Consider the following 114,283-nt stretch of genomic DNA (forward strand, 5'->3'; position numbering starts at 1 on the left):
AGGTCCACGCCGATACCCCGTAGCCGTGGCGGTGGAGGTCGGCGACGAGTTCATGGCTGAGGAGCGGCCAGTAGGCGTTGTAGAAACGCGGCTGGATCGCCTGCCATAGCTCCGCCGAGGGGAGCTCCCGATGCTCCCAGCTCAGGCATAGGTGCGCCTGCGGGCGCCGAGCGCGCAGGGCCCGCATCGCGTCGGTGGGGCCGGAGTAGAGTACGTAGTCGAGCCGCCCCTGACTGACGACGAGATCGTCGGTGGCCAGCGCCACCTCGATTGAGGAGACATCGAGCATCAGCGCGGGAGCCCCTGGGCGGGCGAACTCCATCAACACTTCGAGCAGAGTGGGGATTCGGCGATCGGCGCCGTCTCCCAGTTCGGCCAGATCGGTCAGGGTCAACTGCGCCACCGGCGTCGCCCGGCCCCATAGGCGTTGCGGCGTGTCGTCGTGCAGGAGGACGACGTGGCCGTCGGCGGTGAGCTTCAGGTCGATTTCGAGCGCATCGGCCCCTGCCGCCGCACCAGCGCGCAGTGCTGCGAGTGTGTTCTCCCGGAACTGGACGGGCTCGCCACGATGGGCGATCACCAAGGTCATAGAGTCTCCGGAGGGCGCAGCGCCGGGTGATAGCGGGCAAACCAATAGGTGCAAGATAAGAGTGCCAAAAACACCCACACAATGCACGCAAGGCCGGCAAAAACCCCGAAAACCGCGAGATGTGACATGAGAGGCACTTCATCGCAGGGGCGGCCACCCCGATCACCGCAGGCTGGGACACTTCTGTGGTGAGCCCAGCGTCTGTCACAGTGATGGCGACGGGGCCAACACTGTGAACACATAAGGACGAATCGACACCGACCGATACCGAAGGCGCACCATGATCCCGGACCAACGCCGCGAGCACATCCTCAAGCTCCTACAGGAGCGCCATGTGCTGAGCATCAATGAGCTGACGTCGATGCTGGCCGTCTCCCACATGACCGTGCGGCGAGACATCCAGGCCCTGGAGAACGAGGGCAAGGTGCTGTCGGTGACCGGCGGGGTGCGGTTAGCGGCCCGCCTCAAAAGCGAGCCGTCCTACTTCACCAAAGCTCAGATGGAAGTACCGGCCAAGCGCGCCATCGCTCGCGCCGCCGCACAGCTCGTTCGAGAGAACTTCACGATCTTCCTCGACGCCGGCACTACCACGTTGCAGATGGTTCCCCTGCTCACCGACAAGGTCGGGCTGACCGTAGTGACCAACGACTTCAACGTTATCGGTCACCTCGTGGAGTACCCCGGTATCGAGCTGATTCACACCGGGGGCATGGTCTCCCACGCCGACCACTCATCGGTGGGGCAGTACGCCGCCGAGTTCCTCAAACGGGTCAACGTCGACATCGCCTTCATCGCCAGCAGCTCCTGGGACGTCGACCGGGGCTCCACGACCCCCTCCGAGCCCAAGGTCGTAGCCAAGCAGCAGTTGCTGCGCATCGCCTCCAAGAGCGTGCTCACCGTCGACAGCACCAAATACGGAAAATTCGGCACGTTCCGGGTGGCCCGCCTTGAGGAGTTCGACCTCATCATCAGTGATGATCGGCTGCCGCGCGCGGCCGTGGATCAGATGAACGAGCGCGACATCCGGTTGGAGATGGTCGCAACCGGTTAAGCCGGCCACTGTGATGGGCTGCGGGGCATATCGCCGGCAGCCCACCGCGCTGTGCCGGTGGGCTCGGTGGGTCTAGCGCCGACAAGGCGGTCGCCGCGCTGGGAGGCCAGAGCGGCGACGCCCTCCGAGCTAGTCCTCGCCCGTATCGAACTCTCGGGCGCAGTACAGTTCGAGCTGTATGCCGTCAGGGTCGGTGAAGCTGAGCACCGATCCCGACTCCTCGTGGACGATGGGGGAGTGATCGATATCGAGATCGGTCAATCGTTCCTCCCAGCTTTCCAACTCACCGAGACAGCTCACCTGGAACGCCAGATGGTCACAACCGGCGTGCCGAGGATCGAACACCGCGTTGAAGTGATCCTTGTGCTGGGTGAGACCAAGGATCACCCCGCACGGGTGACGACACTCGGTACGTGACCACTGGTCCCCATGGCAGGTGGAGATCTGCCGAAAGCCGAGTACATCTCGATAAAACTCGGCACTGGTATGGCGGTCGCGCACCGACAGGGTGATGTGCGCGAGGCCAGTCAGGTGCGGCACGGCAACCTCTCTTCGGCGTGGCTGCGTCCGAAGGATGCGTGGAGGGAACAGCGTTAGCACGATCGCCCAGCCTACGCCGATGATTCGGGCATGCAATACCCTGTTAACAATTGTTTCGTAACCACTATTGGCACCATTTGGTGTACTTTTCCGGTCCTGCCCGTATCCCCTGCTGGACCAGGGGCGTCTCATGGGTGTGACACAGCCGACGAACGTTGGCTGACGTGCCTGGCATTGCTAAGAACACGCAGGTCACACCGCGCATTCCCGATTCTCCCAGACCCCCGAGGCCCGCTGTTCCCATAGGGGTGGCAGTGGGGCATGTCACTCTCGCCGGCGGGGCGCGTCTCACACCTCCGGCGGCGGGGGAGAGCGAGCGGCACCTGAGAAGGCTGCCCTGCCGGACGCCATCTCGGCCGGTCGTGCGGGCACGCGAACCGTAGGGCCGGTTACCGTGCACTGGCCCTACCGCCCCCACGGGGCCGGGCCGGCGGGTAGAGTCACCCCGGGGCAGATCAATACAGTGCCCCCCATGAGCGATACCATGACCCTGCACGTCGTCACGGTCTTCCTCGGCGACGGCGACACCGGTGGCAACCCACTCGGGGTGTTCCTTGAGGCTCCCCCGCTGGAGGAGGGAGCCCGACAGGCCATAGCGGCCGACCTCGGCTTCCCCGAGACCGTCTTCGTCACCGATCCGCTCCGCGGCGAGCTGCACATCCACGCCCCCGCCCTTGAGCTGCCCCTGGCCGGCCACCCACTCGTGGGCACCTCCTGGCTGCTGCGTGGCACAGGACGTGAGGTGGACACGCTGCACACCCTGGCCGGTCCCGTCCCCACCTGGGTCGAAGAGGGGCTCACCTGGATTCGAGCCGACCCCGAATGGGCGCCCGAGTTCGAGAGCAGCCAACTGCCCTCCCCCCAAGACGTCGACGCGCTCGCCGGCGGACGTCCCGGCACGGATCTGCACGTGTGGGCGTGGGAAGACGAGGCGGCCGGTCAGGTGCGGGTGCGCGTGTTCCCCGATGAGATGGGCATTGCCGAAGACGAGGCCACCGGCTCAGCCGCGTTGCGTCTGGGCGCCCACCTCCACCGGCCGCTGACGATCCGCCAGGGGGTGGGATCGCGCATCGACGTGCGCCCCCACCCCGACGGCACCGTGGCGGTCGGCGGGCGGTGCGCGGTGCTGGAGACACGCGAGTACCCGCTGCCTTGAAGCGCGGGCAACCGCGGCCGGTACTGGCCGGTTCGCCGTGCGGTTTCCCTACCAACGGCGGGGTGAGCTCCCCTCGAAGGTCGGTAACGCCTACCCGCCGCCGGGATCTACCGTCCCTAGCGTGAGTTCCCCACCAAGGCCCCTGGCGTTGCCCGCCCTCGCCCTGGGCTACCTCATCGAGCTGGCACGCCGCCCCGGGGGCCCGCAAGACTGGTGGCCCACCCGCCGGGCGGTGCTGGTCGACCTGCTGCTGTGGGCGCTGCTAATGGCGCTGCTGCTCGCGCAGAACGTCTTCGAGGCGGTGGTGCACGGAAGGGGCGGCTTAGCGGCACTGCCTCCCGCCATGCTTTGGCAGGCGACGATCCTCACCGGCGCCCTCCTGGTCAGCCGCGCCTACCCCCTGGTGTCCCTAATAGCCACGGTCGGACTGGTCGCCGTAGGCACGGCCATCGACACGTCCATAGTCCTCATGTTCTCCCTCGTCGGGGTGCGCATGCGGCGGCTCTGGCCCGCCGTGGCCGTGTTCGTGGCGGTGAGCTGCTCGGAGATGCTCGCGCTATGGGGATCGCCGGCCTCGCTGAACCGGTGGACCGATCCCATCCTCCTCCTGATCTGTATGCTCCTGCCGTTGCTGGTGGGCGGTTACCTGCGCCAGCACCAAGAGCTGCTGTCCGCCGGCCGCCATTGGGCCCGTCAACTCGAACGCGAGCGACACATCACCGCAGAGCAGGCGCGGCTGCGCGAACGGGCCCGCATCGCCCAAGACATGCACGACTCCCTGGGTCACGACCTCAGCCTCATCGCGCTGCGCGCCGGCGCGCTGGAGGTCACGCCGGACCTGGCCGCCCCCCACCGGGCAGCGGCCGGGCAGTTACGCGAGGGCGCCACCGCTGCCACGCAACGTTTGCGCGACATCACCGGCGTGCTGCGCGAAACCTCGGTTCCCGCTCCGCTGGAGCCGGCAAAAGAGGGGGTCATCGACCTTGTCCAACGGGCGCGGGCCTCCGGCATGCGCATCGCGCTCCTCAACGACCGCGCCGAAGCCGACCCACCCCCGATGGTCGAGCGCGCCATCCACCGCGTCGTGCAGGAGGCTCTGACCAACGCCACCAAGCACGCCCCCGGCGCGACGGTGACCGTGCGGATCGCGCGCACGGCCGAGGCGACTACGGTGCGGGTCAGTAACCCCGCCCCGCCGGTGGCTCCCGCCCCTGACCGGCCGCAGGGCCACAGCGGACTCACCGGCCTGGCCGAGCGGGTACGGCTGGCCGGCGGGACACTGCGTGCCGAGGGCAAGGACGGCGGCTTCGAGGTCACCGCGCACTTCCCCACCAAGGGAGGCGCGCCTGAGACCGAGGAGGACGACGCGCACCCGCCCCGTCCCAGCATCGACGCCGAGGCACAATGGACCCGCGCCAAGCGCCGGCTGCGCAACCGGATGATCGCTCTGGTGAGCGTGCCCGTGGCCGCGCTCGCCGTCATCTCCTGCCTAGTGCTGTCCAAAAGCCTCTACCTGGCGGCCATCTCCACGCTGCCGGAGTCCGACTACGCCCGGCTCCAGGTGGGCATGTCCAAAGCCAGTGCGCAGGAGTGGCTCCCCCAGCGCGAGTACCACGGACCGCAGCGGCAGAACCCGAAGTCTCCGGGAGAGCGGCGGTGCGCCCACTACCGCGCCACGGCCAACCCCTTCCCGCTCCGCCAAGAGATCCGCCGGCTCTGCTTCGCTGACGGTGAATTGGTGAGCAAAGACACCTACACCGCGCTAGGGCAGGACAGCGGGTAGCGGCCCGGCCGACAGCCCGCAGCGCCGGTGCGGGCCCCGTAATCTGCACTCATGGACGACACGCCGAAAGTCGGCGCCCCCGGCCATGCCCGGGTACTGCTCGCCGACGACGAGGCCATGATCCGCGCGGGTGTTCGGGCGATTTTGGACACCGATCCCGATATCGAGGTGGTGGCCGAGGCCGCCGACGGCCGTGAGGCAGTGGAGCTGGCCCGCTCCCACCGTCCCGAGGTCGCACTCGTCGACATCCGCATGCCCGTGCTGGACGGTCTGGCCGCCACGGGAGAGCTGCGCCGAGCCGTGCCGGAAACGGCCGTACTCATCCTGACGACATTCGACGAAGACGACTACATCGCCCGCGCTCTCAGCCAGGGTGCGGCGGGATTCCTGCTCAAGGCCGGGGACCCACGCGAGCTCATCGCCGGAGTGCGCGCCGCCGCCGAGGGCGCCGCCTACCTTGCACCGCGGGTCGCCCAGCGGGTGATCGCCAAGCTGCGCAGCCCGCACCTTTCCCGCGACGGTCAGGCCCAGCGCCGGATCGCGGAATTGAGCGAGCGCGAACGGCAGGTCTTGGCGCTGCTGGGAGCGGGACTGTCCAACGCTGAGATCGGAGCCCGGCTGCACCTAGTTGAGAGCACGGTCAAAAGCTACGTCAGCACGATCCTCAACCGGCTTGAAGCGCGCAACCGGGTCCAGGCCGCCATCCTCGCCTACGAGGCCGGTCTCGTTGCGCGGGAGTGAGCCCGCCGGGGAGACGCGCTCCAGAGCTTCGGCACGCGGTGGAGCGCCGCGCGCGAGCCCCTGGCCGCCCCTCGGCTATGGCCGTGCCCGCCTGCCTCGCCGCGGCGAGACAGGCGGGAAAGAGGTCGGGGCCTCGCCCACGGGACGGCCACCTCAGGCGTCGCGGTAGCGCAGCACCGCGTAACCGCCGGCCAACGCCACGATCGCCCAACCCAGCAGCAGCAGGAGCGCCGACCCCAGCGAGTAGGGCATGGCGGTGACCCCCGACAGCACGACCCCGCTGACTTGAGTGGGGGTGTAGTTGCTGATCTCGGTCAGTGTCTCGTTGCCGATGATCTGGCTCAGCAACGGTATCCCCACGATGACGCCGATCGCCGTGGTGATCGCGCCCGCGGTGCTGCGCAGGATCGCCCCCAAACCCAGGACGAACAGCGAGATCGTCAGCAGGTAGAACCCGGCGCCGAGCAGCCCGCGCCCCAGACCCTCGGCGGTGATCTCCATATACTGCGGCCCGTACAGCGCCGCGATGACGCCCATGTTGAGCAGTCCCATGACGATACCGGTCAGCGCGGCCACCGCGCCCCCCACGGTGACCTTGGCCAGCAGCATGGTCGCGCGGCGCGGCACGCAGGTCAGCGTGGTGCGTATGGCCCCCGTGGCGTACTCGCCGGTCAGCGGCAGCGCCGCCAACGCCACCATCGCGAACTGCGCCAGTAGCATCACCGCTTGGATGTTGGAGTTGGCGTCGAGGATAGGAGGGTCGCCCTCGAACCCGTTCGGGGAGCGGGGGATGCCCAGCACGGCGACCCCCGCCGCCATCACCACGGTGGCGGCCAGGCACAGCCAGGTAGAGCGCAATCCCCACAGCTTGGTCCATTCGGCCGCCACCGCGCCGACGAACCCGCTGCCACGCGGGGCCACACCGCTGGCCCGTGGTGTTGTCGTCATCGTGCTCAATGCTCACACCTGCGCTTTCGGGGAGTCGTCGGGCGTTGGGCTCGTCGGTGTCGCGTACTCGACGCTGGTGGCGGTCAGCTCCATGTAGGCCTGCTCCAGCGAGGCCGCGCGCATGCTCAGCTCGTGCAGCACCGCTCCGGCGGCGTGGGCCAGCTCGCCCACACGTTCGATGGTGGCGCCGGTGACGATCAGCTCGTCACCGCCGTCGCCTTCGACGCCCAGCCCTCGGGCGGCCAGGTCGCGTGCCAGCGCATCGGCCTGCGGGCTGCGCAGCTTGACAGCGGTCAGCGAGCTGCCGGCGATGACTTGCTCGATGGGGGCGTTGGCGATCAACGTGCCTTTGCCGATGACGATGAGCTGGTCAGCGGTCTCTTGCATCTCGCTCATCAGGTGGCTGGAGACGAGCACGGTGCGGCCCTCGTCGGCCAGCGACCGCATCAGCCCGCGCACCCACCGCACGCCGTCGGGGTCGAGCCCGTTGACGGGCTCGTCGAACATCAACACGCCCGGATCGCCCAACAGTGCCCCGGCGATGCCCAACCGCTGTCCCATCCCCAGCGAGAAAGACTTCGTCCGTTTTCCGGTGACCTCGGTGAGCCCCACTAGCTCCAGCACCTCTTCGACCCGGCGGGTGGGGATGCCGTTGCTGCGCGCCATCGCCCGTAGGTACGTGCGGGCGCTGTGGCCCGGGTGGCTGGCTTTGGCGTCCAGGACCGCGCCGACCTCGCACAGCGGATGGCGCAGATGGGCGTACTCCTTGCCATTGACCAGCGCTTGGCCCGAGGTCGGGCGGTCCAGCCCCAAGATCATCCGCATCGTCGTGGACTTGCCGGCACCGTTGGGGCCGAGGAACCCGGTGACTTTTCCCGGCTCGATGTCACAGGTGAGCCCGTCGACGGCCACCTTTGTCCCATAGCGTTTCGTCAGTCCCCGTAGGGCGATCATCCGGAGCTCTCCATTCGTTGCACACGTCGCTGCACTCCGACAGTAGGGAAACCGTGGAGCTGCGGCATCGGCCAAAGGCAGCCTTCCAGCAGCGACTTTCGGGGGTGGGCACGGCGCCCGCTGTACGACCTTCGTCGAGGCGGCACGGCACTCGCCCGCATCGGTGCGGGCGTCGCCGCTGCCCGACGGTGGGCGCGGGCAGCGCGGTGCAGTGGTGTTCGTGGCCGTCCCAGCCTGTCAAGCGCCGCGCGCTCGGGAAAGGACCTCGGGCGGCAGCGCGCCCCGCGCCGTTTTCCCGCCCGCCCAGCCGGCCTTCGCAGCCGCCCTGGCACTGCGGGCGCGCGGGGACACGCTGGTCACAATCGGGGGACGTCGGGGCGCGGCGTCGCTGTCGGTGCCTCCGGGTATCGTGGCTGCGTTTGCCGTAACCACGGTGCCGTTCACGTGGTGACCATCCATACCTGCGACCGGTTGAATAACGCAGTGGCCGCATCTGGCCGCAAAGCGTGGCTCGTGGGGCGGATCACGGTTACCGGCGGTGGGTAACGGCCGCATGGGGAGGCGTGCACGGGCACGGTTGAGGCGATATGAAAGGGATCGCTGAGATGTCGCGAATCGGGCCGGATCTGGCCGCGCGGTGGCGCGAACTCGCCGGCAACGGGATCGAGGCCTCGACAGTCGAGGCCGAACTGCTGGCCCGCTGGACCCAGCCGCACCGTCGCTACCATACCTTGGGCCACTTGCACGCGGTTCTCACCGCCGTCGACGAACTCGCCCCCGAAGCCACCGACATTGCCACGGTGCGCTACGCCGCCTGGTTCCACGATGTGGTCTACGAGGGCAACCCCGGTGTCGACGAGGAGTTGAGCGCGCGGTTGGCCCAGTGCCTGCTGCCCGGTTGCGGGCTGACCGCCCAGCGTGCCGCTGCGGTGGCCGCGCTCGTGCGTGTCACAGCCGGGCATCGGCCCGCTGCCGGGGACCGCGACGCCCAAGTGCTGTGCGACGCTGATCTCGCCGTGTTGGGCTCGGCCCCCGGCCACTACGGCGCCTACGCCGCCGCGGTGCGTCAGGAGTACGGCGACCTCTCCGAGGCCGATTTCCGCAGCGGGCGGGCGCGTCTGCTGCGGAGCCTGCTCAGCCGCTCCTGGCTGTTCCACACCGCCCCGGCGCGGTCGTGGTGGGAGGAGCAGGCCCGCGCCAACATGGCCGGCGAACTCGCCGTTTTGGCACAAGCCCCCGCGCGTGCGGTCGGTTGAGCCTGGGATGGGGTTACCGGTGGCGCCGGCTTCCGCTCGCTCCTCACCTCGACTGTCGGCGGGGCACCCCCAGCCAGGCCGGGAACGCCCACCCAAGGATGGTCAGCGTTCCCAGCAGCCCCGCCAGCGGTGCCGTGGCCAAGCCATAGCTCGGCACCGCCGCCACCGGCCAAAACGGGGGCAGGACGGCCAGCAGCCACACCCAGGGCGCGGGCAGCCACCACACCAAAAGCGGGAGCAGCGTCAAGGCGGCACCGACGATCTTGACCGTGACCAAGCCCTGCACCTTGCCCGAAGCCAGCGCCACGGCCAGCAGCACCAGGAGGGGGGCCTGCGCCGCGGCCAGCAGCAGGGCCACCACCAGACCGGCGGACCAGGGGCCGGCCAGCCCCGACAGCGGGAGGGCCACCGCCAGGCCGGCCACGGTGACGCCGAGCACCCCTAGTAGGCGGTAGGCCAGGTAGTGCGACAGTGAGAACGGGGACACGCGCAGCACGAGCAGCGTGCGGTCGTCGACGTCCTCCATAGCGCGCATAGCGCCGATAGCGCCAGTCATCAGCGGCACGTGCAGCACCACCAGCGCCGCCAGGGCCACCGGTCGGTAGGGTGCGAGAACCACCCCGTAGTGCGCGCCGACGAACTCCTCCAGGAGGGGGTAGCCCATGCGCAGGCCGAGCGCCAGCAGCACCGGTGCGATGGGGAGCGCCAGCAGGGTGGGGTCCCGGCCGATACCGCGTAGGTCCACCCGGGCGAACGCCGCCAGGGGCCGTATGGCCGCCGGAGTGCGCGGCCTCCGCTGCCGCCGCTGCGGGGGGCGGGCGACTGTCGCAGGCGGCGCCTGCGCTGAGGGCTTTTCGGTGGTGTCGACTCTCAACCGCGCCGTGGCCAACGCCGACATGGCCACGACGGCGGCCAGCGGGTAGAGCACCGCGGTGGCCAGTCCAAACGACACCCCCTCGGGGCTCAGCCCCACGTGGAGCAGGTCCGCGGCGACTGTGGTGGGCGCCAGGAAGAGCAGGGGTGAGGACACGAGACCGCTCAGGTGGGCCAGGGCCGGCGCCAGCAGCGGCACCAGAACCAGCGGCAGTTGGCCAAAAAGGGCTTGGAACGTCTGTACCCGGATGCCGGCGGCCACCACGGCCCCCAGGAACAGCAGCGCGCTGAGCGCGACCCCCACAAGGGCGGGGAGGACGACTGTGGCCATCGCCGCAGGCCCTTCCAGCCACCGGTCTCGGGTGGACACGGTCACGATGGGCACTGCGGCCACCACCGACAGCACAGTGAGCACGGTCAGCCGGGCGCCGATGTACTCACTCGGCCGCAGCGGCGTCGTCGCCAGCGACTCCCGGCTCCGCTCGACTCGCTCGAACAGAGCCAGCACGACCGCGAACAGCGCCCCGAAACCGGCTGTGTCCACGAACAGCAGCAGCGGCGCCAGCGCCGCGGCGGTGGTGGCGGGAATCGCCAGCAGTACCGTGCTCCACACCAGACTCAGGCCCAGCGCGGCCCCGACCAGGCCATGGCGCAGCTCCAAGCGCACCTCCAGCGCCAGTGCCGCGCCTACCCGCTGGAGGGTGCGCGATGGCGCGTGTGGCAGCGGGGCCGTCACAGTCGCTCCTGGGTGACGGTGGCAAACACCTCGTCCAGGGATGCCTCGCGGGTGTGGATGGTCTCCACCGTGCCTTCGTCGAGTAACTGGGCGAAGGTGGGGTCGCCGGCGAGTCCAGCCATAGGGAACGCGCGCCGCCCCAGTTCTCCCGCGCGGCGGTACTCCACGACCACGCCGCTGTGACCGTGGCGGAGTTTGAAGGCGCGGGGGGTGTCGACGGCGGCGATGCGGCCCTGCGTGACGAAGGCCACCCGGTCGCACAGGTCGTCGGCCGTGGCCATGTCGTGGGTGGTCAGGAACACCGTGCGTCCCTGGCGGGCCTGGTCGTGGATGACTTCGCGCAGGGCTGCGGCGCGCACCGGGTCCTGCCCGGAGGTGGGTTCGTCGAGGAAGAGCAGTTGTGGCTGGTGCACCAGCGCCCGTGCCAGATTGAGGCGCATCTGCATGCCCTTGGACAGTTCGGTCACCCGCCGGTGGGCCGCGTCGGCCAGGTCGACGCGGTGGAGAAGCTCGTCGGGAGAGATCGTTGGGCCGGAGTACAAGGCGGCGAAGGCGGTCAGGTTTTCGCGCGCGGTCAGTTTGGTGAAGTGCGCCGGCAGTTCAAAACCCACCCCGATGTGCTCGTAGTAGCCGGCGCCCCAGGCGCGCAGCGGTCGGCCCAGCACCTCGACGTCGCCCTGGTAACCGCCCAGCAGCCGGGTCAGCACGCGCTGCACCGTGGATTTGCCGGCTCCGCTGGGGCCGAGGAAGCCGAAGATCTCGCCCGGCTCGACGGTGAAGCTCATGTCGTCGACGGCCGGATGTGGGGCGCCGCGGTACCACACCTTCAGGTCCGCGACGTAGATGACAGGGTCATGCACGGTTTGTAGACCGCCCTTCGTCTTCGGGAGGAAACGGGCCGAGGCCGGGGTCGGTCCCGGCTCAGTGGAGTTGGTGCTCCAGCACGGCGAACGCTTCGTCGACGAGCTGGGGAAGTTCGGGGTGCCCGTCGTTTTCCGCCCAGGTCACAACTGCTGTAGTCAGTGCCGATACGGATGCGCCGGCGATCACGCGCAGCCGCAAGGGCGCAGTGGCGCCGGTGGCGTCGGTGTCGTCGAGCGCGCGCTCCAGCAGTCGCTGGGTGGCGTGCAGGTTCTCCCAGAGCCGTGCGCGCAGCGCCGGGGTTTCGAGGAGCAGGCGGGTGCGGGTGAGCAGCGCGTCTTGGTCGGCGGTGTAGACGGCCGTCAATCCTTGCGCGATCGCGGCGCGGACCCGTTCGATGGGGGGTTCCGAGGTGGGTCGCGCCCGCACCAGCTCCTCGATCATCGGGTCGTAGTCATCGCTCAGCACGACGTCCTCCTTGGTGGGGAAATAGCGGAAGAACGTCATGTGCGAGACGCCCGCCTCTTCGGCGATACGGGCCACGGTCGTGGCGTCGTAGCCGTGTTCGAGGAATAGGCGTAGCGCGCTGTGTTGGATTGCCTCTTTGGTTCGAGCGCGCTTGCGCGCCCGCCAGTCCTGTGCCACCGGGCCTCCTGGCGCATGTTCCATGCCCTTTGATGTTAGTAACTAACATGTTGGTTACTAACATCAAAGAGGTCAAGGCTGTGGGGGGGAACGAGAAGAGCCGGGAGGGTCGATTTAAACCGTGACTTGCATCACGTCTCGTGGGTAATAGTCGGAAGGTGCGGCGCGGGCCGGCAATCACACTCTCCGCCGAGCCCCAGGTGTCGTGCGTTGCTTGACGTTTATGTCTGTTGTGTCCGCTTATGTGACTTCTGTGGTTTTACTTCGTTTGTTTTTGCTTTTGGGGATATTCAACGTTAAGGTCCATTGTGATCGGATCGTGATCCGCCCTGGTAAGGGTGGTTACGAAACGATGTCGAGCCCCCGGGTGCCGTGCACCGCCCGGGATGCGTAGACCCCACTCACGCGGCGGCGAGCACACCCAGTGCCGCCACCCCCCAGTACCTCCCCGTACCCCCGGGGGGGAGTCGACCGGCGCCGCGCGCCCCGGTCGCCGCGTTCTCCGCGTCTGGCGAGCCAGCCAGTGCGCCCCCAGGCTCTCCGGGGACGGCCAACGCCGGCCGCCTCCGCGGCCCCTCGTGTGTCTCGCTCGACCCCTCATCGTCGACAGTTCTCCTCTGCTATGACTCCATCGAACGCGGCCGGAGACGACGCCGGCCAGGTACTCCAAAGCGGCGAAGTCAAGGCGTCCTACTTCTGGGACGACGGTTCGGGGATCAACGGCGACACCGGAGCGCCGGCCTCGGGCGAACCCATGCAGCAGGGCCTGTTCGCCAGTCCGAGTTGGCCGTTGGGCACCGAAGGCTACGTCGAATACAACGGCAAGCGCGCCGACTTCTTCATCGGCGACCGCGGGCCCGGCGAGCCCTCGCAGGGCTGCGACGTGCTACTCGATCTCGACGGCAAGACCTTCGCCCAGCTCACGGGCGGCACGTGGAACGACTCCTCCTACGTCGTCGAGGGCGCTGGCGGTCTCGGCCACATCAACGTCACCTACCACATCACCGAATGGGGCGACGGTAACGGCACTGAAGGCGCGCCCCACCCCTTCCGCAACGAGTCCCACAAGTGCGACAACGCCGTCTCCGCAGCGGCTCAGCCCACCCAAAAACCCCAAGAGCACCAAGACGACCAGCAGGCCGCTGCCGAGAAGAAAACCTCCGAAAAGACCGACCCGACCCCCACCGATAGCGAAACTAAGCAGGACAGCCAAGCCCAGCCGGGCGAACAGCAGGCACCGTCGGAATCCGAGGACCAGCAGTCCAAGCAGCCGGATGCCCAGCAAAAGGCCCAGCAGGACGACGCAGCCGACGACGAGGAGGAAGCCAGCGCCGCACCGTCACCGGACGAAGGCTCCACCAGCGCCCCGCCCAGCGCTGACGCCACCACCGCCACCACCGCCACCACCGCCACCACCGGCACCACCACGGCACCGCTGATGACCCCGATAGCCCAAGAGCTGCCGGGGGCCACCGAGGGGCTCGGTCTGCTCCTGCTGCCCGCACTGGCGGCCACCGCCCTCGTGGCCAAGAGCCGACTACGGCTGCCCCGCTCCGGAGGCCGACACCGCAAGCCCTCCCGGCTCGCCAAGCTTCGGGAGAGCCCCACCTTCGCCGCTTCCTGACGCCGGGGATGTTTCTGTGGGGGCGTCAATCCGGGGGCTGGAAGGCACGAGCGCACGAAGAACACCCCCGCGGCCCCACACGCCGGCCGTTCGCGACACCTAGGGCCGCCTACGGGGCCCAGTGCCCAGTCGTGCCCGTCACCGTGACCCTCGCCCCCTGCCAGGACACCCCATGGGGGAGCCGAAGCGTCGACTGCGCCAGCGCCGAGGCTAGCGTGATCGACCCCACCCCACCGCTGTCCCGCAGAAAGATCGAGATCAGATGGCCTGCGGCCGGCAACGTGGCGGTGGTCGGGATGCTCGCGGCGCAGCTTCCCCCCGTTCAGCCGTGGGCGGGCCACGCCCGTCGACCGGCTAACGGCGGCCAAGAAGTGCGGTAGTTTACTCCAGCGGCGCACGGTGTGCCGGTGGCAGGCCGCTCACGCCCACTAACGTCGCCGCTGCCGGCGACCGCCTCCCGACCATTCACTGCGCTGTCGCGCACACCGCCTGTGACCGGCCGAGGACACTGGCGGCCTCGGCCCAGCCCGAACACCGGTGCGGCTCGCCTCTTTAAGGACGGGCAGTTCCGTTCTTGACGCCGCGGGCCACCGGAGCACCGGCCCGTGGCGTACACCAGCGGTGCGTGTGGCCACGTACCATCCGGGCAGAGGGACCGTGCAGCCCGCCGGGCTGCTCAGCCGGCAACCGGATCGGAAGAGGGAGAACATGTCCGCACGCGGCGGAGGCCAGCAGCGTCGCACCGGAGGCAAGCCCGATCGCGGGCGCAGCGGGCCGCCGGTGATCCGCGGCCGGCGCGACGACGCCCGGCTTGCCGACGAGTTGCGCAACATGGACGGCGCCTCCTACGGCCGCTACAAGTCGCTCTCAGGCGATTGGGACTTCGGCGACTTCACGCTGACCATCGAGCGAGTGCAGGCCGACCCCTTCGCGCCGCCCTCGCGCGTGGCGGTGAGCATCCCCGCCGACGTCGCCGGTCTCCCCGACGAAGCGTGGCGTTCCCCCGTGCGCCGCCGCGCCACCGCCGACTACATCATCCGGCGGGCCTACCAGACGCTCAAAGGGTCGCGGTTGCGCATCGACGTCGGCGGCCAGGAGGTTCTGGAGCGTTCCGCCTGCCGCATCGACCGTGGCGCCGTCCGGTTGAGTCTGGGCATCGAACTGCCCGGCCACGGCCGGCGCATCGACGGCCGCACCGCCGAGCGGGAACTGTGTGACCGCGTGCCCGACCTGGTCGACGCGCTGGTCTGGGAGGAACTGGACCCCGACCAGGCCACGACGTTCGCCGACACCGTCGAAGACGCCGTGGCGCTGCGCGAGGCGCTCGGCGGCCTCGACCTGGTGGCCTTCGTCGCCGACGGTGCGGTGCTGCCCCGACGCAGCGGCATCAGCGACCTACCCATGACCGGTGACGTGGTGTCGTTCACCTCACCGGAGAGCATGCGCGTCACCGTCAAACTTCCCCACCGCGGTGAGGTCAGCGGGCTCGGCATCCCCGAGGGGATCACCCTCATCGTCGGGGGTGGTTTCCACGGCAAGTCCACCCTGCTGCACGCGCTGGAGCGCGGCGTTTACGACCACGTGCCCGGCGACGGCCGCGAACTCGTCGTCACCAAGGCCGACGCGGTCAAGATCCGCGCCGAGGAGGGCCGCAGAGTCGAGCGCACCGACGTCAGCGCGTTCGTGCGCAACCTGCCCACTGGAGCCGATACTTCCGACTTCTCCACCGAGAACGCTTCGGGCTCCACCTCCCAAGCCGCCAACATCGCCGAGTCGCTGGAGGCCGGCGCCACCGTGCTCCTGGTCGACGAGGACACCACGGCCACCAACCTCATGATCCGCGACTCGCGTATGCAGCGCCTCGTGCACGGTGACCGCGAGCCCCTGACCCCGTTCGTCGACCTGGTGCGGCCCTTCGCCCGCGAGCACGGCATCTCCACCGTCCTCGTCATGGGCGGCAGCGGCGACTACTTCGACGTCGCCGACCAGGTCATCATGCTCGACGGGTACCGTCCCTACGACGTCACCGAGCGCGCCCGGGAGTTGGCGGCCCAGCGCTCCGACGCCGAGGTGACGCCACCGGTGAACCGCGTTATCGACCCCCGTTCGGTCGACTCCACCGCACGCGGTCGCAGCCGTATCAAACGCCGCGACATGGACGTGCTTACCTTCGGCGAAACCGATATCGACGTGCGTCACCTCACGCAGCTCACCGACCCCAGCCAGATCATCGGCGTGGGCTTGGCGTTGCGGTTGCTGCGCGACGAGGGGCTGCTCGACGGCGAGCGCACCCTCAGCGAAGCGCTCGACGCCCTCGAAGAGCGCCTCGACCGGGAGGGAACCGACCTGCTCGGCCGAGGGCATTCCGGCGATCACGCGCTGCCGCGCCGCTTCGAGATCGCCGCCGCCCTCAACCGGCTCCGCACGCTGCGCGTACGCGCCACCGTCGCCTGAGTTCTGTTTTTCGTACGGCTGGGGTGTGGGAGCTGTGGGGGTGTTCGTCGTCGGCTCGTGCCTCGATCGCTGCGCGATCTCGCCCGCCTGCGGGGCGCTCACTCGCCTGTGCCCACCGCCCGCCCTCGCCGCCCTTTTCAAAAAACAGGACCTAAGGCCGCGGCCTGCGCGGCTGCCTTGGGGCCTGCCACGGGGCGGTCCCCTGAGCCGGCAGGGGTGCCCGCATCGGCGCTGGAGGCGTCGGGCACTCCCCTTGACGGCCGCCGGCCATCGGCGACGATCCTCACCGGGAACCGCTCCCAGCGGGGGCGGTTCCCGATGAGGCCGACCGCGAGCCTTCACCGTGCCGAGCCCGGCGGCGGCCTGTGCGCCGTAGGCCGGTCCTCGCCGTCAGGCACCTCCCGGCGGTGGACACCTGGGGGCGCTTCCGTGCGCACGAGGGCTCGGTATTGTTAAAGACACAGCCCTATGCGGGTGCGACGCCCACCCCCGCGGACGGGGGCCACCGCGCTCCGGCCGCGTTATGCCCACCCAACGGCGTGAGAATGGAGACCTGTCCAAGGTGCGAGATCCCATTGATCTCTACGAGCTTCGTCCTGATCCGCCCGAGCTGGATGCCCCAGTGATGCTCGTCAGTCTCGACGGCTTCATCGACGCCGGAGCGGCGGCTCGCCAAGCGGTCACCACCCTCTTCGAGACCTTCGAAGCCGAGGAGGTCGCGACCTTCGACATCGATCGGCTCTTGGATTACCGCTCCCGCCGTCCCACCATGACCTTCGTCGAGAACCGCTGGGACGACTACACCGCCCCCACTCTTGCCCTCTACCGGATGCGCGACAGTGAGGGCACATCCTTCCTCCTGCTCAGCGGCTTGGAACCCGACCGGGAATGGGAAGCGTTCATCGTCGCCGTGCGCAGTCTTATCGAGCGCTTCTCCGTGCGGCTGACGGTCGGCTTCTACGGCGTGCCCATGGCCGTGCCGCACACCCGCCCCGCCACCGTCACCACCCATGCCACCCGCCCCGAGCTGATCCCGGGGCACACACCCTGGATCGGCCGAATCCAAGTGCCCGGCCACGCCGCTTCCCTGCTGGAATACCGGCTCGGGCAGTCCGGCCACGACGTCGTGGGCTACGCGGTGCACGTCCCCAGCTACCTCGCCCAGTCGGAGTACCCGCACGCCGCGGTCGCCGCGCTGCGCTATGTCGCCGAGCGCACCGGCCTCGTACTGCCCACCGACACGCTACTGGAGCAGGCCCGCGAGACCGACGCCGAAATCGAGCAACAGGTGGCGGCCTCCGAAGAGATCCAGCGCGTCGTACGTAGCCTGGAGCAGCAGTACGACGACTTCATGACGGCCCGCGAGGGGCTCTCCGGCTCGCTGGCCTCCGAGGACGGAGCGGGACTGCCCACAGCCGAGGAACTCGGCGCGGAGCTGGAGCGCTACCTCGCCGAACGCGACCGCGGTTCGGAAGGGTGAACCCAGCGTGCTCTACCAGGCGCTCTTCCACACCGTGCTGCGCCGCGTCGATGCCGAAACCGTGCACCGGCTCAGTTTCGCCGCGCTGCGTGGCCTCAGCGCCGTTCCTGGCGCCGCTGGGGCGGCGCGGCGGGTCACCGGCCCCCGCGACCCAGAACTGCGCGTCAGCGCCTTCGGGCGCGAGTTCCCCAGCCCGTTGGGTCTGGCCGCAGGCTTCGACAAAAACGCCGAGGGCATGCACGGCCTCATGGCCTTGGGCTTTGGCTACGTCGAGATCGGCACTGTGACGGCGCGACCGCAGCCGGGCAACCCCAAGCCGCGCCTGTTCCGGCTAATCGCCGACCGCGCGATCGTGAATCGGATGGGGTTCAACAACGCCGGCTCAGCCGCTGTGGCCCGCCGACTGGCCCGTTACCGCCAGCGCCGCGGTCGCCGGTTCATCGTGGGTGCCAACATCGGCAAAACCAAGGCCGTCCCCGAAACAGCGGCCATCGACGACTACGTTGCCAGCGCCCGCCGCTTCGCCGGGCTCGCCGACTACCTCGTGGTCAACGTGAGCTCTCCCAACACGCCCGGGCTGCGCGATCTCCAGGCCGTCCACCACCTGCGGCCCCTGCTGCGCGCGGTGCGTACGACCCTTGACGAGGCCGGTCACCCCGACCTGGCGCTTCTCGTCAAGATCGCCCCCGACCTCGCCGATGACGACATCGACGCTGTGGCCGACCTCGCCCTCGACCTGGGGCTGCACGGCATCATCGCCACCAACACCACCATTTCCCGCGACGGCCTCGACACGCCTGCCGGCGAGGTCGCCGCCGTCGGTGCCGGCGGCCTGTCCGGCGCTCCGCTCAAGGAACGCTCGCTGGAGGTGCTGACGCGGCTGCGGGCCCGCGTCGGAGACCAGCTCGTTCTCGTCGCGGCCGGCGGGATCGAAACTCCTTACGAGGCGTGGCGGCGCATCCGGGCCGGCGCCACCCTCGTCCAGGGCTACACCGGCCTGATCTACGGCGGTCCCCTATGGCCCCGCCGACTCCATCGCGGGCTGGCCGCTATGGTGCGTGCCGCCGGCTACACCTCGCTGGGCCAGGCCGTTGGCGCCGACGCGCCGCAGCGAACCGGTGCGCCCGCACCCCGTTCCTCAGCCTGACGCCAGCGGCGCCCCGGCGTCGAGTTGGGCCCCCAGCAACGGCCCGGCCAGATGCCCGGGGCGCACCCGTGCCCCCGTAACCCGTTCAGCCAGCGCCAGGACAGCGGCGCCGGGATCTTCGGGGCCGGGGTGGACGCCCTCCGGCTCCAGTCCCACCGCCGACATGTGCGCGTTCAGCGCGTCGGGATCGGTCCCGCGCCGGATCTGGGGGGAGCGAGCGTCGAACAGGGTCCGCAGCACCCCGTCGACGACCCAGCGAAACTCGTAGCGGTGGTCCATGACCACGCGCAGCGAGACCAGTTCTGTGCCCGCCGACAGCGCTCGGTAGCGCTCCGGCCGGCATGCCTGGCAGCCCGTGGGTTCCACGAGCACCGACCAACCGTCGACGTGGAACGCATGGGCGGTCTGCGGCGGCGGATCTTCGCCGCACAGACACGCTTCGACGGCTTCGGCAATGGGCAGGGAGCGCAGCAGTCGCTCCTCGGCGCCCAGTCGGCGAAGCGCCTCGGCTTTGGACACGCCCTTGACGTAGGACATGCAGTACGCCTCGGCGAGATCGGGCTGGGTCTCGTGAAACCAGGCGTAGTCGTGGGGGATCGCAGCCGACATGAACCCGTTCCTTCCGCTCACGGGGGTGTTCGTGCCGCGGGCGACGTCGTCCGTTTCGGCATCGATGCCTGTGCTAGAGGATTCCCGCCAGTGACGGGGCTAAGCGCGGGCTAGTGCAAAATACCGCAGGGGCGGGCGCCCCGACGAGATCTTGTGTGCCTGTATTGTCGCTATTGTCGCTGCGCCGCAGCAGGGGAACCGTCACCCTCGTGGCTGGAGGCTCCCGCGCGGCAGGACGCCGGTATCGATCCGCTAGCCGGCATCGTCGCCTTCACGTCACTGCCAGCACACCACGGGAGCTGAGGATTCCCGCTCGCTCAGCGCCGTCCATTGTAGTTATCGGCTCATGGGTGTGGGTGACGCCTGGCGCCGCTCAACTCAAGCCGTATCCACCCCCATGCTACTGCGGGGCGGTTCCTCGTCGCAGCTTTGGACGGGTTTGGACGGGGGCGACCGCCCTATCTTTGCGGCCACGGTCACCGGTTCGATCGGTGGGTCCAAGGGGCGAGCGGCACCCTTCGCGCGGTGGACTGGCCGCAGCGGCCGGTCCACCGCGCGAAGGCGGTCGTCCGGTTCTTTCGGCAGCGCCTCGGTCGCCGCTCTCTCCCGCCGAGCGGCGCCTGCCCGCTGGTTTTAGTCGCCAGCCTTGAAGTAGCGCTTGCCGGGATCGGTGTCGCCCAGCAGTTCGGAGATGGTGACCATGGTGTAGCCCTGCTGGCTGAGCTGCTCCACGATCGATGGCACCGCGTCGATCGTGGTGGAGTGGATGTCGTGCATCAGGATGATCGCCCCGGGCTTGGCGCGGGAGACCGCGCGGTCGGCGACGATGCCGGCGTCGCGGTCGCGCCAGTCGTTGGTGTCGATGCTCCAGATGATCTGAGCCAGCCCCATGTCCTTGGTGACGCTGGCGACCGTGCCGTTGGTGGCGCCGTAGGGGGGTCGCATCAGTTCCATCGAGTAGCCGGTCTCGCGCCGTACCAGCGCGTTGACCGGGGCTAGTTCCCCACGGATCTGTGCGGTGCTCAGCGTCCTCAGGTCCGGGTGTTTCACGGTGTGGTTGGCCACCTCGTGGCCCTCGGCATACTCGCGGCGCACGATGCGCGCGTGCTCGCGTACCGGTCCGCCGGTGACGAAGAACGTGGCCTTCGCGTCGTACTCGGCCAGCGTGTCCAGCAGGTGGGGCGTGCCACCCCCCGGGCCGTCGTCGAAGGTGAGCGCCACGCACTTCGTGTCGGCGGCCGAGCAGTCGACCTCATCGTCGTTGACCGGCAGCACCCCGGGAACCGCGCCGTAGGTGGTGCCCGAAGGCGAGGGGCTGGCCGGGGGCTCGGAGGGCGTCGAGGAGCCGGCAGCGGACGGGGAGGCCGAGCCGGCGGAACTGTCCGATGGGCTGACCGAAGGGCTCGTGTCCGGAAGGGCGAAGTCGGCGGTGAGCACCTGCGCCTCCTCCTGAGCGCGCTTACCCAACTCCGAGAGCAGGGGAGCGACGTCCTCCGCGCTGATGACCGCGTGTACCCGCCCGGTGTCGACGGGAGCCACCTGGCCCTCGTCGAACTCCACGACGAGTTCCCCCCGCGGGTTGAAGCCGAGCGAGTCGTACAACCGCAGGATGGGGTAGATGCTGGCGGTGTCGACACCTTCCTGGTCCGCCAGTTCCTCCTTGACCAGCTTGTTCAACGTTTCGAGCTGTTTTTGGCCCGCGAGGAGTTCGGTCGCGAAGGCCGGCTGGCCCGATGTGGCGTCGTACCAGTAGGTGGAGTGGGCGGTACGCGGCCCGCGGGAGTCGGTTTCCTCCCGCGTCAGCCGTACCCCGACGATGTCCTCGCCGGTCACGGTGACCTCCCACGACATCGCGATCCGCTCGGCCCCCGGGTTGGCGTCGAGGAAGTCGCTCACCTCACGGTTGGTGCTGCGTTTGAGCTGGTCGGTCAGGGGGGCGGCGTTAGGGATCGCAGGGTAGGCCACATCGATCTGCGCCCCGCCCTTCTCCTCGGTGCGGGTCTTTTCCGCCAAGCCCGTCACCAGGCTGGGGTCGACCACCGTCATCTGGTCAGGGGCGCCGGTCGCCTCGATCTGTTCATCGGCGCTTTGCGTGGTTGAGGACTGCTGCGCGTCCTCGGGCTCGCTTGAGCACGCCGCCAAGACAACGACCGCTGCGGCGGTTGCGGCGAGTCGCATGGTGGGCCTGGGCCGAGGGGCTAGGGCGTGCCGGGCGACGCTTGTCAGCGCAGGGGTGAAAGATTCGCCAGCTTCGCTCAAGGGGCAGACAGTCCTTTGGGGGTCGGGGTGCGGCTGAACCATGTGGGGGTGTGACGGGATGGTGTCCCCGGCCAGGGCGCGTCGCGGCGGTGTGGCAGAGGAACACCGTGGTGAGACAGCTCTTTGCCGTCGCATGGCGCTTTCCTGGCCGCTGTCGCGCCGGCTCTGGGCAGACAGGCCCGACACGGCAGAGGCACGGGGCACGCACGGCGGAGATCGAGCCCCACCATGGATATGACCCGCGGATTATCATATTTGGTTCCGTCTTGGTGCCAGAAGTCTAGCGGGTCGCTACGACCGTGATCAGTGCCTCATCTCCGGATTTTTCGCATGTCAACGACTTTTTATGAGTTCCGCAGGGCCACTCTCGGGACGGAAGCCAACGTGTGCCTATACTCGGCAGCGCGGTTGGTTCACTCCCGGTGCTCGCGCCGTGAGTGTCGCAAGAGGGAACCCGGTGAGAATCCGGGACTGCCCCGCAGCGGTGTGTGGGAACGAACGCCATCACCCAGGCACTGGGCGCCACGACGGCGCTCGGGAAGCCGATGGCCAGTAGGAGGTATGACGTCGGCGTTGTGCCGTGCCCACGAGTCCGAAGACCTGCCACCGCCCGTGGGCGCGACGGCGCGCTCACGGTGTCCACGGCCTTCGAGGGATGGGCTGCGGCGACACTAGGCGGAACAGCAGCAGGCGCATCCGCTGTGCCCGATCGCAGGCCCCCTTTGTCGTGCCGGGACGGCCGTGCAGATCGACGAGGGAGAGATTGCGCCATGCAGATCCGCTCGATCACCCGTATGTGGGGTGACAAGCGATGACGACCACTGTTCTCGGATACCCCCGCATCGGCTCCGACCGGGAGCTCAAACGAGCCTGTGAATCCTACTGGAAGGGCGACATCCCGGCCGCAGAGCTGGACTCCGTGACGTCCTGGCTGCGCCGCACCACGTGGCAGACCCTGCGCGAGGCGGGCATCGACGCCATCCCGTCCAACACCTTCTCCAACTACGACCACGTACTCGACACGGCGGTACTGTTCGACCTCGTGCCGGCCCGGTTCGCCACCATCGGAGCCGCGGCCGACACCGACGACCGCGAAGCCGAGCTACGGCGCTACTTCGCCATGGCCCGCGGAGCCGACGCCGCGCCGCCGTTGGAGATGACCAAGTGGTTCGACACCAACTACCACTACCTCGTTCCCGAGCTCACGCCCCACACCCGGCCCCGGCTGGCCGGACGTAAGCCACTGTCGGAGTATGTGCAGGCCAAGGGGCTGGGCATCGAGACTCGCCCGGTGCTGGTGGGGCCGCTCACTTTGCTGATGCTGGCCAAGCCCGGAGCTGAGGCCCCCGAGGGCTGGCAGCCCTTGGAGCTGCTCGACGACCTCGTGGCCTGCTACGGCGAGCTGCTCGACCAGCTCGCCGCGGCCGGAGTGAGCTGGGTCCAGTTCGACGAGCCCATCCTGGTCACCGACGCCGGCCAGGCGGCCTTGCAGGAGTTGGAGCGCGCCTACAGCCGGCTCGGCGGCGCCACCCAGCGCCCCAGCATCGCGGTCATGACCTACTTCGGCACGGTCGGAGCCCAGGCCCTCGACATCTTCAAGCAGATGCCGATCGAGGGAGTGGGGCTGGACTTCACCACCCCCGAGACCCGCTCCGATCTGGTGCGCGTTTCCGGACTGGGCGGCAAGACCCTGTTCGCCGGTGTGGTCGACGGGCGCAACGTGTGGCGCGCCGACATCCCAGCCACCCTGGCCACCCTGTCCTCACTTCTGGGGCTGGCCGGCGAGGTCGTGGTGAGCACGTCGTGCTCGCTGCTCCACGTCCCCATCGATCTGGCGCGCGAGACCGAACTCGACCCCGTGCTGCGGGAGCGGCTGGCCTTCGCCCGGCAGAAGCTCGACGAGGTGGGGCTGCTGGGGCGCGCCATGGCCGGCGACGCTACGGCCGAGAACGAGCTGGAACGGGCGCGCGCCAGAGCGGCCCAGCCTACGCCGAAGTCCTTCATCGACAGCCGGGTGCGCGCCCGGCTGGAATCGCTTGGCGGCAAGGACGCGCGTCCCGACTACGCACAGCGCTCCAAAGAGGAGATCGCGAAGCTGCCACTGCTGCCCACGACCACGATCGGTTCCTTCCCGCAGACCTCAAAGGTGCGGTCGGCGCGGGCGGCGCATCGGGCGGGCCGCATCGACGACCAGGAGTACGAGCGTCGCATGCGCGCCGAGATCGATCGGGTCATCGCGTTGCAGGAGGACATCGGCCTCGATGTCCTCGTCCACGGTGAGCCCGAGCGCAACGACATGGTGCAGTACTTCGCCGAACGCCTTGACGGCTACGCCACGACCAAGCATGGCTGGGTGCAGTCCTATGGGTCGCGCTACGTCCGCCCCCCGATCCTCTACGGGGACGTTTCGCGGCCCTCGCCCATCACGGTGGGGTGGAGTACCTACGCTCAGTCGCGGACCGACAAGCCGGTCAAGGGCATGCTGACCGGCCCGGTGACCATGCTGGCCTGGTCGTTCGTCCGCGACGACCAGCCGTTGGGCGACACGGCCCGCCAAGTCGCTCTCGCTCTGCGCGACGAGGTCACCGACCTGGAGCGAGCCGGAATCCGCCACATCCAGGTCGACGAGGCTGCGCTGCGTGAGCTGCTGCCGCTACGGGAGAAAGAGCACAGCGACTACCTGGAGTGGGCGGTCGGCTCGTTCAGGATCGCCACCTCCGGGGTGGCCGACAGCACGGTGATCCACTCCCATATGTGCTACTCCGAATTCGGCCGGATCGTCAGCGCGATCGACTCCCTCGACGCCGACGTCACCAGTGTCGAGGCGGCGCGTTCCCACATGGAGCTCGTCGACGATCTCGCCGCTGCGGGGTATCGCCGCGGTATCGGCCCGGGGGTCTACGACATCCACTCGCCCCGCGTGCCCTCCGTGGCAGAGATCGAGACCTCCCTGCGCGCCGCTCTCAACGGCGTCGAGGCCGCGCGGCTGTGGGTGAACCCCGACTGCGGTCTGAAGACCCGCTCATATGCCGATATCGAGCCCGCACTGCGCAACATGGTCGAGGCCACCCGCCGGGTGCGCGCCGAACTGGGCGCTCGCTAAGGGGCCGCGTTACGGTCCCGGTTGCCGCACGCCATGTTGCGACAACCGAAGTGCCGGTTGCGGCCGCCTGACCGCAGCACAGCGGCTGTTGCCCCGGTGCCTTCGGGGGCCTCGTAGCGCCCGCTGTCGCGGGACAAGGGGAGACGCCCCTGAGGGCCGGGCTGTGCCCGACCGCGGTCGAACCCCCGCGCCGGCGGGTGCTGCGTGCCGATCGGCACGCAGCACCCGCCGCTTCTTGGTTTACTGGCGAAGGCAGCCGCCCGGGACACGCAGCGAAGGGGAGCGGTCGCGATGATCGAGGCCACCATTATCGATACACCTCTGGGGCCGTTGAGCCTCCTCGCACGGGAGGGCAGGTGCGTGGGCGCCGGCTTCTCCCGCGACCCCGGAGAGTTGTACCGGCACCTGCACCCCTCGTTGCGCGACCCCATGACCGACGTCACCGACCTGGGGTCGGTCACCGCGGCCGTCCACCGCTACTTCGCCGGCGATGTCGACGCCTTCGACGAGGTCGCGGTGCTCCAACCCTCCTCGCCGGCGCGGGAGCGCCTTTGGCAGGCCATGCGGTCGGTGCCCGCGGGAGCCACCATCTCCTATGGTCGGCTGGCCCAGGCCGCCGGGCTCACCACAGCGGGAGCCCGTGCCGCCGGCGGCGCCTGCGCCGCCAACCTTGTGGCGCCCATCGTGCCTTGCCACCGTGTCGTGGCCGCCGACGGAGGCCTGCACCACTACGGCTATGGAGTAGCGGCCAAGGAGTGGCTGTTGCGCCACGAGGGCAGCATGCTCTGACGACGCGCCGCGCACCCCCAGGCCCAGCCCGCTGCGGCGGGAGCGTGCGGTTTGCGGCCGGGAGGTGCGCTCAGTGCTCCACGCGCACCGGCTCCAAGGCCAACTCGCCGGGGTCGGCGCCCACGCGCAGGCAGGCGCGCGCCGACACCCGCTGAGCATGGCGCAGGCACGCTGCCACCTCGGCCGCTGAGAGCGTGGCCAGCTTGTCCTTGCCGCCCGCGCCCAGCGCTCCAAGCTGACCGAGTGCGTCGAGCAACCCGGCGGCCAGGGCGTCGCCCGCGCCGACGCTGTCGACGACTTCGACCCGCTCCACCGGGTGATAGCTGGGCGTTCCTTTTGTAGAGCGAGCCACGACCAGGGTCGGCTCCTGGCCCCGGGTCACCACCACCAGCGCCGGTCCGAGCGCGAGCCAGGCGCCGGCCCGCTCGGCCAGGAACGCAGCCGTCTCCTGCTCCGTCGCGGGGGCCGGCTCGTCGTAGAGCCAGCGCAGATCCTCTTCGCTGGCCTTGACTACATCGGCCAGGGCCACCTGCCGCTCGACCCGCTGCACTTCTTGGGCGCGCTCTCCGGCCAGCGCCGGGCGCACGTTGGGGTCGTAGCTGACGACCACGCGCTCGCGTTGACGCGCGATCCACTCCTCAAGCACCGCGGCCCCCGGCGCCATCGCCAGCGCCAGCGAGCCCACGTGGAGCGCGGTGACGTCCTCGCCGACCGGGTCGGGCAGCTCAGCGGGAGTCCATTGCCAGTCGGCGGTGCCGCGCACGTAGAAGTCGAATTCGGCGTGCCCGCTAGCGTCGAGGTTGGCGATAGCCAGCGTGCTCGGTTCGGCGGCGGCCACAAGGTCGCGCGTGTCCACTCCGCGCGAGCCCACATAGGCGCGCAGCTCCCGGCCGAAGCGGTCCGATCCGATACGCGCCAGCAACGACACCGGAACGCCTAACCGGGCCAGGGCCACGGCGACGTTGGCCGGCGCGCCGCCGGGCACGGAGCGGTACGTACCGTTCTCGGCGCCGATGAGATCGATCAGGGCTTCGCCGACCACGGTGATCACTGGTCAGCTCCTTTCCTTGGGAGGGTCAAAAGGGCGGGACGGCTATGGTGCGCCCCCCGGTGGGGTGTGGCGGTATCTCTCCAGAGCCGCGGGGGATGAGCCGGGTCGCCAGCTCCACGCGCTGGGCGGGTGAACGGTCCCCGAAGAGCCGTTGGAACAGCAGCCGAGCTGCCGTTTCGCCCAACGAGCCCGGGTCTTGGGCGACGACGGTGACCGGAGGTGACATCAGCTCCGCCAGTTGGAAATCGTCGAAGCCCACCAGAGCCGGCACCGTGTCAAAGCCGGCTAGGGCGCGCAGCGCCGCGACGGTGGTGCGGTTGTTGGCAGTGAACAGGGCCGTCGGCGGTTCCGGTAGCGCCATGAACGCGGCCAGGGTGGCGCTGACGGTCTCGTCGCGCACTGGCCGTGCCGCGATGAGGTCAGTGTCGATGGGCAGCCCTGCCTCGTGCAGCGCTGCCCGGTAACCGGAAAGCCGCTCGGCTGCGGTGTGGATGCGCACGTCGTCACCCAGGAAAGCGATGCGGCGGTGCCCGTGGGCCAGGAGGTGGCGCACAGCGGTGATGGCGCCGCCTCGGCTGTCGGTGAGCACCGTGTCGGCCGCCAGAGCCACCGGGGGCCGGTCCACGAATACCACCGGCAACCCCTCGGCCAGGTAGGGGCTGAGGTAGTCGTGGCGGGCTCCGGGAGCCGGCACCACGACCAGTCCCCGCACGCGGCGTGCGCATAGCGCCAGGCTGAGTTCGCGCTCGGAGTCGGGGTCCTCGTTACAGGAGCCGCTCAGCGCGAGCATGCCGTGGAGTTGGGCCTCAGCCTGGATCGCGGCTACGAGTTGCGCGGAGAACGGGTCGGTGGCGTCGTCCAAAACGAGCCCGATGGAGGCGATCTGGCCGTTGCGCAACCCGCGGGCGCTGTCGTCGGGCCGGTAGTCGAGCCGCGCGATCGCGGCGCGTACGCGGTGCCGGGTGGACTCGGCCACGTCGGGTTCGCCGTTGACCACGCGCGAGACGGTCTTCACCCCGACACCGGCCTCGGAGGCGACATCGCGCATCGTGGCGCGTCGGGTGGAGGCGCGTGAGGTCGCCGGCTTCTTCGGATTCACGCACGCCCCCTCCCACGTCTCTGGTGTCGCAGGGAGTTCCCGCCCGCCGGCGGCACCGCCCCTGCGGTATGGTGACTGACAGCACTACTGACAACGTTGTCAATAACAGATCGTACCTGTCGACCACAGCGCGGTGCTCACGGCGGGCGGGGAACAGCGGTCGCCGGCGTCGCAACGGACACCTCAGCGCCGAGCAATGCCGCCCCAATAGTGAGCTGCTGTGGCCTGCTGAAATTCTTCGCGGGCGGTTTACCGGCGGGGCGTGAGTCGGTCGTGGGGGCCACGTCGGGTGGGCGGGCCACCGGGTCCACTCTTGGCGTCGCGGAGCGAAAAGTGTGGGGCGCGGACGAAACGTCCGCGCCCCACAGTGGAGTGAAGCCGGTGCTCAGGCGGAGCCGACGATGTTGAGCGTCTGCTTGCCCAACTCCGGCAAGAGGCTCTCCACATCGGAGAATTCCAGCGGAGGCGGGGGATCGCTGGCCATGATGTCGGGGCTCATCGAGTATTCCACGGTGATGTTGACGTTCTCCTCGCGGATCAGCAGGGTGCCCACCGACTGCTTGGTGACGGTGCTGTTGGTGGCGAAGATCAGCTTGCCCTCATCGCCGATGTTGACGTCCTGATTCTCGTGAACCTCGATGTCGCTGTAGTCGCCGCTCTCGTCAGTGGCGTACTCCAGGTTCGTCTGGAAGGTCTCCTTGGCACCTTCGACGGAGTCAGAGCCGCCGTAGGGGTACTCGTAGGTGACGTTCAGCGAGCCGTACGTACCGTCTTCGCCCTCAACGCTCCAGTAGCAGCTCGAAATGGTGTTCGAGATGTTTTTGCTCGGGTCCGAGGCGCCGATCTCAGCGGCCTTGTCCTCGGTGATGGCCTTGCAGGGCTCCTCAGGGATCGCGTACGGGGGCTCGCCGGCGGCCTGGCCGTCTCCTTCGCCTTGCCCCCCCTCGCTTTGCGTATCGTCCTGCTCGTCCTGCTCTCCGCCTTGGGAGTCGCTCTGCTGGGAGTCGTCCTGTTGTTGGGAGTCGGCGACTCCCTCATCGGCGGGAGCGACCTCTGTGCCGCCGCCGCTGCCGCGGATCAGCATCACCATGACCGCCACGACCAGCACCATGATGACGGCGCCGCCAGCGAGTACGATCCACAGCCCGGCGTTGCTCTTGCGCGGAGCGGGAGGCGGAGGATAGCCCGGCATGCCGGGACCTCCCGGCGGGCCGTAGGGAGGCTGGCCACCCTGCTGGAACGCCTGTTGCGGCGGGAACTGCGGGCCACCGGGCCCCGGCTGGGCAGCGTTGCCATAGGGCGGCTGCTGGTAAGGGGGGTGTCCTCCCGTCGCCGGGCCGTAGACGGCCGGGTACGGCCCGCTGGGGTACTGCTGCGGGGCGTTGGGGTCGTATCCCCCTTGATAGGGGCCGCTGGGGTAGGGCGGCTGCGCGTTGGGGTCACCGGGCCCGGGCTGGTACGGACCGTTAGGGGGAGGCTGCGGGGCGTTGGGGGCACCGGGGCCGGGCTGGTACGGGCCGCCGGGGTGGGGCTGCTGGCCACCAGTGTTGGCCTCACCCGGTCCAGGCTGTTGGTAGCCACCCCCTTGCGCCGACTGGCCTCCAGAATTTCCGCCCTCGTCACCCTGCGGGTATTGCGGGGGTTGCGTATAGGGTCCGTTGTCGCTCATGATTCCCCTCGCGCCAGATGCGTGCTGTTCAGTCCTCAATGACGCGCATGGCGCGTTCTCGGTTTCCTCCGAAGCCAGGCTTTGCCCCATACATGACCGTTTGGCCACGTGGGCAGGGCACCTGGAAGCCTACGGTTTGTCGGAAAGACCATCGGGGTTCCGGGGCCGTGCACATATGGCACGAACGGGCGCGGGGCGCCTCCTGCGCTCGATCTGGCGCTGTGAGCGCCACAACTGGCGACACGCGCTGATTTTGAGGAGCGTGCAGGTTCGCAATTTTAACGGCGTCGTTTTAACGGCGTTGGATAGAGGGGAATCAGCTACGGAGGCCCCCGACACAGGCTCCGACGCCGGTCGGGCCTGCGCGCACAATGCTGCGCTTACCTCGTTGATCAGGCGATACATGACCGCTTCGACGTTTGGCGGGCGACACGCAGCCATTCCTTCGCACCATCGGCCCAAGTCGGACCGGGGAGAGGATCGTTGTCGGATCGAAATACCTGTTCTCGGGCGTGTGAGGGGCCGGTGAAAACAGGGGAGTGGGAAGAGGGGAGCGCGTCTCGCTCCCGCCCCAGCGGGGATCGTCGTGCCCTCCCCGGCAGGGGAGGGGTGGGCTGCGCACGAGACGGCCCGTCGTTTCCGGGCGACCCTGGAGACGTGGAGCGTTCCGGGCCCCGCCGATGCTGTAGGGGTGCGCTTCCCGGCGCCGGTTTGTGCTGAGGCGCGGCGAATTTGGCGGTGCCGGTCGTGATCACGGCCGCGCTGGGCTCGCCCCTCGCGTCCGGCTCGCCTGCATCTTCCCCGTTCGCATCGCCTAGGGCTTCGACGACACAAGGCAGCGAGAACCAGACGTGGGTGCCGGCGCGGCCTACAGTGATCTCCGAGGGTAACGAGGCCACGACCGTCATATGTGAAAGGGACGGGATATGTCCGAGACACCATCCTCGCCGTCTGACGCCCACGAGGAGCCCACCCCGCCGCCTCGACACGGTCCCGTGGCTTGGCTGGTGTTCATCGCCGCCATCGCCGCAGTCCTCGTGCTCGTCAGTGGGTGCATGGCCATGATCTATGGGCCGATCTTCACTGGCGGGGCGGCGGGGGGCTGAGGTGCCCCTCATGGGGCGGCGCGTTGATCGCGCCGATCTCGGGGCCGGTGGTGCTAGAACATCGAGATGTGCACGTGGTCGTAGTGGTTCTCGGTGATGCTGCCGCGGTCGGCCATGGGGCGCCATCCCTCGCTGCCGCGACGGATGTCCCAAATCTCTTGTCGGTAGATGATGTACATGATGCCGAGCCGGTCGGCGTTGTCCTGGGCCCACTCCGCTATCGCGTAACCACGGTCGATCTGTTCTTGGCTGGGGATCTGGCCGTTGGCGTTGAGCATGAAGTCACAGGCGCGCCCCTTGGGGTGCTCTCCGATGACCCAACCGCCGTAGGGCCGGTAGCAGCCCACCCCGCCCACTGAGGTGCCCTCACCGAACTCCTCGATGATGAGATCCCTCATCTGGCGGGTACGCGGGGTCAGGTTGTCGGGGCCGCCCATCTGCTGGTTGGGATGGTCGGCGATCATCTCCTGCACTTCCTTGCGCCGCTCCTCCAACTCTTCGAGATCCTCCTTGACCGCAGCGACCTTCTCCTCAGCGTTTTTCTGGGCTTCTTTGTCGCGGGCGATGGCCTGCTGGAGCTGGTCGATCCGGTCTTGGTTGGCGGTGGACAGGTGATCGACCACCTGGGCGCGGTCGATCACGTCCTGGGGTTGGTTCTCTACGAACAGGGTCAGCGCGGGTTCCAGGCCACCGCTGGTGTAACTGGCGATCGCCAGTTGCCGTACCTGTTTACGGGCCGTCTCTACCTTGGCTTCGGTCTTTTCGGCACGCTCCTTCGCCTGCTCGGCATCGTCGATGACCGCTTCCATGTCGAGCAGTTCCCCGTTGTACTCCTCACTCAGCGCATCTGCCCGCGAGACCAGCGTGTCGAGGTCTTCGGTGGGAACCGCGGGGACGGCCGCGAGGGCGGGGGAGGTCATCGTCGCGGTGACGGGGGAGAGGGGAGTGAGACAGCACAGGACGAGCAGTGCGGTGATCGCGGCGACGCCACGCCGCCGAAGAGCCGATGGAGCTACTAGCCCCAGCTTTTCCAGGATGTCGCGCCAGGTCCAACACGGCGGATCGGGAGCCCAGAAGTCGAGATAGTCGTCTGGGGAACCTGGGTCGCCGCCCATCGCTTCGTTGGCCTCCACTCAGTACTCCTTGGTAGGGGCGGATGTCTCGGCACGGGACCGGCTATTGCGCTAGGGCGTGGATTCCGGTCATTGTGCCGGCCGAGCCGTTCCGGGCCCGGGGGCCGCTGTGGCGTTTTCGGACATGTCGGGACTGCCGACACGCGCGCCGCTCACGGCCGAGCATGCAGGAGAATTCCCCCCTGGATACCGGCGGGCCAGCCGACACGCCGGGGCGTGGGCCGCCGATGTCAGGGGTTGATGCCGTGATGCGGCCTGGGCAGATTCTAAGCGGACATGAATCGCCCATGGCCCTTAGCATTCTGACTCTGCTTGGCTGATCTCGGCGGCGGTGCGGTCCATGCCGGCGCTCGCCAGCGGGACCGGTTCCGCTAACCTCCCCTGCCACGGCGGGCTCATGGCGCCGCCGTGGGGCTCAGGGCAGGGGCACCCGAGTGCCGTCACTGGCCCAGCACTAAGGTTATGGGGGTGCGCGGTCCCACTCCCACTGATTCGGGGCCATACATCGGATCTCAGGATCAGCGAATTTTTTGTGGACAACCGCGCTGTTGAACCGGGGCCTCACAGCATGGATAGGGAGCGGCATGGCAGCGTGTGCGTCGGGACGCGGACCCGCGACATCCTCCGGGAAACCGGGGAAGGGCCGTGCCGCCGGCGCGGTCCTGGTGGTGGGACTCGGCGCGCTCACCGCACTCGGGCCGCTCTCGATCGACATGTACCTGCCGGCCTTTCCCGCCCTGGCCGAAGAGTTCGGTACCAGCGACTCCCGAATCCAGTTGACTCTCACCGCCTGCCTGGTCGGCCTGGCCGTGGGGCAGCTCATTCTCGGTCCGCTCAGTGACTCGGTGGGGCGGCGCCGTCCGCTGCTCGTGGGCACTGCCGCCTACACGGTGTTCTCCCTGCTGTGCGCGTTGGCGCCCAACGCCGAGGTGTTGACGGTCCTGCGCCTGCTCCAGGGAGGGGCAGGAGCCGCCGGCATGGTGATCGCGCGGGCGATGGTGCGCGACCTCTACGCCGGCCCTGCCGCCACCCGACTGTTTTCCCGGCTCATCCTCGTGATCGGGCTGGCCCCCATTCTGGCGCCGGTCTTCGGCGGTCAACTGCTGCTCGTTACCTCGTGGCGAGGGATCTTCGGCGCGCTGGCGGTTTTGGGCGTGCTGCTGTTCGTGCTGGCCTGGTTCGTGCTCCGGGAGTCCCTGCCGCCGAGCAACCGCCGCTCCGATGGACTGGTCGCGGTGGTCGGCGTCTTCGGCCGGCTGTTGCGCGACCCCGTGTTTTTGGCGCTGATGCTCACCCAAGGGCTGGTTTCGGCCGGCTTGTTCGGCTACGTGTCCGGGTTCTCGTTCGTCGCCCAGAACGTCTACGGGGTCTCGCCGCAGGTCTTCAGCCTGCTATTTGGCCTCAACGGCATCGGTATGGTCATATTTAGCCAGGTCAACGGCTACCTCGCCGGCCGAGTCCCCGAGCGTTCGGTGCTGTTGGTGGCGCTGTCGGTGGCTGCGATGGCTGGAGTGGGGCTCGTCGTCGTGACTCTCGCCGGCCTACCGTTCGCGTTGACCTGTGCCCTGCTGTTCGTCGTCATGAGCACCTTGAGCTTCACGCTGCCCAACACGATGTCGTTGGCGCTGGGGCGCTACCCTCTCAACGCCGGCAGCGCCTCGGCGCTGATGGGCACCGTCCAGTTTTTCGTGGGGGCGACAGCTTCTCCTCTGGTGGGCCTGGCCGGTGAAGAGAGCGCTATGGGTATGGCCTCGGTGGTCATGGTGGGTCTGGTCAGCGCGTTCTTGGTCAACCTGGTGGGGCGGGCCCTGGCGGCGCGCGAGACCACCGAGCATTCGAAAGATTAAGCTCGCGCCGGTCGGCGCAGCGCCGCGCGCCATTTGTCCGCCGGAAGGGACGGTTGTAGCGCCCCCATCTCCCGGGAGGCGCGCATCCGGCGGCGACAGTGAGGGGCCGGCTCACGGCAGATACCCAGTTCCACTGGCCGCGATGACCGTTGACTCTCAGGCTGCTGCTGGCTGACATGCCTCATTATCTGCATGTATGTCACAGGTAACAGTTGTGTTACGCAGGCGTGCCAAGGGATTGACGGGATCGCATCCGAGCGGTTTTCTTGTGGGAGCGCTCCCAGAAGGGGGGAGGTGGGGGCGCTAGCGACTGAGTTTCCCGATTAAGGGGTTCCGAGATGGCAGAGCATGTGAGCGGTCGCTGGGCCGCCGTAGTGCTGAGCGGCGGTGCGCTGCTGGCTGCCACCGCGTGTGGGGGGAGCGGTGCCGACGCCGACGGCGCCGAAAGCCAGATCACGCTGACGATTCACACTTTCGGCACGTTCGGCTACGAAGCCCTCTACGAGGAGTTTGAAGCCGAGCATCCCAAGGTCACGGTCGAACCGCGCAATACCAAGTTCGAGGACTACACCGCACAGCTTGAAAAGAGTCTCGACGAGGGCAGCGCCGACGACGTCGTCGCCATTGAAGAAGGCTTCATGGGCGCGATGCGCGGCAGATCCGACGACTTCGTCGATCTCAGGGACTACGGCGCCGGAAGTATGGCCGTCAACTTCCTGGACTGGAAGTGGGAGGGGGGCATGACCGCCGACGGCAAGCTCATCGGCCTAGGCACCGACATGGGCAGCCTCGCCATGTGCTACCGCCGAGACCTGTTCGAGCAGGCAGGGCTGCCCACTGACCGCGAGGAGGTCGGTGCGCTGTGGGAGACCTGGGACGATTTCCTCGCCACTGGCGAGACGTTCATGAACAGCAGCGTCAACGCCAAGTTCATCGACACGGTCACCCAGGTCTACAACACCCGCGTCATGCAAGGGGCCGATCACACCTACTTCGACCGCCAGGGCAACCTCGTCATCGAGTCCAACCCGGCCATCGAAGAGGGTTGGCAGTTCGCCGTGGAGATGGTTGAGGCCGACCTCACCGCCGATGTGCAGGTTTTCACCGAGGCGTGGACGGCCGGCCTGCAAGAGGGCAGCTTTGCGGTGACCACCTGCCCGGCCTGGATGCTCGGCCAGATTAAGGAAGCCGCCGGCCCTGAACTCTACGGCGCGTGGGACGTCGCTTCGGTTCCCGGCGGCGGTGGCAACTGGGGCGGCTCCTGGCTGGCCGTGCCGACCCAAAGCGAACACCCCCAAATGGCCGCCGAGCTAGCCAAGTACCTCACCCGCCCCGAAGGCCAGATGGCCGCGTTCCACGCGGCCAACAACCTGCCCACCTCACCGCAAGCCCTTGAGGACGCCCAGGTGCGCGCCTTCACCAACCCTTACTTCAACAACGCCCCTGTGGGTGAAATCTATGCCTCCAACGCCGCCGAACTCCAGCCCGTCTATCTCGGCGTCGATCACCAGCCCGTGCGCTTGATGATTGAGGAGACGCTGCGCGCCATGGACACCGGTGAGATGACACCCCAGGAAGCGTGGGACCACGTGGTGACCCAGGCCGAGCAGGAGGCGAACTGAGCCCACCCCCCACCAGACTCGGGCGGTCCGGCACGTGATCCTCTCCTCTCCGGGATCACGACCCCACCCCACTCCTCCTCCTCTGGGGCCGGACCGCCCGCCTCCCTGTCAATGACCGTTACTTCCAGGAGCCTTGCCGTGAACGTCGTTGAGCCCAGTGGCCCCGCGCCAGAGTGCGCGGGGCCACCTGTGGTGTCCACCGGCGCCGGTGAGAGCGCTCTCGGCCCTCCCAGCGGGGCTGAATCGAGCCGGCCGGGCACCAACCGGTGGCCTACGGCCTCTCCTGGCAGCGGTCACCGCCGTGGTGCCGGTAGGCCCCGCGATGCTCCGGACCCCCCGTGGCGCGCGCCGCTCTGCGCGGGGACCCGACGCTCCCTCCCCTCGGTGAGCCGTTCTCCCGGTAGCGAGCCCCTACCGTCGCGCCGATCCGTTGCCGGGCCACCCTCCCCTCGTGGCCAGCCCGAGGATGGGCGGCTGCGTCACGTGGCCGGGAGCATCTTCGGGCAGTGCCGGCGCCGCGGCTGCGGGAAACAGCCCTCCACGCACGCCACCAAGCTCCGCCCCCCTGCCACGCGGCCCGTGTCCTGGAGGACACCGGTCTCGCCAGCGTCTGGGGTGTGGGGTCTCCCACCGCGCGGCAGCCACGCCGTGGCGACGGGGCCGCCGCCTCTTCCCCCGGGCGGCGACCCGGTGGCCACGAATGTCGGCTGGCCGCCGATGGCTGTGAACGCGGACCTTTCCCGCCCCTCATTCCTGGTCGACCTCCGACGAGTCGGCCAATTTCAGGCGGTCATCGTGCCGTTTCCGATCGAGACCGGTGCGTTCATAGCGCGCCATTGTGTCGAGCGGTCCCTTCCCAACCGCAACGTCGAAGTTCTCTTCGACGGCCGCTCGACGTGGCGGGTTTGGACGTGCCTCGTCGCGATGTCGGAACCGGCCGCGGTCGTCCCTGGGCCACCGTGGCCCATTCACGAGCGGGACGACTTCGCGTGGCCGTCAACGACGCCGGTCGCCGCTGACCGGGTCGCGTCCATGTCCATCAATCAGCTACCGACCCCCCACGACAACGATTACTCACTGATGCTCACCGGATTACTGCCGGCCACGGCGCCCCCAATGATCGTGTCCGCGGCAGCCGGTGACACATCGTCGGCGGAATTATGGAAGGGGCCGTAAAGGCGTGACTAGCTCCACAGCACACGAGACCGCCCACAGATCCGGGCCGACCGCCCAAACCCAATCGAGCACCAACGGGGTGGCGTTCCCCGCTGGTTTCCTTTGGGGCGCGGCGACCGCGTCGTTCCAGATCGAAGGAGCGACTACGGCCGATGGCCGTGGTGTCAGCATTTGGGACACCTTCTCCGCGACCCCGGGGAAAACGCTCAACGGCGACACCGGCGATCCCGCGACCGATCACTACTATCGCTATGCCGACGACATCGCCCTCATGAAGCGCCTAGGACTGGGTGCCTACCGTTTCTCCATCGCGTGGCCACGCATCCAACCCGATGGCAAGGGCAAGATCAATCAGGCCGGGATCGATTTCTACGACCGTCTCGTTGACACCCTCCTCGAAAACGGCATCGAGCCCTGGCCCACCCTCTACCACTGGGACCTGCCCCAGCCGTTGGAGGACGACGGCGGATGGCCTGCGCGCGACACCGCTTCGCGTTTCGCCGACTACGCCGCTGTGGTGTATGCGGCGCTCGGCGATCGGATCACCAACTGGGCCACCCTGAACGAGCCATGGTGCTCGGCGTTTTTGGGCTACGCGCTCGGGGCCCACGCGCCAGGGCGTCAGGAGCCCGCCTCATCCGTGGCGGCGGTCCACCACCTGCTCCTGGGACACGGACTGGCCGCCCGGGTGATGCGCGAACACGCGGCACAGTCGGGCTATGAACTCAACCTCGGTCTGGTGCACAACCAGACGGTGGTTCGCCCCCACACCGACGCCCACGCCGACGTCGAGGCGGCTCGCCGCATCGACGGCCTGCGCAACCGACTGTTCACCGGCCCCCTGCTGCACGGCGCCTACCCTGAGGACGTCGTCGCCGACCTCGCCGGGATCACCGACTTCTCCTTCGTGCGCGACGGGGATCTCCACGAGATCAACCAGGTCGGCAAGTTGGACATGCTCGGCATCAACTTCTACAACCCCAGTTGGGTCGCGGGCTCGGCCGAGGGCATCCCCGCCAGCGCCTTGGAGGATGGCGAGAACAGCCACGGTGGCCCCACCCCCTGGGTGGGGGCCGAGGACGTGGTCTTCGTTCACCACGGCTTCCCCCAGACGGCCATGGGTTGGGAGATCGACGCCACAGGGCTGAGCGACGTGCTGCTGCGGCTCGCGGAGGAGGCTCCAGGGCTGCCCCTCTACGTGACCGAGAACGGCGCGGCTTTCGACGACGAGGTCGACCAGAACGACGGCGCTGTCCACGACACCGAACGGGTGTCCTACCTCAACACTCACCTGCGGGCTGCGCATAGTGTCATAGAGAGCGGGGTTCCGCTGCACGGATACTTCGCGTGGTCCCTCATGGACAACTTCGAGTGGGCGTGGGGCTATTCGAAGCGCTTCGGAATTGTTCACGTCGACTACGAGACCCAGCAACGTACGGTCAAGGACAGCGGGTGGTGGTACTCGGAGGTCATCCGATCCGGCGGTATCCCCGATACCTCTGACATCCCCGGACGCCCCTGACCTTCGCCGGCGCATGTAGCCGCCGCCCTCCCGTGCAGCCAGTATTGGAGCAGAAGGGCCAGTATTGGACCGGAAAGAATGGAGGGCGGCGGCGTTACCGATGATGGGGACAGAAGGGCACGATATGAACGATCGTCGGCGACGGCCGACGCTGGAGATGGTTGCGGAGCGCGCAGGCGTGGGTCGGGGAACCGTCTCTCGGGTGATCAACGGCTCCGCCCAGGTAAGCCCGGCAACGCGCGAGGCGGTACTGCGCGCCGTCGCCGATCTGGGCTATGTGCCCAACCATGCGGCACGCACCCTGGTTACCCAGCGCACCGACATGGTCGCCCTGGTGGTCTCCGAGCCCGACGAGCGGCTGTTCGCCCAGCCGTTCTTCGCCGGTATCGTCCGCGGTGTCAGTTCGTTGCTCAACGAGCGCGGACTTCAGATGTTGCTGGCCACGGAAAATTCGGCTGAGGAGCGTCAGCGCCTGGGGGACTATCTCAGTGGCCACCACGTCGACGGTGTCCTCGTGGTGTCGCTGCACCGGGACGACCCGCTTCCGGAGCGGCTCGCCGACGCCGGTGTGCCGTGCGTGCACGGTGGCCGGCCGTTGGGGATCACCGTGCGTCACCCGTTGCACTACGTCGACATCGACAACGTCGGCGGCGGCTACGTCGCCACGCGCCGGCTGATCGAGTCCGGTCGGAAACGGGTGGCCACGGTCGCGGGGCCCCAAGACATGATCGCCGGGGTGGATCGGCTGCAAGGTTACCGCGAGGCCATGCGTGACGCCGGGCGGGTCGTACCGCCCGGGTTCATCGCCGCCTCCGACTTCACCTATGAGCGTGGAGAGAGCGCGATGCGCGAGATCCTCGCCGCTGTCCCAGACATCGACGCGGTTTTCGTCGCCTCCGACCTCATGGCGCTCGCGGCGCTGCGCGTGCTTCGGGAGACAGGACGTCGCGTCCCCGATGACGTGGCGGTCGTCGGTTTTGACGACTCTGCTCTAGGACTACACTCCGACCCGCCACTGACGACGATCCACCAACCCACGGTGCAGATGGGACGGGAGATGGCACGGCTGCTCGCCGACGGGCTCGCCGGTACCGAGAGCGAACCTGTCGGGATCGTTCTCGACACCCATCTCGTCGAGCGCGAATCGGCTTAGCCCTTCCCGCCGGTCGTTGCTGCCCCGAAGAGGCTGCCCCGAAGAAAAGAGAAGCGCTCAACAGGCACTTTGCTCCTTAACCGATACGGTAGGCACAGGGACGTCATCGAGTGTGGGCGGCTCGACAGGAGGGAACATGCGCTGGGTCACCTATCTATCGCCCAGTGGGGGAGCGCCGCGGCCAGGCGTCGTCGACGATGGCTGTGTGCTGGGCTATCCGGGAAACGAGAGCCTTCCCGAGCTGCTCTCCCAGGATCGCAGCGTGCTCGCCAGTGCCTACCAGCGCGCTGTCGCCGCTCCGATGGAGATCATCGTCGAGTTCGAGACACGGCTGTGCCCACCGTTTATGCCGCAGCAACCGGTGCGGATTCTCTGCGGTGACCAGAGGGTCCGCACCGTCGATCCCGAGTTCGTGCACGGCACTGATGACAGCGTCGTAGTTCCCTCGCCCGAGGCCGCTCTCGTGGCCCACGTGGGAGCCGCTGCTGTCTTCAGCGGTCAAGGGCGTTGCGTGGGATACTCTCTCGCCTGCCTGTGGACCCTGCCCGATGGCCGCTGTGCCGGCCTGACGTTCGGCCCGGCCGTCGTCACCCACGAAGAACTCGACGGCTCCGACATCACGGTCAGTGGCAGTATCGACGATGTGCCGTTAGCCGTCACCGTCATCGACGGCAAGCTCGACTGGGCCGAGGGCATCAGCCGTGCCAATGGGATCGTCGCCGCCACCTTGGACCAGACTCGTCCTCTCACCGCCGGCGAGGAGCTGTTGGTGGCAAGCGACGTCCTCGGCGAGTTCGAGATGCGGGTGTGCGCCGAAGGGTGACCACAAGTCGGCCGAAAAAGAGCCGAAATAACACTCAGTTCTCTCTTGTGCACCCTAAGTGTGGATTTCCTCGGGTGGGCCGCTGCGCGCGCCGTAGGTGCGGCCACCGTTCCGAGCGGGGCGTAGTAGTCCTCAGGGGGGCCGGCGTGGTGGCCCCGCTTTCTCGTTCACTGCCTTACTGCGCCATTAAGCGATGGGTCCGTAATAATCGACCTGTGTGTCCAAAAAGTTATGGAATCGCGGGAGAGGGCACAACCAGGGGGCGCGGGGCAAGGGATGGTCGGTGAGCAGCCTCCCCTGCTGCTGAAGGTGAAACATCGGTCACGCCCTCGCTGAAAAAATCAGGGGATTCGTGGCATCCGGTGCGTCTAGCCGGATTGATACGCTATCTACCCCGCGCGTACTGTTTCGGGTTAATGGTGCGCGACGCCTCTCCCCTGTGAGGCGATTCCTGGTGCGGAAGCTCTGCCTCTTATCGACACCGTGACACCTGGTGCGGTGATCCCAGTAGGCCAACTCCCATGTCCGATGCTCTGGTGCGTGTGCGATCCAGGGAGCGCTCCTCACAGGGTCCATATCCGTTGCATGAGGCGGTGAATCGAAAGGGTGCGAGGGTCCGTGTCGACACGAGCGACGAATAACGGAGACGACGCCGCGCCGGATCAGAACGTGGGCGAGGTACGACAGACCAACGCCAACGCCACGTCGAGACGTCCGGCGCGATGGTGGGAGCCACGCAACTGGCGTGTGCGTTCCCGTATCGTGGCGCTGATCGTGGTACCAACGGCCGTAGCGGTGCTGTTGGGTGGTCTACAGATCTCCGAGAACGTCTCCAGTACGTTCACGCACGAAAATATTGAGGACCTGGCCACTCTCGGCGGACAGGTCGTTGACCTAGCCAACGAGCTGGGCCAGGAACGCCTGGCCGCTGCCGCATTCATCGCTGACGACCCCAACCCGGACCAGCGTTCCAACGATCGCAGGATCGCCCTGGAAGAGCGGCAGCAAAGCGTCGATCAGGCGGTCAACACCGTCCGCACCACGGCCAACGAGTTGGGCGACCCCGGCAGCGAACTCGCTGCGGCTCGGCTCGACTCGATGCTGGCCTACCTTGAGGACCTGCCCTCGCTGCGCGATGAGGTCACTGATACGCGCATCACGATCTCGCCGGCTGCCTCGAAGTACAAGAAGATCATCGAATCGCTGGCCGAGTTCAACGCCACGATCGCCGATGACACCAACAACACCCAGTTGCGTGAGAGCGTCCGCGCTCTCACCGCGCTCAGCCACGCCCGCGAGCACATCTCCCACGAGTCGGCTCTGATGCTGCACTCGCTGATGCGCGACGAGATGAGCACCAGCGTCTACGAGGCCATCGGCGCTAACCAGGAGCGCTACCAAAACGAGATCCAGAACTTCATCAACAACGCCACCGTCGAGCAGCGCCGGATCTACGACGACACCTACAGCGGCCTCGACGTCAGCCGGCTGTCGACCATGCGGCTGCGCGTGCTGACTCGCGTCGACACGGGACAGGAGCTGTCGGGGCTGACCAACGAGGACGGTCCCGACGCCTATCAGGAGGTCGCCGGCGGCGCCCTGTCGCTGATGCAAAAGGTTGAGTCCTCCATCGCCGACGCGGTGCGCAACCAGGCGAGGGCGTTGAAGAACGACGCCCGTAGCAACGCCATGCTGGACTCCACCATCGTGCTCGGGCTGATCATCGTGGTCTTCATCATCACCATGCTCGTCGCCCGTTCCATGGTGCGTCCGCTGCGCACGCTCCAGGAGGGCGCCATGCGTATCGCTGCCAATGACCTGCCCCAGGCCATTGCGCAGACCCGGGAAACCAGTACCGATCCGGGGGAGATCAGCGTCAGACCCCTGAAGGTCGATTCCACCGACGAGATTGGGGAAGTCGCCAGATCCTTCGACGAGGTTCACCGAGTGGCCTTGCGCCTGGCATCCGATGAGGCCGCCCTGCGCAATAACGTCAACGCGATGTTTGTCAACCTCTCCCGTCGTAGCCAAACACTGGTGGAACGGCAGTTGCGCCTGATCGACGGTTTGGAGCAGGGCGAGCAGGATGACGACCGGCTCGGTGACCTGTTCCAACTCGACCACCTCGCCACCCGCATGCGCCGTAACAACGAGAACCTGCTGGTGTTGTCCGGACAGGACAACACTCGCAAGTGGGCGCAGCCGGTTCCGCTGGTCGACGTCTTGCGCGGCGCTATCTCCGAGGTCGAGCAGTACGAGCGCGTCAACGTCCGGGCCCCCTCGCACATCTCCGTTCTCGGCCGCCCCGTCAACGACGTCATCCACCTCGTGGCCGAGTTGGTGGAGAACGCCACCTCCTTCTCGTCCCACGACGCCCAGGTCTCGGTCATCGCTCGGCCCCGCGACGAAGGCGATGTCTTGGTCGAGGTCACCGACAGCGGGATCGGCATGGCCCCGGAAGAGATCGAGAACATCAACGCCCGCCTGGCCGAGCCGCCCGAGATCGACGTTTCGGTTTCGCGACGCATGGGCCTGTTCGTGGTCAGTCGCCTGGCCGCTCGACACGGGATTCAGGTGTGGCTGAGTTCGGCCCACAACGGCGGCATCGTCGCCCACATCGTTTTGCCCCCCGACCTGCTCATCACGCCGGTCGAGCACTCTCAGCCGACGCTGGGCACGGGCAGCCGGGGGGTTCCCGACACCTACGCAGAGGCCACGGCGGCCTTTGCCTCTTCGCCCGCCCCCACCGACGCCGCCGACACGTGGCAGTCCTCGGGGCAGGAGCGGCCTTCCTGGGAGCGGGAGACGCCCTCGGGGCTGCCCAAGCGTCCCGATCCCGCCGCCCGTACCGATTCCCCGGCCGAACACCCACCCAGCGGGCAGGACTTGTGGAGTGACGCGGGCTGGAACCGTCCGCCCACACCCCCCTCGACCGCCCAGCCCGAGCAGCCCGCCGCTGCGCCGGAGCCACCGGCCGCACCGGAGCCGCCACCGGGGCAGCAGTATCAGCCTGGCTACACCGAGCCGCACCAGCCGGCCGAGCAGCCTTCCCAACCCGAGTACCCCGCCTCCCCCGCTCCATCCGCTTCGGTTGAGAGCACGCACCCCTCGCCGTGGCAGGAGCACAGCCAAGACCGTCAGGAGGCCTCGTCGTCGCAGGCCGCCTCCTCCTCGGCGGGGCAGCATTTCAGGGACAACCCGTTCGACTCCGACACGCGCGAGGGGTATGGCTCTACCGCCTACCTCTCCAAGCGCTACGGATCGGCGAGTGGCGGCCACACCGTGGTCCCGCCCTCGCCGGAGAGCAGCAACGAGCCCCTGCCGATCTTCGACTCCATCGAGTCGAACTGGTTCCGTCGTCGTACGGTGCGGCCCGCTGTGCCCACCCCTGACACTGGACCGATTCCCCTTAACCAGGTCAATGGTTCCGCCGAAAGCGGTGCTTCCGCCGCCGATGTGGGGGGACGCGGTAGCGAGCAAGCACCGGAGCCGGCCTGGCCGAGCGGATCATCGTCGTCTTCAGCCGCAAGCCACGGAGACGGCGACGCCACAGCGTCTCCCGAACTGCACCAGCGGCCCGAGGACAACTGGCGCTCGGAAAGCGACAGGGGGTGGCAAGCCGCGGAGAGCGTGAACGAGCCCATCGCCGGCGGGCTCACTACTTCGGGGTTGCCAAAACGTGTCCCCAAAGCAAACCTGGTGCCTGGTACCGCTCCCACGCCGGAGCATGTCAAGCAGGTTCCGTCCCGCTCGGCTGATCGGGTCCGTAATCGGTTCTCCGGGTTCCAGCAGGGGATTCGACGGGGACGCAACGATGCCGGCGACCAACCGTCTGAGGAGAGATAGTGTCTGGCCAGATCAAAGAGGGGGGGTCCGCTACGCCCACGCAGCGGACTCCGGTACGGGGGCCCTGCGGCGAGGGGCCAATCAGATCACGGATGCACCATGATTTAGCATCATCCTCACTTCTGGGACATCCAACCGCAATAAAGTCGCTATCGATGATTCCTTGGCCTCAGGCTGGCTCTATTCTTGACGGCCGAAGCGAAGGCTGGGACCGACAGGAGAGCAGATGAATCAACCGGTGAACGAGCTCAACTGGCTGATCACTGACTTCGCAAACCGCGTGCCCGACGTGGCGCATGCGATTGTTGTGTCGTCGGATGGGCTCCCCCTCGCCTCGTCCTCCGGTTTCCCCCCGGAACGCGCCGACCAACTCGCCGCGATCGCCTCAGGCCTGTCCAGCCTCACTCAGGGGGCGGCTCGGGTCTTTGAAGGCGGCGCGGTGGCCCAGACGGTCGTAGAGATGGAACGTGGTCTGCTGCTCATCATGTCCATCGGTGACGGCTCCTGTCTGGCCGTACTGGCCGCCGCTGAGTGCGACCTCGGACTCGTCGCCTACGAAATGACATTGCTCGTCGACCGGGCCGGTCGTGCGCTGACTCCAGCGGCACGTACCTCAGGCACTCACTGACCCACCACGGACAGGAGGAAGTGGTGGCACCTAACGGTAACGAGACCGGGAACGGATCGTGGTTCGGACAGCCGTCCGACGGTATCTACCGAGGGGCCGCGGACGGCCCCGGCGGTGACCCTTCCCGCGATTCCGCGCGACCAGGCCAGCAACCACAAGATCAGCAATGGTCAGTTGGAAACAACGCGCCGAGCTCACTCGTTCGGCCTTACGCTGTTACTCGGGGCCGGACCAAGCCGAAGTCGCAGCTTCCTCTGGAAGCTCTCATCTCCTCCACCGCTACGGCACGCAACGAGTTCGGAACTTTGACTCCGGAGTGCCAGGCGATCAGCGACATCTGCCGGGAGTGGCGCTCTGTGGCGGAGATATCAGCACTCCTGCGTATCCCGCTCGGTGTCGCTCGGGTGCTTGTGGCAGACATGTCAGAGCAGGGGCTGGTGCAGATCAGCTCGTCGTCCAGCAATACCGACAGCCGGCCCAACGTCAACCTGCTTGAAAGGGTGCTCAGTGGACTTCGCAAGCTCTAGCCCAGCCGACGAGGGCGGTGCTGTGGCGAGCGCGATGACGTCGGTCAAGATCGTCGTCGCCGGAGGCTTCGGTGTGGGCAAGACGACGTTCGTTGGCTCTGTCTCCGAAATCGTGCCGCTGACCACCGAGGCGGTCATGACCAGCGCCAGTGTGGGTGTCGACGATCTGGCCAAGACGCCGGACAAGCAGACGACCACTGTCGCCATGGACTTCGGCCGTGTTTCCCTCGACTCCGACCTGATCCTGTACCTGTTCGGCACCCCCGGCCAGCATCGGTTCTGGTTCATGTGGGACGACCTGGTCAAAGGAGCGATCGGTGCCGTGGTCCTGGTCGACACTCGTCGGCTGGCCGACTGCTTCCCCGCCATCGACTACTTTGAAGAGGCGCGGCTGCCGTTCATCGTGGCCATCAACGGTTTCGACAGCTACTATCCGCACTCGCCCAACGAGGTGCGCGACGCCTTGTCGCTCAGCGAGGACATCCCGATCGTCCAATGCGACGCCCGGGACCGCAACTCCACCAAGTCCACGCTGATCAACCTGGTAGAGCACGCCATCACCGTTGGCGATGCCGCCGCTGGCCAGGCCACCTCCACCGGAGGCCAGGGCAGTTGGCGCTGAACGCGGCGCGGCACGGGCGCCGGGGGTAACCGACGAAGTGGCTACCCCCGGTAGTGCTGCGCGTTTCGGTCCGGTGGCCCAGAGGTGGGCGGGACTCCCCCGAGGGCCGGTGGTGCGGTCTTCGGTGCGCCCCGCCGTTGCCGGTGGCTCTGTGGGGCACCCAGTCGTAGCTGTAGCGCGGTCCTGTGCCCGCGCTCTCCGGTCGCGTTCACCGGGTGCCGCAGGGCTGCTAGGAAACGGTGAGGCCTAGCGTTGTTCCCGGCGGCTGTCGGCGGGACATCGCTTGATCGGATTCCGCGCCTCATGTCCTTTTTTTGCCAGTGTGGGGTTTTTGTGGACTCGGTTGAATAACGTCGCTCATTTAGACTCTTGACATGCGACGGACCCCCCGAAACCACAGTCCCACGGTGCGTAGGAGGCGGCTGTCCGCACTGTTGCGACGGCTTCGCGGTGAAGCCGGACTAACGCTTGAGGAAGCGGCGGCGCGGACGGGAATTCCCAAATCTCGCCTTGGCCGGATCGAAACGAGTGACCTTCGCACCGTCAAAGCGGCCGATCTTGACGCCTTGATGGAGCTTTACCAGATCGAGGACGCCGAGACCCGGCAGGGGATGCACGACCTCGCCTATGACGCCAAGGAACGCGGATGGTGGTCGCGCTATCGTGACGTTTTCGGGGCGCGCGCCTTGCCCGATTTCGAGACCGAAGCTTCGGCCATCCGTAATTTCGAGTGCCAGGTAATACCCGGCCTGCTGCAAACCCCGGACTACGCCGAAGCCCTGTCAAAGGGCACGGGCGTGCTCGACGCCGACGAGGTGCGTCGCCACGTCGACGCCCGGATGGAACGCCAGCAGATCCTCATGCGTTTCTATCCGCCCGACTACTGCGCGATTCTTGACGAGGCGACACTGCGTCGGCCCTCGGGCGGTAACGAGGTGATGCGACAGCAGCTCGATCATCTGCTCCAGATGGCCACGCGGCCCAACATCCGCCTCCACGTCCTCCCGTTCTCGGTGGGCATGCACGGTGCGACTATCGGCAGCTTCGCGATTATGGACTTCCCCGAGCCGCTGGACCCCAGCATCGGTTTTGCCGAAACGCCCACAGATAGCCTCTTTGTCGAGAATGAAGTAGAGATCCACCGGTATAACACGATGTGGAATGAGGTGTACAACGCATCGCTGACACCGGCGCAGTCCATGGACTTTATCGCCGGTGTATCAGCAACCTTTAGAGAGTGACCGATATTAATAATGACATCCCCGGCATGGCGCAAGAGCAGCTACAGCGGTGGCAACGCGCAGAACTGTGTGGAGGTCGCTGGCGTGTGGCGAAGATCGGGCTACGAGGGCCGCGACGGTGCGTATGCCGGGCAACCGGAGTCCACCTTTAGCCACGGGGTGCGTGACTCGCGGACTCCTGAGAGCACCGAACTGTTCTTCGCGGGCGCCCAGTGGGCGGCGTTCCTGGCTCCCCTCAAGCGAGAGGCCTTCTAACCCTTCGGGGAGGCGACACTTGAGCGCGGCCCGGACCCGTCGCCATGTCTATGGCCGTCTTAGGCACAGCCGCCCACCCGGGGCTCTATTTTTGGTCGTCGCCATTCCCCTCTGAGGAACCAGATATTTTTAGGTACACGTTTCCGATTATCCCGAGGAGTCGTAAGATCACGTGGTTTCAAGTAGTTTTCGCGTTGAGGAGCGTGGTGACGTGACCGAGCCGAATCAGTCCTTCCCGCCCGACATCAGGACGGACGAGCCCACCATCGCCCGTGTCTATGACTATGGGATGGGCGGAAAGGACAATTTCTCCGTTGATCGGGAAGCCGCGTTGGCTCTGGTCAAGGTCACCCCCGAGATCCTCGACGTGGGGCGTGAGAACCGACTGTTCCTCTACCGCGCTGTGCGCTACCTCGCCGAGGAGGTGGGAATCCGTCAGTTCATCGACATGGGCAGCGGCATGCCCACCGAGCTCAACGTCCACCAGGTGGCCCAGCGCTTCCAGCCCGAGGCGCGGGTGGTCTACGTCGACATCGACCCCATCGTGCTCGCCCACGGTCGCGCGATCCTGGCGGACAACCCCTCCACCACGGTCATCACCGCTGACATGGTCAACTCCTCGCAGATCCTGGCCGATCCCGACCTGCGGGCCCTGATCGACTTCTCCGAGCCGGTTGGGGCGCTGTACTTCTCCGTGCTGCACTGCCTCCCCGACGAGGCCGACCCCAAGGCGGTGCTGGGGAGCATGCTCGACGCGCTGCCCTCTGGCAGTCACATCGCGCTCTCGCATCTGATCAGCGAGGACGTGGCTGCCGGCGACGCGCTCACCGCCGCCTTGCTCGCCCAAGGGCCGTGGGGCCGGGTCCGTCGCCCGGAGGAGCTGCGGGACTTCGTCGCCGGGCTTGAGCCGGTCGCTCCCGGCATCGTTGATGTCAGCGCATGGCGGCCCGACCCCGACCAGCCCCCGCTTACTCCGGTCCCCGAACCGCTGCGTCCCTACCTTGGCCAGTCCTCAGGCAACAAGAAGGTGTGGGAGATGGGCGGCGTGCTCCGTAAACCCTGACGTGTGGCCGGGGCGCCACCACGGGCGGCGCCCCGGCCCGGCCTCAGGCCGGCAACCCCAATTCGCGGGCGATGAGCATGCGTTGGATCTCCGAGGTCCCCTCGCCGATTTCGAGAATTTTGGCATCGCGGTAGAAGCGTCCGACCGCGGACTCGTTCATGAACCCCGAACCACCGAAGATCTGGGTGGCTTCGCGGGCGTTGTCCATGGCGGCGTTGGAAGAGACCAGCTTGGCGATCGCGGCCTCCTTCTTGAACGGCTCCCCGGCCAGCATCCGCTGGGCGGCGTCGTAGTAGGCCAGCCGAGCGGTGTGCACCCGGGCCGCCATGTCGGCCAGCTTGAACTGGATCGCCTGGTGTCCGCCGATCGTGGCCCCGAACGCTTCGCGTTGACCGGCATAGGCCAGGCTCTCGTCCACGCACCCCTGGGCCAGCCCCACCGAAAGCGCGGCGATGGCGATCCGCCCCTCGTCAAGGATGCGCAGGAACTGGGCATAGCCGCGTCCGCGCTCGCCCACCAGGTTGTCCTCGGGCACCTGGCATTCGTCGAGGATCAGTTCATTGGTGTCGGAAGCGCTCCAGCCGACTTTGGAGTACTTCTGCCCCACCGACAGCCCCGGCGTGTCACGGGGGATCAGGATCGCCGAGATCTCCGGGCGGCCGTCGGGCAGGGTTCCGGTCACTGCGGTGACGGTGACCAGGGCGGTGATGTCGGTCCCGGAGTTGGTGATGAAGGACTTCGTGCCGTTGACGACCCACGTCTCCTCGGCCAGGCGTGCGGTGGTACGGATTCGGCCGGCGTCAGAGCCGCAGTGGGGCTCGGTGAGTCCGAACGCCCCCAGCGCCTCTCCCGAGCACAGCCGGGGCAGCCACGTTTGGCGCTGTAGCTCCGAGCCGAAGCGAAAGATCGGCATCGCCCCCAGCGACACGCCCGCCTCCAGCGTGATCGCGACACTGGAATCCACCCGCGCCAGTTCCTCCAGCGCCAGACACAGCGCGAAGTAGTCACCGCCCATCCCGCCGTAGGACTCCGGGAAGGGGAGTCCGAACAACCCCATCGCGCCCATCTGGGCGACGATGTCGTAGGGGAACGCCTCCCGCTCGTAGTAGTCACCGATGACCGGTGCGACCACCTCGCGGGAGAACGTTGCCACAGTGCGCCGTAGCTCCTCGTGTTCCTCAGACAGTTGACGGGACATAGTCCTCACCCCTCGGGGTCGCGTTCGGTGGTGACGTCGCCGGCTGGTGCGGCGGCAGCGTCGGGTGTGATCACGGCCAACACCGCGTCCATGCCCACGGTTTGGCCGGTGTCCACGTCGATCCTGGTCACGACGCCGTCCACCGGAGCGCTCACCGCGTGTTCCATCTTCATCGCCTCAATGACCAGGACCGCGGTGCCCCGCGTGACCCGGTCCCCCCGCTGGACGGCGACGCTGAGCACCGTGCCCGGCATCGGGCTGCGCAGCGTGCCGTCCTCGGCGGTCTCGGCGTCACCCATGGGGGTGAGGACCGCTTCCTCGCGCAGGTGCCATGTGGCGCCGGCGTGGCCCAGCCACAGCGTGTCCCCGTCGAGGGCGCGGGCATAGCGCACGACTCGTCCCGCGTAGCTGACGGTCAGCGATCGGTCGCCGTCGCCGCGCCGGGCGCCGGCCCCCCGTGGGGGAGCCTCGCCCACCTGCACCTCGTAGGTGTCCTCGGGGCTGGTGGCGGCGGTAGCGCGGCGTACTCGCACCGCAAGGGGGGCGTGGCCCGAAGCGTGCAGCCGCCACAGCGTCCACGCATTGCTCCCGACGCGCCAGTTGTCGGGGATGTCGAAGCGGTCGGCCGACGGGTTGACGGGCTCCAGCGCCAGTTGGCGGTCCAGGGCCGCCGCGGCGTAGACCTCCTCGGGGATTTCGCTGTCGGCGGCGCTCAACTCCCGGCGCAGTCGCTCGGTGAGGTCGGTGCTGAGCCGGCCGTCCCTGACCTCGGGGTGGCAGAGCAGCCGGCGTAGAAAGGCGACGTTGCTGTCGCAGCCCAGGAGCGTGTAGCGGGCCAGGGCGGTGTCCATGCGGTCCAATGCGCCCGCCCGGTCGGGTGCCCAGGTGATGACTTTGGCCAGCATCGGATCGTAAGCCGAGGTGATGTCGGTGCCTTCGCTGATGCCGGAGTCGACGCGGGCCTCGGTGCCGTCAGCCTCCCCCAGCAGCAGCACGGGGCCGCCGGTGGGCAGGAACCCCCGAGCCGGGTCTTCGGCATAGATCCGTGCCTCCACCGCGTGCCCCTCGATATCGAGGTCGGTTTGGCAGAAGGGCAGCGGTTCCCCCAACGCCACGCGCAGTTGCAGTTCGACCAGGTCGATACCGCGGCGGCCGGCCACACTGGCCACCGCCTCGGTGACCGGGTGCTCCACTTGGAGCCGGGTGTTCATCTCCAAAAACGCATACTCGGGTTCGGCGGCCTCCGCGGTGGTTGCCACGATGAACTCCACGGTTCCCGCCCCCACATAGCCGCACGCCTTCGCCGCGGCCACGGCGGCCTCGCCCATGGCGGCGCGCTGGGTTGGGGTCAGCAGCGGCGACGGAGCCTCCTCCACGATTTTTTGGTGGCGCCGCTGGAGACTGCACTCGCGCTCTCCGAGGTGCACGACCCCGCCGTAGGCATCGGCTAGCACCTGTAGTTCGATGTGGCGCGGGCGCGACACGAAGCGCTCCACGAGCAGGGTCGCATCGCCGAAGGCCGCCAGCGCCTCCCGCCGTGCCGCCGCCACCGCCGCGGTCAGGTCGCCGGGCTCGTGGACCAGCCGCATCCCCTTACCGCCACCGCCGGCTGAGGGTTTGACGAGCAGCGGGTAGCCGATCTCGGCCGCCGCTTCGGCCAACTCCGCGTCGGTCATCGGGTGTCCGGGACGCTCGGTGAAGCCTGGGAGGAGCGGCACACCGGCCGCTGCCACCGTGCTCTTCGCGCCGATCTTGTCGCCCATCGCCTCGATCGCCTCGGGTGGGGGCCCCACGAACCCGATTCCGGCCGCAGCGCAGGCGCGGGCGAATGCGGCGTTTTCGGAGAGGAAACCGTAGCCGGGGTGGATCAGGCTCGCCCCACTGGCGCGGGCGGCGGCGATGATGGCCGGGCCGTTGAGGTAGCTGTCGGCAAGCTCGGCGCCGCCCACACGCACCGCCGTGTCGGCGGCGCGCACGTGGCGCGCGGTGGCGTCACCGTCGCCGTAGATCGCCACCGAGCCCATGCCCAGCCGTCGTAGCGTGCGCATCACCCGCACGGCGATCTCGCCGCGGTTGGCCACCAGAACGCGGGTGGGGCCAGTCGCCTCGGTCGTCATCGCCGCCCCCCTCGCCGGCCGGCGCCGTTGCGGGAGTCCCGTGGGGAGTCGGCCACGCCGTTCCCGTGACGGCTTGGGCCCCAACGCCGCGCTACAGCCGGCGGGGGCGCCGTTGCGGCCCCGAACCGCCGCGCCGAAAGCCGCTCTGCCGCGGCCCACACAGAAGGCAGCATGTCCGCTCTCCCCTTACATCCGAAAGACGCCATAGCCCACGGGCTCCATCGGCGCGTGCCGGGCCGCGGCCAGCCCCAGCGCCAGCACCGTGCGGGTATCGGCCGGGTCGATGACGCCGTCGTCCCAGATCCGAGCCGTGGAGTAGTAGGGGTTTCCCTGCCGCTCGTACTGCGCCCGGATCGGTTCCTTGAACTCCTCCTCCGCCGCTGCCGGCCACTCCTGTCCGCGTGCGTGCATCTGGTCGCGGCGCACCTGCGCCAGGACCGAGGCCGCCTGCTCACCACCCATGACCGATACCCGCGCGTTGGGCCACATCCACAAGAAGCGGGGCGAGTAGGCCCGCCCGCACATGCTGTAGTTGCCGGCTCCGAAGGAGCCGCCGATGACAACGGTGAACTTGGGTACGCGGGCGCAGGCCACGGCGGTGACCATCTTCGCGCCGTGCTTGGCGATGCCACCGGCCTCGTAGTCGCGCCCCACCATGAATCCGGAGATGTTTTGCAGGAACACCAGCGGCACGCTGCGCCGGTCGCACAGCTCGATGAAGTGGGCACCCTTGAGCGCCGACTCGCTGAACAGAATCCCGTTGTTGGCGACGATGCCCACCGGATGGCCGTGCAGGTGGGCGAAACCGGTGACCAAGGTCGTGCCGTACTCGGCCTTGAACTCGGTGAACTCGCTGCCGTCGACGATGCGCGCGATGATTTCTCGCACCTCGTAAGGGGTGCGGGTATCGGTGGGCACGATCCCGTAGATCTCACTGGGGTCCAGGGCCGGTGGCCGCGGCTCGCGCCGCTGCCATGCCGGCGGCGCCGGGCGCGGGCCGAGGGTGTCGACGATCCCGCGCACTGTCGCCAGCGCATGGCCGTCGTCGGCGGCTAGATGGTCGGCGACCCCCGAGACGCGCGCGTGCACGTCGCCGCCGCCCAGTTCCTCAGCGGTAACGCTCTCACCGGTGGCCGCCTTCACCAGCGGGGGGCCGCCGAGGAAGATGGTGCCCTGCTCGCGCACGATCACCGCCTCGTCGCTCATCGCCGGCACGTAGGCACCGCCGGCGGTGCACGAGCCCAGGACCGCTGCGATCTGGGGGATGCCCGCGCGCGACATCGTCGCCTGGTTGTAGAAGATCCGCCCGAAGTGCTCCCGGTCGGGGAAAACGTCGTCCTGCATGGGCAGGAACGCGCCCCCGGAATCCACCAGATACACGCAGGGAAGATGATTGTGCAGGGCCACTTCTTGGGCCCGTAGGTGCTTCTTCACGGTGACGGGGTAGTAGCTGCCGCCTTTGACGGTGGCGTCGTTGGCCACGACGACGACCTCGCGCCCGCAGACCCGGCCCACTCCGGTGATGATGCCGGCGGCGGGAGCGTCGTGGCCCTCCTCGCCGTACATGCCGTACCCGGCCAGCGGCGACAGCTCCAGAAACGGCGAGCCCGGGTCGAGGAGGGCGTCCACGCGGTCGCGCGGCAGCAGCTTGCCGCGCTCGACGTGGCGCGCGCGGGACTGTTCCGGGCCGCCCAGGGCCGCGGTGTCGATCCGTTCCCGCAGTTGGTCCGCTAGCGCGCGGTTGGCTGCGGCGTTGGCGGTGAAGGCGGCGCTGGTGGTGTCGACCGTCGAGCTGAGCGTCGGTGCGCTAGGCAAAGGCATCCACTTTCCAACGGCAACGGCGCGGAACCGCTGTTAATAACCATTAACATCGCCGATGTTAGTGTTCGCTAACGGCTGGTGTCCAGCAACAGATGAGGAAACCGAGGGAAACCAAGGGGGATCATGGCCAACCGCGCGATCGGGGCACGGCGCCAGGAGATCCTGCGCGCCGCGGCCGAACTGTTCGCCGCGCACGGTTTCCATGGCGTCTCCATCGAGGATCTCGGCCGTGCGGTAGGCACCAGCGGACCCGCGCTGTACCGGCATTTCCCCGGTAAGGAGGCGCTGCTTGCCGCGATGCTGCTCGACGTCAGCGAGCGGTTGGCCGAGGGTGGGCGGGCACGGGTGGCCACCGCCCCCGATCCCGCGACAGCGCTGGAGGAGTTGCTGCGCGGCCATATCGCCTTCGCTCTCAACGAGCCCGCTCTCATCACCGTCCATGACCGCGAACTCCCCAACGTCGCGGCCACCGACCGCCACCGCATCCGCCGGTTGCAGCGCGGCTACCTCGAACAGTGGGTTGAGGTGGTGGGCCGGTTGCGCCCGCACAGCCGCCCGGCCACGTTACGCGCCGCCGTGCACGCCACCTTCGGCTTGCTTAATTCCACGCCCCACAGCGCGGGGGAGGTGGCCAAGGACGAGATGGCTGACCTGCTGTTGACCATGGGCCGGGCCGCCTTGCTGGCACCGCGCTAGGGCGTTGACGGCCAACTGGATGGCGGGGGAGGCACCACGTCGGCGCCCGCTTTGCGGGGAAGGGGCAGCAGAGAGGAGCGGCGAGGGCGGGGGGTTCCTATGGGGCTGTCAAGCCGTGAGTGGACAGATGGTGCCGTTCGCTCGTGCCTCGATCGCTGCGCGATCTCGGAAGCTTGGGAGGGCGAGGCAACTTGAAGAGGGGCGGTAGCTCTGAGGCCGCTTCTCTCGATCGCTGCGCGATCTCGGCAGTCTGAACAGGTGGGGGCACAGCGATGTGGGTGGCCGTGCGGGCGAGGGGAGCCACTGTATGCCGGGAGGTGGCGATGGTGTTCCCTCTTCGGCGGGCGCGAAGCGCGATGGTTTGACTGTTTGCGGAGCAGTCGCCTCGGGACGGGGAGGTGGTGGCGCCCGCCTTGGATACCGTTTACCCCTGGCTACTGAGATCGCGCAGCGATCGAGGCACGAGCGATGGGAAACCCCACACTGTCGGCGCTGTCGGCCGGGGCGGTGTCGGCGTCGAGGGGACGGCGCGGGCGGCGGGCTCTCGACGGTGACAAGGCGGGCCGCGTGGCACGATCGTCGTGAGTGCCGCCGCTTGGCGATTCTCGCGGCCCATACCGCCCCACGGCGACTCTCGCTGCGCTCAAGGCGATGCCGGGCGTAGCTGAGCCCAGCACGGCTGCCGGTGCCACTCCTCGCCCCCGCGATGCCACGTTTGACGCGCGGGGCTCAGGGCAGCGTCAGCCCGAATGCCGCTGCCCCTCGCCCGGTGGCCGTGGCGCGTGCCGGGGGAGACGTGCGGTTCGGACGATGAGCGGCCCCACCCTGCGTCAGGGGAGTGATGTGACGATGGCGCGACCTCGTATCGTCGTGATCGGCGCCGGATTTGCGGGACTGTCCGCGCTGCGCCGGCTGGAGCAGCGCATCCCCCGCGGCGCGGCCGAAATCGTGCTGATCGCGCCCAACGACTACATGCTGTACCAGCCCTTGCTGCCTCAGGTAGCTTCCGGGCTGCTCACCCCGCAGTCGATCGCGGTGTCGCTGCATCGGGTGCTGTACCGCACCCGGATCGTGCCCGGAGCCGCCATCGGGGTTGACGTCGATACCCGCACCGTTGTGGTGCGCCGAATCTCGGGCGATCTGGTCTATGAGCGTTACGACCGCCTTATCCTCGCCCCGGGCAGCAACACCCGCGTCTTCGACATCCCCGGACTCATCGAACACGGCCGAGGCAACAAGAACCTCGCCGAAGCCGTCTACCTGCGCGACCACGTCCTCGCCCAACTGGAGTTGGCCAACGCCAGCGGGGACCTCCAAGAGCGCGTCGAGCGGTGCACCTTCGTCGTGGTCGGCGGCGGCTACACCGGCGTCGAGACAGCGGCCTCCCTGAAGCTGCTGTGCGAAGAGGCGTGCAAGCGCTACCCCCACCTGCGCGCTTACCTTTCTTGGCACCTCATCGACATCGCGCCCCGCCTGATGCCCGAGCTTGGGCACAACCTGGGCCAAAGCGCTATGGAACTGCTGCGTGAGCGCGGCGTCAAGGTCACCCTCGAAGTCAGCGTCAAGGAGGTCAGCGAGAACAAGGTGACCTTCACCGACGAGACCGTGCTGCCCTGCCGCACCCTCATCTGGACCGCGGGAACCAGCCCGAGTCCGCTCAACGCGGGGCTGGGGCTGGAGACCGACCGCGGCAAACTCGTGGTGGGCCCTGATCTGGCGACGCCGCAGCGTCCGGAGATCTTCGCCGTGGGCGATGGCGCGGCCATTCCCGACCTGAGCAAGGAAGAGTCGGGCGCGTTGTGCCCACCCACCGCCCAACACGCCTCGCGGCAGGGGCCGGTGGCCGCCGACAACGCCATCGCCTCACTCCTGGGGCGCCCCAAGCGGTCCTACTACCACCGCGACCTGGGGCTACTCGTCGACCTCAGCGGGCGCGACGCGGTGGCCCGCCCCCTGGGCTACGAGGTCACAGGGGCGGCTGCCCTGGCTCTGACCCGCGCCTACCACCTCTACGCGCTGCCTTCCGGGCCGGCCCGGGTCCGCGTCGCCACCAACTGGATGATCCGCGCCCTGCTGGGTGGGGAGGTCGCCCGGCTCGGCTTTCTCAACCTGAGGATCGACACGTTGCTCGACTCGGAGGAGTCCCAGCAGTACCTCACCCCCGAGGATGCTCACGAGCGTGCGCTTGTGGCGGTCGGCCGCGAGCACTGAGCGCCCCGCGGGCGGCGCAGGGCGCTTCAGGAGCGCACCAGGCGGGAGATGGCCTCCGACGCCTCACGGACCTTCTCCTCGGCGTCCTCGCCGCCGTTGGCCACGGCGTGGGCGACGCAGTGCTTGAGGTGCTCGTCCAACAGCGACAAGGCGAAGGAGCGGAGCGCCTTGTTGATCGCTGCCGTCTGGGTCAGGATGTCGATGCAGTAGGCGTCGTCCTCGACCATCCGTTGCAGCCCGCGTACCTGGCCTTCGACGCGGCGCAGCCGGTTGAGGTGCTGCTGCTTGTTGTCGTGGTAACCGTAGGTGGCCATCCCGTGCTCCCAATCCTCCCCCGAGTTCACGTCATCTGCCATTATCCCTGTTACCCCCAGCCCCTAGCGGGTTCCACCGCAAGACGGGGAGCATCCCCTTCCACCAGGCCTCGGTTAGCCGCGGATACCGAGTCGACGTAGCTGTAGGGCGGCTAGGCGCTCCACTGTTGCTTCATCGCCCTCACGCCACGCCATGACAGGGGTGGCGTGGATCTTGCCGATGGCGCGTACCGGCGCCGACGACAGCGCGCGCAGCGCCAGTAGCTCCTGGCGGGCCTGCTGCGGCATCGACCGCAGCCGCCGGGCGTCGCTGGCCCGCCGAATCCAACGCAGCCGTAGCGGCAGCCAGGTCGCCAGCACGAACAGGATCGGTAGCAGTGCCGTCACCACCGCCAGTAGCAGCGCCATAGTCATGACCGTGTCTTGGAACTGACTGCCCGCCTCGCTCAGCGTTTCCCCGGTGGTGCTCAACCCGGTGAAAGGCTCGGCCAGTTGTTCGCCGGCCAGCGGGATCTCGGTGGCCCGCCGTGCGGCCTCGTCCATGTGCTCAGACAGCGTGCCGCCGGCGTCTTCCAGGAGCACCCCCGGCTGGGCCAACAGCACCACCACGTCATAGAGCCGCATCGCGATCCACACCCATGCGGCGATCCACGCCGCGGCGAGTACGTCACTGCACAACTGGCGAAAAAAGCGCAGTGGTCGATCGGCGTAGATCTTCACGAGGGACTCCTAGCCGGCTGGGGGCGAAAGGGCGGGTGCGGCAACGTTCCGGCGCGCGCTCGCCGACAACTCGCCACAATCTTCCCGACAAACCCGTATTTAACCGGCTCCATGGCTCTTCAGGGGCGAGTCGTCTCAAGCGTTCGGCATATTGCCAGGTCAACGGTGCCGATTGACCATAGGGGCATGAATAATGCCAAGGACCGCGAGACGGAACTCGTCCGCCGGATCGGTCAGCTCGTGACCGAGGAACGCGACCTGCGCAGCCAGTACGAGCACCGCCTGACCCCGCAGGAGCGCCAACGCATCCGCGAATTGGAGACCACACTCGACGAATGCTGGGACATGCTGCGCCGCAGGCGAGCCCAAGAGGAGTTCGGCCGCTCCCCCGACGAGGGGACCGCGCCCTCCCGGCAGGGCCACAGCCGCCAATGACGCCCCTCGTCGGGGGAGCGGTGGAGGTCATCGAGCCGAGCGGGGAACCCACCGGCTCCGCCGTGCGTCCCATCCACCGCCGCCAGTGCCCACGACGGGGAAAGGGGACGCATGCTGGAGGTGCTGACCGGCACGGGACTCGCCTCGGCTGCCGGTCTCAACGCCTACGTGCCGCTGCTCGCTGTCGGCCTCGTCGCCCGCTCCACCGACGTGGTGTCCCTATCGCCGGGATGGCAGTGGTTGGAGAACCCCGTCGTCCTCGCCGCCTTCGCCGTACTGCTCGCCGTTGAGCTCGTCGCCGACAAGGTCCCCGCACTCGACAGCCTCAACGACCTCGTGCAGACCTTCGTCCGGCCCACCTCCGGTGGGGTGACCTTCGGCGCCGGCGCCTCGTCGCTTACCGCCGGCGACATGGCCGCGTCCGCGCAGGGGGACGGGTCGTGGTGGCCGGTCATCGTGGGCGCGCTCGTCGCGTTCGGCTTCCATGCGCTCAAGGCGCTGGCGCGCCCTGTGCTCAACACCCTCACCGCTGGTGTCGCCGGCCCTGTCACCAGCACGCTCGAGGATATCGTGAGTATCGTCACGGCGTTGCTGGCGCTGTTGCTTCCGCTCCTGCTGCTGGTGGTGCTGCCGCTGCTGGTGGGCGTCGGAGTGTGGGCCTGGCGGGTGCGCGCTCGCCGTCGCGCCGTCGGCTCCTCGACAGGCCCGCCATGAGCGCGAATTACCCGATACGCCCCAGGGCACATAGCATGCACGCCGTGGCAGATATCGCGACTCACCGGCATGACGCGACCCATATCGTCTGGGACTGGAACGGCACCCTGCTCGACGACAATCACGCCAATATCGCCGCCGTCAATCGGATCTGCGCAGAGTTCGGACGTGACCCGGTGGATCTGGAGTACTGGCGGTCGGTCTTCCGGCGTCCCCTCCTGTCCTGCTACGAGGAACTACTTGGCCGCTGCTTCATCGACGGGGAGTGGCAGCGCCTCAACAACGCCTATGAGCGTTGCTACGACACGCTCCTGCCCTCTTGCGAGCTGGCCGAGGGGGCAACCGAGGCGCTGCGCGCGTGGCCGGAGGCGGGACGCAGCCAGTCGCTGCTGTCCATGGCCTCCCATGACGGTTTAGTGCCCCTCGTCGACGAGCGTGGTCTGACCCACCACTTCACCCGAATCGACGGGCGGCGTTTTGACGCCACGCATGACTCCAAAGCCGAGCATCTCGCCGCCCACCTACAGGCCCAAGAGATCGACCCGGCCACCGCGGTACTCATCGGTGACATCGACGACGACGCTCACGCCGCGCATGCGGTGGGCGCCCACGCGATCCTCGTCACTACGGGCATGATGGCCCGCTGGCGGCTGGAAGCCACCGGCTACCCCGTCGCCGACACCGTCACCGAGGCGGTTGCCCGACTCGGGGCCGGCGTGGGCTGAGCTGTCCGGCGGGACCTGTCGGGACGCAGCCACTCTGGAGACGCGAAAAAGAGGGCGATCCCACTGTGGGACCGCCCTCCCCGTTGTTGCACCGTGGGCCGCGTCTCAGCCGAGTTGGATTTTGCGAGCCTCGGTGAAGCGGCGCTGCACGTCCGCCCAGTTGATGACGTTCCACCACGCCTTGACGTAGTCGGCCTTAAGGTTCTTGTACTGCAAGTAGAAGGCGTGCTCCCACATGTCGAGCATAAGCAGCGGGTAGAGCCCGGCCGACAGGTTGCCCTGGTGGTCGTAGAGCTGGTTGATAACCAGCTTCTGCCCCAGGGTGTCCCAGGCCAGGATCGCCCAGCCCGAGCCCTGGATACCGGTGGCCACGGCATTGAACTGCGAGCGGAAGGCGTCGAAGGAGCCGAAGGTGTCATCGATGGCCGCACCTAGCTCGCCCTCGGGCTTGTCACCACCGTCAGGCGACATGTTCGGCCAGAACACCGAGTGGTTCACGTGGCCGGCCAGGTTGAACGCCAGGTTCTTCTCGTAGAGGTTGATCGCTCCAAGGCTCTCGTTCTCACGAGCTTCGGCCATCTGCTCCAGCGCGGTGTTGGCCCCCTTGACGTAGGCCGCGTGGTGCTTGTCGTGGTGCAACTCCATGATTTGGCCGGAGATCCACGGTTCGAGCGCGCTGTAGTCGTACGGCAGCTCAGGAAGCGTATAGGGCGCGGACATGTACGCACCTTCCTCTGACAGGTTCTTTTTTAATGGTTCCCGCGAATTGATCGCGGAGATGAAACTATCAGCAGGGGCGGCGGTCCAGCAGTGTCGCCCATGTGACAGCGGGGAGGGGGAATACCCCGACGACGCCCGCTTCTACCCAAGTGCCACGGGTCTCATTCACCGTCGCCGGTCGCCTCGCTGGAGTGCGCCGCGTTCGCGCCTCGGCGTGGCGCGAGCCGCCGCTATGGCACCAGTAGCGACAGCGTCTCGGCGACCAGCGCGGGTTTGCTCTCACCCTCGATGTCGACCTGGTGCTTCACGGTCAGCAGCACACCTCGGTCGTTCTCCCGGGCGTCGCTCAATTCCGCTCCGCTGCGCACCCGCTTGCCCACCACGACCGGTTGCAGGAACCGCACCCGGTTCAGGCCGTAGTTGATGCCCATCGACGGGGGCTTCTCCAGGGTGTAGATCTCCGCGGCCAGCATTGGCAGCATCGACAGTGAGAGGAACCCGTGGGCGATCGTGGCCTGGAAGGGGCCCTGGGCGGCGCGCTCAGGGTCGACGTGAATCCACTGGTGGTCTCCGGTGGCGTCGGCGAACAGGTTGATCTGTTCCTGGGTGACGGTGTGCCACTGGCTGTAGCCCAAGTGCTCGCCCTGAGCCGCGGTCAGTGCGTTGATATCGGTGAACGTCCGCATAGTTTGGCTCGCTCCTCACGTGTGATGGGCAGATGCCCCACTTTAAACCGACTGTTCGGTTTGTGTGTGAGTGCGGTCCCCCTCACACGCGACGGCGGCCGGCCCGCCTCGGTTCACCCTTGGGCGAGCTGCCGGATACGCTGCTGTGAAAGCCCGAGGTAGTGCGAAATGTCGGCGGGCGTGAGACCGGCATCGGTCAAACCGTCAACCGCGTCGCGCGTCTTCGCCGCGGCTCCGCGCATCGCCTCGTCGGCGTCGTGCACGGCGCGACGGGTTTCCAACGCGAGCTGGTCCAACGACGCACTCACCCGCGGCAACAGGTCGATGTGGATGTTCTCCTCGGCGACGTCGAGGTTGGCCGAGATGTACTCGCGCGCTCTCGTCTCGGCATCACCCAAGGTGGGCGACCAAGTCACCCCCACATCCCGAATCCGCAACTGCCAACCGTTCTCCCATTTTCGGGCGTCAACCTCGTACAGCCCCACCGGACGTCCTTCCTGCTGACTCTCCCTTCCTGATCATCTCGAACAGTTCACAGCCGCGGCAAGCCCTGTGGTGACGGCGTCGCAGCCCCATCGGTTCGTGGCACCGCCGTTGGCGACTGCCGGGCGGAGCCCACCCGCGAGCGCGGCCACCGCCCGGCCACCCCCGAATTTCGGACAGCGTCCCCGCGCGGACACCGGTTGGTCGCTTCCACACAGGAAGCGACATGGTGGCCGTGAACCCCGCGTGACAGGTGCGCCGGTCGCCGGCGGCCGACGCTCGAAGGCGCGTCTCTTGGCCCGACTCCTGGGGGCACCCGAGGGCGGTGGCCTCGTTGCGCGGGGGGCACGTGCCGCCTCGCACGCCCGAGACACGCCCGCGCGAGGAGCGCCCCGGTTGGCCGGCCTTGCCGTGATCGCCCTGCGGGGGCTATGCGGCCACGATGGCGCAACGCCGCGCAGCAGGGCAGCCGTCCCCGAGCAACCGGCCCTAACGCCGCAGGGTCACCGACTCTTGCGTCAACGCCTCGATCGTCGACTCCTCGACGGTATAGCCCAACCCTGCCTCGGTGAGCGGAATCGGGGTGATGCCGTCGTGGGCACGTACCGGTGGCGAGACGATGTCGCGGGCGAACCCCGCCCCTGCGCCCGGCATCTCGCTGGGCAGGCTCATCCCCGGCAGCGACGCCAGCGCCACCGCCGCCGCCCGGCCCAACCCCGAGTGGCCGTCGTCGCCGCACCACACCTGCCACCCGGCGTCGACCGCCCGGTCGTGAGCGCGGCGGGCGGGAGTGAGCCCGCCCAGGTGGGCGACGTGCAGGGCGACGGCGTCGGCGGCCTCGGCCCGGATCGCCGCGTCAAGGTGCTCCAGTGAGTCGATCGAGGGCCCCAGCGCCACGGGGGTGCGCAATTCCCGCCGCAGGCGCGCGTAGCCGGCCAGATCCTTGACGGGCAGCGGCTCCTCGATGGCCAGCAGCCCATAGTCGTCCAGCGCGCGCAGCACCTCCAGGTGGGCCGGGTCCTCGCTGTAGCTCTGCCGCGCGCTTACCTCCAGCACGAGAAACGGGTAGGTCTGGCGCACCGCCCTGACCACGTCGATGTCCCAGCCCGGCTCGATTTCCAGGCGCACGCAGCGCACCCCGTTGCCCACCTGTCGGTTGACTTCGCGCACCAGCGACTCCAACGACGGCTGGCGGCCCACCGTCACCGCGGCGGTGACGGCCGTGCGGGTACCACCGAGAGCGTGGGAGAGCGGAGTGTCGCGCCGGCGGCTCCACAGGTCCCAGCACGCGGTGTCCACGCCTGCCACCACCGCGGGATCGGGTGCGAGCCCGCTCCAGACCTCGGCCGCCTCGGTGGGGCGTTGCCAGGGGTGCTTCAGCAGCGCGGGAGCGATCTCCTCGGTGACGGCCCGCCACCGCTGTGGCGTTGCCGCCACGATCTCGCCCCAGCCCACGCGGCCCGTCTCGTCGGCGGCCCGCACGACGATGTGGTCGGTGTGTTTGGGCTGCCCGCCGCCGCTGTCGCGCGGCGCTGGGTGCCTGCGCCGCAACCGGATCATCGTCGCCCCTACGGACACGACATGGTCGCGTGTGGCCGGCTCCGTGCGTGACACGCGCTCCGCCTCCCAAAACCGGGCCGGGAATGTCGAGGTCAGGGGAGCATGCTGCCTCCCGCCTTCTTTCGACGGTATCCCCTCTGCCCACCGCTTCCGACCGGAGTCGTGGTGCGCAAGCCGCCGGTGGGAACTATGTCACGCCTGCCGGGCGGTTGCACCGTTCGCGGGCTCGCCGACGGCCCCGGGGAGCCCCTCGGTCAGCCGGCGCTCTCCTCGCGGTCGGCTCTGCGGGCTCGAAAGATCACCGAGTGCGCCGTGTCATCGCGTGCGACGGTGACAAAACGCTGCCGCAGCGCCGCCTCGATCCGCTGGAGTTTCTCCTCGGCCAGGGCCAGCGACCGGGGACGACGGTGCCAGGTGATGACCAGGCGCCCGCCCAGCCGCAGCACGCGGTGCAACTCGGTGAGCCCGGCGTCGAGGTCGGGCCACATGGCCACCGTGTTCACCGAGATCAAGGCGTCGACCTCGGCGTCGTCCACCCCGGTGCGGGCCGCCGTGGCCCGCCACAGCCGCAGTCGCCCCGACTGCACCAGCTCGGCGTTGTGCCGCAGCGCCATCCGCGTCATTTCCGGCGACGGGTCGATCCCGATCACGCTGACCCGCGGGTCGCGGGCCAGCAACGTCACCAGCCGTCCCGGGCCGTGGCCGACCTCCAGCACGCACTCCCCGGGCCGCACGTCGAGCACCTCGGCCGCCTCGGCGTTCTCGTCGGTGTTGGTACGCGCCATCAGCCAACCGACCAACCGCCCCACCGGTCCCCGCGGGAAAGCGAAAGGGTTGACCGTGGGCTGGCGGCCCGTCCACAACCGGCTCATTACCATTGAATCTCCACACGTCTTGTCCAATGGGCTCGTCGGGCTCAGCCTGGAGGTTGAAGTCGACTTGAAGTCAACAGGCCCCGGGGATGATCCCGCTTCCCCTTCCGCCCAGCACCACAGCGGCCTTGTGCCCATCGGAGAGGCCGCTCGCCGCGCCGGCGTCGCCGCCTCAGCGTTGCGCTACTACGAAGAGCGCGGGCTGCTGGCCCCCGCCGCCCGCATCGGCGGTCGCCGCCACTACGGGCCGGTCGAGCTACGCCGGATCGCGTTCATCAGCCTCGCCAGCCACCTGGGGGTGCCGCTGGAGGCCATCGCCGCCATGCTCGACGGCCACAACTGGCACGACGCGCTGAACACCCAGATCGAGGCCCTCAACCGCCGCATCGAAGCCGCCGAACGGGTGCGCGACCTGTTGGGCCACGCCTTGGAGTGCCCCAACAGCGACCCCCTCAACGAGTGCGACTACCTCACCGAGGCTCTCGACGCGCGCATGGCCGCCGCGGCGCACCGCCCCCCGAACGCCGACACCGACCACCTCCCCTTCCCCGAGCACTGGTGAAGCGCGCCCTCCGGCAGCCGTCCCCCCCGCCGCGCCCGGCCTCGCCCCCACCACCGGCCCCGGCTGGGTTCTGCTGTGTGAACGGCTGGGCTGCGGGGGCGTTTCTCGTTCGCTCGTGCCTCGTCGCTGCGATCTCGGCAGCCTGGGGCGGCAGCGGAGGTGCTCACCCACGTGCGCCCATCGCCGGTCCTCCTGTCCTTGCCGCCCGTCCCAAAAACCTAGCCCGCCAGCGCCTCGGCGACCGTGCGCGCCTTGCGACCATGGGCGCGCGCCACTGCCTCGTTGGTCAGTTCACCGGTGTAGGTGTTGAGCCCCCGCGCCAGCGTCGGATCGTCCAGCAGCGCCTGGCGCCACCCCTTGTCGGCCAGCGCAGCCGCGTAGCGCAGCGTGTCCTTGGTGAGAGCGTGCGTGGAGGTGTTGGGGACCGCGCCGGGCATGTTGGCCACGCAGTAGAACACCGTTTCGTGTACCCGGAAGGTGGGCTCGGCGTGGGTGGTGGGGCGGGTATCGGCGAAACAGCCGCCTTGGTCGACCGCGATGTCCACCAGCACCGTCCCCGGCCGCATCCGCGCCACCACTCCGTTGCTCACCAGGGTGGGCGCCTTGGCGCCGGGGATCAGGACCGCCCCGATGACCAGGTCGCTGTCGAGTACCGCCCGCTCGACCTCGAAGGCGTTGGACCCCACTGTTTTCACCCGGCCCTGGTAGATCGCGTCGGCGTGGCGCAGCTTGTCGACATCCAGGTCCAGCAGCGTCACCTCGGCGCCCATGCCCACCGCCACGCGCGTGGCACTCATCCCCGACACGCCGGCCCCGAGCACCGTCGTCTTCGCCGGCGCGACACCAGGCACACCCCCCATGAGCACCCCACGCCCGCCGTGGGGGCGTTGCAGCGCCGCCGCGCCCACCTGCGGGGCCAACCGCCCGGCGACCTCCGACATCGGCGCCAACAGCGGCAGTGAACCGTCCGGAGCCTGCACCGTCTCGTAGGCGATCCCCGTCACTCCCCGATCCAGCAGAGCGTCGGTACACGAGCGCGAAGCCGCCAGATGCAGGTAGGTGAACAGGATCTGCCCGGGGCGCATCCGGGGGTACTCCTCGGCCACGGGCTCCTTGACCTTCAGGATCAACGCCGCGCCGGCCCAGACCTCATCGGCGTCGGCCACCATGCGGGCACCGGCGGCAACGTACTCCGCGTCGGAGATCGACGAGCCTTCGCCGGCCCCGCGTTCCACCAGCACCTCGTGGCCGTGGGCCACCAGTTCGTGGACACCGGCCGGGGTCATGGCCACCCGGTACTCGTGGCTTTTGGTCTCGCGGGGCACGCCGACGCGCACTTCGCCTCCTTGTATCGCTTTCGATACCTCTCCACTGTGACGCGCCCAAGCCTCACCTGCCACGTGCAACCGGGAGAAGAGCGATAATTTTTGGTTACATCGGGTAAACGGTGGCGAGGGAGGAGTGACCGCGATCCCCGACACCGGTACGGCCGCGGCCGTACCGGCACCGTCCCGCCCGGGGGCGGCTTCCAGGGACCGTAAAGGTCCCCTAACCTTGGTGATTGGGTGATTCCCGCAGTGGTTCGGGCGCTGACATTCGTCTTTGGCGACGCCGCCGCCACGCTCGCCCCCTGGATCTGGGGCGGCCTTGGCCTGTTGACCGGTGCGGTGATCGCCGTGGCGGTGATCCGTTCCCGCCACCCGCACCACCAACGAAGACCCTGGAGCGCGCAGCGTGGCTTCCCCCGATCTTCGCGAGACTGAGACCTCGACCCCGCCGCGTGACGGCGCCATCGCCGAACTCACCGTGGCCGCCGTCGCCATCTGTGCGATCTCGCTGCTGCTCGCTTTGCTGGCCGGCGGCTCCGTGGTCGCCAGCGTCGCTCCCGGGCTGCCCGACCCCGGCCCGCTCACCCGCTGGGGGCTGCCCATCTCCACCGCGGGCCAAGACATCGCCGCGGCGCTCACGCTGGGCCTGCTCCTGTTGACCGTCGTGCTCCTGCCCTCCCAGCGAGGCGCCCTCACCGCAGCCGCCCAGTCCTACCTGCGTGCCACCTCCTGGTTCGCGCTCGCCTGGGCGGCGCTGTCGGCCGGCACCCTCATCTTCACGCTGTCCGACCTGCTGGGGCTGCCGCCCTCCCAGGTGCTTGACGAAGAGCTCACCAGCTACGCCGGCTCTGTGGGCCAGGGCATCGCGCTCATGGTGGTCATCCTGGCCGCTACCGGGGTGGCTCTCTTCGCCCGCGTGGCTCAGACGGCTACGGCGGCACTGGGCGTGCTGGGCTTGGGCCTACTCGCCCAGTTGCCCCCTCTCGTGGCGGGCCACGCCGCCTCGGCCGCCAACCACAGCCTCGCCGTCACCGGGCTCGCGGTGCACGTCCTCGCGGCGATCGTCTGGGTGGGAGGGTTGGCCGCGCTCACCTACCACGCCCTGCGGGCCTCCAGCGAGCACGTCCCGGTCGCCGTGGAGCGCTTCAGCCGCCTCGCCCTGTGGGCCTACGTCGGGGTGGCCGTGGGGGGCGTCGCCATCTCGGCGGCCAGGCTCACCAGCGTCACCGAGCTGTTCACCACCCCCTACGGCTGGCTCATCGCCGTCAAGTCCGCCCTGTTCGTGGTGTTGGGCTATCTGGGGTGGCAGCACCGGCGTCGCACCGTGCCCCGCATCGTTGAGGGAACGGGCCGTGTCCTCTTCGCCCGCATCGCCGCTGTGGAGGTGGCCATCATGGCCGCCGTCATGGGGGTGGCTGCCGCGCTCTCCCAAACCGAGCCCCCGCCCGTGCCCACGAGCCCGCCCGGCACCGCCGCCGACATCCTCGGTTTTCCCATGCCGCCGCCCATCAGCGCGCAGACCATCCTTACCCTGTGGCGGCCCGACCTGTTCTTCATCCTGGTCGTGGTCGTGCTCGGCGGCCTCTACGCCGCTGGGGTCGTACGGCTGCTGCGCCGTGGCGACCACTGGCCCTGGGGGCGCACCATCGCCTGGTTCTGCGGGCTGCTCACCATCGTCGCCACCGTGCTCACCGGCGTCGGTACCTACTCGATGGTGCTGTTCAGCACCCACATGATCCAGCACATGGTGCTGTCGATGATGACGCCTATCTTGCTGGTGCTCGGCGCTCCCATGACGCTGGCGCTGCGCGCCCTCCACCCTGCCCGCCGCCGCGGTGACCGGGGACCACGCGAGTGGCTCACCCTGTTCCTCAACAGCCGGTTCTCCCGGCTCGTTACGCACCACGTCTTCGCCACGGTGCTGTTCATCGCCAGCACCTACGCGCTGTACTTCACCCCGCTGTTCGAATTGCTCATGAGCGACCACCTGGGCCACGTGCTCATGAACACCCACTTCATCCTCGCGGGGTTCCTCTACTACTGGGTGATCGTGGGTATCGACCCCGCGCCGCGCAAGGTCCCCTACATGCTGCGGATCGTACTGTTGCTGGCCACCATGGGCTTCCACGCCTTCTTCGGCATCGCCATCATGATGCAGTCGGCTCCGATGGGCATGGCCTACTACAGCCAGTTCGACGTGCCGTGGCTGGCCAGCATCGCTGACGACCAATACGCCGGCGGTGGCATCGCGTGGGCCGTGGGGGAGATCCCCACCCTCATGGTCCTGATCGCCCTGGTAGGCCAGTGGTGGCGCGACGAGGAGCGCACCGAGCGTCGTCGGGAGCGCCACAGTCGCCGCGACGGCTCCGACGACGCCGATATGGACGCCTACAACGCCTACCTGCAAGCGCTGGATCGCCGCGCCCGCCAGCAGCGCTAGCGCACGGCCCGCGCCGGCCGCGGGCGCCCGTCGGTGGCGCGCCGTATCGGCGTGCTTACGGTGGATATGCGTGAAGGGCGCGGCCGGTGATGGTTCGCTGGGGCTATGACGACATTTCGCTTCGGCGTCAACTGCCTCGGCGTCCCGGTGGAGGAGTGGGTCGCCTACTGCCGCACCACCGAAGAGATGGGCTACGATGCCCTGTTCGCCGCCGACCACCTGACCATGCCCGCCCCTTCGCCGCGCTGGCCGGCGCCGCCGTGGCCACCCAGCGGTTGGGGCTGGGGACCTATGTCGTCAACAACGAGTTTTGGAACCCCGCCCTTTTAGCGCGCGAGGCGGCCACGGTGGACCGCCTCTCGGGCGGGCGGCTCCAACTCGGGCTGGGCGGCGGGCACATGAAGTGGAATTCGAATCCGCCGGCATACCGTGGCGCGAGCACGCCCAGCGTATGGACAACCTGGAGCGCTCCATCGACGAGATCGAGCGCCGTTACGCCGACGCCACCGACCAGCCGTTGCCCGAAGCCACCTCCCGCCCCCGCCTGCTCGTCGGCGGCCACGGCGATCGGGCTCTCGACATCGCTGCCCGCCGTGCCGACACCGTCGCCGTCGCGGGGCTGACCCAGCGGCGCGGGGCGAGCATGGGCACCTTCGATGTCGCCGACGCCCAGCAGACCCGTGAGCGGGTGGAGTTCGTGCGCCAGCGCGCCGGCGAGCGCGCCGGTGAATTGGAACTCACCGTGCTCGTCCAGCTTGTCGAGGTCACCGCCGACCGGGAGGCCGCAGCCGCCGGCGTGGCCGCCACCTACGGCAGGAAAGGACTGGGCAGCGTCGAAACGATCCTCGACAGCCCCTACACCCTCATCGGGACCCAAGGGGAGATCGCCCACGAGATCCTGCGCAACCGCGACCGCTTCGGGGTGACCCATATCGTCACTCACGGCGCGTTTCGTGACGCACTCGCGCCGAGCATCTCCCTCGTGCGAGAACTCGCCGGACCAACCGGAGAACCCGCCGACGGCACGGCCCTCAACTGAAGGCCGCTCCCAGCCCGGCGCCGATCACACCGAGCACGACGCACACCACCACGCCGCCGGCCACCGACGCCGCCGACAGCCGTGGTGCGGCTATGGCCGCGCGCCGCGCCACGGCCGGCAGCAGCGCCATGCCCACGACATAGCCGATCACCACCACGCAGCAGGCGGCCAGCACCGCCGCCGCGAAGCCCGAGCCCCGCGAGAGCGTGGTAGCCGCCGCCATGCTCGGCAGCGCCACTAGGACGAACAGCGAGAGCGCCCCCACGAGCCCCTGGACCACGAGGTTGCCCGCCCGATCCGCGAACACCAGCAGCAGCCCGACGCCGGCCGCGGTCAGCACGGCGCTCGCGATCCCAAACACTGCGACACTGATCAGCCAATCCACAGCGGCATTCTCCCACCCGGGCGAGTCTTCCCGTGCCAGCCGGCCCGGCTGTCGTGGGTCCGCCACAGGAGAGAGCTAACGGCTCAAGACGTACTCAAGAGGCGCTTTGTACCGGTGCCCTCACAGCAGCAGCACCGCCGCTGCGGTCACACAGATCACGACGAACATCCGCGTCCGCATCCCGACGAGGGGAACGCGCGCCGCCCCTGAGGTGAACCAGATACCGGTGAGGCGGTGGGCCCGCGGCCGATCCAGGATGGTCAGCGACGCCGCCCAAGGCAGGACCCGCCCCGCTCCCAGTGCGCAGGCGTCGATCAGTCGGGCCCAGCGCCGGGCGTGACTCCGGAAGCTGCGTGAGGTCACCATGCGGCCCCGGTGCACCTGGCCGCGCCGGGCATCGGCCGGGTCGACGTCGATGAGCACCACGTGGGCCTGCGCGCCGACCAGCCGGCAGTAGGTGCCCAACAGCAACCGGACCAGCCGTCGGGTTCCCGTCTCGTGCACCACCACCGGGTCGCCGGTGCGCAGCGCCGCGATGATGCGCACATAGTGCAGGACGTGCACCACCCAGCGCCAGCACACGTAGGGGATGTGGCGCAGCAGGGGGGTGAGCCGGTTGCGTGACTGCTGGGAGTCGATGACGTACACGCCTTCGGCTGTGCGCGCCGTTGCCGTCTCGGTCCCGTTCAAACCGTAGAGCCGGTTGAGCAGCGTGCTCTTGCCTGCTCCGGGAATCCCGCCGAGGAGGACGAGTGAGCGCTGCGGGTAGCACAGCGTCTCCACCGTCCGGCCGCGGAGATCGTTGTGTCCAACGGCGATGAGAGGCAGCGTCATGACGGTCGGGTCTCTCTCCAGCCGGTGTGAAGCCTGGTCTGAACGAACAGCACGGATACTCGACATTACCCGGGCAGCGGGGCCACCGTCCGGGCGCGCCCGCGGGCGCGCGGCTCCCGGTTTGCCGTAGCGCGTGGGAGACGGCGGCGGGTCGAGCCCATCTTGGCTGGTCTGAGCGCACCGAACCGCCGCCTTCCGCCCGCTGGGGCCAAGACGGCGCCGGGTCTAGCGCGGCCAGGAGTGGCCACGCGGGAACCACGACGGTGCCCGGTACCGGCCCCGATGGTGGCCGCGCTGCTTGGCCTGTGCTCGCGAGGTGAAAAGTGCCCGGTAGCGGTGGTGCGGCCCCACGTTCGGCCCGCTTGTGCGGTTGTGCGGGACGCACCGGTCGGAGGTCCCTGGCCGCGCTGTAGCTCGAACCGGCCGAACGTTTTGTCCCCGGTGTAACGGCCGCGCCCATCCTCGTGCCGGGCATCGCTTGCGTGCATCCCCCGGCCGACAGCACTGACAGTGTGCGAGTTTCCCCTCGCTCGTGCCTTGATCGCTGCGCGGTCTCGGCAGCCAGGGGTGGGCGGTATCCGGGGCGGGCGCCACCACCTTCCCCGTGCCACAAGGCGACTGTTTCGCGAACAGCCACACCCTCCCGGCCTTGTGGCCGGAAAAGACCACACCACCCCGGTCTCGTGTCCGGACAAGAGGGGCCAGAGACCCTCATGTGTCCGGAAAACAAGGGACACCATCGTTACTTCCCGGCGTCGAGGTTTTGTTGTTTGGGAGGACGGCGAGGGCAGGCGGTGGGCGCACGCGGGCGCTCGGTCCAGTCCACGATCACCCCGCCCACGGTTTTCACCTGAGAGCACGCCGGCCGTCTCGCCCCGCGGTGGCCGGCGGCCCCAGCGGAGCCGTAGCCCCGCTCAGGTGGTCTGTTCCAGGTGGGAGCCATGCGTGGTCTTGACGACCCGCAGCCGAGTCGGGATGCGGGTCCGCAGGTCGGCCACGTGGCTGACGACACCGACAGTGCGTCCGCCCTCGCGCAGGTGGTCAAGGACTTCCAACACCTCGTCCAGGGTGTCTTCGTCCAGCGTGCCGAAGCCCTCGTCGACGAACAGCGTGCCGATGTCGGCGCCACCGGCCTCCTCACCGGCGACGTCGGCCAGTCCCAGCGCCAGGGCCAGCGACGTGATGAACGTCTCGCCGCCGGAGAGGGTGGCGGGGTCGCGTTCCTGGCCGGTCCAGGCGTCGATGACACGCAGGCCCAGCCCGCCGCTGGAGACCTTCCGACCGTCGCTGGCCGACTTGTCGATGGTGTGCCGCAGTTCGTAGCGTCCCCCGGACATGTCGCCCAGCCGGTCGTTGGCGGCGGCCACCACCTGTTCCAGCCGCGCCGCCAGGACGTAGGCCGACAGTTGCACGTTCTCCCGGTTCTCCGCCGAGGTGCCCGCCGCCAGCCGTGCCAGGCGTTCGGCGACTTGGTGGTGCTCCCGGGCCGGACGGGAGGCGGCCAGCCGTTGCTTCAGCTTGACGCGGAGCTCTGCCAGCCGGTGGGCACGGTCGGCTATCTGTTTGTGCCAGCCCAGGAAGCATTCGGCGCTGTGCTCGGCGGCGGCCACCTCGCCTTCCAGGACGGCGAGGTCGGGGGCCGGCTGCCGGCTGGCGGCGATCAGGTCGGGATCGCCGAGCTCGGCCTGGGCGGCGGCGCGCGCGTCGTCGTACTCGCGGGCGCGTCTGGTCAGCTCCTCGCGCTCGCTGGTGGTGCGGGCGGCGGCGCGCGCCTGCTCGGCGTCGGTGAAACCGGCTCGCTCCAGTCCGGTGGTGGCCTCGTGTTCGGCGGCGGTCAGCTCCTCGGTGGCGGTGGTCCAGGAGCGTAGCGCCTCTGCCGCATCCTCCAGCAGCTCGGCCTCGCTGGTGAGCCGATCGATGCGGCTGCCCAGGTCGGGGTCGTCGCCACGCGCTTGGGCCAGCGATTCGGTCAGCCGGTCGCGCTCTTGCTCTCGGTCCCGGTGCCGCTGCCGGCACTCGGCGAGCCTGGCCGTCAGTTCGCTCTCCTGCCGGCGCGCCTCGTCGTGTTTGTCGTCGAGGTCGATGATCTCGTCGCTGAGCCGCTGCACCTCCTCGTTGGCCGTATCGAGCGCGGCAAGCTCGTCCTCTCGAGCGCGAAGCCGCGCCTCGGCCTCCTCGATAGTGAGTCCTTCGGCGGTGCGTTCCTCGGCTGCCCGTTGTTCGGTCAGCGAGGTGAGCGTGTCCTTGGCCTCGTCGCGGCGCTGCTGGGCGGCCTCCATGTCGCGCTGGGCCGCTTCCTCGTCCTCGGGGCTGGGCTGGTCGGCTGCGGCCACAGCGGGGTGGGGGTGCTCGGTCGAGCCGCACACCGGACAGGGGTGTTCAGGAGTCAGCGCCGCCGCCAGTTCGGCGGCCATGCCTGAGATCCGCTGCTCGCGCACCGACTGGTAGTGGTCGCGTGCCTGCTGCGCGGTGTCGACGGCGGCGGAGTGCGCCGCGTGGGCGGTCGCCACCGCCTCGTCGAGTCGTTGGACTTCCCGCGCGGCCGTGAGCCGGCGCCGCGCCGTCTCGCAGGCTTCCAGAGCCGTCTCGCGTGGCCCGCTCCGCTCGCGTGTCTCCTCCAGCTTGGCCGCCAGTTCGGCGCGGCGCTCGGGCAGCTTGGCCGCCTCGGCGCTGACCCGATCCAACTCTTCCTTGGTGGTGTCGACCTCGGTGGCCACCTGCTGGAGCTGTTCTTCCAGCAAGCGCAGCCAATCGGCGTCGGCGCGGCGCTGCTCCAGTTGAGCGGTCTCGTCGTGGCGCTGTCGTGCGGCGGCGGTCAGCCGGGCGCGCGCGGTTTCGGCGCTGTCGCGGGCAAGTCGGGCGAAGGCGGTTTCTGGTTCCTGCCCGGTGGCTTCGTCCGGCAGGGAAGACATCTGTGCGGGCAGCCCCAGATCGTCCAGTGCCAGCAGCGTGCCTGCCAAACCGCACTTTTCGACCGCGTCCAGCCGCGTCTTCTGCGCATCGACACGGCGCTGCTCGGCCGCTTGCAGCAGCGCAGCGACCTCCGCGGCGCGCCCCGCCGCGGCCAGTTCGGCTTCGATGGCGTGGCGCTCCGCGGCACGCTCGTCGAGTTCGTCGCGCTGGCGTAGCGCCGCAGCATAGCGCTCCTGCTGTTGCACCAGCGACCTGGCCTGCTCCAGGGCGGTGCGGGCCAGGTCGCGTTCCCGGCCCATCTCCGCGGCGAGGGCGGCGGCGTCGGCGGCGGTGGCGGTCGTCACCGCCGCCAACTCGCGGGCCCACGGCTCCAGCTCTTCGGGTTCCTCGGCGCCCGTAACGGCGGGCTGGCCGGCGCGCTCGGCGATCTGGTCGGCGGTCTGGGTCACGGCGCGCTCGGCCTCGGCCGCGGCCCGGCCGCGGTCGCGGGCGTGCTCGGCGAGCCATTTCTCCAGCTTGGTGAACATGCCGGTGGCGAACAGCCGTTCCAGCGAGGCGCGCCGTTCGGCCGCGCCCGCGCGCAGGAACCGCGCGAACTCGCCCTGGGGCAACAGCACGATCTGGCAGAACTGCTCGCGCGAAAGTCCCAGAAGCTCGTCGATGAAGTCGGCGGCCTCGTCGATGCGGTTGGTGACACCGCGCCACTCGCCCGCGACCCACTCGCTCAGGGCAAGCTGCGCATTCTCTTTGGTCATGCCCTTTCCGCGCTTCTTGGGCCGTTCCCAAGACGGGCAGCGCACGATGTGCAGCCGTCGCCCGGCGATCGTGGTCTCCAGCCTGACCTCGGGGGCGCGGTCGGGGGGTGCGTGGTTGCTGCGCGGCGACTTGGCGCCCTCGCGCGCGCCGGGCACCTGCCCGTAGAGAGCGAAGCACACGGCGTCGAGCACGGAGGTCTTGCCGGCGCCGGTGGGGCCGTGGATGAGGAACAGCCCACCGTCGGCCAGAGCGTCGAAGTCAACGCTCACGGTGTCGGCGAAGGGGCCGAAGGCCTGCATGGTGAGCCGGTGCAGCCGCATGGGGGGCTCCTCGGGGACGGGAAAACACGGGGGAGGGGACAGGGGGCCGGGTCGGCTGTCACCCGGCCGGGACGGTCGGGCTCAACCGGCGTTTTCGCGGGCGCGCAGGTCGGCCAGGGCGTGGTCGATCAGGTGGCGCTCCTGGGGAGTGGCCGGTGAACCGCGGGCCCAGTCGACGAAATCCAGCGCCAGATCGGCCTCGGAGCGTTCGGCGGTGCGCTGGGTCCAGGTGGTCTCGCGCTGCGCGACCTCGCCTTCGGGAGCGAATTCCAGGTGCAGGGCGTAGGGGAAACGTTCGCGCAGCCGGTCCATGGGAAAGGCTGGCCGCAGCGGGTCGGTGAGGGTGATCTGGAGCCAGTGCTCGGTGTAGCGCTGCCAGCGTTCCTCGGTCAGCAGGTCGTCGATGCGGCCTCGGAGCCGCGCGATGGGGCGCGGGACCGGAGCTTCGACGCATACGGGCTCGCTCGCCCCCGCGGCGTCCAACTCCACCAACCAACTCCCTTTGACCTGGTGCTCTTCGGAGAAGGAGTAGGCCAGCGGCGAGCCGCTGTAGTAGACGTTCTCGGCCACGCGCTGCCGGCCGTGCAGGTGGCCCAGCGCGACGTAGTCGACACCGTCGAACACGCTGGCCGGAACGTCGGCAGCGCCGCCCACGCGGATGTCGCGTTCACTGTCGGAGGGCTCGCCGCCTCGGACGAAGGCGTGCGACAGCACGACCGAGCGGGTGCCGGCCGGTTGGGTGGCCAGGTCGGCGCGTACAAGGTCCATCGCGTGGTTCAGCGCGGCGGTGTGGCTGCGTTTGGTCAGCTTCCACTCGTGGCGCACCAGTTCGGGTTCGAGGTAGGGGATGCCATAGCAGGCGACCGGGCCGTGCTCGTCGTTGAGGATGACCGGCGTGCCCACCGTCGCCGGGTCGCTGCGCAGATACACCCCCGAGGCGTCGATGAGTTCGGTGGCGTAGGACAACCGGACCATGGAGTCGTGGTTGCCGCTGATCAGCACGGCCTTGGCGCCGGTGTCGCGGATGCGCCGCAGCGCTTCACTGAACAGTCGGACGGCGTCGACAGGGGGCAGGGCGCGGTCGTAGAGGTCACCCGAGACCAGCACGACGTCGACACGTTCGGAGCGGATCGTGGCGATGAGGTGATCGATGAACGCCGCTTGCGCGTCGAGCAGGCTCTCCCGGTGAAACGACCGGCCCAGATGCCAGTCGGAGGTGTGCAGCAGCCGCATGGTCGGCGAGCCTAGCGCAGCGGAGCCGCCGGGGTCTCAGAGATGGGCGAATCGGCCCGTGGCGCCGCTGCGCGCCGGGGCGCGGGACACAGCGGCGCCACGGGCGCCTCGCGATCGTGTCCGAAGCGGCCCACGGGCGGGCGATGGGGGCGGGAGCGCACCCGCCATGGCTAGGTTCTGGTGTTCGGAGGTCTGGGCTGTGGGGGGCGTTCTTCGTTGGCTCGCGCCTCGATCGCCGCGCGATTTCGGCAGCCCGCGAAGGCGCCAGCGGAGGCGCTCACCCACGTCCGCCCACCGCCCGCCCTTGCCAAAAAACAGAACCTAGCGCACGCGCGCCAGCGTCAGGCCGTCGCCGATGGGCAAGATGACCGCCTCGGCGCGGCCGTCGTCGCGCGCATGGACATTGAACTTGCGGATGCCCTCCACGGCGGGGCTCGTCGCGGCCGGATCGATGACGCGCCCGTGGGAGAAGGTGTTGTCGGCCAGGATGGTGCCTCCCGAACGCATCCGTGGCACCAACTCCTCCCAGTAGTCGATGTAGCCTTCCTTGTCGGCGTCAATGAAGGCCAGGTCAAAGCGCGGCTCGCGGTCGAGTTCGCGTAGGGTCTGCAACGCCGGCCCCAGGCGTAGCGTGATCGTGTCGCTGAGCCCGGCCCGCTGCCAGTAGGAGCGCGCCACCGACGTCCACTCCTCGCTGAGGTCGCAACTGAGCAGGGTGCCGCCCGGAGCCAGCCCCCGCGCCAGGCAGATGGCGGAGTAGCCGGTGAACGTACCGATCTCCACGGCATCGCGCGCCCCGGCGAGTTGGGCCACCATCCGCATGAATGTGCCTTGTTCGGGCCCGATCTGTAGGCCCACCCTGTCGGGGAAGCGCTGCTCGGTTTCGGCCACGAGGTCGCGCAGCAGCTCGTCGACCGGCTCGCTGTGCGCGAGTAGGTACTCGTACAGTTCCGGGCTGAGGTTCTCGCTCGTGCGTGTCACGCCATCTAGCCTACTGAGGTTTTCCGGCGAGACCGCGGTTGCGCGCGGGGGAGGGGCTCGCCGCGTGACGCGCTCGTGAGGCCAGCCCGCGCGGCCAGCGGCGGTGTCCGCCGACACCGCGGTCGTGCCGCGCCTCGCAGGAGAGCCGCGGCGGGGTGCCTACGCCTTGGGGAGGATGTCTTGCCAGGGGAAGAGGTAGATCGAGAACAGGATGACGCCGATGCTCAGCAGGGGAGTTACAACCGTGCGTTCGATCTTGCCGTCGGTTTCGAAGCCGATGTTTTGCCCGACCCGGTACTTGCTGATCGGCCAGAACAGGGGCACCCCCATGTGGGTGGCCATGTCACCCACGAAGTGCAGCAGGCAGCCGAACGCCACCGCCAGCCCCATCCAGGAGTAGTCCACCCCTGAGGTGTAGAGCGCCAGCACAATGCCGGCCGTGCCCATGGCGTTGAGCACGGCAGCCGCGGCCCGGTTTTTGTCCATGCCAAAGCCCAGCCCGTTCAGTGCGATCCCCACTAGCAAGAACACGAAGATCTGCACGGCCAGCTCCGACCACAACGCCAACAGTTGGGTCAGGCCGCCCATGAGGAGGGCGAACAGCAGCGAATGAGTGCCGTTGCGATGGCCGCCGAAGATCCAGCTAAACAGGGCGCTGAGTGTGCCGGTGACCAGACCGTAGGTCTGGGTGATCGTGGCGTTTTTGTGATCGAGATCGGGCACCAAGGCGGCGCCGGCGCACACGAGAGAGCCGGCGATGATCTCGCCCGGCCCGAGGTCGAAGTGGATGTTGAAGAACTGTTGTCCCTGGACAACCGGGACGATCGCCATCCAGCCAACGGCTCCGCTGAGCGCGTGAGAGTGCCCCATCATGGCGCGAAACCGTAGCGGTTAAGGGAGATTCTGGCGAATCGCTGGAGGAGAAAACGACAAACGACTCTAAGTGATGGAATGATTACTTCAGGGCATGTGCCCATATTGGCGGCATTACTGATCACGACGGTGCCGTGTCACAACGTGAATATAGGTTGGCGACGTCGAGCCGATGGCACGCAACCACCAGTGTGGCGGGAGCGGCCATCACCCCGGTACGAACGCAAGGATCTTCGGTGACCGATCACAAGGCCGTGGGACGGACTCCCCGCAGGCGAGGCTTTCTCCGCTGGCTGGCTGCCGCCGCGGCAGCGGCCCTCACGGTCGGCGGGCTGCCCACCGCCGCCGCTGAAACCGGGGACGACGGTGTCACCACGACCCTGACTATCGCCGAGAGCCAGCCGGTGGACTCGCTCAGTCCGTTCTTGGCGCAGCGGGTCGTCTCCACGTCCATCCACCGGTTGATGTACGACTACCTCACCAACTACGCCCCCGAGACCAACGCCGCCGTCCCGGGGCTGGCCGAGTCATGGCAGACCTCGGCCGACGAACTCACCTGGACCTACACCTTGCGCGACGACGCCACCTGGAGCGACGGCGAACCCGTCACCGCCCAGGACGTGGTCTGGACCTTGACCACGATGATGACCGACGAGGCGGCGGCCACCGCCAACGGCAACTTCGTCACCAACTTCGAGAAAGTCACCGCCGTCGACAAGCGCACAGTCGAGATCCAGCTCAGCCAGCCCCAGGCCACCATGCTCGCTTTGGACATCCCGATCCTGCCCGAGCACATCTGGTCCGACGTCGAGGACTTCGCCACCTTCAACAACGACACCGACTTTCCCATCGTGGGCAACGGGCCGTTCATCCTCACCGACTACCAGCCCAACCAGTCCATCACCTTGGAGGCCAACCCCGACTACTGGCGCGGCGCCCCCAAGTTCGACCGCCTGGTCTTTCGTTACTTCAACGACCAAGACGCCATGGTCGAGGCGCTCCGCACCGGCGCCGTCAGCTTCGTCGCCGGTCTCACCCCCGCCCAGGCCGACGCCCTGCGCGGCGAGGGCGACATCACCGTCAACGCCGCCAACGGCAAACGGTTCCAAGCCTTCACCATCAACCCCGGCGCCACGACCGTCGACGGCGAAGAGTTCGGTGACGGCCACCCGGCGCTGGCCGACCGGGTCGTGCGCCGGGCGATCGTGCGCGCCATCGACAAGGAAGCCCTCGTCGATCGCGTCTTCGGGGGCTACGCTGAGGCCGCAGACGGATACATACCGTCGCGCTACTCCGACTACCACTTCGAGCCCGAAGCCGACGAACGGTTGGGGTTCGACCCCCGAGCCGCCAACGCCATGCTCGACGAGGCCGGCTACACCCGCGGCGACGACGGCATCCGCGTCTCTCCCGAGGGCGAGCGGCTCTCCTTCAGGCTGCACGTCCACAACAACCAGCCTGAGAACGTGCAGGCCGCCCGCTTCATGACGGAATGGCTCGCCGACATCGGCATTGAGATCCGCGGGAGATACGTCGACCCCGGCGTGGTCAGCGACGCGCTGCACGCCGGCGAGTACGACCTCATCTTCACGGGATGGCTGGTCAACCCCGACCCCGACTACGTCTTGGGGATTCACACCTGCGACGCCCTGCCCACCGAGCCCGGTGCCATGCGCAGCGACGCCTACTTCTGCGACGAGGAGTACGACCGCCTCTACGCCCAGCAGCTCGCCGAGTACGACCCGGCCACCCGCGCCGAACTCATCCAGCGGATGCAGCGCATCCTGTACCAGGAGGCCGTGGTCAACGTGTTGACCTACCCCGACATGCTTGAGGCCTACCGTTCCGACCACATCGCCGCCATCCAGGTCCAACCCGAACCCGGCGGCAACATCGCCCACCAGGACGGCTACTGGAGTTGGTGGTCGGCCGCCCCGGCCGAGGGGCTCACCTCAGAAAGCGGCCCTTCGACCGTTCTGATCGTCGGGATCACGATCTGTAGCCTCCTCGTCGTCACCGGCACCGCCCTCGTCGTTCGGCACCGGCGCGCCACAGCCGAGGACCGCGAATGAGCGCGCCACCCCGCCCTCACACCGAGCGCGCCGCCGCGCCGCCGCGCCGCCGCCAGTGGCGTCCGCGCGCTGGCACCCTGCGCTACATCGGCGGCAGACTGCTCAGCTCGGCGGTGTCGCTGCTGGCCGTCATGGTCACCGGATTCTTCCTGTTTCGGATCTTGCCCGGTGACCCGGTCCTCGCCATGACGCGCGGTCGCGCGGTCACGGTCGAACAGCTCGCCCAATTGCGCCGCGAGTTCGGCCTCGACCAACCGCTGCCCCAGCAGTTCCTCGATTACTGCCTCGGGGTGCTCCGCCTCGACATGGGCATGTCCTACCAGTACCGCGCGCCCGTCAGTGAGCTGATCGGCGCGCGGCTGTGGCCCACCGTCCTGCTCGTGGGAACCGCGACGGTGCTGGCCGCCATCCTCGGGCTGTGGCTGGGCACGCGCGCGGCCTGGCGTCGCGGCTCGGCCACCGACCGCCTCAACACCGGCCTCGCCCTGACCCTGTGGTCGGTGCCGACCTTTTGGCTGGGCCTGCTCCTCATCGCCGCCCTGGCCACCGGCATCGGCCCGATGCCCGGCCTGTTCCCGCCCGGCGGCATGATGACCCCCGGCACCACCGGCACCCTCGCCGTGGCCGTGGACGTCGCCCACCACATGGTGCTGCCGGTGACCACCATGGTGGCCGTCGTCTACGCCCAATACTTGATGATCATGCGTTCCTCGCTGCTCGACGAGTTGGGCGGCGACTACCTGGTGACCGCGCGCGCCAAAGGGCTCCGCAACGACCTCGTGCTGCGCCGCCACGCCGTGCCTAACGCGCTGCTGCCCACCGTCACCCTGATCTTTCTCAACCTCGGCCAGGTGGTGGCCGGCACGATCCTCGTGGAGACCGTCTTCTCCTGGCCCGGCCTGGGAACCCTGTTCTACGAGGCGCTCAAAGTCCCCGATCTGCCCCTGGTCCAAGGGCTGTTCATCGTCTTCTCGGCTTCGGTGATCGTCATGAACCTCTTCGCCGACCTGGTCTACCCCGTGCTCGACCCGCGGGTGCGCCCATGAGCCAATCCGAGCGCGCTCCTTGCTCCCCGGCGTCGCAGGGCCGCGCCGCGCCGCCGCGCGCCATGGCGTGGCGCCGCCGCCGCACGGCCTGGCTGCGCTTTTGGCGCGAGTACCGCCGTAACCGAGCCGGCGTGGTCGGGCTGGCCGGTCTGATGCTGTTCGTGCTGCTCGCGCTCGCGGCTCCGCTGCTGGTCGACCCCGCTCAGCTCAGCCTCACCGGCGCGCCGGGTACGCCCTACCAGCCCCCCAGCGCGCGGTTCCCGCTGGGCACCGACAATTTCGGCCGTTCCCTGCTGGACCTGGTCATCTGGGGCTCGCGGGTCTCATTGACCGTGGGTTTCCTCGCCACCCTGGTGTCGGTGACCCTGGGCTCGCTCGTGGGCATCCTCGCCGGCCATTTTCGAGGCTGGACCGCGACCGTACTGATGCGGATCACCGACTGGTTCCTCGTGCTGCCCACCTTGGTGCTGGCCATCGCCTTGGCCGCGGTACTCAGCCGCAGCACCCTCACGGTCATCGTCGCCATCGGCGTCACCGCCTGGCCCACCACCGCCCGGTTGGTGCGTGCCCAGACGCTGGCCGTGGAGGCGCGCCCCTACATCGAACGGGCTAAAGCGTTGGGAGGCGGCCACGGCCACATCATGCTCCGCCACGTGCTGCCCAACGTTATGCCGCTGGTGCTGGCCCAGACCACCCTGCTGGTGGCCAACTCCATCATCACCGAGTCGACGCTGGCCTTCCTCGGCCTGGGCGATCCCACGACGGTCTCGTGGGGCGCCATCCTCCAAGACGCCCGCGAAGCCGGGGCGATCAGCGCCGGAGTCTGGTGGTACCTGATACCGCCGGGGCTGGCGATCGCGCTGGTCGCGTTGACCTTCACGCTGTGCGGTCGGGCCCTGGAAGGCGTGCTCAACCCCAAACTGCGGGAGCGCCGGTGAGTCACCTCGACATACGAGACCTGACCGTCACCTACCGGGGCGCCGGCGGCGCCGACTCCGCTGTCCCCGCCGTGCGCGGCGTGGACCTGACCGTCCCCCACGCCGGCACCGTGGGGGTGGCCGGCGAGTCGGGCTGCGGCAAGTCGACGCTGGCCCTGGCACTGCTGCGCCTGCTTCCCAAGACCGCGGCGCTGAACGGGCAGATCCTGCTCGACGGCGAGGACGTGCTCACCATGAAGTGGGGGCGGCTACGGGCGGTGCGCTGGGCGGCCACCTCGATCGTGTTCCAGGGGGCGATGCACTCGCTCAACCCGGTGCGCCGGGTCGGCGAGCAGATCGCCGAACCTCTCCTGCTGCACGGCACCACCGCCTCCGCCGCCGAGGCACGCGAGCGGGTGGCGGCGCTGCTGCGCCAGGTCGGGCTCCCGCAGCAGCGCGCCGGCGCCTACCCCCACGAGCTCTCCGGGGGCCAGCGCCAGCGCGTCATGATCGCGATGGCGCTGGCCTGCGAACCTGAGCTGATCATCGCCGACGAGCCCACCACCGCGCTCGACGTCATGACTCAGGCCCAGATCCTGCGCCTGATCGCGGGACTGGTCGACGAGACCGGTGTCAGCATGGTGCTGATCAGCCATGACCTGTCGGTCCTGGCCCACACCTGTGACCGACTCGCGGTGATGTATGCCGGCCGGATCGTGGAGGAGGGGCCCGCCCGGGAGGTCTACACCGACGCCCGCCACCCCTATGCGGCAGCGTTGAGCGGCGCCTTTCCCCGCATCGGCGACCCCGCTTCCCGGCGGCGCCCCCGCGGGCTGGCCGGCGACCCGCCCGATCCGGCCGCCCTGCCGGCAGGGTGCGCGTTCCGCCCGCGCTGCGAGCGCGCCCAACCGTGCTGCGCCCGGATCGACCCCGTGCTGTGGCCAGCCGGTACGCACCGTTCGGCGGCGTGTGTCCACGTCGTGCCCGAGGCGCCTGCGGTCGAGCCGGCGGTAGGCGAACCCGCTGTAGGCAGCGAGGAGGGCCGGTGGTGACCTCGCTGCCGGCTGTGGCGGCCGGCACCTGCTCAACAGCCACGGCGGGCCGTGCCACGAGCAGCCGCCCGGCGGTCCGACTCACCCGAAGCAGACCGCACCGGCCCGGCGCACCGCCGGTGGGCGTCCGGTCGCGGCGGCGGGGCCGGCGCCGTCCCGGCCCAGCGCGCGGGGACCACAGCCAGCAACAGCAGCGACGAGCAGGGAAAGGAGGCAAGCGCGCACCCTCTCGCCCAGTGTCCACGGGCAGCGGTTCTTCGCGCTGACGAGCAGATGAGTACCTACCGTGAACCCGCCCCCGCCCCCACCGCGCCTGAGGCCGCCCTGTCGGCCGCCGCCCTGCGAGTGGCGTTCCCCGGATCGCGGGGACACGCCGGCGCCCGCGCGGTCGACGGCGTCAACCTCGATGTGGGACGTGGCGAGATCGTCGCGCTGGTGGGCGAGTCCGGGTGCGGCAAGACCACCCTCGCCCGCGCGCTGCTGGGGTTACAGCGTCCCACTAGCGGGACGGTGCGCTTCCACGGCCGGCCCCTCGCCGCGACGACGCGGCACCTGCGCGCCTACCGCCGCCGGGTCCAGTTCGTGCTCCAAGACCCCCACGGTTCGCTCAACCCGCGCCACACGGTCTACGACGCTGTCGCCGAGGGGCTGCGTATCCACTACGGCACCACCGCCGACGAAACCGAACAGGTGGCCGCGGCCCTGTCCCGCGCCGGGCTGCGCCCGCCGGAGCGGTTCTTCCTGGCCTACCCCCACGAACTGTCGGGCGGGCAGCGCCAACGGGTCGTGATCGCCGGCGCGCTGGTGCTGCACCCCGAGCTGATCGTCGCCGACGAGCCGGTGGCCTCACTCGACGCCTCCGTGCGCGGCGAGATTTTGCAGTTGCTGCTGCGGCTCCGCGACGAGCTGGAGCTGGCGGCCCTGGTGGTCACCCACGATCTCGGGCTGGCCTGGAACATCGCCGACCGGGTCGCCGTGATGTACCTGGGGCGCGTCGTGGAGGTCGGCCCGGTCGAGGAGGTGCTAACCGCCGCCCGCCACCCCTACACGCGCGCCCTGCTGTCGGTGCTGCCCGAGTCCGGCGCGGCCGAGCCCACGGTCTTGGCCGGCGAACCGCCCGACCCGGCCCGCGTACCCGGTGGATGCCGGTTCCACCCGCGCTGCCCCGCACTGGCTTCGGGCATGGCCGACCGCGCTGGTGTGGCCCAGCGTTGCCGTACCGAGGAGCCCGCCATCGCCCCTGGCGGTAGCACTCCCCACATCGCCTGCCACCTGTTTCCCGCCGAGTGAGCGCCCCCGGGGGGCTTGCGGGGGGATGGCTGTGGCCTGAGGAGAGTGTGCGATGTTTTCCGTCGCTCGTGTCTCGATCGCTGCGCGATCTCGGCAGCCTGGGGTGGGCTGTGGCCATGGTGGGGTTGGGCTTCGGGCATGGCCCGAGCCAGATGACCGTGCCAGTGGGTGTTGCGGCTCAACGCCTTCCGGGGCGCCCTCGGCCCCGCTCTCGCGGAGATCGCCGCCCACCGTTGGGCCCCGCGGCAGCGGCGCCCCGTGTGACAGCGGTGTCTTGGGGCACCGTCGCGTGCGACAGTGATGCTCTGTGTGACAGCGGTGTTTTGGGGTGCGGTGACATCCCGCGACAGCGCTGTCCTTCCTGAGGAAAGCGACACTCTTCGCGGCAGCGACATCGCGTGCTGGAGCGGCGTTCCTTTACCCCTGTGGCTGTCCGCGTCGCTTCCGGCTCCCAGCCACGGCGCCCCCTTGCGGCTGCTGAGATCGCGCAGCGATCGAGGCACGAGCGAACAGTAAGCTTTCCAGGTGCGGGCGAGTGGCAGATCCGCTACGTGCGGCCCACCCGCCGGGGGCGGCGAGATCGCGCAACGATCGAGGCACGAGCCAACAACGCCATCTCACCCACCCCGGCGTGCCATCCCCATAGAAACCCCCGAGCGACCGGTCAACGCAAAAACACCGAGGGAACCGGCCTCACGCCGGGGTGTGGCCGTACCCATCGCCCGCCGTCAGCGCCGGCTGCTCCAGTGTCAGGGTCGCCGCGTCGGCGTCCAGCGTGGCCGCGACCCCCACCGGCACGGTCATCTGGCTCGGGCCGTGCCCGAAGCCCAACTCCCACAACACCGGCACCCGCAGCGGTGCCAACCGTTCCAGCAGCAACTCCCGGATCGCCTGCGGGCCCGGAGAGCACTGGTGCCAGGAGCCCAGCACGATCCCAGCCACCCCTTCTATCCAGCCGCTGCGCAACAGTTGCCCCAGCATGCGGTCGATACGGCGCAGTTCCTCGCCCACCTCTTCCAACAGCAGGATCGTCTCGGCCGCGCACGGCCGACTGTGCGGGGTGGCCATGCCGTCGTTGAGCAGGCTGAGGTTACCGCCGGCCAGTACCCCGCGCGCGGTGCCCGGCACCAACGTCTCGGCCGTGGGCGAGGTCAGTCGCATCTGCGACTCCGGGTCGAACAGCGTGGCCCGCAGCCCTCGCGCTGTAGGCGCGTCGTTGGAGAACGCCGCTGTGGCCGGCATCGGCCCGTGCAGGCCCGCCCGCCCCAGTTCCATCGCGAACGCCTCGTGCAGCGCGGTGACGTCGCTGTAGCCCACGAACGCCTTCGGCGGGGCTTCACGCAGCGCCGTGAAGTCCAGCAGATCCAGCGTACGGTGGGCGCCGTCGCCCCCGCGCGCGCACAGCACGGCGGCCGTGGTGGGGTCGGTCATCGCCTGTTGGAGATCGGCGGCGCGGTCGGCGTCTTTCCCGGCCAGGAAGTCCCACTTGGGGTGGCGGTCGAAGACGTGGGACCCGAGCACGGGCTCCAACCCCCACTCGCGCAGCAGCGCGCACCCCTTGTCGAGAAGTTCGCGCGAGACGGGGCCGGAGGGGGCCACCACCGACACGCGGTCGCCCGCACGCAGCCGCGGTGGGCGCGTTAGGCCAGGAGAGAGGTCCGAAGACGTCAGCATCGTTTCTTGGCGCGGTCCCGGACGTCGGACCGGGCGTGGACGCCATCCTCCTCACTATCTTCTCACGGATTACCATAAGACTACGCTGCGTATTCACGATAACGGAATCACCGCGCCCCCGGATTCGCGTCCCCCGCGCGTTCGGGCGCTTGACCCCGGCACAGCGCGGTTCAATGCTGAAGCCGCACCGGTGGGGCGTCGGTGTCGAACCCGAATACCTGCGCATACAGTGACAACTCGGCGTGCAGCGCCGTGACCATCGTCGCGGCCCGTCTGAAGCCGTGCTGTTCACCCTCGAAGGTGAGATAGGCGTGCGCCACCTCGCGCCCGGCCACGCGCTCCAGGAACCGTTCGCACTGGGCGGGCGGGCAGATCGGATCGTCGAGCCCTTGCAGCAGCACGAACGGTGCGCTGACCCGATCGGCGTGGTTGATGGGGGAGCGTTCCTCGTAGCGGCGGTGCTGCTGCGGCCACGGCCCCACGATGCTCTCCAAGTACTGCGACTCGAAGTCGTGGGTCTCCCCGGTGCGCCACCCCACCAGGTCCAAGATGGGAAACCGGATCGCCGCGCAGCGGAAGGTGTCGGTGAACGCCAGGGCCGCGGCAGCGGTCCACCCGCCGGCGCTGCCGCCCCGGATCGCCAGCCGGTCGGGGTCGGCTCGTCCCGTCTCGGCCAGCGACCGTGCCACGGTCACGCAGTCGGCCACGTCGACCACCCCCCAGTTGCCGCGCAGCCGTTCCCGGTAAGCGCGGCCGTAGCCGGTCGAGCCGCCGTACTCGACGTCGGCCACGCCGATGCCGCGGCTGGTGAAGTAGGCGATCTCCAGATCGTAGAGCATCGGGCTGTGACCGGTGGGGCCGCCGTGGACGAAGATCACATAGGGCGGCGGTGTCTCCGCTGGGCCGGTGACCTCGGGGTGGTGCGGCGGGTAGAGGTTGGCGTGCACGCTCACCCCGTTTTGACCGGTGAACACCTCAGCCTGGGGGCGCGGCAGGAAGGCGGCGAAGGGGACCTTCTCGCCCGTGGTGTCGCGCGGCCGGCTCAGCGAGCGCCACTGTCCGCTGTCGAGGTCGACCGCGACCACCTCGCCGGGGATCGTGGGGCCGGCGGCCAGCCCGACCACCCATGCGCCGGCGCCGATGGGGGTGAGCCGCGGCAGCCACGCGGTGTGGCCGGTGTCGACGTCACGCATGACTCCACTCGCCGGGTCGAGCACCCCCAGCGAGGTCGTGGCCGTGCCGTGGATGGTGGCGATCCGCCCGTCGGCCAGCGCCGCGCACCACGTCGAGCCCAATTGCCACAGCGGACCGCCGCACTCCTCGGTGCGCAGGTAGGGCTCTAACGGCCCGCGCTCGCCGGTGCTCAACCGCACCCGGTGCAGGTTCCACCATCCGCCGGGGTCGGAGATGTAGCACAATGTGTCGGCGTCGAGCCATTCGGCCTGGACGATCGCCTCGTCTGGTCCACCGGCCACCGTGTGTGTCCCCTCCAGGCGGCCCTCGGCGGTGAGTGCGCCCGCGCGCAGTTCGGTGGCGTCCCACGGCATGTTGGGGTGGTCCCAACCGATCCACGACAGGTGGCCTCCCGTGGGGCTCACGCGGGGGCAGGCCAGGAAGTGGCGGTCGGTGACGATCTCGCGGATGGCGTCGGGGTCGGTGGCCGCCGCCCCGTCGAGGGGGACCGCGACGATGGCGCGCACCACGTCGGTGGGCGCCGGCCCAATGTGGCTCTCGCGCACGCACCACACCTCGCCGCCATCGGGGGAGATGATGGGCTCGGCGTAGCGCTCGCCCGAGGGCAGCGCCGGCTCGGGGGTCAGCGGCAGCGGCGCGGCGCCGCCGGGTTCGTAGCGGTAGAGTCGCTGGTCGCTGAACTCGCTGAAGACCACGGCCGGCCCCGCGCTGCCGGGCAGCAGCACGTAGCAGCGGCTGCTGTACTCGTGGACCCGGCTGCGCGCGTTCCACGGCGCCGGCAGCACCGTCTCGCTGCCGTGGTCGGGGGCGTCGAGGCGGGTGCGGCACAGCGCCACCCGTCCCCCCTCCCGCGGGCGGGGTTCGGCCCACCACACCTGGCCCGCCAGCGCGGTGGGCCAGGACGGCAGGCCGTCGTCGGCGGCCACGGTCTCGGCATCAATCGGGGAGGGCCACGCACCGTAGGGCACAACTCGTTTGGTCACCGGCGCCTTCTTTCTGGGGTTGGACTCCTCCGGCACGGCTCGCGCCGCCCGGAGCGGTCTCACGCCACCGACCGCAGGAAGTGGTCGAGGACGCGCACGCCGAAACGCAGCGCCTCGATGGGGACGCGCTCGTCCACCCCGTGGAACAGCGCCCCATAGTCCAGCGACTCCGGCAGCAGCAAGGGGGAGAAGCCATAGCCGGTGATGCCCAGCGCCGCGAACTGCTTGGCGTCGGTGCCACCGGACAGGCACACCGGAACGACGTGGGCTCCGGGGTCATGGGCGCGCAGCGCCGCGCGCATCGCCGCGAACGTGGGCGAGTCCACCGGCGCGGCCAGCGGGATAGAGCGGTGGGCGTAGGTCCACTCGACCCTCGTGCCGGTGAGGGCGTCCATGGTGGCCTCGAACTCCGCCTCGGTCCCCGGCAGCACCCGGCCGTCGATCCCGGCGCTGGCAGTGGCGGGGATGACGTTGATCTTGCCGCCGGCGTCGAGCACGGTGGGCGCGGCGCTGTTGCACAGCGTGGAGCGCACCAGCTCCGCGGCCGGGCCGAGCCGCTCCAGCAGCTCCGGCAGGTCACGCTCGACGTCGAAGCCGGGCGCCTCAGGGTCGGCGGCCACCCCCACGGCCCGCCCCAGCTCCGCCAGGGCGGCCCGCGTCACGGGGGTGAGCCGCACCGGCCAGCGGTGTTGGCCGATCCGGGCCACCGTCGCCGCCAAAGCGGCCACCGCGTTGTCGTCGTTGACTTTGGAGCCGTGCCCGGCGGTGCCGCGCGCGCTCAGCCGCAGCCACGCCGTTCCGCGCTCGCCGGCACCCACGGGATAGATCCGCACCGGCGCGCCGGTAGCCGAGCGGGTGTGGAAGGTGTGGGCTCCCGACTCTCCGATGGCCTCGCTACAGCCCTCGAACAGGTCGGCGTGCTCGCGCACCAGCCAGTCGGCGCCGTAGGCGGCGCTGTCCTCCTCGTCGGCGGTGAAGGCGAGCACGACGTCACGGGTGGGCCGCACCCCGGCGCGCATCCAGGAGCGCACCAGCGCCAGCACCATGGCGTCGGCGTTTTTCATGTCGATGGCGCCGCGCCCCCACACCATGCCCTCGCGCACCTCGCCGGAGAAGGGCGCCACCCGCCACTCGTCGGGTTCGGCGGGCACCACGTCCAGGTGGCCGTGCACCAGCAGCGCCGGGGCCGAGGGGTCGCTGCCGGCGACGCGGGCGACCACGTTGGTGCGCCCGGGCGCGGCCTCCAGTACCGCCGGCTCGAGCCCGGCCTCGGCCAGCCGCGCGGCGACGTATTCGGCCGCGGGGCGCTCCCAACAGTCGCCGCCGCCCCGGTTGCTGGTGTCGATGCGGATGAGGTCGCGGGTGAAGCGCACCACCTCGTCGTCGACCCGTTCCCACGCGCCGCCGTGGCTGGCGGGTCGCGGGGCGGTCGCGTCGTCGGTCTCAGCCATAGTCACGCTCCACAGCGCTGGAGATGAGGGTGGTCACCGCTTTGAAGCAACGGATCATGTCATAGGCGGTGGGGGAGGTGAACCCCACCCGGCGCTCGCCATGGCGTGCCACGCCGGGGATCATGGCGGCGGCGCCGGCGAGTTGGGCGGCGTCGACCTCGACCTCCACCGTCAAAGGCTCGGGCGCGGCGGGGCGCAGGCGTCCGGCCAGCGCCATGGATGCCTCGGCGCCCTCGGCGATGTCGGCGCGGGTGCGCACCGGCGGGCGGCACCGGGCCGCGTAGCGCGAGACGTGCTCCTTGACCGCGACCGTGCGGGCCGCGGGCGCGTAGCTCGCGGCGTCGGCGCAGGCGCGATCGTCGCCGGTGACCAGCACCACCGGGGTGCCGTACTCGGCGCTGACGCGGGCGTTGAGCACCCCCTCGCTGGCCGGTGCGCCGTCGAGCCACACGCCGGTGATGGAGTTGGGCAGGTAGGTGTGGGCGAGCACCCCCGCGGCACCGGCACCGCAGTGGTAGCCCAGGAACGCGACCCCGTCGATGTCGCCGTGCTGCACCCCTTCGACCATCGTGAGGTCCTTGTGGCGTCCGGTGAGCATCGTGGCGCGCTCGTCGAGGCGTTCCAGCAGCAGGTTGCGCATACTCGCGTGGGCCTCGTTGACCACGACCTCGCTGGCTCCGCCGGCGAAGAACCCGGCGATGGCGCCGTTGACGTCGGAGGTGAACATGATGCGGCAACGCTGCCACTGCTCGGTACCCGGTTCGACATCGGCGGGCCAGGTGACCCCCGTCGCGCCCTCCATGTCAGCCGAGATCAGGATCTTCACGACTCCCGACTGTAAAGCTTCCTATCGCACCACGCACTCATATCGGCACATAACGTCACCCAGATGTGGCGCCCTGTTTCCCCGGCCCCTCCAGCGGGGACGCCGGTCGCCGCCCACGCCTGCGGGCGGTCGTCTTGGGGGAGGCGACTACCGGCTCTGGTTTTCCTGAAGATACAGTGGTCGGATTCTGCGGGGTGCTGGGGCGGCGTACAGCACATCTTGTCGGGAGTAATTCCAGTTCATAGCGGCATAAATCGGGTCGATAGGTGTCTGACTCTCCGCTAGGGCTTTCTTTTTCCTCATTTTCTTTCAGAAAGCTATTGCAAGCTAGTTACCCAGCGTATTAACGTGACTGCGATGGGAAGGAGGCGGTGTGGTCACCACCACTGTCGGCCGGAAGCGGCTGGGGATCGAGCTTCGCAAGCTGCGGGAGCGCAAAGAGCTGACCAACCTGCAAGCAGCGCAACACATCGGCGTCTCGGAAGCCACCCTCAGCCGGATCGAGACGGGGAAGCGCTTCGCCAAGCCGGCCGAGCTGCGTGCCCTGATGGAGCTTTACGGGGTGAGCGACACCCAGCAGCAAGAACGTTTCCAGGCCATGTCCAAGATCGCGGTCGAGGAGAGCTGGTGGGACGAGTACGACGACGTGCTCCCCTCGGGCCTGGACAGCTACATGGGCTTTGAAAGCGAAGCGGTAGCGCTGCGCAGCTATGATGACCAACTGCTTCACGGGCTGCTGCAAACCGAGGACTACGCACGGACGGTGATCCACGCTTCGCGACCGCGTGCCCCCAAAGAAGTCGTCGCCCGGCTCACAGAGCTGCGGATGCAGCGCAAGCACGTGCTGGAGCGCGAGCCCGCGCTGAAGCTCTGGAACATCATCGACGAGTCCGTGCTGCGTCGCCCGGTTGGCGGGCCTGCGGTCATGGCCGCCCAACTGCGCCACCTCGCGGCCCTGGCGGAACTGCCCAACCTCACTGTGCAGGTGCTGCCGTTCGCGCGTGGGGCACATGTCGCTATGAGCGGCCCCTTCATGCTTCTGGAGTTCGATGATCCCCAGGATTGCAACCAGCTTTACCTGGATGCGCCCACCGGCAACATATTCATCCAGAAACGAGAGGTGGTGACAGAATTCCGGGAGCGATTCGATCTCCTCAACGCCGCAGCCATGGCGCCGGAGGAGTCGCTCTCCCTCATCATCGCGATCGCGGAGGACTACGCCAGATGACAACTCAACCAGACCTGGCAACGGCGCACTGGTTCAAGGCCACCGCCAGCAACAGTGGGCATGGCTGTGTGGAGGTCGCCCATGTGGCGGGCGGCACGGCTGTGCGTGATTCGAAGAATCCTGATGGTTCCGTCCTGTTCTTTACTCCTCATGAGTGGGAGTGCTTTGTGGACGGGGTGGGCAAGGGCGAGTTCCACCGTCCTGCCCGGTAACCGAGAAGTAGCTGCCCAGGGCGCTGATGAGTTGGCGCTCCCGCCCCGGGCAGCTTCACCGAAAGGAGATCTCACATGGATGCCCCCAACGGCTCGGATTCTGTCTACCATGCCGACGCTTGCGGCATCGACGACGAATTCCCGGAGTTACTCTCCCCCGAGCAGCTTGAACGCCACATCGCCGCGGTCGCCGACCAGCTCAACCGGGCGGGCTACACCGTGCGCAAAGCACGCAGCGGCGATTCCCACGACCTGTGTGTCCACACCTCCGACCACGCCGCCAGCGCCAAGGTCTTCCTCGACGCCGACCGCAGCGCCGCGTGGGAAACCTGGTGCGAAGCCGAGGAGGGCACCGCCAGTGTCCACCTCGCCGCCCGGATCGCCCGCAGCCTGAGCCCGCAGGCGTGAGCGGTCCCCAGCCACGACGATTTCCACCGCCCCGGGGCCGCTTGCGTTACACGTCGCGGCCCTGGGGCTGTTGACCGGTCCGCCCGAAGGCGCTTACGGCGCGAAGGTTAGCCGCCGAGCTGGCTGAACGTCTCAGTCCTGGGTGAGGTGTTGCAGGTACTTGTCGGGCTTGGCCAGGTAACGCCGCCAATGGTCAACGATCTCCAGTTGCTCCCAGGAAGTGTGACGGGCGCCATGCTCGCCCACCTCGATGATGTCGGCTCCCGGGGTAGCGGCGAGGATCGGTGAGTGTGTGGCGCAGATAATTTGTGCTCCTGACTGACCAAGCTCGTGCAGCAGCCCGACGAGTTTGAGGCAGGACATGAAAGACAGCGCCGCCTCCGGTTCGTCCATCAGGTAGAGACCCGCTTCGGTGAACATCGTGTCGAACACGGTGAAGAACCCTTCGCCGTGAGACTGCGCCTCCAGATCCGACTCCCAGAAGCCGTAGGGGGTGCTCTTGAGGTTGCGCGCCAGGTTGAACAGGGTCTCCGCACGTAGGAAGAAGCCGTTGCGCTTGCGCCGGGGACCCCCGGTCAGCCGCAGCCCGGCAGTGGTGAATTCGGCCTTCAATGCCGCGCCCAGTGGCGTCTTCCCATCTGTGCTGGAGTACTTGGTGCCGGCCTTCCCGCCCTCGGAGCTGATCTTGCAGACACCGGCGATTGCCTCGATAAGGGTGGATTTGCCCGACCCGTTCTCACCAACCAGAAACGTCACCGGCCGCTTGAATTCGAGCCCCTGTTTACCCAGTTCTTGCACCGGCGCCATGGTGAAGGGCCATTCTTCCGGCTGGCCTGGCGGGAGACTGATCTGGGTTAAATACATGGGTGGTCACCTTCGGGGCGGCGGTTCAACAGTTGGTCGGCAAGGCGGTGCAGCGGCAACACTAGGTCGGGATGTTCACCATCGGCGGCTCGGCTGAGCAGGTGGTCGATGACCGAAAGTTGGGCCAGTTTTCCCGCAGGAGTGTCGAGGGTGTCGCGGAAAACCTCATAAACCTTGCGCGCCGTTTTTGGTACGAGCAGGCTGTGACAGTAGAGGGTGGCGGCGTCGATGCCCTGGGGTGCCCTTCCCCATGTCTCCCAGTCCAGGATCGTCAAGCCCGGCGCGGTGAGATTGGCCCAGTGCAGGTCGCAGTGCGACGTCGCCCACGTTAGCGATACGTCGAGATCCACCCAGGGACCGAAACGCACGTGCAAGCAGTACGCGAAGTTCTTCTCGCTGTAACTGACTCGGGCGCTGGGCTGCGCCTCGATCCGTGCCAGGGAGTCAGCCAGTTGCTCCCACCAGGCGTCGGGAAGATCGAGTTCCTTTCGTAGTTCCGGGGTGGAGGAGCAGACCGGTTCCGGGGCCAGCGTCATGACCTCGGCTGCGAGCACGACGGGCGGTTCCTCCCACTCCGAGCGCGCCAACACCGTCGGCTTGGCCACGCCGGTCAACGCTGCCGCGTCCTGGTTGCCGGTCCACATACGATCCCCGGTCCACTCCCGGTGCTCGCCCGTGGCCCGCAACCAGACCGCCTCGCCCCGCCGTATCGCCAGAGCACCGATCGTCCTGTCGCGCCAGCCGAAAACGGGCTCCCCCGTGGGTTCGGCACCCAGTCGCGCGGCACCGTCAGCGAGCACTTGGCGCAGGAACAAGCGCTGCTCAGACTCGTCTCGGTCCATTCCGCTCCGTCGTTCATCTGGGTCGGCACTGGTTGGGCTTGCAGTTCTGCTCCGGCTTGCAGGTCCTATCTTTAGGGTGGCACGGGCCGCACGAATATCGCGGCACGCAATTCGGGTTAGGGCCGCACTTGCTCGGTGCGCAGTCCGGGCTGCATTTAGGGCCGCATTTGGGGGTGCACATGCCTGGCGTACACGGGGCTTGATGTACTCCGAAGAAGTCCCGTAGTTCTCCAGTGACTCTGGAAGCATAGGGTGAATCGATGATCTCGGTCAGCGACATGTCCCGGATGTTCCCTATGGGGAGCCACCGTGTAAACACACAAGGCCAGACCGTGCCATCAGTAGCTATCGCGAGATTACCGCTGGCGCAATGACCACACAGTTGGTCCAGACTTGGCTGCTGGTCCCGAACCCCTCGGCCGACCTGGCGAAGACGATCCACGCCGATCGACGTCACCCCCAGGGATTCCAGCTCCGCCCGAGCCTGTTCGACGCGTTGTCCCTCGCGGAGGTCGATAATTCCTACCCGCAGCGGTATTGAGCGGCGTAGGGCCTCAGCGATGTTCTCCTTGGTCCGGTCGCGTGTGACCCGTTTGGTGATCGCTGCGTGCTCTCCAGAGTCATCGGAATAGTAGCTCGTGGCCAACTGTACGCCGGGACGGGAAAACACCTCCCACAACCTCGTTGGGACATGCACCAGGTTTGAGAACACCTCAACCTCGATGCCGACAGTGAGTGCGTAGTCGACCAGGTCGGGAAGGTCAGGGTGGAGGGTTGGCTCTCCACCGATGAACTGGAGCATGCCTACCTCGGCTTCGCTGGCTTCGGCGATCACCCGTTGCCAATCCACCCGCGTCATAGTGCCGTGGGTGCCGCTTGGCCCGCTGGAGGCATAGCAGTGCGAGCACTCCAGTTGACACCTACCGGTGATTTCCAGCCAGAGGAAACGCAGGGGAGCGACCGATGAAGCGTTGGTCTGACTTTGTTGCTTTTTGTGCATGGCTACATGCTGAAAGTGGCTCCTTTGGTGCTGCCAGGCACAAGTGAACCTCTAACAAGACACTCTTGCCTTCCCATAAGGCAAGGGGCCGTCCGCGCTATGCGCTGCGGCTCCAGTGGACTGTGAACGGCCGCCCGAAGGTACCTACGGCAGCGTCAGGATCTCGGCGCCTTCCTCGGTGATGAGGAGGGTGTGCTCGAACTGGGCGGTGCGTTTGCGGTCGGCGGTGACCGCGGTCCAGCCGTCGTCCCAGATCTCGTGCTCGATCGTGCCCAGCGTGAGCATCGGCTCGATGGTGAACGTCATACCGGGCTCGATGAGGGTGGTGGCGCGCTCGTCGTCGTAGTGGGGGATGACCAGACCCGAGTGGAACTCCGGGCCGACGCCGTGGCCGGTGAAGTCGCGCACCACCCCGTAGTCGAAACGTTTGGCGTAGGACTCGATGACCCGGCCGATCACGTTGACCCGTCGTCCCGGGCGGCACGCCTTGATCGCGCGGTTCAGGGCTTCGCGGGTGCGCTCCACCAGCAGCCGCGACTCCTCGTCGACGTCACCGGCCAGGAACGTGGCGTTGGTGTCGCCGTGCACCCCGTTGATGTAGGCGGTGATGTCGATGTTGACGATGTCGCCGTCGGAGATCACGGTGTCGTCGGGTATGCCGTGGCAGATGACCTCGTTGAGCGAGGAGCACAACGACTTGGGGTAGCCCTTGTAGCCCAGGGTGCTGGGGTAGGCGCCGTGGTCGCACAGGAACTCGTGGCCGATGCGGTCGAGGTCGTCGGTGGTCATACCGGGTTTGACGTTGCGGCCCACCTCGTGCAGCGCCTGCGCGGCGATGCGGCCCGCCACCCGCATGGCCTCGATCGTCTCGGCGGACTGGATGTCCCCCGAAACTCCCTCCACGGGATGTTTCTTGCCGACGTATTCCGGACGGGCGATGTGGGCAGGAACGGAACGTTGCGGCGAAAGGCGGCCGGGAACCAGCGGGGTCGTCATGTGCACCGATTGTAGTGTCTCGTCCCCGCTCATCCCCACCGTGAACGCCCAGAGCGCGCAGCGTCTCGTTCGCCCACCCCGCGGCCGGTTTTGACACGGTGAGTCTTGGTTCACAACGGGGTAGGTCGTTGAGTGCGGACGTCGCGCGGCAGCAGCGATCCGGAGGAGACGGTCATGAGTGAACAGCACGACAACACCCCGGGCAGTGACCGCCGCTGGTGGTACTGCCTCAAGCACAGCCGCCCGGAGTTCGGACCGGGCTGCCCCAACAAGTACCGCCTCGGCCCCTACCCCGACGAGGAAGCCGCGGCCAACGCCCTGCGCACCGTCGAGGAGCGCAACGAAGCCTGGGACGAGCAGGACGAACGCGAGTGACCCGCGCCCGCGGCGTCCCCCGCTCGGGGTCGCTTTTCATTCGGCGATGCGCGGCCCGCTCACCAGGTCCAGAAACCGCGAGAGGCGGTCTTTGAGGCCGCCCTTGCGGCGGCTCTCGACCGCTTCGCCGGCCGCGCTGCTGACGAGGTGCTGCAACCCGTCGAACGACAGCGGCGCGTTGCTGGGCGTGAGACTGATGGCGTCGTGCGCCAGCGATGTGAGTTCGTGGTCGCCCTGGTCGAGTGCGAGGATCGTCGCACCGGTGCGGCGGGCGTCGTCGACCCGTTCCAGCAGCGGGGCGGGCGTCTCGTCGGCGGGGTTGACCACGAACAGCGTCTCGCCGCGGCGGGCGTCGGCCAGTCGCTCCATGCCGATGCTCAAATGCGCCGGCGCGCCCGGGGGCGGCTGCCAGCGCACCAGCGTGGGCGACAGTTGCGGCAGGTCGGCATAGCGGCTCTCGTCGTCGAGGTGGGCCGCCAAGTGCCAGGGCTCCTCCTGGGGAGTGCCGACCAGCATCAACCCGCCGGGGTCGCGGGTCAGACGCAGGGCGCGTGCCAGTTCCTCGGTGCGCTCCACCCACGGTGTGGCGGAAAGGAGTTCGCGCAGTGACGCTACGTGATGGGCTTCCACGTCTCTCATAGTGCCCTATCCGGCATGGAATTTGCAGCATCCGCGGGTGGATCGACCAGGCCACCGTGCTCATCCGGGAAAATCGAGGTATGGCACATCAGAGATCCCCATACGAGTCCCCCGATGTCAGCGGGCTCACCATTGCTGTCCTGGGCGGCACCGGCGACCAGGGGCGCGGGTTGGCGCGCCGGTTCGCGCTGGCCGGCCACGAGGTGATCATCGGCTCCCGCAACGCCGAGCGCGCCGCGTCCGCCGCCGCCGAGCTCGACGTTGCGTCGGTGCGCGGGCTGGCCAACGCTGAGGCCGCCGAACAGGGCGATCTCGTCATCGTGGCCGTGCCCTGGGAGGGCCACCGCGAGCTGTTGGAATCGCTGCGCGAGCCGCTGGCCGGCAAGATCGTCGTGGACTGCGTCAACCCGCTGGGTTTTGACAAGCGGGGCGCGTTCGCGCTGCCGGTGGAGGAGGGCAGCGCCGCCGAGCAAGCCAGCGCCGTGCTGCCCGACAGTCGGGTCGTGGCCGCTTTCCACCACGTCTCCGCGGTCGTCCTGCTGGACCCGCAGGTCGACGAGGTCGACCTCGATGTGCTCGTCTTGGGTGACGACCGGGAGGCCACCGACACCGTGCGGGCCCTGGCGGCGCGCATCTCGGGGGTGCGGGGGATCTACGGGGGCCGGTTGCGCAACGCCCACCAGGTTGAGGCGCTTACGGCCAACATCATCTCCATCAATCGCCGCTACAAGTCCCACGCGGGCCTCCGCGTGACCGACGTTTGAGTTCTGGCGGCGCCGTGGTGCCACTCGCCGACGGCATCGGGGCCGTGCTCACTCCACGGACCTGGTGTCGTCGGGTCGTCTCACGAAGATGCCGCCGGGCGAGGGTGTGCTGTCGGCTTGTTCGCGTGCCCGGGGCTGGAGAGGGCGCTGTTCGTTCGTGCCTCGATCGCTTCGCGATCTCGGCAGCTTCAAGGGGCGCCGTGGCTGGGGCGAGCGGAGATGACGCGGACGGTCCTAGGGGGAGGCGGTGTCGCTGTGGCGCGCGATGTCGCCTTCGGCGCCGTGGTGCCACTCGCCGACGGCATCGGGGCCGTGCTCACTCCACGGACCTGGTGTCGTCGGGTCGTCTCACGAAGATGCCGCCGGGCGAGGGTGTGCTGTCGGCTTGTTCGCGTGCCCGGGGCTGGAGAGGGCGCTGTTCGTTCGTGCCTCGATCGCTTCGCGATCTCGGCAGCCTCAAGGGGGCGCCGTGGCTGGGGCGAGCGGAGATGACGCGGACGGTCCTAGGGGGAGGCGGTGTCGCTGTGGCGCGCGATGTCGCCTTCCCCGGGACCTCGCCAGGATCTCGCTCTCCTCTCGGGGGGTCGCTGTACTCCAGAACCTCGCTGTCTCGGGGTATTGCTGTGGCGGGGGTACGGCGGTGGGCGACGGTCTCTGCGGGGGTGGTGGCAGAGGGCGCCCCGGAAGGCGTTGAGCCGCTCCACCGCCCCAACCCCAGTTCGCCCGTCGTAGTGCTCGCCTTCCCGTGGTCTCGGTCTGTTGGTTGAGGTACTCGCCTCACCTCGGCTCCAGTCTGTTCGTTGCGGTGTTTGCCCCACCCCCGGGCCAAAGTCCGCCCCAGGCTGCCGAGATCGCGAAGCGGTCGAGGCACGAGCGGCGGGAAACCCCGTACGCTCTACCTCAGGCCAAAGCCACACCCCTCCGCCCTCAGGGGCGGTCACCGTGCGGCGGCGAGCCGGCCACGGCCTGACCCGCTGCTGGGGAGGGGCGGCGGGTGTCGGCCGTTGCCGGCCCCGGCGCGGGGCTACAGCCAGCCGCGGACCTTCTCGACCAGGCCCACGGGGTCGTCGCCCAGCGGGGTCACGTTCAGGTGGGTGACTCCGGCTTCGCGGAAAGCCTCGACGCGCTCGCGCACGTAGGACTCGGGGCCGACGAGGTTGGTCAGTTCGACCAGTTCCTCGGGGACCGCGGCGGCGGCCTCCTCCTTCTTGCCGGCCAGGTAGAGGTCCTGGATCGTCTCGGCGGCGTCCCCATAGCCGTAGCGGCGGGCAAGGGTGGCGTAGAAGTTCTTGTTCTTGGCGCCCATGCCGCCGATGTAGAGCGCCAGGTGCGGGCGGGCTAGCTCCAGTAGCCGTTTGGTGTCCTCGCCCTCGCCGATAGCCAGCAGCCCCCCGGTCGAGATCTCCAGCTCGCCCAGATCCGGGTCGCGGTTGGCCTTGCCGGCGGCCAGGGCCTCTCCCCAGACCTGCTCGGCCTTTTCGGGGATGAAGAAGATCGGGAGCCAGCCGTCGGCGATCTCGGCCGTCAGCTTCACGTTCTTCTCCCCCAGGGAGGCTACATACATCGGGATGCGGTCCCGCACGGGGTGGTTGATGATCTTCAGCGGCTTGCCTAGGCCGGTGCCGTGCTCAGGGGGCAGCGGCAGGGTGTAGACAGCGCCGTCATGGGTGAGGGGCTCGCGCCGAGCCCAGACTTTGCGGCAGATTTCGATGATGTCGCGGGTGCGGCTGAGGGGCTTGCTGTAGGGCACCCCGTGCCAGCCCTCGATGACCTGGGGTCCGCTGGCGCCCAGCCCGATCACGGCGCGTCCGTCGGAGAGGTAGTCCAGGCCCGCTGCGGTTTGTGCGATGAGGGTGGGCGTGCGTGAGTACAGTGGCAGGATGGCCGAGCCGATCTCGACGGTGGTGGTCCGTGCGGCGAGGTAGCCCATGAGGGTGGCGCCGTCGAAGCCGTAGGCTTCGGCCACCCAGACCCGGTCGAGCCCGACCTTTTCCAGTTCGACGACGCGGTCAACTTGCTGCTTGGGGTCGGCTGAGTAGCTCAGCGGCATCGAGATGCGCATGGGGTGCCTCCAGTGTGTGTCGCGCCCGAAGATCCCCTCACACTACTACCCGGTAACTTGTTGGTGGGAGAGGTGAGTCGGCCCAGCGCCACCCAACCGGGGCGCGCTGGGCCGGGCCCCTCAGGAGTAGGAGTGCTCCTCGTCGGGGAACGTTCCGGCGACGACCTCACTGGCGAACTCGCCGGCGGCGTCGCTGAGGGTCTGCGCCATCGCGGCGTAGGTCTTGACGAACTTGGCCGTGTGCGGGGTCAGTCCCGCCATGTCCTGCCACACCAGCACCTGGGCGTCGGTGCCGTTGCCGGCTCCGATGCCGATGGTGGGGATGGACAGGTGCTCGGTGATCTGGGTAGCCAGCTCGCTGGGCACACACTCCAGCACGATCGCGAAGACGCCCGCGTGCTCCAGCTCCTTGGCGTCGGACAGCAGCGTGTGTCCGGAGTCACCGCGCCCCTGGACCCGGTAGCCGCCCAGGGTGTTGATCGACTGCGGGGTGAGGCCAAGGTGGCCCATCACCGGCACACCCGCCGCCACCAAGGTTTCGACGTGGGGCACGACGCGGCGCCCGCCCTCCAACTTGACCGCGTGCGCGCCCGCCTCCTTCATGAAGCGCGCGGACGAGGCCAGGGCCTGTTCCGGAGAGGACTGGTAGGAGCCGAACGGTAGGTCGGCGACGACCATGGCTCGCTTGGTGGCGCGTACGACCGCCCCGGTGAGCGGGAGGAGTTCATCGACCGTGACGGGCACGGTGGAGTCGTAGCCGTAGACCACCATGGCTGCGGAGTCACCGACGAGGAGAACGGGGATGCCGGCTTCGTCGAAGACGCGGCCGGTCAGCGCGTCGTAGGCGGTGAGCATGGGCCAGCGCTCGCCGCGGCTCTTGGCCTGGGCGATGTCGCGGACGGTGATGCGACGGTTGGCTGTTCCGCCGTAGAGGGCGGAGGTGTGCTGGGGCGTGGATGCACTGGTCATGAGCGTTCCTCCGTTGGTCTCGAAGCGCCAGTGGCGTCTCCGGACGTCTAGGGCAACGGTGTTGGCGGAAAAGTCCGCTTCAGTCATCATCCCACGCCTGCTGTGTCAGAGCTCGGCCTGGTTTGGCGTTACCGCCACCACTGCCCACCGGTGACGACTTGTCGGTGGGGATGAAACACAGCGCAACCGCAGTTGCACGGAAAAAGTGACATATTCGCCTACCCCTTCTATCGAAACGGAACCGTTTCGTATTTAAAATAGAGAGGGTGGGGCGTGATCCGTCCCCTCCCTCTTTCCCGCTCCTCGCTCGGCACTGGAGGATCTGTGGATCGGACGGCGGTCTACCGTAGACGGTGGGGCATCCTCGGTGTCCTCGTCACCAGCCTGCTCGTGGTGGTGCTCGACAACAGCATCCTCAACATCGCGCTGCGCGTGATCTCCGATCCCCAGCAGGGCCTCGGCGCCAGCCAGAGCCAGCTCGCCTGGGCCATCAACTCCTACACGCTGGTCTTCGCCGGGCTACTGTTCACATGGGGCGTCATCGGCGACCGGGTCGGACGCAAGCGCATCCTCCTCATCGGGCTAGCACTGTTCGGCTTGGCCTCGCTGCTGTCGGCCTACGCCCAAACCCCCCAACACCTCATCTGGGCCCGCGCCCTGATGGGGCTGGGCGGCGCCGCCGTCATGCCCCAAACCCTCTCGATCATCAGCAACGTCTTCCCCGCCGAGGAACGCCCCCGCGCCATCGGCATCTGGGCCGGCTCGGTCGGGCTGGCCCTGGGCATCGGCCCGCCCCTGGGCGGACTGCTGCTGGAGCACTTCTGGTGGGGATCGGTGTTCCTCATCAACGTGCCCATCGTCATCGTGGGCCTGGTGCTTATGGCGATCATCGTCCCGGAGTCGCGCAACGAGCAGCCCGCGCGGCTCGACCCGGTGGGTGTCGCCCTGTCCATCCTCGGCCTGGTGCTGCTCGTCTACGGCATCATCACCGCCGGCGACCGCGCTTCGCTGCGCGACCCCGACGTGATCGCGGCGACCCTGGGCGGTCTTGTGGTGCTGGCTGGGTTCGTCGTCTATGAGGCACGCATCGACCACCCTGCCCTCAATGTGCGGCTCTTCCGCCAACCCCGCATGGCCGTGGCCGTGGCCACCATCATGTTGATGTTCTTCTCCATGGCCGGCGTGCTGTTCTTCATCAGCTTCTATTGGCAAAGCGTGCGCGAGTTCTCCCCGCTCCACGCCGGCCTGCTCGTGCTGCCGCTGGCGCTGTCCCAGGGCATCGTCTCCCCACTCAGCGGGTTCCTCGTCACCCGGTTCGGCCCCAAGCGCGTGTGTGCCACCGGTCTGGTGCTGGCCTCGCTCGCGCTGGGCTCCTACTCCCTGCTGGACACCACCACCCCGGTGTGGCTCATCGAGATCGCGTTCTTCGTGCAGGGCACGGGGATGGCCATGGTTATGCTGCCCGCCACCGACTCCATCATGGCGACGGTGCCCCGCGAGGAGGCCGGCACCGCCTCAGCCGTCCAGAACACCGCACGTCAGGTGGCCATGGCTTTGGGGGTCGCGGTGCTGGGCGCGGTCGTCACCGCGGTCTACCGCAGCCAGATCACCCCCTACCTCGATGCCTTCCCCCCGCAGGCCCGCGCCAACGCCGTCGACTCCATCGAAGCCACCATGGCCCTGGCCGAACGGCTCGGCCAGCAGGGGCAACCGATCATCGCCCCCGCCAAGGAGGCGTTCTTGTCCGGCATGCACCTAGCCGCGCTCTCAGCCCTGGTCACCGGGACCATCGGGCTGGTCCTCGTGCTGATCTGGCTGCCGCGCCACGCCTCCAACCAGCAACCCCAGCAGTCCGAACCGCCGGCGGGCACCCAGCCCCAGACCGCCGACACCGGGCGCCGGTGAGGCTCGTGTCCGCGACAGCGCCGCTAGACTCGATCCCCATCCGGCGCCCACCAGGGCAGGAAACGACGTAGTTCCAGCCGGCGGTGATCGCGCGGAACCACCGGCCGCGTTCCTCCCCGGCACTAGGCGAGGAGCCGCGCCGCTAGAGAACCGAGCAGAGAGCCCATGGACCCCATCACCTCACGCCCGCCCGGCCGCCCGCGCAGCCAGCGAGCCGAGGACGCCATCCTCCGGGCCGCGTTGGCGCTGCTCGCTGAACGCAAAAACGTCGCTGAGGTCTCCATCGAAGCCATCGCGGCCCGCGCCGAGGTCGGCAAGGCCACCATCTATCGCCGGTGGCCGGGCAAGGAGGAACTGTTCGCCGACGCCGTAGCCACCCTGCGCCCGCCCCTACCCGAGTTGGGCCAGGCCCCCCTGCGCGACGACCTGATCGCGATTTTCACTCAGGTCTGCGCCGAGATGGACAGCCCACTCGACCGCGCCGTCACCGTCTTGATGATGGACCAGACCCACCCCGAGATCGTGCACCGCATCAAGCAGCAGGTGCTGGCTCCGCGCAGCAGGGCCGTGGCCAACCTGCTGCGCCGCGGCGTCGACAACGGCGAGATCACCCCCGACGTCGACCCCGAAGCGGTGGTCAACCTCCTCACCGGCGGCGCCTTCTTCTGCCGCCGCCCCGCCGGGGGACGCTCGGCCCAAGAGCGGGCGCAGTTGTTGGTCGACACCGTGTGGAACGGCATCCGCGCCTGAGACCCCCCGACAGCGGCGCCCCAGGGTGAGCCGCCCTAGGCGCGACCGCGACACGCTGTCCCTTCGCGACCACCTCACGGGGGCCACACACAACGGGGGAGGGGTGCCCATCGGCAGCACGCGCCGATTACGGTGAAGCATGTGGTATCTGGATATAGGCGCGGAACAACCGTAGGCACCCTGGCCCGGCGCGGCTTCACCGACACCGCCAAAGCGGAGCGGTTGATCGCTGAGGCCCACCTCGACCCTGACGAGCACTTCGACATCGTCGAAGCGTTGGCCGACGCTGCCGATCCGGATTTGGCTCTGCTGGGCATCACCCGCATCCTGGAGCGTTGCACCGACCCCGTCGAGCTCCGTTCCGTGCTGTGCGCCGACGCCGACCTGCGCATGCGGCTCACCGGCATCTTGGGCACCAGCGTCGCCCTGTCCGATCACCTCGTCCGCCACTGCGAGGACTGGCGGGAACTGCGCGGAGGCGAGGCTGAGCGCAGCCCCAGCCCCCAGGAGCTTCGAGGAGAGCTACTGCGCGCGGTCGGCGCCGACCCCACCAGTACCGCTCCGGTGGCCGGCCTGCCCGGCGACGGCGACGACAGCCCCGCCCACGCGCTGCGCGTGGCCTACCGGCGCCGGGTGCTGCGTCTGGCCGGCCGTGACCTCACCGGCGCCCTGAGCGTTGAGGGCGTCGCCACCGAACTGGCCGACCTCGCCGCGGCCATGCTGGAGGCGTCCCTGGCCATCGCCCGGGCGCAACTGCCCGAGGACGCCGCGCTGTGCCGCCTGGCCGTCATCGGCATGGGCAAATGCGGCGCCCGCGAACTCAACTACGTCAGCGACGTCGACGTCGTCTTCGTGGCCGAGCCCACCGCCGCCGCCGCCGTGGCCGCCGACGACGGCGCCACCAGCGCCCAGCGCGCCGCGACCCGCCTGGCCGCGGCCATGATGCGCATCCCCGAGGAGACCGACGGCGAGGGCACGCTGTGGGAGGTCGACGCCGCCCTGCGCCCCGAAGGCAAGAACGGCCCGTTGGTGCGTCCGTTGTCGAGCCACGTCTCCTACTACGAGCGTTGGGCCAAAACGTGGGAGTTCCAGGCGTTGCTGAAGGCGCGCCCCATCGCCGGCGACCCCGATCTCGGCGCGGCCTACATCGAGGCGATCACCCCATTGGTCTGGCAGGCCGCCGGCCGCCCCAACTTCGTCGACGACGTGCAGGCCATGCGGCGCCGGGTCGAAGCCCACATCGCGCCCGCTGAAGCCGAACGTCAGCTCAAACTGGGCCCCGGTGGGCTGCGCGACATTGAGTTCGCCGTGCAGCTTCTGCAACTCGTCCACGGCCGTACCGACGAGCGGTTGCGTCCCCGCGCCACGCTTGAGGCACTGCGCGCCCTCTCCGAAGGCGGCTACGTCGCCCGAGAGGACGCCGCCGGCCTCGACGAGGCCTACCGTTTCCTGCGCCGCGTCGAACACCTGTTGCAGTTGCAACGGTTGCGCCGCACCCATCTGCTGCCGGCCACCGACACCGCTGAAGGACAGGAGCAACTGCGCTGGCTGGGGCGCGCCCTGGGCTTCACCGCCAACCCCATCACCGACATGACCTCCGCCTGGCGGCGCCGCGCCGCCGAAGTGCGCCGCCTCCACGAGAAACTGTTCTACCGGCCGCTGCTCAACGCGGTGGCCCGGCTGCCCGACGACGAAGCCCGACTCACCCCCGCCCAAGCCCGCGACCGGCTCGAAGCCCTCGGGTTCGCCGACCCGGCGGGGGCGCTGCGCCACCTGGAGGCGCTGACTTCGGGGGTGTCGCGCCGCGCCGCTATCCAGCGCACCCTGCTGCCGGTGATGCTGGGCTGGTTCGCCGACGCGCCGGCCCCCGACGCCGGCCTACTGGGGTTCCGGCAGGTCAGCGATGCCCTTGGCACGACCCCGTGGTACCTGCGGCTGTTGCGCGACGACATCCGCGTCGCCGAACGCATGGCGCGGCTCCTGGGCACCAGCAAATACACCACGGATCTGCTGCTGCGCGCCCCGGAGGCCGTGGCGATCCTCAGCGACGACGCCGACCTTGCCCCGCGCCCCAACGCCACCCTGGCCACCGAAGCGGCCTCCGCGCTGCACCGTCACGGCTCCCCGGAGAACACGGTGGCTGCCCTGCGGGCCTTGCGCCGTCGTGAGCTGCTGCGTACGGCTGCGGCCGACCTGCTGGGCGTCAGTGACATCTCTGTGGTCGGCAACGCCCTCACGGCGGTCGCGTCCGTCACCATCGAGGGGGCGCTGCGTACGGCTACCGCCGAGGTCGAGCGTCGGTGCGGCGAGCAGCTCAACACCCGGCTGTGTGTCGTGGCGATGGGGCGTTTCGGCGGCAGCGAGCTGAGCTATGCCAGCGACGCCGATGTGATGTTCGTCCACGAGCCCCTGCCGGGCGTGGCCACCGCGGCGGCCACCGAGACGGCCAACGCGGTGGTGCGGGAGCTGCGCCGGCTGCTGGAGCTGCCCGCGGCCGACCCGCCGCTGCTGGTCGACGCCGACCTGCGCCCCGAGGGCAAGAGCGGGCCGATGGTGCGCACCCTGGAGTCCTACACGGCCTACTACACCCGCTGGTCCTCGTCGTGGGAGAGTCAGGCGCTGCTGCGCGCCGTGCCGGTGGCCGGCGACGCCGGCCTGGGGGAGCGCTTCACCGCCATGATCGACCCGATCCGCTATCCCGCCGGCGGCATCGACAGCACCACCGTCCGCGAGATCCGCCGCCTCAAGGCGCGTATGGAAGCCGAGCGGCTGCCGCGCGGCACCGACCCGACCCTGCACACCAAGCTGGGTCGCGGCGGACTGTCCGACGTGGAATGGGTGGCCCAGCTCATCCAGTTGCGTCACGCCCACGAGATTCCGCAGTTGCGCACCACCCAGACCCTGGGGGCGCTCATGGTCGCCACGACAGAGGGGCTGCTCGACCCTGAGGATGCCGCCATCTTGGACAGTGCCTGGCGCATGGCGGCCCGCGTCAGGGGAGCGATCACGCTGGTGCGCGGCAAGAGCAGCGACTCGATCCCCACCGATCTGCGGGAACGCTCCGCCATCGCCGGAGCGCTGGGCTACCGCGTCCAGGAGGGGCAAGACGCGGGCCCAGCCGAACTCCTCCTTGAGGACTACCGGCGCATTACGCGCAGGGCACGGGGGGTTATGGAGCGGGTCTTCTACGACGACTGAGCTGGCGACACCGTGTTCGCAGGGCTTACCAGAAGACGGCGACGGCCACGTTGATAACGGCGAGCACGCCTGCGGCCGTCGCCAGGCGCGTGGTGGGGGTGCGCACGTTCAACACGCCCAGCACGGCGATGATCACCCCCACGACGAGCTTGACCGCGATCTTGGCGTGGTCGACCGTGGCGTCGCTCATCTCGGCCAGGCCCACCAGCACTAAGCCGGTGACCACCTGCAACAGCGAGCTGTGCAGCAACACCTTGCCGGACTTGGCGTTGCCGGTGATGAGCTGCATGAGCCAACCGCTGATGATGCCGGCCATACCCAACAGGTGCAGGAAGACGAATATCGAGTAGACGATGTCCATGCCCCGCACATTACTACCGGGTGTAGTAGTGAGGGGTGCCCCTCAGCGGCCGTGGGATTACATTTTCATTGCCGCCGCCGCTTCGACCGTGCCGGGATTGGCTGTCGTCCCTGGTCACAGCCATCCTCCGACATGGCTACTTCGCTGGGGCCGCAGCGCTTACGTCCCCGAGGGCGCGCTCCACCGGTTGGTGATCGGCAACCGCCGGTCGCGGCCGAAGTTGCGCTTACTCACCTTGGGGCCCGGCGGGTACTGGCGCCGCTTGTACTCGGCGCGGTCGACCAGCCGGATCACCCGGTCCACCAGCTTCTCGTCGTGCCCGGCGGCGATGAGCTCAGCGCGGCCCAGGTCGGTGCCGACGTAGTCGTCCAGCAGGGCATCCAGCACCGGGTAGTCCGGCAGCGAGTCGGTGTCGAGCTGGCCGGGCCGCAGTTCGGCGCTGGGCGGCTTGACGATGGAGTTCTCCGGGATCGGCGCCTGCCGGCCCGCCGCCTGCGCCTGCGCGTTGCGCCACCGGGCCAGCTCCCACACCATCGTCTTCCACACGTCCTTGATCGGCGCGAACCCGCCGGCCGAGTCGCCGTAGAGCGTGGAGTAACCGGTGGCCAACTCACTCTTGTTGCCGGTGGTCACCACCAGGTGCCCCTCCTGGTTGGACAGCGTCATCAACAGTTGCCCCCGCACCCGCGCTTGCAGGTTCTCGGCCGCCAGCCCGTCGACGTCGATGGCCGCCTCGAAGGCGTCGACCATGGGGCCCACCGCCACGGTCCGGCTGTGCACACCTTGCCGGCGCACCAGTTCCTCAGCGTCGTCGATCGAGTGATCGCTGGAGTAGCGGCTGGGCATCAGCACGGCGTGCACGAGGTCGGGCCCCAGCGCGTCCACAGCGATCGTCGCCGTCAGCGCCGAGTCGATGCCGCCGGACAGCCCCAACAGCACCGAACCGAACCGGTTCTTGCGCACGTAGTCGCGCGTGCCCAGCACCAACGCGGCATAGATCTCAGCCGGGTCCGCCAGCCGCTCGGCTAACGGGGCCGGCCGCGGCGCGTAGCTGGGCACCGGCGTCTCAGACAGGGTGTGGCCGCGGATCGCGATGCCGGTGGCGCCGGCGCTGAGCGAGCTAGGGGCGGGCTCGCTGCCCGCCGGCAACTCCAGATCGGTGACGAGCAGCGCCTCCTCGAACTGCGGCCCGCGCGCCACAAGGCTTCCGTTGGCGTCGACTACCAGGGAGTCACCGTCGAAGACGAGTTCGTCTTGGCCGCCCACGAGGTTGACATAGGCCAACGCGGAGCCGGCCTCGCGGGCACGCCGGTGGCACAGCTCCAGGCGGGCATCGTCCTTGTCGCGCTCGTAGGGGGAGCCGTTGAGCACCAGCAGCAGGCCGGCGCCCGAGGCGCGCACGGCCGCCGCCGGACCGCCCTCCTGCCATAGGTCCTCGCAAATGACCATGGCGATGTCGACGCCGCGCACCCGGACCACGGGCAGCGTCATCCCGGGGACGAAGTAGCGGAACTCGTCGAACACGCCGTAGTTGGGCAGGTGGTGCTTGGCTGAGACCAAGGTCACCTCGCCTTGGTACAGGACAGCGAGCCCGTTGCGAGGTGCGCCCAGGGAGTGTGCCATATCCTCACGGCCATTGAGGAAACCGACCACGACGGCGGTCTCTCCCAACCCGGCCGCGGCCAGCCGCGCGGCCAGCTCACCTACGGCCCGAGCAGAGGCTTCGACGAAGGAGGCGCGCAGTGCCAGGTCCTCGACCGGGTAGCCGGTCAGCGTCATCTCGGGGAAGGCCACCAGGTGCGCCCCTTCCTCGGTGGCGCGCCGGGTCCAGCGCACCACGAGTTCGGCGTTGCCTTCGATGTCTCCCACGGTGGTGTTGATTTGCGCCAGAGCGATCCGCAGTTGTGCCACGCCACCGAGACTAGGGCAACGGCCGCCGTCGAGGGGCGGTACGGGGGGTTAACACTGGCCACAACCTCGCCGATTCTGACGGATTTGGCCGGTGATGACCGATCCGCGCTTCGTTGTGAGTTAACGTCGGTGAAACGGGCAGTGGGCACACTAGCCTCTAGAGGGAGCAACGTAGTAAGACGCGGCTGGACTCCGATAAGGAAGGTGGACCGTGAACCGACAGCAGGAATTCGTGCTCCGCACGCTAGAAGAGCGCGATATCCGGTTCGTGCGTCTATGGTTCACCGACGTGCTCGGTTACCTTAAATCGGTGGCCGTCGCGCCGGCCGAACTGGAGGCGGCCTTCAGCGAAGGCATTGGATTCGACGGGTCGTCGATCGAGGGGTTCGCGCGGGTCCACGAGGCCGACATGCTGGCCCAGCCCGATCCCGCGACGTTCCAAGTGCTGCCTTGGCGTAACGAGCCACACGGCACCGCGCGCATGTACTGCGACATCCTCATGCCTGACGGCTCTCCCAGCTACGCCGACCCCAGGCACGTCCTCAAGCGACAGCTCAGCAAAGCCTCCGACCTTGGGTTCACCTTCTACACCCACCCTGAGGTGGAGTTCTACTTGCTGCGCAAGAAGCCGGAGTACGGCGAGCTGCCTGAGCCCAACGATTCCGGGGGCTATTTCGACCACACCCCCCACAACAGCGCCCACGACTTCCGGCGCAACGCGATAGTGATGCTGGAGAGCATGGGCATCTCGGTGGAGTTCAGCCACCACGAGGGCGGTCCCGGCCAGCAAGAGATCGACCTGCGCTACGCCGACGCCCTGACCACCGCCGACAACATCATGACCTTCCGACTGGTCATGAAGGAGGTGGCGATGGAGTCGGGGGTTTATGCCACCTTCATGCCCAAGCCCTTCACCGAGTACCCCGGCTCGGGCATGCACACCCACCTGTCGCTGTTCGAGGGCGACCGCAACGCCTTCTACGAGCCCGGCGAAGAGTTCCAGTTGTCCAAGATCGGCCGCGGCTTCATCGCGGGCATTTTGCGCCACGCCACCGAGATCACCGCGGTCTGCAACCAGTGGACCAACTCCTACAAGCGACTCTGGGACAACGCGGCGGCCTCAGCCGGCGCCGGTGGTGAGGCCCCGGCCTACGTCTGCTGGGGCCACAACAACCGTTCCGCGCTGGTGCGCGTTCCCATGTACAAGCCGGGCAAGAGCAACTCCAGCCGGATCGAGTTCCGCTCCCTCGACACCTCGTGCAACCCCTACCTCGCCTACGCGGTGATCCTCGCCGCCGGACTCAAGGGCATCGAAGAAGGCTACGAGTTGCCCCCCGGCGCCGAAGACGACGTGTGGGCCCTCACCGACGCCGAGCGCCGCGCCATGGGCATCTCTCCCCTCCCGCAGAGCCTGGACGAGGCCATCCGGGCCATGGAGAACAGCGAACTCGTCGCCGAGACCCTCGGCGAGCACGTCTTCGACTTCTTCCTGCGTAACAAGAAGGCGGAGTGGGAAGAGTACCGCCGCCAGGTCACGCCCTACGAGCTCCAGCGCTACCTGCCCAATCTATAGCGCTCCCGCCACCGCACCGTTGGCCCCCGCCGCACCCCCGCGGCCGGGGGCCAACGGCGTTCGGATAGCCTTCCCGCGTTGTCAAGGCCCGCGCCGCCCCTACGAACCGGCGCCGGGGCCTCGTGCGCCCGTATCCATCTGCCACCGGCGAGCCGCGACTCGCCGAAGAAGGGGGCTCGATGCCGTGGCTGCTGCTCGTCGGCGCCATCGTCTGTGAGGTCACCGGGACGATCGCGCTGCGCTTCTCCGAGGGCTTCACCCGCCTTGGCCCCTCGCTGGTGACCCTGGTGGGCTACGTCGCCGCCTTCGTCCTGCTGGCCCACGTGCTCAAGCAGGGCATGAACATCGGCGTGGCCTACGGCGTGTGGGCCGCCGTCGGCGTCGCCCTGGTCGCCCTCATCGGAGCCCTGTTCCTCGGCGACAGCCTCACCTGGATTCAGGTGGGCGGCGTCGTCTTGGTCATCCTCGGCGTCATGGCACTAGAGATGGGCGCCGCCCACTGAGCCCTCGTTGTGTTTTGCGGACGGCTGGAGTGTGGGGGTGTCTGCGTTCGCGTGTGCCTCGATCGCTGCGCGACCTCGGCAGCCTGCGAGGCACGCTCGCCCGCTTGCGCCCACCTCTCGCTCTCGCCGCCCGTTCAAAAAACAGAACCTAAGACAGCGCCCCACCTGACAGCCACGCCCGAGACCACCCCGAACCCACCCCCGCCCCGACCAATGCCATGATGGCACCGTTATGTCCGCAGACCAGTTCACCTTCCGCCTGCTGCGCGCGAGTCTCTTCGCGGTCGTGTGCGTCGGGCTCGGACTGGCCGGACACGTCTTCGCCGGCGGCGGCGCGCCCCCGGCGATCGCGCTGCTCGGCAGCGGGGGCGCACTCGCCCTGCTCACTGTCCCCTTCGCCGGGCGCCAGCAGAACTGGACGACCCTGACGGTCGGGCTTCTGACGGCGCAGGCGATCCTGCATCTGGTGTTCGCCACGGCCCACGCCGCCCCGCCCGCCGGGGCCGCCGACCCCGGCCCCCTGTGCGGCGCGGGCGCCAGCGAGGGCGTCTCGCTCACTATGGCGCTGGCCCACGTGTGGGCCGCGATGGTCACCGGCTGGTGGCTGGCCGCCGGAGAAAAGGCGCTGTGGGCGGTGCTGCGCTGGCTGCACGCCGTCCTGCTGGCCCTCCCGCCGGTCACCGCCGGCCCGCTGCCCGCGCCGGCGCCCCGGCGCCGCGCTGTGGCGCCCGCGCTGGCACTGCGGCTGCTGGTGCTGCGCTACACCGTCTGTGAACGTGCCCCGCCACGGTCGGCGCCGCGCGCGCCGCTGCCGGCCGTGGCGGCCTGAAGCCGCCGTCGGCGCGGCCCGCGCCCCGCTGTCCTAGCCGCACTACCCGCGCCGCGGGTGTGACCACGCACGTTCCTTGGAAAAGAGCGCCATGCGCACGATCACCACTGTCATCGCCGGCGGTCTCGCTCTGCTGGCGATGCTCACCGGCTGCGCGCAACAGCAGCCCAGCCCGGGTGACGAGTCGCCCTACAACGGCACCGAGATCACCGGCGCCTTCACCCTGCCCGACGCCACCTTCACCACCACCGAGGGCGAGGACTACAACCTCAAACAGGACTCCGCCGGCACGCTCACCGCCGTGTTCTTCGGCTTCACCAACTGTCCCGACATCTGTCCCACGACGATGGCCGACATCTCCCAGGCCGTCGAAAAGCTCAGCGCCGAGCAACGCGAGCACTTCCAAGTGATCTTCGTCACCGCCGACCCGCAGCGCGACGACACCGAGGTCATGCGGATGTGGCTCGACAGCTTCGACTCGTCCTTCATCGGCCTCACCGGCGAGCTCGCCACCATCGACGCCGCCGCTGCCGACCTTGGGGTCTCCATCGAGCGGTCCGAGGACCGCAGCGGCGACTACCAGGTCGGCCACGGCAGCCAAGTCCTGCTGTTCTCCCCCGAGGGGCGCTCGCAACTGATGTGGCGCTACGGCACCGAGCCGGCGGCGATGACCGAAGATCTGCGGATGCTGCTGGAGCAGGAGGCGTGATGAGGAACACGACGACCTCCACTGCCGGTGTGCGTGGCGGGGCCGCCCTGCTGGCGTTGGCCCTGCTGACCGCCTGCCAGAGCACGAGCGAGATCTCGGTGAGCGAGGCGGTCGTGCGCCTGCCCGCCAACCCCGATGTCGCCGCGGGCTACCTCACCATCGACAACTCCGGCGGCGCCGGCGACACGCTCACCGGCGTGACCAGCGAGGCGGCGCGGGAGGTGCAGATGCACGATACCGTCCACGACGACGACATGGCCCAGATGCAGCGCCAGGACGAGATCGCCGTCGGCGGCGGCGAAACGGTGCGTTTCGAGAGCGGTGGTCTGCACCTGATGCTGCTGGAGCCCGACGAGTTGCAGGTCGGCGACACCGTGCCCCTGCGGTTGCGGTTCCGGGAGGCCGGAGAGGTCACCGTCGAGGCCACGGTCCAGGAACAGGTGCCAGGGATGGACGGTGCGCAGAACATGGACCACATGGGAGAGATGGGCGGCATGTAGGAACATGACCGGCACCGGCGGCCACGGGCACTCGCTCGGCCGCCGGTCCTGCCCCTCGCCGGTGGGGGAGGGGAGTCGTCCACGCGACGGGGGCGGGGTAGACACCCCGGCCCTGTCTTAGCGCGCTCTGCCCGAACCGGCAGCGCTCCACCGCCGCGGCTTTGACCACGAATGGCCGTGCCTTACCCCAGAACCCGCTCGGCCAGGTCGCGGACTCCCCGCCGGATGCGTTCCCAGGTGTAGCCCTCCTCGCGCAGCACCGTAGCGAGGTCGGCGTCGACCGTGCCCAGCAGCGCGTGGGCCAGGTAGTCGGGGTCGCCGGTGCCGGCGCACAGGATCGCCAGGTGGCGGTGCCAGAAGCGGTAAGCGCCGATGCGGTAGCGGGCTCCCGGCGTGGCGGTCTCGGAGAGCCGGATCAGCTCCAGGTGGTCGGCCAGATAGGAGACGTAGGCGTCCAGGAACGCCAGGGCGCGCTCCTTGGCGGGCGCTCCCGGGCCCAAGGGTGGCTCACCGGAGAGGACCGCCTGCTGGAGTTCACGTTCGCGCTCGTCAAGTAGGGCCAGGGCCAGCCCCGACTTGTCGCCGAAGCGGCGAAACACCGTCCCCTTGCCCACGCCCGCGGCCTGGGCCACCGCGTCCATCGTCACCCTCTCGACGCCGTGCTCGGCGAACAGGCGGGCCGCGGCCTCCAGGACACGCAGCCGGTTGCGGGCGGCGTCAGCGCGCTCCCGCGGCGGCTGGCTCGCGATCTGTTGCAGCTCGTCGGTCACGTCCCCAAGCGTACTAGACAACCGGACCATGGTCCGCTACTGTTACAGCAGTAAGCGGACCACAGTCCGGATAGGGGAGTTTTATGACTGCACTGATCACCCGCGACGAGCTCAAGACCCGGATCGACGCCGGCACCGTGACTGTCGTCGACACCCTCGGCGGCTCCCACTACGAGCAGCAGCACCTGCCGGGAGCCGTAGAGCTGACCGAGAACCAGGTGGCCGACCGGGCCGGCACGCTGCTGCCCGACAAGCACGCCGACATCGTCGTGTACTGCTCCAACCCCGCCTGCGGCAACAGCCAAGCGGTGGCCACCAAACTGGAGCACCTCGGCTACACCGGCGTGCGCAAGTACCGCGAGGGCATCCAAGACTGGGTCGAGGCCGGCCTGCCCGTGGAGACCGGCGTGCGCGCCTAGCGTCAGCGACGGTCCCTCATAACGCGACGCTCCCGCCGTAGCCCGGCTCTATGGCGGGAGCGTCGCTGGCTCGTAGATCAGCAGAGCTAGGCGGAGTCGACGGCCCTCAGCGGTGGCCGCCCGATGGAGCTGGTGGCTCAAGGACGACGCCCTCGTCGCCGATCTTGTCGAGTTTGTCGAGGGTGGCCAAGACCCCGTCGCCGTGCTCGACGGCGATGCCGTAGACCTCAAGCAGCCCGTTCAGGGCTTCGCGGCTGTTGACGAGTTATAGGGCGAGGGCAGCTTCGCCCCATGGGTGCTGATGACGCGCGCCAGCGGCACCGTGTGGTCGTAGCGCAGGGCCAGGTCGGCCTGCCCGCTGGCTTCGTGGGCGCCGCGCCGCAGGATTTTGAACAGTAGCTGGCTGGCTTCTTCCCCGTACTTGCCGGTGACGACTTCCAGCCGCTCGAAGGCGGGGGGCTCCAACGGGTCGAACCCGTAGCGCTCGAACACCTCGGAGACGACGGCGAAGGCCGCCTTGCGGCGACGCAGCTCATCAGCGAGGAAGTCGTGGGTTCCCGACGGTGCCTGGGCGGCCTGACCCATGGATACGGCCTTTCTAGGTAACTGCGCTGTGTGATCGGCGACGATCCGACTGCGGCTGTCCCGTGTCCGGTTGCCACCGCGGGCAGTACTGCGTCAGCAACGCGACCATGTCGCCTTGCTCGCGCACGTCGCCGTGCCCGGTGTGCAGCAGCGGCGTTCCATTGATCGGGCTCAGCTCCTGCCACCCACCGATCTCATCCATGAGCGTTCCGATGCCGTTCATCAGCGATAGCGACATCTGCGGAACGAGCGCGTCCAGACAGTGGGCCAGGTCATAGACCTCTGACGGGGGCGACGAGACGTGGGTCCGAATGTAGCGCCGCATCACAGTGGCCTGCTCCGAAGCTCTCAGTGGTTGTGGAGGCCACGGTCATCGAGCGACCGGTTGGCGGAGTCGAAGCCTTCAAACAACAGTTGGACCGCTTGCTG

Annotated in this window: 102 protein-coding genes and 1 riboswitch (2 of these 103 only partly in view); of the genes, 56 read left to right on the plus strand and 46 right to left on the minus strand. The window is 68.8% G+C overall.

What is annotated here, in order from left to right; all coding sequences use genetic code 11:
* Positions 1 to 589 carry the 5' portion of a glycerophosphodiester phosphodiesterase gene (locus ABD848_RS06985; protein WP_344968636.1) on the minus strand. It extends 113 nt beyond the left edge of the window, so the window shows 589 of its 702 coding nt (coding positions 1–589); the start codon lies at positions 587 to 589; its stop codon lies off the left edge, out of view.
* 280 nt (positions 590 to 869) lie between these two features.
* Between ABD848_RS06985 and ABD848_RS06990 the strand changes: the two genes are divergently transcribed.
* On the plus strand, positions 870 to 1,640 hold the full coding sequence (locus tag ABD848_RS06990) for a DeoR/GlpR family DNA-binding transcription regulator (RefSeq protein ID WP_344968638.1): 771 nt from the start codon (positions 870 to 872) through the stop codon (positions 1,638 to 1,640).
* Between the two features lie 129 nt (positions 1,641 to 1,769).
* Here the strand turns inward: ABD848_RS06990 and ABD848_RS06995 are convergent, their stop codons facing one another.
* The gene (locus ABD848_RS06995; RefSeq protein ID WP_344968640.1) at positions 1,770 to 2,180 is read right to left on the minus strand and encodes a VOC family protein; all 411 of its coding nucleotides are present in this window, start codon (positions 2,178 to 2,180) and stop codon (positions 1,770 to 1,772) included.
* A gap of 532 nt (positions 2,181 to 2,712) precedes the next feature.
* On the opposite strand from ABD848_RS06995, the gene ABD848_RS07000 reads away from it, so the two are divergent.
* From ABD848_RS07000 to ABD848_RS07010, 3 genes are all read left to right on the plus strand, one after another.
* Positions 2,713 to 3,396 (plus strand): PhzF family phenazine biosynthesis protein, encoded by a 684-nt coding sequence (locus ABD848_RS07000; RefSeq protein WP_344968642.1) that lies wholly within the window; start codon positions 2,713 to 2,715, stop codon positions 3,394 to 3,396.
* Between the two features lie 121 nt (positions 3,397 to 3,517).
* On the plus strand, positions 3,518 to 5,179 hold the full coding sequence (locus ABD848_RS07005) for a sensor histidine kinase (RefSeq protein WP_344968644.1): 1,662 nt from the start codon (positions 3,518 to 3,520) through the stop codon (positions 5,177 to 5,179).
* A gap of 51 nt (positions 5,180 to 5,230) precedes the next feature.
* Positions 5,231 to 5,920: a response regulator transcription factor gene (locus ABD848_RS07010; protein WP_344968646.1), complete on the plus strand. Its 690-nt coding sequence runs from the start codon at positions 5,231 to 5,233 to the stop codon at positions 5,918 to 5,920.
* A gap of 153 nt (positions 5,921 to 6,073) precedes the next feature.
* Here the strand turns inward: ABD848_RS07010 and ABD848_RS07015 are convergent, their stop codons facing one another.
* Positions 6,074 to 6,868, minus strand: coding sequence for an ABC transporter permease subunit (locus ABD848_RS07015; RefSeq protein ID WP_344968648.1), 795 nt, complete (start codon positions 6,866 to 6,868; stop codon positions 6,074 to 6,076).
* Positions 6,869 to 6,880: 12 nt separating this feature from the next.
* Entirely contained in the window at positions 6,881 to 7,822 is a 942-nt protein-coding gene (locus ABD848_RS07020; protein WP_344968650.1) for an ATP-binding cassette domain-containing protein, read from the minus strand.
* A gap of 605 nt (positions 7,823 to 8,427) precedes the next feature.
* On the opposite strand from ABD848_RS07020, the gene ABD848_RS07025 reads away from it, so the two are divergent.
* A complete protein-coding gene (locus ABD848_RS07025; protein ID WP_344968652.1) occupies positions 8,428 to 9,078 on the plus strand; it encodes an HD domain-containing protein in 651 nt (216 codons plus the stop codon).
* A 43-nt stretch (positions 9,079 to 9,121) separates the two neighbouring features.
* Here the strand turns inward: ABD848_RS07025 and ABD848_RS07030 are convergent, their stop codons facing one another.
* The 3 genes from ABD848_RS07030 to ABD848_RS07040 form a co-directional block, all read right to left on the minus strand.
* Positions 9,122 to 10,687, minus strand: a complete 1,566-nt coding sequence (locus ABD848_RS07030; RefSeq protein ID WP_344968654.1) for a fluoroquinolone export ABC transporter permease subunit — start codon at positions 10,685 to 10,687, stop codon at positions 9,122 to 9,124.
* Positions 10,684 to 11,547 (minus strand): ABC transporter ATP-binding protein, encoded by an 864-nt coding sequence (locus tag ABD848_RS07035; RefSeq protein ID WP_344968656.1) that lies wholly within the window; start codon positions 11,545 to 11,547, stop codon positions 10,684 to 10,686. Before ABD848_RS07035 ends, ABD848_RS07030 begins: the two co-directional genes overlap by 4 nt.
* A gap of 61 nt (positions 11,548 to 11,608) precedes the next feature.
* Positions 11,609 to 12,193: a TetR/AcrR family transcriptional regulator gene (locus ABD848_RS07040; RefSeq protein ID WP_344968658.1), complete on the minus strand. Its 585-nt coding sequence runs from the start codon at positions 12,191 to 12,193 to the stop codon at positions 11,609 to 11,611.
* Between the two features lie 622 nt (positions 12,194 to 12,815).
* Here ABD848_RS07040 and ABD848_RS07045 point away from each other — a divergent pair.
* The 4 genes from ABD848_RS07045 to ABD848_RS07060 all read left to right on the plus strand — a co-directional run bounded on the left by ABD848_RS07045 (position 12,816) and on the right by ABD848_RS07060 (position 18,898).
* Complete coding sequence (locus tag ABD848_RS07045; protein ID WP_344968660.1) at positions 12,816 to 13,817, plus strand: hypothetical protein; 1,002 nt, start codon at positions 12,816 to 12,818, stop codon at positions 13,815 to 13,817.
* 708 nt (positions 13,818 to 14,525) lie between these two features.
* Positions 14,526 to 16,271: an ABC-ATPase domain-containing protein gene (locus ABD848_RS07050; RefSeq protein ID WP_344968662.1), complete on the plus strand. Its 1,746-nt coding sequence runs from the start codon at positions 14,526 to 14,528 to the stop codon at positions 16,269 to 16,271.
* Between the two features lie 562 nt (positions 16,272 to 16,833).
* Complete coding sequence (locus ABD848_RS07055; RefSeq protein ID WP_344968664.1) at positions 16,834 to 17,751, plus strand: proteasome assembly chaperone family protein; 918 nt, start codon at positions 16,834 to 16,836, stop codon at positions 17,749 to 17,751.
* Between the two features lie 7 nt (positions 17,752 to 17,758).
* A complete protein-coding gene (locus tag ABD848_RS07060; RefSeq protein WP_344968666.1) occupies positions 17,759 to 18,898 on the plus strand; it encodes a quinone-dependent dihydroorotate dehydrogenase in 1,140 nt (379 codons plus the stop codon).
* Here ABD848_RS07060 and ABD848_RS07065 read toward each other — a convergent pair.
* The gene (locus ABD848_RS07065; RefSeq protein WP_344968668.1) at positions 18,890 to 19,507 is read right to left on the minus strand and encodes a DUF6461 domain-containing protein; all 618 of its coding nucleotides are present in this window, start codon (positions 19,505 to 19,507) and stop codon (positions 18,890 to 18,892) included. The two genes, ABD848_RS07060 and ABD848_RS07065, sit on opposite strands and share 9 nt — an antisense overlap.
* Positions 19,508 to 20,140: 633 nt before the next feature.
* A complete protein-coding gene (locus ABD848_RS07070; protein ID WP_344968670.1) occupies positions 20,141 to 21,685 on the minus strand; it encodes a polysaccharide deacetylase family protein in 1,545 nt (514 codons plus the stop codon).
* A 473-nt stretch (positions 21,686 to 22,158) separates the two neighbouring features.
* A riboswitch (cobalamin riboswitch) is annotated at positions 22,159 to 22,388 on the plus strand.
* 189 nt (positions 22,389 to 22,577) lie between these two features.
* Here ABD848_RS07070 and metE point away from each other — a divergent pair.
* Both metE and ABD848_RS07080 read left to right on the plus strand, forming a co-directional pair.
* A complete protein-coding gene (gene metE, locus ABD848_RS07075) occupies positions 22,578 to 24,869 on the plus strand; it encodes a 5-methyltetrahydropteroyltriglutamate--homocysteine S-methyltransferase (RefSeq protein ID WP_344968673.1) in 2,292 nt (763 codons plus the stop codon).
* A 291-nt stretch (positions 24,870 to 25,160) separates the two neighbouring features.
* Complete coding sequence (locus ABD848_RS07080; protein WP_344968675.1) at positions 25,161 to 25,658, plus strand: methylated-DNA--[protein]-cysteine S-methyltransferase; 498 nt, start codon at positions 25,161 to 25,163, stop codon at positions 25,656 to 25,658.
* Positions 25,659 to 25,728: 70 nt separating this feature from the next.
* Here ABD848_RS07080 and ABD848_RS07085 read toward each other — a convergent pair whose 3' ends face one another.
* From ABD848_RS07085 to ABD848_RS07095, 3 genes are all read right to left on the minus strand, one after another.
* Positions 25,729 to 26,709, minus strand: a complete 981-nt coding sequence (locus tag ABD848_RS07085) for a carbohydrate kinase family protein (protein WP_344968677.1) — start codon at positions 26,707 to 26,709, stop codon at positions 25,729 to 25,731.
* 25 nt (positions 26,710 to 26,734) lie between these two features.
* Positions 26,735 to 27,808, minus strand: a complete 1,074-nt coding sequence (locus ABD848_RS07090) for a LacI family DNA-binding transcriptional regulator (RefSeq protein WP_344968679.1) — start codon at positions 27,806 to 27,808, stop codon at positions 26,735 to 26,737.
* A gap of 385 nt (positions 27,809 to 28,193) precedes the next feature.
* Positions 28,194 to 29,477, minus strand: coding sequence for a hypothetical protein (locus ABD848_RS07095; protein WP_344968681.1), 1,284 nt, complete (start codon positions 29,475 to 29,477; stop codon positions 28,194 to 28,196).
* A gap of 926 nt (positions 29,478 to 30,403) precedes the next feature.
* On the opposite strand from ABD848_RS07095, the gene ABD848_RS07100 reads away from it, so the two are divergent.
* A complete protein-coding gene (locus tag ABD848_RS07100) occupies positions 30,404 to 30,583 on the plus strand; it encodes a hypothetical protein (protein WP_344968683.1) in 180 nt (59 codons plus the stop codon).
* 53 nt (positions 30,584 to 30,636) lie between these two features.
* Here ABD848_RS07100 and ABD848_RS07105 read toward each other — a convergent pair whose 3' ends face one another.
* Positions 30,637 to 31,698: a coiled-coil domain-containing protein gene (locus ABD848_RS07105; protein ID WP_344969060.1), complete on the minus strand. Its 1,062-nt coding sequence runs from the start codon at positions 31,696 to 31,698 to the stop codon at positions 30,637 to 30,639.
* 602 nt (positions 31,699 to 32,300) lie between these two features.
* Here ABD848_RS07105 and ABD848_RS07110 point away from each other — a divergent pair.
* The 13 genes from ABD848_RS07110 to ABD848_RS07170 all read left to right on the plus strand — a co-directional run bounded on the left by ABD848_RS07110 (position 32,301) and on the right by ABD848_RS07170 (position 48,041).
* Complete coding sequence (locus ABD848_RS07110; protein ID WP_344968685.1) at positions 32,301 to 33,563, plus strand: multidrug effflux MFS transporter; 1,263 nt, start codon at positions 32,301 to 32,303, stop codon at positions 33,561 to 33,563.
* 338 nt (positions 33,564 to 33,901) lie between these two features.
* Positions 33,902 to 35,185, plus strand: coding sequence for an ABC transporter substrate-binding protein (locus ABD848_RS07115; protein ID WP_344968687.1), 1,284 nt, complete (start codon positions 33,902 to 33,904; stop codon positions 35,183 to 35,185).
* A 690-nt stretch (positions 35,186 to 35,875) separates the two neighbouring features.
* Entirely contained in the window at positions 35,876 to 36,361 is a 486-nt protein-coding gene (locus tag ABD848_RS07120; RefSeq protein ID WP_344968689.1) for a hypothetical protein, read from the plus strand.
* A gap of 79 nt (positions 36,362 to 36,440) precedes the next feature.
* Positions 36,441 to 37,883: a GH1 family beta-glucosidase gene (locus ABD848_RS07125; protein WP_344969062.1), complete on the plus strand. Its 1,443-nt coding sequence runs from the start codon at positions 36,441 to 36,443 to the stop codon at positions 37,881 to 37,883.
* A 124-nt stretch (positions 37,884 to 38,007) separates the two neighbouring features.
* Complete coding sequence (locus ABD848_RS07130) at positions 38,008 to 39,036, plus strand: LacI family DNA-binding transcriptional regulator (RefSeq protein WP_344968691.1); 1,029 nt, start codon at positions 38,008 to 38,010, stop codon at positions 39,034 to 39,036.
* A 136-nt stretch (positions 39,037 to 39,172) separates the two neighbouring features.
* Positions 39,173 to 39,859: a hypothetical protein gene (locus ABD848_RS07135; protein ID WP_344968693.1), complete on the plus strand. Its 687-nt coding sequence runs from the start codon at positions 39,173 to 39,175 to the stop codon at positions 39,857 to 39,859.
* 618 nt (positions 39,860 to 40,477) lie between these two features.
* Positions 40,478 to 43,705 (plus strand): sensor histidine kinase, encoded by a 3,228-nt coding sequence (locus ABD848_RS07140; RefSeq protein WP_344968696.1) that lies wholly within the window; start codon positions 40,478 to 40,480, stop codon positions 43,703 to 43,705.
* 226 nt (positions 43,706 to 43,931) lie between these two features.
* Entirely contained in the window at positions 43,932 to 44,333 is a 402-nt protein-coding gene (locus tag ABD848_RS07145) for a roadblock/LC7 domain-containing protein (protein WP_344968699.1), read from the plus strand.
* Positions 44,334 to 44,416: 83 nt separating this feature from the next.
* A complete protein-coding gene (locus tag ABD848_RS07150) occupies positions 44,417 to 44,860 on the plus strand; it encodes a DUF742 domain-containing protein (protein WP_344969064.1) in 444 nt (147 codons plus the stop codon).
* Between the two features lie 34 nt (positions 44,861 to 44,894).
* On the plus strand, positions 44,895 to 45,482 hold the full coding sequence (locus ABD848_RS07155) for a GTP-binding protein (protein WP_344969066.1): 588 nt from the start codon (positions 44,895 to 44,897) through the stop codon (positions 45,480 to 45,482).
* Positions 45,483 to 45,856: 374 nt separating this feature from the next.
* Positions 45,857 to 46,723: a helix-turn-helix domain-containing protein gene (locus tag ABD848_RS07160; protein WP_344968701.1), complete on the plus strand. Its 867-nt coding sequence runs from the start codon at positions 45,857 to 45,859 to the stop codon at positions 46,721 to 46,723.
* Between the two features lie 12 nt (positions 46,724 to 46,735).
* Positions 46,736 to 46,978 (plus strand): DUF397 domain-containing protein, encoded by a 243-nt coding sequence (locus ABD848_RS07165; protein WP_344968703.1) that lies wholly within the window; start codon positions 46,736 to 46,738, stop codon positions 46,976 to 46,978.
* A 211-nt stretch (positions 46,979 to 47,189) separates the two neighbouring features.
* On the plus strand, positions 47,190 to 48,041 hold the full coding sequence (locus tag ABD848_RS07170; protein ID WP_344968705.1) for an SAM-dependent methyltransferase: 852 nt from the start codon (positions 47,190 to 47,192) through the stop codon (positions 48,039 to 48,041).
* A 43-nt stretch (positions 48,042 to 48,084) separates the two neighbouring features.
* On the opposite strand, the gene ABD848_RS07175 is transcribed toward ABD848_RS07170, so the two are convergent.
* The 3 genes from ABD848_RS07175 to ABD848_RS07185 form a co-directional block, all read right to left on the minus strand.
* Positions 48,085 to 49,239 carry an acyl-CoA dehydrogenase family protein gene (locus ABD848_RS07175; protein ID WP_344968708.1) on the minus strand — a complete coding sequence of 385 codons (1,155 nt, stop codon included), beginning with the start codon at positions 49,237 to 49,239 and terminating at the stop codon, positions 48,085 to 48,087.
* A 5-nt stretch (positions 49,240 to 49,244) separates the two neighbouring features.
* Entirely contained in the window at positions 49,245 to 51,356 is a 2,112-nt protein-coding gene (locus ABD848_RS07180) for an ATP-binding protein (protein WP_344968710.1), read from the minus strand.
* Between the two features lie 186 nt (positions 51,357 to 51,542).
* On the minus strand, positions 51,543 to 53,177 hold the full coding sequence (locus ABD848_RS07185; RefSeq protein ID WP_344968712.1) for a carboxyl transferase domain-containing protein: 1,635 nt from the start codon (positions 53,175 to 53,177) through the stop codon (positions 51,543 to 51,545).
* A 123-nt stretch (positions 53,178 to 53,300) separates the two neighbouring features.
* On the opposite strand from ABD848_RS07185, the gene ABD848_RS07190 reads away from it, so the two are divergent.
* Both ABD848_RS07190 and ABD848_RS07195 read left to right on the plus strand, forming a co-directional pair.
* Positions 53,301 to 53,873 carry an SACE_7040 family transcriptional regulator gene (locus ABD848_RS07190; protein WP_344968714.1) on the plus strand — a complete coding sequence of 191 codons (573 nt, stop codon included), beginning with the start codon at positions 53,301 to 53,303 and terminating at the stop codon, positions 53,871 to 53,873.
* Between the two features lie 849 nt (positions 53,874 to 54,722).
* Positions 54,723 to 56,084 carry an NAD(P)/FAD-dependent oxidoreductase gene (locus tag ABD848_RS07195; RefSeq protein ID WP_344968716.1) on the plus strand — a complete coding sequence of 454 codons (1,362 nt, stop codon included), beginning with the start codon at positions 54,723 to 54,725 and terminating at the stop codon, positions 56,082 to 56,084.
* 26 nt (positions 56,085 to 56,110) lie between these two features.
* Here the strand turns inward: ABD848_RS07195 and ABD848_RS07200 are convergent, their stop codons facing one another.
* Together ABD848_RS07200 and ABD848_RS07205 are read right to left on the minus strand one after the other, a co-directional pair.
* Positions 56,111 to 56,398 carry a metal-sensitive transcriptional regulator gene (locus tag ABD848_RS07200; protein ID WP_344969068.1) on the minus strand — a complete coding sequence of 96 codons (288 nt, stop codon included), beginning with the start codon at positions 56,396 to 56,398 and terminating at the stop codon, positions 56,111 to 56,113.
* A gap of 114 nt (positions 56,399 to 56,512) precedes the next feature.
* Positions 56,513 to 57,118: a hypothetical protein gene (locus ABD848_RS07205; protein WP_344968718.1), complete on the minus strand. Its 606-nt coding sequence runs from the start codon at positions 57,116 to 57,118 to the stop codon at positions 56,513 to 56,515.
* A gap of 186 nt (positions 57,119 to 57,304) precedes the next feature.
* On the opposite strand from ABD848_RS07205, the gene ABD848_RS07210 reads away from it, so the two are divergent.
* From ABD848_RS07210 to ABD848_RS07220, 3 genes are all read left to right on the plus strand, one after another.
* Positions 57,305 to 57,553 carry a DUF2630 family protein gene (locus tag ABD848_RS07210; protein WP_344968721.1) on the plus strand — a complete coding sequence of 83 codons (249 nt, stop codon included), beginning with the start codon at positions 57,305 to 57,307 and terminating at the stop codon, positions 57,551 to 57,553.
* 111 nt (positions 57,554 to 57,664) lie between these two features.
* Positions 57,665 to 58,267: a DUF4126 domain-containing protein gene (locus tag ABD848_RS07215; RefSeq protein WP_344968723.1), complete on the plus strand. Its 603-nt coding sequence runs from the start codon at positions 57,665 to 57,667 to the stop codon at positions 58,265 to 58,267.
* Between the two features lie 44 nt (positions 58,268 to 58,311).
* Entirely contained in the window at positions 58,312 to 58,992 is a 681-nt protein-coding gene (locus ABD848_RS07220; RefSeq protein ID WP_344968725.1) for an HAD family hydrolase, read from the plus strand.
* 105 nt (positions 58,993 to 59,097) lie between these two features.
* Here ABD848_RS07220 and ABD848_RS07225 read toward each other — a convergent pair whose 3' ends face one another.
* The 5 genes from ABD848_RS07225 to ABD848_RS07245 form a co-directional block, all read right to left on the minus strand.
* The gene (locus ABD848_RS07225) at positions 59,098 to 59,712 is read right to left on the minus strand and encodes a superoxide dismutase (protein WP_344968727.1); all 615 of its coding nucleotides are present in this window, start codon (positions 59,710 to 59,712) and stop codon (positions 59,098 to 59,100) included.
* A gap of 230 nt (positions 59,713 to 59,942) precedes the next feature.
* Positions 59,943 to 60,398, minus strand: coding sequence for a MaoC family dehydratase (locus ABD848_RS07230; protein ID WP_344968729.1), 456 nt, complete (start codon positions 60,396 to 60,398; stop codon positions 59,943 to 59,945).
* A 113-nt stretch (positions 60,399 to 60,511) separates the two neighbouring features.
* Positions 60,512 to 60,883, minus strand: coding sequence for a hypothetical protein (locus tag ABD848_RS07235; RefSeq protein WP_344968731.1), 372 nt, complete (start codon positions 60,881 to 60,883; stop codon positions 60,512 to 60,514).
* Between the two features lie 487 nt (positions 60,884 to 61,370).
* Positions 61,371 to 62,495 carry an enolase C-terminal domain-like protein gene (locus tag ABD848_RS07240; protein WP_344968733.1) on the minus strand — a complete coding sequence of 375 codons (1,125 nt, stop codon included), beginning with the start codon at positions 62,493 to 62,495 and terminating at the stop codon, positions 61,371 to 61,373.
* Between the two features lie 200 nt (positions 62,496 to 62,695).
* A complete protein-coding gene (locus tag ABD848_RS07245) occupies positions 62,696 to 63,313 on the minus strand; it encodes a class I SAM-dependent methyltransferase (protein WP_344968735.1) in 618 nt (205 codons plus the stop codon).
* 22 nt (positions 63,314 to 63,335) lie between these two features.
* Between ABD848_RS07245 and ABD848_RS07250 the strand changes: the two genes are divergently transcribed.
* Entirely contained in the window at positions 63,336 to 63,875 is a 540-nt protein-coding gene (locus ABD848_RS07250) for a MerR family transcriptional regulator (protein WP_344968737.1), read from the plus strand.
* Between the two features lie 218 nt (positions 63,876 to 64,093).
* Here ABD848_RS07250 and ald read toward each other — a convergent pair whose 3' ends face one another.
* Entirely contained in the window at positions 64,094 to 65,212 is a 1,119-nt protein-coding gene (gene ald / locus ABD848_RS07255) for an alanine dehydrogenase (RefSeq protein ID WP_344968739.1), read from the minus strand.
* A 228-nt stretch (positions 65,213 to 65,440) separates the two neighbouring features.
* Here ald and ABD848_RS07260 point away from each other — a divergent pair, with 228 nt between their 5' ends.
* The 4 genes from ABD848_RS07260 (at position 65,441) to ABD848_RS07275 (ending at position 68,266) form a co-directional block, all read left to right on the plus strand.
* On the plus strand, positions 65,441 to 65,638 hold the full coding sequence (locus ABD848_RS07260; protein ID WP_344968741.1) for a hypothetical protein: 198 nt from the start codon (positions 65,441 to 65,443) through the stop codon (positions 65,636 to 65,638).
* Positions 65,610 to 67,643, plus strand: coding sequence for a cytochrome c oxidase assembly protein (locus ABD848_RS07265; RefSeq protein WP_344968744.1), 2,034 nt, complete (start codon positions 65,610 to 65,612; stop codon positions 67,641 to 67,643). The genes ABD848_RS07260 and ABD848_RS07265 overlap by 29 nt, the downstream gene beginning before the upstream one ends.
* Positions 67,644 to 67,748: 105 nt before the next feature.
* Entirely contained in the window at positions 67,749 to 67,973 is a 225-nt protein-coding gene (locus tag ABD848_RS07270) for a hypothetical protein (protein ID WP_344968746.1), read from the plus strand.
* Positions 67,904 to 68,266 carry an LLM class flavin-dependent oxidoreductase gene (locus ABD848_RS07275; protein ID WP_344968748.1) on the plus strand — a complete coding sequence of 121 codons (363 nt, stop codon included), beginning with the start codon at positions 67,904 to 67,906 and terminating at the stop codon, positions 68,264 to 68,266. The genes ABD848_RS07270 and ABD848_RS07275 overlap by 70 nt, the downstream gene beginning before the upstream one ends.
* Positions 68,267 to 68,674: 408 nt before the next feature.
* Here ABD848_RS07275 and ABD848_RS07280 read toward each other — a convergent pair whose 3' ends face one another.
* The 6 genes from ABD848_RS07280 to ABD848_RS07305 form a co-directional block, all read right to left on the minus strand.
* Entirely contained in the window at positions 68,675 to 69,067 is a 393-nt protein-coding gene (locus ABD848_RS07280; RefSeq protein ID WP_344968750.1) for a hypothetical protein, read from the minus strand.
* A 120-nt stretch (positions 69,068 to 69,187) separates the two neighbouring features.
* A complete protein-coding gene (locus tag ABD848_RS07285; protein WP_344968752.1) occupies positions 69,188 to 69,901 on the minus strand; it encodes an AAA family ATPase in 714 nt (237 codons plus the stop codon).
* 914 nt (positions 69,902 to 70,815) lie between these two features.
* Positions 70,816 to 73,890 carry an SMC family ATPase gene (locus tag ABD848_RS07290; protein WP_344968756.1) on the minus strand — a complete coding sequence of 1,025 codons (3,075 nt, stop codon included), beginning with the start codon at positions 73,888 to 73,890 and terminating at the stop codon, positions 70,816 to 70,818.
* Between the two features lie 81 nt (positions 73,891 to 73,971).
* On the minus strand, positions 73,972 to 75,123 hold the full coding sequence (locus ABD848_RS07295; RefSeq protein WP_344968758.1) for an exonuclease SbcCD subunit D: 1,152 nt from the start codon (positions 75,121 to 75,123) through the stop codon (positions 73,972 to 73,974).
* 321 nt (positions 75,124 to 75,444) lie between these two features.
* Positions 75,445 to 76,104: an O-methyltransferase gene (locus tag ABD848_RS07300; protein ID WP_344968760.1), complete on the minus strand. Its 660-nt coding sequence runs from the start codon at positions 76,102 to 76,104 to the stop codon at positions 75,445 to 75,447.
* 159 nt (positions 76,105 to 76,263) lie between these two features.
* A complete protein-coding gene (locus ABD848_RS07305) occupies positions 76,264 to 76,977 on the minus strand; it encodes a metal-dependent hydrolase (protein WP_344968763.1) in 714 nt (237 codons plus the stop codon).
* Positions 76,978 to 77,213: 236 nt separating this feature from the next.
* Here ABD848_RS07305 and ABD848_RS07310 point away from each other — a divergent pair, with 236 nt between their 5' ends.
* From ABD848_RS07310 to ABD848_RS07330, 5 genes are all read left to right on the plus strand, one after another.
* Positions 77,214 to 79,049, plus strand: coding sequence for an ABC transporter substrate-binding protein (locus ABD848_RS07310; protein ID WP_344968767.1), 1,836 nt, complete (start codon positions 77,214 to 77,216; stop codon positions 79,047 to 79,049).
* Positions 79,046 to 80,095: an ABC transporter permease gene (locus tag ABD848_RS07315; protein ID WP_344968771.1), complete on the plus strand. Its 1,050-nt coding sequence runs from the start codon at positions 79,046 to 79,048 to the stop codon at positions 80,093 to 80,095. Before ABD848_RS07310 ends, ABD848_RS07315 begins: the two co-directional genes overlap by 4 nt.
* Positions 80,092 to 81,033, plus strand: coding sequence for an ABC transporter permease (locus tag ABD848_RS07320; protein ID WP_344968773.1), 942 nt, complete (start codon positions 80,092 to 80,094; stop codon positions 81,031 to 81,033). The genes ABD848_RS07315 and ABD848_RS07320 overlap by 4 nt, the downstream gene beginning before the upstream one ends.
* Positions 81,030 to 82,064: an ABC transporter ATP-binding protein gene (locus ABD848_RS07325; RefSeq protein ID WP_344968776.1), complete on the plus strand. Its 1,035-nt coding sequence runs from the start codon at positions 81,030 to 81,032 to the stop codon at positions 82,062 to 82,064. Before ABD848_RS07320 ends, ABD848_RS07325 begins: the two co-directional genes overlap by 4 nt.
* 273 nt (positions 82,065 to 82,337) lie before the next feature.
* On the plus strand, positions 82,338 to 83,354 hold the full coding sequence (locus tag ABD848_RS07330) for an ABC transporter ATP-binding protein (protein WP_344968778.1): 1,017 nt from the start codon (positions 82,338 to 82,340) through the stop codon (positions 83,352 to 83,354).
* 693 nt (positions 83,355 to 84,047) lie between these two features.
* Here ABD848_RS07330 and ABD848_RS07335 read toward each other — a convergent pair.
* From ABD848_RS07335 to ABD848_RS07350, 4 genes are all read right to left on the minus strand, one after another.
* Positions 84,048 to 85,028: a S66 peptidase family protein gene (locus ABD848_RS07335; protein ID WP_344968780.1), complete on the minus strand. Its 981-nt coding sequence runs from the start codon at positions 85,026 to 85,028 to the stop codon at positions 84,048 to 84,050.
* Between the two features lie 170 nt (positions 85,029 to 85,198).
* Positions 85,199 to 87,205 (minus strand): S9 family peptidase, encoded by a 2,007-nt coding sequence (locus tag ABD848_RS07340; RefSeq protein WP_344968782.1) that lies wholly within the window; start codon positions 87,203 to 87,205, stop codon positions 85,199 to 85,201.
* 59 nt (positions 87,206 to 87,264) lie between these two features.
* Complete coding sequence (locus tag ABD848_RS07345) at positions 87,265 to 88,656, minus strand: M20/M25/M40 family metallo-hydrolase (RefSeq protein WP_344968784.1); 1,392 nt, start codon at positions 88,654 to 88,656, stop codon at positions 87,265 to 87,267.
* Positions 88,649 to 89,482, minus strand: a complete 834-nt coding sequence (locus tag ABD848_RS07350) for a M55 family metallopeptidase (RefSeq protein ID WP_344968786.1) — start codon at positions 89,480 to 89,482, stop codon at positions 88,649 to 88,651. The genes ABD848_RS07345 and ABD848_RS07350 overlap by 8 nt, the downstream gene beginning before the upstream one ends.
* 373 nt (positions 89,483 to 89,855) lie before the next feature.
* Here ABD848_RS07350 and ABD848_RS07355 point away from each other — a divergent pair, with 373 nt between their 5' ends.
* The 3 genes from ABD848_RS07355 (at position 89,856) to ABD848_RS07365 (ending at position 91,330) form a co-directional block, all read left to right on the plus strand.
* Entirely contained in the window at positions 89,856 to 90,710 is an 855-nt protein-coding gene (locus tag ABD848_RS07355; protein WP_344968788.1) for a helix-turn-helix domain-containing protein, read from the plus strand.
* Positions 90,707 to 90,922 (plus strand): DUF397 domain-containing protein, encoded by a 216-nt coding sequence (locus tag ABD848_RS07360; RefSeq protein ID WP_344968790.1) that lies wholly within the window; start codon positions 90,707 to 90,709, stop codon positions 90,920 to 90,922. The genes ABD848_RS07355 and ABD848_RS07360 overlap by 4 nt, the downstream gene beginning before the upstream one ends.
* 75 nt (positions 90,923 to 90,997) lie before the next feature.
* Entirely contained in the window at positions 90,998 to 91,330 is a 333-nt protein-coding gene (locus ABD848_RS07365) for a hypothetical protein (protein WP_344968792.1), read from the plus strand.
* A gap of 132 nt (positions 91,331 to 91,462) precedes the next feature.
* Here ABD848_RS07365 and ABD848_RS07370 read toward each other — a convergent pair whose 3' ends face one another.
* The 4 genes from ABD848_RS07370 to map form a co-directional block, all read right to left on the minus strand.
* On the minus strand, positions 91,463 to 92,194 hold the full coding sequence (locus ABD848_RS07370) for an AAA family ATPase (RefSeq protein WP_344968794.1): 732 nt from the start codon (positions 92,192 to 92,194) through the stop codon (positions 91,463 to 91,465).
* Positions 92,185 to 93,036, minus strand: a complete 852-nt coding sequence (locus ABD848_RS07375) for an aminoglycoside phosphotransferase (protein ID WP_344968796.1) — start codon at positions 93,034 to 93,036, stop codon at positions 92,185 to 92,187. The genes ABD848_RS07370 and ABD848_RS07375 overlap by 10 nt, the downstream gene beginning before the upstream one ends.
* Before the next feature lie 13 nt (positions 93,037 to 93,049).
* Complete coding sequence (locus tag ABD848_RS07380; RefSeq protein WP_344968798.1) at positions 93,050 to 94,036, minus strand: radical SAM protein; 987 nt, start codon at positions 94,034 to 94,036, stop codon at positions 93,050 to 93,052.
* A gap of 144 nt (positions 94,037 to 94,180) precedes the next feature.
* On the minus strand, positions 94,181 to 95,032 hold the full coding sequence (gene map / locus ABD848_RS07385) for a type I methionyl aminopeptidase (RefSeq protein ID WP_344968800.1): 852 nt from the start codon (positions 95,030 to 95,032) through the stop codon (positions 94,181 to 94,183).
* Between the two features lie 174 nt (positions 95,033 to 95,206).
* On the opposite strand from map, the gene ABD848_RS07390 reads away from it, so the two are divergent.
* Positions 95,207 to 95,407, plus strand: coding sequence for a hypothetical protein (locus ABD848_RS07390; RefSeq protein ID WP_344968802.1), 201 nt, complete (start codon positions 95,207 to 95,209; stop codon positions 95,405 to 95,407).
* Positions 95,408 to 95,443: 36 nt separating this feature from the next.
* Here ABD848_RS07390 and ABD848_RS07395 read toward each other — a convergent pair whose 3' ends face one another.
* Positions 95,444 to 96,046: a hypothetical protein gene (locus ABD848_RS07395; protein ID WP_344968804.1), complete on the minus strand. Its 603-nt coding sequence runs from the start codon at positions 96,044 to 96,046 to the stop codon at positions 95,444 to 95,446.
* 80 nt (positions 96,047 to 96,126) lie between these two features.
* On the opposite strand from ABD848_RS07395, the gene npdG reads away from it, so the two are divergent.
* Positions 96,127 to 96,810 (plus strand): NADPH-dependent F420 reductase, encoded by a 684-nt coding sequence (npdG, locus tag ABD848_RS07400; RefSeq protein WP_344968806.1) that lies wholly within the window; start codon positions 96,127 to 96,129, stop codon positions 96,808 to 96,810.
* A 1,024-nt stretch (positions 96,811 to 97,834) separates the two neighbouring features.
* Here npdG and ABD848_RS07405 read toward each other — a convergent pair.
* The gene (locus tag ABD848_RS07405; protein ID WP_344968808.1) at positions 97,835 to 98,872 is read right to left on the minus strand and encodes an LLM class F420-dependent oxidoreductase; all 1,038 of its coding nucleotides are present in this window, start codon (positions 98,870 to 98,872) and stop codon (positions 97,835 to 97,837) included.
* A 120-nt stretch (positions 98,873 to 98,992) separates the two neighbouring features.
* On the minus strand, positions 98,993 to 99,841 hold the full coding sequence (gene panB, locus ABD848_RS07410; RefSeq protein WP_344968810.1) for a 3-methyl-2-oxobutanoate hydroxymethyltransferase: 849 nt from the start codon (positions 99,839 to 99,841) through the stop codon (positions 98,993 to 98,995).
* A 324-nt stretch (positions 99,842 to 100,165) separates the two neighbouring features.
* On the opposite strand from panB, the gene ABD848_RS07415 reads away from it, so the two are divergent.
* The 3 genes from ABD848_RS07415 to ABD848_RS07425 all read left to right on the plus strand — a co-directional run bounded on the left by ABD848_RS07415 (position 100,166) and on the right by ABD848_RS07425 (position 105,694).
* A complete protein-coding gene (locus ABD848_RS07415; RefSeq protein ID WP_344968812.1) occupies positions 100,166 to 101,746 on the plus strand; it encodes an MFS transporter in 1,581 nt (526 codons plus the stop codon).
* A gap of 165 nt (positions 101,747 to 101,911) precedes the next feature.
* Complete coding sequence (locus ABD848_RS07420) at positions 101,912 to 102,496, plus strand: TetR/AcrR family transcriptional regulator (protein ID WP_344968814.1); 585 nt, start codon at positions 101,912 to 101,914, stop codon at positions 102,494 to 102,496.
* 141 nt (positions 102,497 to 102,637) lie between these two features.
* The gene (locus tag ABD848_RS07425; RefSeq protein ID WP_344968817.1) at positions 102,638 to 105,694 is read left to right on the plus strand and encodes a bifunctional [glutamine synthetase] adenylyltransferase/[glutamine synthetase]-adenylyl-L-tyrosine phosphorylase; all 3,057 of its coding nucleotides are present in this window, start codon (positions 102,638 to 102,640) and stop codon (positions 105,692 to 105,694) included.
* A gap of 25 nt (positions 105,695 to 105,719) precedes the next feature.
* Here ABD848_RS07425 and ABD848_RS07430 read toward each other — a convergent pair whose 3' ends face one another.
* Both ABD848_RS07430 and ABD848_RS07435 read right to left on the minus strand, forming a co-directional pair.
* Positions 105,720 to 106,055: a hypothetical protein gene (locus tag ABD848_RS07430; RefSeq protein ID WP_344968819.1), complete on the minus strand. Its 336-nt coding sequence runs from the start codon at positions 106,053 to 106,055 to the stop codon at positions 105,720 to 105,722.
* 159 nt (positions 106,056 to 106,214) lie between these two features.
* Positions 106,215 to 107,966 (minus strand): NAD+ synthase, encoded by a 1,752-nt coding sequence (locus tag ABD848_RS07435; protein ID WP_344968821.1) that lies wholly within the window; start codon positions 107,964 to 107,966, stop codon positions 106,215 to 106,217.
* Between the two features lie 211 nt (positions 107,967 to 108,177).
* Here ABD848_RS07435 and ABD848_RS07440 point away from each other — a divergent pair, with 211 nt between their 5' ends.
* The 5 genes from ABD848_RS07440 to ABD848_RS07460 all read left to right on the plus strand — a co-directional run bounded on the left by ABD848_RS07440 (position 108,178) and on the right by ABD848_RS07460 (position 112,080).
* Complete coding sequence (locus ABD848_RS07440) at positions 108,178 to 109,539, plus strand: glutamine synthetase family protein (protein WP_344968823.1); 1,362 nt, start codon at positions 108,178 to 108,180, stop codon at positions 109,537 to 109,539.
* A 179-nt stretch (positions 109,540 to 109,718) separates the two neighbouring features.
* Entirely contained in the window at positions 109,719 to 110,042 is a 324-nt protein-coding gene (locus ABD848_RS07445; protein WP_344968826.1) for a DMT family transporter, read from the plus strand.
* A 232-nt stretch (positions 110,043 to 110,274) separates the two neighbouring features.
* A complete protein-coding gene (locus ABD848_RS07450; protein ID WP_344968828.1) occupies positions 110,275 to 110,871 on the plus strand; it encodes a hypothetical protein in 597 nt (198 codons plus the stop codon).
* 91 nt (positions 110,872 to 110,962) lie between these two features.
* A complete protein-coding gene (locus tag ABD848_RS07455) occupies positions 110,963 to 111,580 on the plus strand; it encodes an SCO family protein (protein ID WP_344968830.1) in 618 nt (205 codons plus the stop codon).
* Positions 111,580 to 112,080 (plus strand): copper chaperone PCu(A)C, encoded by a 501-nt coding sequence (locus ABD848_RS07460; RefSeq protein WP_344968833.1) that lies wholly within the window; start codon positions 111,580 to 111,582, stop codon positions 112,078 to 112,080. The genes ABD848_RS07455 and ABD848_RS07460 overlap by 1 nt, the downstream gene beginning before the upstream one ends.
* A gap of 182 nt (positions 112,081 to 112,262) precedes the next feature.
* Here ABD848_RS07460 and ABD848_RS07465 read toward each other — a convergent pair whose 3' ends face one another.
* Complete coding sequence (locus ABD848_RS07465) at positions 112,263 to 112,850, minus strand: TetR/AcrR family transcriptional regulator (RefSeq protein WP_344968835.1); 588 nt, start codon at positions 112,848 to 112,850, stop codon at positions 112,263 to 112,265.
* A gap of 83 nt (positions 112,851 to 112,933) precedes the next feature.
* Here ABD848_RS07465 and ABD848_RS07470 point away from each other — a divergent pair, with 83 nt between their 5' ends.
* Both ABD848_RS07470 and ABD848_RS07475 read left to right on the plus strand, forming a co-directional pair.
* Positions 112,934 to 113,269 (plus strand): rhodanese-like domain-containing protein, encoded by a 336-nt coding sequence (locus ABD848_RS07470; protein WP_344968837.1) that lies wholly within the window; start codon positions 112,934 to 112,936, stop codon positions 113,267 to 113,269.
* 112 nt (positions 113,270 to 113,381) lie between these two features.
* The gene (locus ABD848_RS07475) at positions 113,382 to 113,540 is read left to right on the plus strand and encodes a hypothetical protein (protein WP_344968839.1); all 159 of its coding nucleotides are present in this window, start codon (positions 113,382 to 113,384) and stop codon (positions 113,538 to 113,540) included.
* Here the strand turns inward: ABD848_RS07475 and ABD848_RS07480 are convergent.
* A complete protein-coding gene (locus tag ABD848_RS07480) occupies positions 113,510 to 113,854 on the minus strand; it encodes an ATP phosphoribosyltransferase regulatory subunit (protein ID WP_344968842.1) in 345 nt (114 codons plus the stop codon). The two genes, ABD848_RS07475 and ABD848_RS07480, sit on opposite strands and share 31 nt — an antisense overlap.
* Before the next feature lie 13 nt (positions 113,855 to 113,867).
* Complete coding sequence (locus tag ABD848_RS07485) at positions 113,868 to 114,179, minus strand: hypothetical protein (RefSeq protein ID WP_344968844.1); 312 nt, start codon at positions 114,177 to 114,179, stop codon at positions 113,868 to 113,870.
* On the opposite strand from ABD848_RS07485, the gene ABD848_RS07490 reads away from it, so the two are divergent.
* On the plus strand, positions 114,137 to 114,283 hold the 5' portion of the coding sequence (locus ABD848_RS07490) for a Scr1 family TA system antitoxin-like transcriptional regulator (protein WP_344969070.1). Its footprint extends 279 nt past the window's final position; only the first 147 of its 426 coding nucleotides appear in the window; it begins with the start codon at positions 114,137 to 114,139; the stop codon falls past the right edge of the window. The two genes, ABD848_RS07485 and ABD848_RS07490, sit on opposite strands and share 43 nt — an antisense overlap.

It is taken from the genome of Salinactinospora qingdaonensis, from assembly GCF_039539445.1.
Taxonomy (GTDB): Bacteria; Actinomycetota; Actinomycetes; order Streptosporangiales; family Streptosporangiaceae; genus Salinactinospora; species Salinactinospora qingdaonensis.

What these genes read in the sequence shown, in the direction of transcription:
- ABD848_RS07215 (WP_344968723.1), top strand. Translation starts at nt 57,665, where the DNA reads ATGCTGGAGGTGCTGACCGGCACGGGACTCGCCTCGGCTGCCGGTCTC.
- ABD848_RS07375 (WP_344968796.1), bottom strand. Translation starts at nt 93,036, where the DNA reads ATGGACCGAGACGAGTCTGAGCAGCGCTTGTTCCTGCGCCAAGTGCTC.
- ABD848_RS07065 (WP_344968668.1), bottom strand. Translation starts at nt 19,507, where the DNA reads ATGTCGGCTGCGATCCCCCACGACTACGCCTGGTTTCACGAGACCCAG.
- ABD848_RS07145 (WP_344968699.1), top strand. Translation starts at nt 43,932, where the DNA reads ATGAATCAACCGGTGAACGAGCTCAACTGGCTGATCACTGACTTCGCA.
- ABD848_RS07010 (WP_344968646.1), top strand. Translation starts at nt 5,231, where the DNA reads ATGGACGACACGCCGAAAGTCGGCGCCCCCGGCCATGCCCGGGTACTG.
- metE (WP_344968673.1), top strand. Translation starts at nt 22,578, where the DNA reads ATGACGACCACTGTTCTCGGATACCCCCGCATCGGCTCCGACCGGGAG.
- ABD848_RS07270 (WP_344968746.1), top strand. Translation starts at nt 67,749, where the DNA reads ATGACGACATTTCGCTTCGGCGTCAACTGCCTCGGCGTCCCGGTGGAG.
- ABD848_RS07480 (WP_344968842.1), bottom strand. Translation starts at nt 113,854, where the DNA reads ATGGGTCAGGCCGCCCAGGCACCGTCGGGAACCCACGACTTCCTCGCT.
- ABD848_RS07135 (WP_344968693.1), top strand. Translation starts at nt 39,173, where the DNA reads ATGCGCTGGGTCACCTATCTATCGCCCAGTGGGGGAGCGCCGCGGCCA.
- ABD848_RS07080 (WP_344968675.1), top strand. Translation starts at nt 25,161, where the DNA reads ATGATCGAGGCCACCATTATCGATACACCTCTGGGGCCGTTGAGCCTC.
- ABD848_RS07200 (WP_344969068.1), bottom strand. Translation starts at nt 56,398, where the DNA reads ATGGCCACCTACGGTTACCACGACAACAAGCAGCAGCACCTCAACCGG.
- ABD848_RS07155 (WP_344969066.1), top strand. Translation starts at nt 44,895, where the DNA reads ATGACGTCGGTCAAGATCGTCGTCGCCGGAGGCTTCGGTGTGGGCAAG.
- ABD848_RS07110 (WP_344968685.1), top strand. Translation starts at nt 32,301, where the DNA reads ATGGCAGCGTGTGCGTCGGGACGCGGACCCGCGACATCCTCCGGGAAA.
- ABD848_RS07160 (WP_344968701.1), top strand. Translation starts at nt 45,857, where the DNA reads ATGCGACGGACCCCCCGAAACCACAGTCCCACGGTGCGTAGGAGGCGG.
- ABD848_RS07345 (WP_344968784.1), bottom strand. Translation starts at nt 88,656, where the DNA reads ATGGCTGAGACCGACGACGCGACCGCCCCGCGACCCGCCAGCCACGGC.
- ABD848_RS07185 (WP_344968712.1), bottom strand. Translation starts at nt 53,177, where the DNA reads ATGCCTTTGCCTAGCGCACCGACGCTCAGCTCGACGGTCGACACCACC.
- ABD848_RS07365 (WP_344968792.1), top strand. Translation starts at nt 90,998, where the DNA reads ATGGATGCCCCCAACGGCTCGGATTCTGTCTACCATGCCGACGCTTGC.
- ABD848_RS07380 (WP_344968798.1), bottom strand. Translation starts at nt 94,036, where the DNA reads ATGCACAAAAAGCAACAAAGTCAGACCAACGCTTCATCGGTCGCTCCC.
- ABD848_RS07370 (WP_344968794.1), bottom strand. Translation starts at nt 92,194, where the DNA reads ATGTATTTAACCCAGATCAGTCTCCCGCCAGGCCAGCCGGAAGAATGG.
- ABD848_RS07320 (WP_344968773.1), top strand. Translation starts at nt 80,092, where the DNA reads ATGAGCCAATCCGAGCGCGCTCCTTGCTCCCCGGCGTCGCAGGGCCGC.
- panB (WP_344968810.1), bottom strand. Translation starts at nt 99,841, where the DNA reads ATGACCAGTGCATCCACGCCCCAGCACACCTCCGCCCTCTACGGCGGA.
- ABD848_RS07175 (WP_344968708.1), bottom strand. Translation starts at nt 49,239, where the DNA reads ATGTCCCGTCAACTGTCTGAGGAACACGAGGAGCTACGGCGCACTGTG.
- ABD848_RS07445 (WP_344968826.1), top strand. Translation starts at nt 109,719, where the DNA reads ATGCCGTGGCTGCTGCTCGTCGGCGCCATCGTCTGTGAGGTCACCGGG.
- ABD848_RS07000 (WP_344968642.1), top strand. Translation starts at nt 2,713, where the DNA reads ATGAGCGATACCATGACCCTGCACGTCGTCACGGTCTTCCTCGGCGAC.
- ABD848_RS07455 (WP_344968830.1), top strand. Translation starts at nt 110,963, where the DNA reads ATGCGCACGATCACCACTGTCATCGCCGGCGGTCTCGCTCTGCTGGCG.
- ABD848_RS07420 (WP_344968814.1), top strand. Translation starts at nt 101,912, where the DNA reads ATGGACCCCATCACCTCACGCCCGCCCGGCCGCCCGCGCAGCCAGCGA.
- ABD848_RS07180 (WP_344968710.1), bottom strand. Translation starts at nt 51,356, where the DNA reads ATGACGACCGAGGCGACTGGCCCCACCCGCGTTCTGGTGGCCAACCGC.
- ABD848_RS07330 (WP_344968778.1), top strand. Translation starts at nt 82,338, where the DNA reads ATGAGTACCTACCGTGAACCCGCCCCCGCCCCCACCGCGCCTGAGGCC.
- map (WP_344968800.1), bottom strand. Translation starts at nt 95,032, where the DNA reads ATGACGACCCCGCTGGTTCCCGGCCGCCTTTCGCCGCAACGTTCCGTT.
- ABD848_RS07430 (WP_344968819.1), bottom strand. Translation starts at nt 106,055, where the DNA reads ATGGACATCGTCTACTCGATATTCGTCTTCCTGCACCTGTTGGGTATG.
- ABD848_RS07020 (WP_344968650.1), bottom strand. Translation starts at nt 7,822, where the DNA reads ATGATCGCCCTACGGGGACTGACGAAACGCTATGGGACAAAGGTGGCC.
- ABD848_RS07285 (WP_344968752.1), bottom strand. Translation starts at nt 69,901, where the DNA reads ATGACGCTGCCTCTCATCGCCGTTGGACACAACGATCTCCGCGGCCGG.
- ABD848_RS07305 (WP_344968763.1), bottom strand. Translation starts at nt 76,977, where the DNA reads ATGATGGGGCACTCTCACGCGCTCAGCGGAGCCGTTGGCTGGATGGCG.
- ABD848_RS07115 (WP_344968687.1), top strand. Translation starts at nt 33,902, where the DNA reads ATGGCAGAGCATGTGAGCGGTCGCTGGGCCGCCGTAGTGCTGAGCGGC.
- ABD848_RS07315 (WP_344968771.1), top strand. Translation starts at nt 79,046, where the DNA reads ATGAGCGCGCCACCCCGCCCTCACACCGAGCGCGCCGCCGCGCCGCCG.
- ABD848_RS07470 (WP_344968837.1), top strand. Translation starts at nt 112,934, where the DNA reads ATGACTGCACTGATCACCCGCGACGAGCTCAAGACCCGGATCGACGCC.
- ABD848_RS07210 (WP_344968721.1), top strand. Translation starts at nt 57,305, where the DNA reads ATGAATAATGCCAAGGACCGCGAGACGGAACTCGTCCGCCGGATCGGT.
- ABD848_RS07050 (WP_344968662.1), top strand. Translation starts at nt 14,526, where the DNA reads ATGTCCGCACGCGGCGGAGGCCAGCAGCGTCGCACCGGAGGCAAGCCC.
- ABD848_RS07290 (WP_344968756.1), bottom strand. Translation starts at nt 73,890, where the DNA reads ATGCGGCTGCACCGGCTCACCATGCAGGCCTTCGGCCCCTTCGCCGAC.
- ABD848_RS07015 (WP_344968648.1), bottom strand. Translation starts at nt 6,868, where the DNA reads ATGACGACAACACCACGGGCCAGCGGTGTGGCCCCGCGTGGCAGCGGG.
- ABD848_RS07070 (WP_344968670.1), bottom strand. Translation starts at nt 21,685, where the DNA reads ATGCGACTCGCCGCAACCGCCGCAGCGGTCGTTGTCTTGGCGGCGTGC.
- npdG (WP_344968806.1), top strand. Translation starts at nt 96,127, where the DNA reads ATGGCACATCAGAGATCCCCATACGAGTCCCCCGATGTCAGCGGGCTC.
- ABD848_RS07360 (WP_344968790.1), top strand. Translation starts at nt 90,707, where the DNA reads ATGACAACTCAACCAGACCTGGCAACGGCGCACTGGTTCAAGGCCACC.
- ABD848_RS07390 (WP_344968802.1), top strand. Translation starts at nt 95,207, where the DNA reads ATGAGTGAACAGCACGACAACACCCCGGGCAGTGACCGCCGCTGGTGG.
- ABD848_RS07130 (WP_344968691.1), top strand. Translation starts at nt 38,008, where the DNA reads ATGAACGATCGTCGGCGACGGCCGACGCTGGAGATGGTTGCGGAGCGC.
- ABD848_RS07190 (WP_344968714.1), top strand. Translation starts at nt 53,301, where the DNA reads ATGGCCAACCGCGCGATCGGGGCACGGCGCCAGGAGATCCTGCGCGCC.
- ABD848_RS07195 (WP_344968716.1), top strand. Translation starts at nt 54,723, where the DNA reads ATGGCGCGACCTCGTATCGTCGTGATCGGCGCCGGATTTGCGGGACTG.
- ABD848_RS06990 (WP_344968638.1), top strand. Translation starts at nt 870, where the DNA reads ATGATCCCGGACCAACGCCGCGAGCACATCCTCAAGCTCCTACAGGAG.
- ABD848_RS07025 (WP_344968652.1), top strand. Translation starts at nt 8,428, where the DNA reads ATGTCGCGAATCGGGCCGGATCTGGCCGCGCGGTGGCGCGAACTCGCC.
- ABD848_RS07485 (WP_344968844.1), bottom strand. Translation starts at nt 114,179, where the DNA reads ATGCGGCGCTACATTCGGACCCACGTCTCGTCGCCCCCGTCAGAGGTC.
- ABD848_RS07450 (WP_344968828.1), top strand. Translation starts at nt 110,275, where the DNA reads ATGTCCGCAGACCAGTTCACCTTCCGCCTGCTGCGCGCGAGTCTCTTC.
- ABD848_RS07460 (WP_344968833.1), top strand. Translation starts at nt 111,580, where the DNA reads ATGAGGAACACGACGACCTCCACTGCCGGTGTGCGTGGCGGGGCCGCC.
- ABD848_RS07405 (WP_344968808.1), bottom strand. Translation starts at nt 98,872, where the DNA reads ATGCGCATCTCGATGCCGCTGAGCTACTCAGCCGACCCCAAGCAGCAA.
- ABD848_RS07395 (WP_344968804.1), bottom strand. Translation starts at nt 96,046, where the DNA reads ATGAGAGACGTGGAAGCCCATCACGTAGCGTCACTGCGCGAACTCCTT.
- ABD848_RS07100 (WP_344968683.1), top strand. Translation starts at nt 30,404, where the DNA reads ATGTCCGAGACACCATCCTCGCCGTCTGACGCCCACGAGGAGCCCACC.
- ABD848_RS07095 (WP_344968681.1), bottom strand. Translation starts at nt 29,477, where the DNA reads ATGAGCGACAACGGACCCTATACGCAACCCCCGCAATACCCGCAGGGT.
- ABD848_RS07165 (WP_344968703.1), top strand. Translation starts at nt 46,736, where the DNA reads ATGACATCCCCGGCATGGCGCAAGAGCAGCTACAGCGGTGGCAACGCG.
- ABD848_RS07225 (WP_344968727.1), bottom strand. Translation starts at nt 59,712, where the DNA reads ATGTCCGCGCCCTATACGCTTCCTGAGCTGCCGTACGACTACAGCGCG.
- ABD848_RS07045 (WP_344968660.1), top strand. Translation starts at nt 12,816, where the DNA reads ATGACTCCATCGAACGCGGCCGGAGACGACGCCGGCCAGGTACTCCAA.
- ABD848_RS07295 (WP_344968758.1), bottom strand. Translation starts at nt 75,123, where the DNA reads ATGCGGCTGCTGCACACCTCCGACTGGCATCTGGGCCGGTCGTTTCAC.
- ABD848_RS07245 (WP_344968735.1), bottom strand. Translation starts at nt 63,313, where the DNA reads ATGAGCCGGTTGTGGACGGGCCGCCAGCCCACGGTCAACCCTTTCGCT.
- ABD848_RS07105 (WP_344969060.1), bottom strand. Translation starts at nt 31,698, where the DNA reads ATGGGCGGCGACCCAGGTTCCCCAGACGACTATCTCGACTTCTGGGCT.
- ABD848_RS07230 (WP_344968729.1), bottom strand. Translation starts at nt 60,398, where the DNA reads ATGCGGACGTTCACCGATATCAACGCACTGACCGCGGCTCAGGGCGAG.
- ABD848_RS07335 (WP_344968780.1), bottom strand. Translation starts at nt 85,028, where the DNA reads ATGCTGACGTCTTCGGACCTCTCTCCTGGCCTAACGCGCCCACCGCGG.